101 protein-coding genes and 1 pseudogene (1 of these 102 running past the window's edge) are annotated in these 115343 nt (G+C 61.9%); 49 read left to right on the top strand and 53 right to left on the bottom strand.

Translation table 11 applies throughout. The features are described 5' to 3' along the window. On the bottom strand, positions 1-1178 hold the 5' end (the start) of the coding sequence (secA, locus tag CHU95_RS06205) for a preprotein translocase subunit SecA (RefSeq protein ID WP_094454816.1). It extends 1570 nt beyond the left edge of the window; 1178 of the gene's 2748 nt are visible here — the first part of the coding sequence; the start codon lies at positions 1176-1178; the stop codon falls past the left edge of the window. 350 nt (positions 1179-1528) lie between these two features. On the opposite strand from secA, the gene CHU95_RS06200 reads away from it, so the two are divergent. After that, positions 1529-2455, top strand: coding sequence for a peptidylprolyl isomerase (locus tag CHU95_RS06200; RefSeq protein WP_094454814.1), 927 nt, complete (start codon positions 1529-1531; stop codon positions 2453-2455). A 54-nt stretch (positions 2456-2509) separates the two neighbouring features. On the opposite strand, the gene CHU95_RS06195 is transcribed toward CHU95_RS06200, so the two are convergent. Next, a complete protein-coding gene (locus CHU95_RS06195; RefSeq protein ID WP_094454812.1) occupies positions 2510-3916 on the bottom strand; it encodes a hypothetical protein in 1407 nt (468 codons plus the stop codon). 191 nt (positions 3917-4107) lie between these two features. Here CHU95_RS06195 and CHU95_RS06190 point away from each other — a divergent pair, with 191 nt between their 5' ends. From CHU95_RS06190 to CHU95_RS06170, 5 genes are all read left to right on the top strand, one after another. Beyond that, positions 4108-8970, top strand: a complete 4863-nt coding sequence (locus tag CHU95_RS06190) for an alpha-2-macroglobulin family protein (protein WP_165772041.1) — start codon at positions 4108-4110, stop codon at positions 8968-8970. Positions 8971-9145: 175 nt separating this feature from the next. Then, the gene (ppa, locus tag CHU95_RS06185) at positions 9146-9679 is read left to right on the top strand and encodes an inorganic diphosphatase (protein WP_094454808.1); all 534 of its coding nucleotides are present in this window, start codon (positions 9146-9148) and stop codon (positions 9677-9679) included. A gap of 444 nt (positions 9680-10123) precedes the next feature. Continuing rightward, on the top strand, positions 10124-13327 hold the full coding sequence (locus CHU95_RS06180; RefSeq protein WP_094454806.1) for a M10 family metallopeptidase C-terminal domain-containing protein: 3204 nt from the start codon (positions 10124-10126) through the stop codon (positions 13325-13327). 76 nt (positions 13328-13403) lie between these two features. Continuing rightward, positions 13404-13748: a DUF4870 family protein gene (locus CHU95_RS06175; protein WP_207762398.1), complete on the top strand. Its 345-nt coding sequence runs from the start codon at positions 13404-13406 to the stop codon at positions 13746-13748. 118 nt (positions 13749-13866) lie between these two features. Then, complete coding sequence (locus tag CHU95_RS06170; protein WP_094454804.1) at positions 13867-16584, top strand: bifunctional acetate--CoA ligase family protein/GNAT family N-acetyltransferase; 2718 nt, start codon at positions 13867-13869, stop codon at positions 16582-16584. Here CHU95_RS06170 and murI read toward each other — a convergent pair whose 3' ends face one another. After that, positions 16585-17421, bottom strand: coding sequence for a glutamate racemase (gene murI, locus CHU95_RS06165; protein WP_094454802.1), 837 nt, complete (start codon positions 17419-17421; stop codon positions 16585-16587). A gap of 147 nt (positions 17422-17568) precedes the next feature. On the opposite strand from murI, the gene CHU95_RS06160 reads away from it, so the two are divergent. Beyond that, positions 17569-18108 (top strand): hypothetical protein, encoded by a 540-nt coding sequence (locus CHU95_RS06160; RefSeq protein WP_094454800.1) that lies wholly within the window; start codon positions 17569-17571, stop codon positions 18106-18108. A 140-nt stretch (positions 18109-18248) separates the two neighbouring features. Here the strand turns inward: CHU95_RS06160 and CHU95_RS06155 are convergent. Then, positions 18249-18803, bottom strand: a pseudogene (locus tag CHU95_RS06155) (HNH endonuclease); the annotation flags it as partial. Positions 18804-19117: 314 nt separating this feature from the next. Between CHU95_RS06155 and gluQRS the strand changes: the two are divergent. From gluQRS to CHU95_RS06135, 3 genes are all read left to right on the top strand, one after another. Further along, positions 19118-19993, top strand: a complete 876-nt coding sequence (gene gluQRS, locus CHU95_RS06150; RefSeq protein ID WP_094454796.1) for a tRNA glutamyl-Q(34) synthetase GluQRS — start codon at positions 19118-19120, stop codon at positions 19991-19993. Between the two features lie 133 nt (positions 19994-20126). Further along, a complete protein-coding gene (locus CHU95_RS06145) occupies positions 20127-20618 on the top strand; it encodes a hypothetical protein (protein WP_094454794.1) in 492 nt (163 codons plus the stop codon). 260 nt (positions 20619-20878) lie between these two features. Continuing rightward, the gene (locus CHU95_RS06135) at positions 20879-21763 is read left to right on the top strand and encodes a TIGR01459 family HAD-type hydrolase (protein WP_094454790.1); all 885 of its coding nucleotides are present in this window, start codon (positions 20879-20881) and stop codon (positions 21761-21763) included. 7 nt (positions 21764-21770) lie between these two features. Here CHU95_RS06135 and CHU95_RS06130 read toward each other — a convergent pair whose 3' ends face one another. Continuing rightward, complete coding sequence (locus CHU95_RS06130) at positions 21771-22091, bottom strand: ribbon-helix-helix domain-containing protein (RefSeq protein WP_094454788.1); 321 nt, start codon at positions 22089-22091, stop codon at positions 21771-21773. A 305-nt stretch (positions 22092-22396) separates the two neighbouring features. Between CHU95_RS06130 and CHU95_RS06125 the strand changes: the two genes are divergently transcribed. Beyond that, entirely contained in the window at positions 22397-23596 is a 1200-nt protein-coding gene (locus CHU95_RS06125) for a GIN domain-containing protein (protein WP_094454786.1), read from the top strand. On the opposite strand, the gene CHU95_RS06120 is transcribed toward CHU95_RS06125, so the two are convergent. Further along, positions 23597-24217 carry an alpha-ketoglutarate-dependent dioxygenase AlkB family protein gene (locus CHU95_RS06120; RefSeq protein ID WP_207762397.1) on the bottom strand — a complete coding sequence of 207 codons (621 nt, stop codon included), beginning with the start codon at positions 24215-24217 and terminating at the stop codon, positions 23597-23599. A 113-nt stretch (positions 24218-24330) separates the two neighbouring features. Between CHU95_RS06120 and CHU95_RS06115 the strand changes: the two genes are divergently transcribed. The 3 genes from CHU95_RS06115 (at position 24331) to CHU95_RS06105 (ending at position 28736) form a co-directional block, all read left to right on the top strand. Next, positions 24331-25512 carry a hypothetical protein gene (locus tag CHU95_RS06115; RefSeq protein WP_133065450.1) on the top strand — a complete coding sequence of 394 codons (1182 nt, stop codon included), beginning with the start codon at positions 24331-24333 and terminating at the stop codon, positions 25510-25512. A 115-nt stretch (positions 25513-25627) separates the two neighbouring features. Continuing rightward, positions 25628-26083 (top strand): iron response transcriptional regulator IrrA, encoded by a 456-nt coding sequence (irrA, locus tag CHU95_RS06110; protein ID WP_094454782.1) that lies wholly within the window; start codon positions 25628-25630, stop codon positions 26081-26083. A 124-nt stretch (positions 26084-26207) separates the two neighbouring features. Beyond that, on the top strand, positions 26208-28736 hold the full coding sequence (locus CHU95_RS06105; protein ID WP_165772040.1) for an ATP-binding protein: 2529 nt from the start codon (positions 26208-26210) through the stop codon (positions 28734-28736). A 125-nt stretch (positions 28737-28861) separates the two neighbouring features. Here CHU95_RS06105 and CHU95_RS06100 read toward each other — a convergent pair whose 3' ends face one another. The 3 genes from CHU95_RS06100 to CHU95_RS06090 all read right to left on the bottom strand — a co-directional run bounded on the left by CHU95_RS06100 (position 28862) and on the right by CHU95_RS06090 (position 33850). Then, positions 28862-32002: an efflux RND transporter permease subunit gene (locus CHU95_RS06100; protein ID WP_094454778.1), complete on the bottom strand. Its 3141-nt coding sequence runs from the start codon at positions 32000-32002 to the stop codon at positions 28862-28864. A 94-nt stretch (positions 32003-32096) separates the two neighbouring features. Next, a complete protein-coding gene (locus CHU95_RS06095; protein ID WP_094454776.1) occupies positions 32097-33206 on the bottom strand; it encodes an efflux RND transporter periplasmic adaptor subunit in 1110 nt (369 codons plus the stop codon). 317 nt (positions 33207-33523) lie between these two features. Beyond that, a complete protein-coding gene (locus CHU95_RS06090; RefSeq protein WP_094454774.1) occupies positions 33524-33850 on the bottom strand; it encodes a hypothetical protein in 327 nt (108 codons plus the stop codon). Positions 33851-34127: 277 nt separating this feature from the next. On the opposite strand from CHU95_RS06090, the gene CHU95_RS06085 reads away from it, so the two are divergent. Beyond that, positions 34128-34550 carry a hypothetical protein gene (locus tag CHU95_RS06085; protein WP_094454772.1) on the top strand — a complete coding sequence of 141 codons (423 nt, stop codon included), beginning with the start codon at positions 34128-34130 and terminating at the stop codon, positions 34548-34550. Between the two features lie 171 nt (positions 34551-34721). On the opposite strand, the gene CHU95_RS06080 is transcribed toward CHU95_RS06085, so the two are convergent. Continuing rightward, on the bottom strand, positions 34722-34910 hold the full coding sequence (locus tag CHU95_RS06080; RefSeq protein WP_094454770.1) for a zinc-finger domain-containing protein: 189 nt from the start codon (positions 34908-34910) through the stop codon (positions 34722-34724). Positions 34911-35117: 207 nt separating this feature from the next. Here CHU95_RS06080 and CHU95_RS06075 point away from each other — a divergent pair, with 207 nt between their 5' ends. From CHU95_RS06075 to CHU95_RS06050, 6 genes are all read left to right on the top strand, one after another. Continuing rightward, positions 35118-36101, top strand: coding sequence for an ABC transporter ATP-binding protein (locus tag CHU95_RS06075; protein WP_094454768.1), 984 nt, complete (start codon positions 35118-35120; stop codon positions 36099-36101). Positions 36102-36108: 7 nt separating this feature from the next. Continuing rightward, positions 36109-36948, top strand: a complete 840-nt coding sequence (locus CHU95_RS06070; protein WP_094454766.1) for a ChbG/HpnK family deacetylase — start codon at positions 36109-36111, stop codon at positions 36946-36948. Positions 36949-37079: 131 nt separating this feature from the next. Continuing rightward, positions 37080-37616 carry a hypothetical protein gene (locus tag CHU95_RS06065; RefSeq protein WP_133065449.1) on the top strand — a complete coding sequence of 179 codons (537 nt, stop codon included), beginning with the start codon at positions 37080-37082 and terminating at the stop codon, positions 37614-37616. Between the two features lie 5 nt (positions 37617-37621). Then, the gene (locus tag CHU95_RS06060) at positions 37622-38140 is read left to right on the top strand and encodes a hypothetical protein (protein WP_094454762.1); all 519 of its coding nucleotides are present in this window, start codon (positions 37622-37624) and stop codon (positions 38138-38140) included. Between the two features lie 49 nt (positions 38141-38189). Then, positions 38190-39656, top strand: coding sequence for a coniferyl aldehyde dehydrogenase (locus CHU95_RS06055; RefSeq protein ID WP_094454760.1), 1467 nt, complete (start codon positions 38190-38192; stop codon positions 39654-39656). Positions 39657-39702: 46 nt separating this feature from the next. After that, positions 39703-40476 (top strand): N-formylglutamate amidohydrolase, encoded by a 774-nt coding sequence (locus CHU95_RS06050; RefSeq protein ID WP_094454758.1) that lies wholly within the window; start codon positions 39703-39705, stop codon positions 40474-40476. Between the two features lie 86 nt (positions 40477-40562). Here CHU95_RS06050 and rplS read toward each other — a convergent pair whose 3' ends face one another. The 7 genes from rplS to ffh form a co-directional block, all read right to left on the bottom strand. Beyond that, entirely contained in the window at positions 40563-40958 is a 396-nt protein-coding gene (gene rplS, locus CHU95_RS06045) for a 50S ribosomal protein L19 (protein ID WP_094454756.1), read from the bottom strand. Positions 40959-40963: 5 nt separating this feature from the next. Beyond that, on the bottom strand, positions 40964-41794 hold the full coding sequence (gene trmD, locus CHU95_RS06040) for a tRNA (guanosine(37)-N1)-methyltransferase TrmD (protein ID WP_094454754.1): 831 nt from the start codon (positions 41792-41794) through the stop codon (positions 40964-40966). Between the two features lie 5 nt (positions 41795-41799). After that, positions 41800-42438 (bottom strand): ribosome maturation factor RimM, encoded by a 639-nt coding sequence (gene rimM / locus CHU95_RS06035; protein ID WP_094454752.1) that lies wholly within the window; start codon positions 42436-42438, stop codon positions 41800-41802. A 59-nt stretch (positions 42439-42497) separates the two neighbouring features. Further along, positions 42498-42845, bottom strand: a complete 348-nt coding sequence (gene rpsP / locus CHU95_RS06030; RefSeq protein WP_094454750.1) for a 30S ribosomal protein S16 — start codon at positions 42843-42845, stop codon at positions 42498-42500. A gap of 98 nt (positions 42846-42943) precedes the next feature. Further along, positions 42944-44068: a GNAT family N-acetyltransferase gene (locus CHU95_RS06025; protein ID WP_165772039.1), complete on the bottom strand. Its 1125-nt coding sequence runs from the start codon at positions 44066-44068 to the stop codon at positions 42944-42946. Next, the gene (locus CHU95_RS22050) at positions 44065-44412 is read right to left on the bottom strand and encodes a hypothetical protein (protein WP_133065448.1); all 348 of its coding nucleotides are present in this window, start codon (positions 44410-44412) and stop codon (positions 44065-44067) included. Before CHU95_RS22050 ends, CHU95_RS06025 begins: the two co-directional genes overlap by 4 nt. Next, positions 44412-45770 (bottom strand): signal recognition particle protein, encoded by a 1359-nt coding sequence (ffh, locus tag CHU95_RS06020; RefSeq protein WP_094454746.1) that lies wholly within the window; start codon positions 45768-45770, stop codon positions 44412-44414. The genes CHU95_RS22050 and ffh overlap by 1 nt, the downstream gene beginning before the upstream one ends. 376 nt (positions 45771-46146) lie before the next feature. Here ffh and CHU95_RS06015 point away from each other — a divergent pair, with 376 nt between their 5' ends. From CHU95_RS06015 to infB, 9 genes are all read left to right on the top strand, one after another. Next, a complete protein-coding gene (locus CHU95_RS06015; protein WP_094454744.1) occupies positions 46147-47526 on the top strand; it encodes a pentapeptide repeat-containing protein in 1380 nt (459 codons plus the stop codon). A gap of 190 nt (positions 47527-47716) precedes the next feature. Further along, positions 47717-48643: a DMT family transporter gene (locus tag CHU95_RS06010; protein WP_094454742.1), complete on the top strand. Its 927-nt coding sequence runs from the start codon at positions 47717-47719 to the stop codon at positions 48641-48643. A gap of 5 nt (positions 48644-48648) precedes the next feature. Beyond that, a complete protein-coding gene (locus CHU95_RS06005; protein WP_094454740.1) occupies positions 48649-49551 on the top strand; it encodes a DMT family transporter in 903 nt (300 codons plus the stop codon). A 97-nt stretch (positions 49552-49648) separates the two neighbouring features. After that, positions 49649-51856, top strand: a complete 2208-nt coding sequence (gene glgX, locus CHU95_RS06000; RefSeq protein WP_094454738.1) for a glycogen debranching protein GlgX — start codon at positions 49649-49651, stop codon at positions 51854-51856. Further along, positions 51849-52859 carry a response regulator gene (locus CHU95_RS05995; protein WP_165772038.1) on the top strand — a complete coding sequence of 337 codons (1011 nt, stop codon included), beginning with the start codon at positions 51849-51851 and terminating at the stop codon, positions 52857-52859. The genes glgX and CHU95_RS05995 overlap by 8 nt, the downstream gene beginning before the upstream one ends. A 243-nt stretch (positions 52860-53102) precedes the next feature. Next, positions 53103-53885 carry a ribosome maturation factor RimP gene (rimP, locus tag CHU95_RS05990; protein WP_094454734.1) on the top strand — a complete coding sequence of 261 codons (783 nt, stop codon included), beginning with the start codon at positions 53103-53105 and terminating at the stop codon, positions 53883-53885. Positions 53886-53915: 30 nt separating this feature from the next. Continuing rightward, positions 53916-55412, top strand: coding sequence for a transcription termination factor NusA (nusA, locus tag CHU95_RS05985; protein ID WP_094454732.1), 1497 nt, complete (start codon positions 53916-53918; stop codon positions 55410-55412). Positions 55413-55444: 32 nt separating this feature from the next. After that, on the top strand, positions 55445-56143 hold the full coding sequence (locus CHU95_RS05980; RefSeq protein WP_094454730.1) for an RNA-binding protein: 699 nt from the start codon (positions 55445-55447) through the stop codon (positions 56141-56143). Positions 56144-56192: 49 nt separating this feature from the next. Continuing rightward, complete coding sequence (gene infB, locus CHU95_RS05975) at positions 56193-59015, top strand: translation initiation factor IF-2 (RefSeq protein ID WP_094454728.1); 2823 nt, start codon at positions 56193-56195, stop codon at positions 59013-59015. Positions 59016-59147: 132 nt separating this feature from the next. Here the strand turns inward: infB and CHU95_RS05970 are convergent, their stop codons facing one another. From CHU95_RS05970 to CHU95_RS05950, 5 genes are all read right to left on the bottom strand, one after another. Further along, positions 59148-60209, bottom strand: coding sequence for a translation initiation factor eIF-2B alpha/beta/delta subunit family protein (locus CHU95_RS05970; RefSeq protein WP_094454726.1), 1062 nt, complete (start codon positions 60207-60209; stop codon positions 59148-59150). A 53-nt stretch (positions 60210-60262) separates the two neighbouring features. Then, positions 60263-61975, bottom strand: coding sequence for a methyl-accepting chemotaxis protein (locus tag CHU95_RS05965; RefSeq protein ID WP_094454724.1), 1713 nt, complete (start codon positions 61973-61975; stop codon positions 60263-60265). Positions 61976-62221: 246 nt separating this feature from the next. Beyond that, positions 62222-63082, bottom strand: a complete 861-nt coding sequence (motA, locus tag CHU95_RS05960) for a flagellar motor stator protein MotA (RefSeq protein WP_094454722.1) — start codon at positions 63080-63082, stop codon at positions 62222-62224. Between the two features lie 130 nt (positions 63083-63212). Beyond that, the gene (gene aroB / locus CHU95_RS05955; protein ID WP_094455124.1) at positions 63213-64334 is read right to left on the bottom strand and encodes a 3-dehydroquinate synthase; all 1122 of its coding nucleotides are present in this window, start codon (positions 64332-64334) and stop codon (positions 63213-63215) included. A gap of 31 nt (positions 64335-64365) precedes the next feature. Continuing rightward, entirely contained in the window at positions 64366-64923 is a 558-nt protein-coding gene (locus CHU95_RS05950; protein ID WP_094454720.1) for a shikimate kinase, read from the bottom strand. Positions 64924-65183: 260 nt separating this feature from the next. Between CHU95_RS05950 and CHU95_RS22355 the strand changes: the two genes are divergently transcribed. The 3 genes from CHU95_RS22355 to CHU95_RS05940 are packed head-to-tail and all read left to right on the top strand — an operon-like array spanning position 65184 to position 68049. Next, positions 65184-65321: a hypothetical protein gene (locus tag CHU95_RS22355; RefSeq protein ID WP_165772037.1), complete on the top strand. Its 138-nt coding sequence runs from the start codon at positions 65184-65186 to the stop codon at positions 65319-65321. Beyond that, positions 65305-67038: a hypothetical protein gene (locus CHU95_RS05945; RefSeq protein WP_094454718.1), complete on the top strand. Its 1734-nt coding sequence runs from the start codon at positions 65305-65307 to the stop codon at positions 67036-67038. The genes CHU95_RS22355 and CHU95_RS05945 overlap by 17 nt, the downstream gene beginning before the upstream one ends. Before the next feature lie 3 nt (positions 67039-67041). After that, complete coding sequence (locus CHU95_RS05940) at positions 67042-68049, top strand: site-specific tyrosine recombinase XerD (protein ID WP_094454716.1); 1008 nt, start codon at positions 67042-67044, stop codon at positions 68047-68049. Between the two features lie 216 nt (positions 68050-68265). Here the strand turns inward: CHU95_RS05940 and CHU95_RS05935 are convergent, their stop codons facing one another. From CHU95_RS05935 to CHU95_RS05920, 4 genes are read right to left on the bottom strand one after another with little or no spacing between them, the layout of a single operon-like run. Further along, positions 68266-70350, bottom strand: a complete 2085-nt coding sequence (locus tag CHU95_RS05935) for a hypothetical protein (protein ID WP_094454714.1) — start codon at positions 70348-70350, stop codon at positions 68266-68268. After that, the gene (locus CHU95_RS05930; RefSeq protein WP_094454712.1) at positions 70347-73082 is read right to left on the bottom strand and encodes a DUF4159 domain-containing protein; all 2736 of its coding nucleotides are present in this window, start codon (positions 73080-73082) and stop codon (positions 70347-70349) included. Before CHU95_RS05930 ends, CHU95_RS05935 begins: the two co-directional genes overlap by 4 nt. Before the next feature lie 5 nt (positions 73083-73087). Further along, entirely contained in the window at positions 73088-73984 is an 897-nt protein-coding gene (locus CHU95_RS05925; protein ID WP_094455122.1) for a DUF58 domain-containing protein, read from the bottom strand. Positions 73985-73989: 5 nt separating this feature from the next. Continuing rightward, positions 73990-75009, bottom strand: a complete 1020-nt coding sequence (locus CHU95_RS05920) for an AAA family ATPase (RefSeq protein ID WP_165772036.1) — start codon at positions 75007-75009, stop codon at positions 73990-73992. Between the two features lie 127 nt (positions 75010-75136). Here CHU95_RS05920 and CHU95_RS05915 point away from each other — a divergent pair, with 127 nt between their 5' ends. The 3 genes from CHU95_RS05915 to CHU95_RS05905 are packed head-to-tail and all read left to right on the top strand — an operon-like array spanning position 75137 to position 76881. Then, on the top strand, positions 75137-75736 hold the full coding sequence (locus CHU95_RS05915; RefSeq protein WP_245837899.1) for a DUF1285 domain-containing protein: 600 nt from the start codon (positions 75137-75139) through the stop codon (positions 75734-75736). A 6-nt stretch (positions 75737-75742) separates the two neighbouring features. Beyond that, on the top strand, positions 75743-76372 hold the full coding sequence (locus tag CHU95_RS05910) for a CoA pyrophosphatase (RefSeq protein WP_245837898.1): 630 nt from the start codon (positions 75743-75745) through the stop codon (positions 76370-76372). Beyond that, on the top strand, positions 76369-76881 hold the full coding sequence (locus CHU95_RS05905) for a SixA phosphatase family protein (protein ID WP_094454708.1): 513 nt from the start codon (positions 76369-76371) through the stop codon (positions 76879-76881). Before CHU95_RS05910 ends, CHU95_RS05905 begins: the two co-directional genes overlap by 4 nt. A gap of 105 nt (positions 76882-76986) precedes the next feature. Here CHU95_RS05905 and CHU95_RS05900 read toward each other — a convergent pair whose 3' ends face one another. Both CHU95_RS05900 and aspS read right to left on the bottom strand, forming a co-directional pair. After that, on the bottom strand, positions 76987-77784 hold the full coding sequence (locus CHU95_RS05900) for a MerR family transcriptional regulator (protein WP_165772035.1): 798 nt from the start codon (positions 77782-77784) through the stop codon (positions 76987-76989). 137 nt (positions 77785-77921) lie between these two features. Further along, positions 77922-79733, bottom strand: coding sequence for an aspartate--tRNA ligase (gene aspS, locus CHU95_RS05895; protein ID WP_094454704.1), 1812 nt, complete (start codon positions 79731-79733; stop codon positions 77922-77924). A 229-nt stretch (positions 79734-79962) separates the two neighbouring features. On the opposite strand from aspS, the gene rnd reads away from it, so the two are divergent. After that, positions 79963-81114 (top strand): ribonuclease D, encoded by a 1152-nt coding sequence (gene rnd / locus CHU95_RS05890; RefSeq protein WP_094455116.1) that lies wholly within the window; start codon positions 79963-79965, stop codon positions 81112-81114. Positions 81115-81245: 131 nt separating this feature from the next. Here rnd and ndk read toward each other — a convergent pair whose 3' ends face one another. Next, positions 81246-81668 (bottom strand): nucleoside-diphosphate kinase, encoded by a 423-nt coding sequence (gene ndk / locus CHU95_RS05885; RefSeq protein ID WP_054166643.1) that lies wholly within the window; start codon positions 81666-81668, stop codon positions 81246-81248. A 250-nt stretch (positions 81669-81918) separates the two neighbouring features. Between ndk and CHU95_RS05880 the strand changes: the two genes are divergently transcribed. Both CHU95_RS05880 and CHU95_RS05875 read left to right on the top strand, forming a co-directional pair. Then, positions 81919-83835, top strand: a complete 1917-nt coding sequence (locus CHU95_RS05880; RefSeq protein WP_094454702.1) for an ABC-F family ATP-binding cassette domain-containing protein — start codon at positions 81919-81921, stop codon at positions 83833-83835. A gap of 113 nt (positions 83836-83948) precedes the next feature. Continuing rightward, a complete protein-coding gene (locus CHU95_RS05875; protein ID WP_094454700.1) occupies positions 83949-84551 on the top strand; it encodes a class I SAM-dependent methyltransferase in 603 nt (200 codons plus the stop codon). A 43-nt stretch (positions 84552-84594) separates the two neighbouring features. Here the strand turns inward: CHU95_RS05875 and CHU95_RS05870 are convergent, their stop codons facing one another. The 17 genes from CHU95_RS05870 to CHU95_RS05795 form a co-directional block, all read right to left on the bottom strand. Then, positions 84595-86436 carry a DUF885 domain-containing protein gene (locus CHU95_RS05870; RefSeq protein ID WP_094454698.1) on the bottom strand — a complete coding sequence of 614 codons (1842 nt, stop codon included), beginning with the start codon at positions 86434-86436 and terminating at the stop codon, positions 84595-84597. Between the two features lie 102 nt (positions 86437-86538). Continuing rightward, positions 86539-86889 (bottom strand): hypothetical protein, encoded by a 351-nt coding sequence (locus CHU95_RS05865; RefSeq protein WP_133065447.1) that lies wholly within the window; start codon positions 86887-86889, stop codon positions 86539-86541. Positions 86890-86972: 83 nt separating this feature from the next. Continuing rightward, entirely contained in the window at positions 86973-87791 is an 819-nt protein-coding gene (locus CHU95_RS05860; RefSeq protein WP_094454694.1) for a ferritin-like domain-containing protein, read from the bottom strand. After that, positions 87788-87934 carry a hypothetical protein gene (locus tag CHU95_RS22350; protein ID WP_165772034.1) on the bottom strand — a complete coding sequence of 49 codons (147 nt, stop codon included), beginning with the start codon at positions 87932-87934 and terminating at the stop codon, positions 87788-87790. Before CHU95_RS22350 ends, CHU95_RS05860 begins: the two co-directional genes overlap by 4 nt. Before the next feature lie 108 nt (positions 87935-88042). Next, positions 88043-88387: a HesB/IscA family protein gene (locus CHU95_RS05855; RefSeq protein ID WP_094454692.1), complete on the bottom strand. Its 345-nt coding sequence runs from the start codon at positions 88385-88387 to the stop codon at positions 88043-88045. Between the two features lie 16 nt (positions 88388-88403). Further along, entirely contained in the window at positions 88404-88793 is a 390-nt protein-coding gene (locus tag CHU95_RS05850) for an SUF system Fe-S cluster assembly protein (RefSeq protein WP_094454690.1), read from the bottom strand. Between the two features lie 13 nt (positions 88794-88806). Then, a complete protein-coding gene (gene sufU, locus CHU95_RS05845; protein ID WP_094454688.1) occupies positions 88807-89289 on the bottom strand; it encodes a Fe-S cluster assembly sulfur transfer protein SufU in 483 nt (160 codons plus the stop codon). A gap of 14 nt (positions 89290-89303) precedes the next feature. Beyond that, entirely contained in the window at positions 89304-90575 is a 1272-nt protein-coding gene (locus CHU95_RS05840) for a cysteine desulfurase (protein WP_094454686.1), read from the bottom strand. After that, complete coding sequence (locus tag CHU95_RS05835; RefSeq protein WP_094454684.1) at positions 90575-91468, bottom strand: GNAT family N-acetyltransferase; 894 nt, start codon at positions 91466-91468, stop codon at positions 90575-90577. The genes CHU95_RS05840 and CHU95_RS05835 overlap by 1 nt, the downstream gene beginning before the upstream one ends. Before the next feature lie 4 nt (positions 91469-91472). Continuing rightward, positions 91473-92732 (bottom strand): Fe-S cluster assembly protein SufD, encoded by a 1260-nt coding sequence (gene sufD / locus CHU95_RS05830; RefSeq protein ID WP_094454682.1) that lies wholly within the window; start codon positions 92730-92732, stop codon positions 91473-91475. Continuing rightward, a complete protein-coding gene (locus CHU95_RS05825) occupies positions 92733-93611 on the bottom strand; it encodes a hypothetical protein (RefSeq protein WP_094454680.1) in 879 nt (292 codons plus the stop codon). A gap of 3 nt (positions 93612-93614) precedes the next feature. Next, on the bottom strand, positions 93615-94373 hold the full coding sequence (sufC, locus tag CHU95_RS05820; protein WP_425435949.1) for a Fe-S cluster assembly ATPase SufC: 759 nt from the start codon (positions 94371-94373) through the stop codon (positions 93615-93617). A gap of 182 nt (positions 94374-94555) precedes the next feature. Continuing rightward, complete coding sequence (locus tag CHU95_RS05815) at positions 94556-94840, bottom strand: GIY-YIG nuclease family protein (RefSeq protein ID WP_094454678.1); 285 nt, start codon at positions 94838-94840, stop codon at positions 94556-94558. 164 nt (positions 94841-95004) lie between these two features. Further along, positions 95005-96486: a Fe-S cluster assembly protein SufB gene (gene sufB, locus CHU95_RS05810; RefSeq protein ID WP_094454676.1), complete on the bottom strand. Its 1482-nt coding sequence runs from the start codon at positions 96484-96486 to the stop codon at positions 95005-95007. A 39-nt stretch (positions 96487-96525) separates the two neighbouring features. Beyond that, a complete protein-coding gene (locus CHU95_RS05805) occupies positions 96526-96981 on the bottom strand; it encodes an SUF system Fe-S cluster assembly regulator (RefSeq protein WP_094454674.1) in 456 nt (151 codons plus the stop codon). Positions 96982-97411: 430 nt separating this feature from the next. Then, positions 97412-98524: an alkaline phosphatase D family protein gene (locus tag CHU95_RS05800; RefSeq protein ID WP_094454672.1), complete on the bottom strand. Its 1113-nt coding sequence runs from the start codon at positions 98522-98524 to the stop codon at positions 97412-97414. Between the two features lie 145 nt (positions 98525-98669). Beyond that, entirely contained in the window at positions 98670-100922 is a 2253-nt protein-coding gene (locus tag CHU95_RS05795; RefSeq protein WP_165772033.1) for a TonB-dependent receptor, read from the bottom strand. Positions 100923-101213: 291 nt separating this feature from the next. Here CHU95_RS05795 and CHU95_RS05790 point away from each other — a divergent pair, with 291 nt between their 5' ends. Both CHU95_RS05790 and CHU95_RS05785 read left to right on the top strand, forming a co-directional pair. Beyond that, positions 101214-102092 (top strand): 50S ribosomal protein L11 methyltransferase, encoded by an 879-nt coding sequence (locus CHU95_RS05790; RefSeq protein ID WP_094454670.1) that lies wholly within the window; start codon positions 101214-101216, stop codon positions 102090-102092. Between the two features lie 6 nt (positions 102093-102098). Further along, positions 102099-102431 (top strand): YnfA family protein, encoded by a 333-nt coding sequence (locus CHU95_RS05785; RefSeq protein WP_094454668.1) that lies wholly within the window; start codon positions 102099-102101, stop codon positions 102429-102431. A gap of 417 nt (positions 102432-102848) precedes the next feature. On the opposite strand, the gene CHU95_RS05780 is transcribed toward CHU95_RS05785, so the two are convergent. Then, positions 102849-103646 (bottom strand): tetratricopeptide repeat protein, encoded by a 798-nt coding sequence (locus CHU95_RS05780; protein ID WP_094454666.1) that lies wholly within the window; start codon positions 103644-103646, stop codon positions 102849-102851. Between the two features lie 51 nt (positions 103647-103697). Here CHU95_RS05780 and CHU95_RS05775 point away from each other — a divergent pair, with 51 nt between their 5' ends. Both CHU95_RS05775 and CHU95_RS05770 read left to right on the top strand, forming a co-directional pair. Continuing rightward, positions 103698-104621, top strand: coding sequence for an SDR family oxidoreductase (locus CHU95_RS05775; protein WP_207762395.1), 924 nt, complete (start codon positions 103698-103700; stop codon positions 104619-104621). A 41-nt stretch (positions 104622-104662) separates the two neighbouring features. Beyond that, positions 104663-105940 (top strand): DUF445 domain-containing protein, encoded by a 1278-nt coding sequence (locus CHU95_RS05770; RefSeq protein ID WP_094454664.1) that lies wholly within the window; start codon positions 104663-104665, stop codon positions 105938-105940. Between the two features lie 25 nt (positions 105941-105965). On the opposite strand, the gene CHU95_RS05765 is transcribed toward CHU95_RS05770, so the two are convergent. Both CHU95_RS05765 and CHU95_RS05760 read right to left on the bottom strand, forming a co-directional pair. Then, complete coding sequence (locus tag CHU95_RS05765; protein ID WP_094454662.1) at positions 105966-106667, bottom strand: hypothetical protein; 702 nt, start codon at positions 106665-106667, stop codon at positions 105966-105968. Positions 106668-106764: 97 nt separating this feature from the next. Continuing rightward, the gene (locus CHU95_RS05760; RefSeq protein WP_094454660.1) at positions 106765-107433 is read right to left on the bottom strand and encodes a glutathione S-transferase family protein; all 669 of its coding nucleotides are present in this window, start codon (positions 107431-107433) and stop codon (positions 106765-106767) included. Positions 107434-107673: 240 nt separating this feature from the next. Between CHU95_RS05760 and CHU95_RS05755 the strand changes: the two genes are divergently transcribed. Next, positions 107674-108168 (top strand): GNAT family N-acetyltransferase, encoded by a 495-nt coding sequence (locus CHU95_RS05755; protein ID WP_094454658.1) that lies wholly within the window; start codon positions 107674-107676, stop codon positions 108166-108168. On the opposite strand, the gene pip is transcribed toward CHU95_RS05755, so the two are convergent. Further along, positions 108152-109102 carry a prolyl aminopeptidase gene (gene pip, locus CHU95_RS05750; protein WP_094454656.1) on the bottom strand — a complete coding sequence of 317 codons (951 nt, stop codon included), beginning with the start codon at positions 109100-109102 and terminating at the stop codon, positions 108152-108154. The genes CHU95_RS05755 and pip overlap by 17 nt on opposite strands. Before the next feature lie 109 nt (positions 109103-109211). Between pip and CHU95_RS05745 the strand changes: the two genes are divergently transcribed. The 3 genes from CHU95_RS05745 (at position 109212) to CHU95_RS22345 (ending at position 110351) form a co-directional block, all read left to right on the top strand. Continuing rightward, the gene (locus CHU95_RS05745; protein ID WP_094454654.1) at positions 109212-109610 is read left to right on the top strand and encodes a group III truncated hemoglobin; all 399 of its coding nucleotides are present in this window, start codon (positions 109212-109214) and stop codon (positions 109608-109610) included. Positions 109611-109758: 148 nt separating this feature from the next. Then, the gene (locus tag CHU95_RS05740) at positions 109759-110103 is read left to right on the top strand and encodes a hypothetical protein (RefSeq protein ID WP_133065446.1); all 345 of its coding nucleotides are present in this window, start codon (positions 109759-109761) and stop codon (positions 110101-110103) included. Between the two features lie 86 nt (positions 110104-110189). Continuing rightward, complete coding sequence (locus tag CHU95_RS22345; RefSeq protein WP_165772032.1) at positions 110190-110351, top strand: hypothetical protein; 162 nt, start codon at positions 110190-110192, stop codon at positions 110349-110351. A gap of 52 nt (positions 110352-110403) precedes the next feature. Here CHU95_RS22345 and CHU95_RS05735 read toward each other — a convergent pair whose 3' ends face one another. Together CHU95_RS05735 and CHU95_RS05730 are read right to left on the bottom strand one after the other, a co-directional pair. Then, entirely contained in the window at positions 110404-111429 is a 1026-nt protein-coding gene (locus CHU95_RS05735; RefSeq protein WP_094454650.1) for a zinc-dependent alcohol dehydrogenase, read from the bottom strand. 219 nt (positions 111430-111648) lie between these two features. After that, on the bottom strand, positions 111649-112005 hold the full coding sequence (locus CHU95_RS05730; protein WP_133065445.1) for a hypothetical protein: 357 nt from the start codon (positions 112003-112005) through the stop codon (positions 111649-111651). Between the two features lie 179 nt (positions 112006-112184). On the opposite strand from CHU95_RS05730, the gene CHU95_RS05725 reads away from it, so the two are divergent. Beyond that, positions 112185-113057, top strand: a complete 873-nt coding sequence (locus CHU95_RS05725) for a sugar phosphate isomerase/epimerase family protein (protein ID WP_165772031.1) — start codon at positions 112185-112187, stop codon at positions 113055-113057. 25 nt (positions 113058-113082) lie between these two features. Here CHU95_RS05725 and CHU95_RS05720 read toward each other — a convergent pair whose 3' ends face one another. Next, positions 113083-113922: an isopenicillin N synthase family dioxygenase gene (locus tag CHU95_RS05720; protein WP_094454644.1), complete on the bottom strand. Its 840-nt coding sequence runs from the start codon at positions 113920-113922 to the stop codon at positions 113083-113085. A gap of 153 nt (positions 113923-114075) precedes the next feature. Between CHU95_RS05720 and CHU95_RS05715 the strand changes: the two genes are divergently transcribed. Further along, positions 114076-115146: a patatin-like phospholipase family protein gene (locus CHU95_RS05715; protein ID WP_094454642.1), complete on the top strand. Its 1071-nt coding sequence runs from the start codon at positions 114076-114078 to the stop codon at positions 115144-115146. The last annotated feature ends 197 nt before the right edge of the window (positions 115147-115343 follow it).

Raw genomic sequence — 115343 nt, 5'->3', positions numbered from 1 at the left:
CCATAGATTTCCGAAAACTCCGCCGCTTCTGTCATGGCGGTACCAGTCATGCCGGCCAGCTTGGGATAGAGGCGGAAGTAATTCTGGAAGGTGATGCTGGCCAGCGTCTGATTCTCCCGCTGGATTGCAACCCCTTCCTTGGCTTCCAGTGCCTGATGCAGGCCTTCGGAATAACGCCGGCCTTCCATCATACGGCCTGTGAACTCGTCAATGATGACGACCTTATCGTCCTTGACGATGTAATCAACATTGGCCGTAAAAAGCTGGTGTGCCTTCAGCGCCTGATTCACGTGATGAACCAGAGAGATGTTCTGAATGTCGTAAAGGTCGCCTGTTTTCAGCAACTCCATATCTTTGAGGATCTGGGCCACCTTCTCGGTACCCGATTCGGTCAGCGAGACGGCCTTGGCCTTCTCATCCTTCTCAAAATCGCCTTCCCCGATATGGGCCATCACCTTGTTGATGGCAATGTACAGTTCAGACCCGTCGGTCGATGGGCCGGAGATGATTAATGGCGTGCGCGCTTCGTCCACCAGGATACTGTCAACCTCGTCGACGATGGCGTAGTTGAAGGGCCGCTGCACCATGTCGGTCAGCCGGTACTTCATATTGTCGCGCAGATAGTCGAAACCGAATTCGTTGTTGGTGCCGTAGGTAATGTCACTGGCATAGGCGGCGCGGCGTTCCTCATCATCCAGCCCATGCACGATGACGCCTGTTGTCAGGCCCAGGAACCCATAGAGGCGGCCCATGTGGCTGGCATCACGGCGGGCAAGATAGTCGTTCACGGTGACAACATGAACACCTTTGCCCTGCAACGCATTCAGATACACGGCCAGAGTACCGACCAGCGTCTTGCCTTCGCCGGTCCGCATTTCTGCAATCTTGCCAGAATGCAGCACCATGCCGCCGATCAACTGAACATCAAAATGCCGCATGCCCATGACACGCTTTGATGCCTCACGCACCGTGGCAAAGGCATCGGGCAGAATATCGTCCAGCGTGCCACCCTTTTCCAACCGATCGCGCAGCCAGTCGGTCCGCATCTGCAATTCGGCATCAGAAAGGCCGGCCAGTTTCGGCTCCAGCGCGTTGATGACCTCAACCCGCTTGCGCAGGCCCTTGACCACCCGCTCATTGGCGCTGCCGAACAGCTTGCGGGCGATGGCACCGAACATAGAAGCACTCCAACAAAGGAACAGGCGCGAAGGACACCGGACATGACGAATTACCGGTCACGGCCGGGCCGGCCGCCGGTAGGGCTGTTTGCGCCGGGCGGGGAAACCCCATTCCAGCGCCCGTCACAGATAAGACCTCACATCCCGGCGGTCAATGCGGCATGCCAACCTGAAATGGGTTTTCCGGGGCTGTGCAGCCATGAAATGGCCATCAATGGGCGCTTTCCATTGGCCTTATGGCCATATCCAAGGCCCCTTGCCTGCCTATGGTCTGTCATGCTTTATGCCGATGCGGTCTGCTGGGGATAGTCCCGCCGACCGACCGGATTGTTTGCAGGGAACCCCCACAGATGTCGTTCAAGACCATGCGTGCCGCTCTGGTTGTCGCCGCCCTCGGGTCGGTCGCCACCGTCGCACTGTCCCCGGCCATGGCCCAGGATGCGGCCAAGCCGGCCGCGGCCCCGGCCGCCAAGCCCGCCGCCGGCGGGTCGGCCCTGGGTGACGACCCGGTCGTCGCCCGCGCCAACGGCAAAGAGTTCAAGCGCTCCGACGTGATTGCCCTGCTGCAGCAACTGGACCCGCAGGTGCAGCAGATGCCCTTGCAGATGATTTACCCGCAGTTGGTGGAACAGTTGATCCAGGCGCAGCTGGTCACTGAAGCCGGCTACAAGGCGAAGCTGCAAGACAGCGCCGACGTGAAGAAGCGTATGAAGCAGGCTGAAGAGCAGTTCGTGCAGCAGGCTTGGCTGAAGGGGGAGATCGATAAGAAGCTCACCCAGGACAAACTGAAGGCCGCTTATGATAAGTGGATGAAGGAGAATCCGCCGCAGGATGAAGTCCGTGCCAGCCATATCCTGGTCAAGACCAAGGAAGAGGCCGATGCGATTATCAAGCAACTGAAGGGCGGCGCTGATTTCGCCAAGCTGGCGGCCGAAAAGGGCACCGACGGCACGAAGGACCAGGGCGGTGACTTGGGCTATTTCACCAAGGACCGCATGGTCCCGGAATTCGCCAATGCCGCTTTTGCCATGAAGGTCGGTGACGTCAGCGCTGCCCCGGTGCAGACTGAGTTCGGCTTCCATGTCATCAAGCTGGCCGACAAGCGTAAGCAGGTGCCGCCGACCTTCGATCAGGCCACCCCGCAGTTGCGTCAGATGGTGGCTCAGGAGATCGCCGAAGAAGTGGTCAGGGGCCTGGAGAAGGCAGCCAAGGTTGAAAAGTTCAACATTGATGGCTCGCCCATGGCCCCGGCTGCCCCGGCGCCGGCCAAGCCGTAATCACGGCTATCCCCGCCGAAGAAAGGGCTGCCGATGCGATTCGGCGGCCCTTTTTTATGGTTGCCTTGTTTGGCCACGCCAGGGCCGCCAAGCCAACCCTGCTACCCCCACCACCAGCGTTGCCAGCCAGACGATACGGCTCTGGTACCGGTCATGGGGATTGGATAGGGCACCATTGATAAAGGCGTTGCCGATCAGGGCGATCAGGACAAACAACGCCAGTGCGGCAAGGTCATGCCTTCCCGACCGGACCCCCCATAGCATGACCAGGATCAAGCCCACACCGGACAGATGGGCGACGGGTACATGGACCAAGTTTAACGTGTCGAAAAGCGTTTGCGTTGTCTGTTCCTGTTGCTGGCGCGCTGTGGTGAAGGCCTGATTCTGCGACTCCGGCATGAAGGCCCGGAAAACCCACCGGGTCACCTCCTGCCATTCATCCAGGCCGTCACCGGTCTCTACCATTGCCCACTGATCCAACGTGGCGGAAAGGGCCGTGGACAGGAAGGCGCCAGGATAGGTGCTGACGATGCTGCCTACCAGCCGCGACAGTTCCGGCCCGGCACTGTCCCAGCCGCCGATGGCCACAAACGGGCTTTGCTTGTGCCAGATGAAATCATCCGCTGTGGTGGGCAGGCTGTCCTTAAAGGCGCAAAGCTTAAGGGTCGGATCCGGACAATGGTCGGCGAGGTAGCGCTGGGCCAACCCATCTTGCACCAAGCGGCCAAAGATGAAGACCGGGCCGCCGGGGGTGAAGCCCGGCTTGCCCAACACAGCCATGTGCAGGGTCGGCATGGCCGTAACCGAAAGTCCCAAAAGCATGGCCGCTGGCAGAATACGAGGGTTCAGTCCCCACCCCCGCCAACGGTCTATCCCCTTTGCCGCCACGATGGTGACAACCAGACCACCGGCCAGCGCCATGGAAGACATGTGGGACATAAGGGCCAGCAGGCCGATGGCAGCCACACCCGACCGTTCCCGCCAGTCCAGATCGTCCCAGCGGAAGGATAGAAGCCAGAAGCACAGAACCAGCAAGGGCAGAAGGATATCGGGCATGACCTGCGCCACATACCAGGACACACCCGTCACGGCCGACAGGCCGATGGCCACCACGCCTGTGACCTGCCGCAGTGGCCAGTCACGCAAGCCGACCTGATGCACGCGCAGCAGCAGATGGATCAACCAGAGAGTCGCCGCCGCTTGGACCAGAACAGGCCCCCAAAAGCTGAACCAGCCGCCGGACGTAACGAACAGGAAAAGGCCATAAAAGAAAGACCGCCCGGGTTCCAGGTCCCAGTCCAGCACCCGCTTGATATAGCCAGCCGTATCAAAGAACATGATGGGGAAGCCGTTCCAGAGGGCGGGCCCCAAAAGCGCGAATCCGCCCAGCCAGAGCGACAACCGGGGCCAGTCCAGACCGGATAGACGGCGGGACGGGGGGGCGGTGTCATCGTCGTTCATGGTGCCTCTGGCATCGGAAAAGCGGCGTGTCGATACAGCAAGGCGCTACCATGATGGTGAGCCTCAGGCAATGAAACGCCGCACGTGTAACCCCGTTCCACCGACCCGCAGTAACGACCCTGTTGCATTGGACCGGAAAACAGCGTCCTCTGGCCGTTGTGACGCCATAATCCTGGCGTTTCATGCTATGCATGTTCCTTCCCGTCACCCGCCTTTCGATCAAGATGCCGCGCATTTCCGCCCTGCTGTTCGCCATGGGTATCCTCCTGGCGCCCGCCGCCCTTGCCGCGCAGGAAGGGGCGCCTCCCGGGGCCGCCCCACCGAAGGCGAGGGCGGAGAATCGTCCATTTGAATTGACGGGGGTGGAGATCGCGGCTGAGCGTGACCGGCCACAGGCATGTTTTGCCTTTTCCCGACCGCTGCCCCGCCAGAGGGGCCGCACCAATGAGTTGGCCCGCTTCGTCAGTGTCGACCCGGCCCAGGGAGTGGCCATCACCACCCGCGACCAGAGCCTTTGCCTGGATGGGCTGAAACATGGCCAACGCTATGCCGTCACCATCAATGCCGGCCTACCGGCAGCGGGCGCCAAGGAACGGCTTGCCGCTGCGATCACTCGCGACCTGGCGGTGCCCGATCGCAAGCCTAGCCTGTCCTTTCGAGGGCAGGGTTATATCCTGCCGCGGGTCGAGGCAGACGGACTGCCCTTGCGCGGTGTCAACGTTGACCGGTCCCGGCTAACCGTCCTGCGTTTGAATGACCGTGCCCTGGTCGAGCAGCTTTATTACGGCCGATCCAACCAAACCATGACGGAGTTTGAGATCGGTGACGTCCTGGATCAGAAGGGCGAACGTGTCTGGCGCGGCGAAATGGCTATCGCCGGGGAACGGAATAAGACCACCCAGATCGCCTTCCCTATAGATGCTGTGGTTGGCGATCTGGCGCCTGGTGTCTATGTCGCGGTGGCGGAGGACGCGGCCCTGTCTTTTCAGGCCTGGGACAAGCGCGCGACCCAGTGGTTTGTCGTATCCGATCTTGGCCTGACCAGTTTCAGGGCTGCCAATGGGCTTTATGTGTTTGCCCGCAGCCTGTCCACGGCAAAGCCGCAGGCCGGTGTTGAACTGCGCCTCGTGGGCCGTGACAAGCGTGAACTGGGCCGCGCTGTGACAGGCGCTGATGGCTTGGCCCGATTCGACGCGACACAGATCAGTGGAAACAATGAAGCCGCCCCGCAGGCCTTGTTTGCCTCGACCCCGGATGGTGGTTTCTCCCTGCTTGATTTCGGAGCGCCGGCGGTTGAATTGGTGGGCAAAGGCGATGGCGGACGGCTCGTGGCCGGTACTGCGGATGCCTATCTGTTCCCCGAACGTGGTGCGTACCGACCGGGCGATCCAGTCTGGCTGACGGCTCTGCTGCGTGACGCCGATGCCAAAGCACTGGCCGGACAAAAACTCACCTTTAAGGTCGTGCGCCCGGACGGCCTGGAGGTTGAACGCCGCAGCATCGACGATGGAGGTGCTGGTGTGCATGTCTGGCGCATGGAATTGCCAGCCAATGCCCCTTCAGGGCGCTGGACCGCCACAGCCCATCTGGACCCCGCAGGCCCCGCTCTCGGGCAAACCATATTTAATGTGGGTGAGGTGGCACCCGCCCGCATCAGTTTCGACCTGACTGCTGACCGGACGCGGATTGGTCCTGATGGAAAGGTTAACCTTTCCATTGATGCCCGTTATCTGAATGGCGGCGCTGCCGGTCTGTTGCCAGGTGAGATGACATTGACCCTCCGCCCAACCGATCGGCCACGTCCGGGCCTGGATGGCTTTCGCTTCGGACTGGTGCAGCAGTCGCTGGCGCCAGAGAAACGGGCACTACCGGGCTTCACCACTGGACCTGATGGCAGGGCAACACTGAACCTGGACTTGGGCAAGCTGCCGGATACCACCCGTCGGTTGGAAGCGGTGCTGCGGACCACTTTGCATGATGTGGGTGGTCGATCGGTGGAACAGGAACTGGTTCTGCCGGTGGAGTTCCAGCCGGTTACATTGGGCCTGAAACCGAACTTCACTGGTGACGCGGTGCCTGAAGGCGCCACTGTCTCGGTCGATGTCGTTGCGGTCTCCCCAGACGGGCAGAAGGTGGGCCGCAGTGGCCTGACCTGGGACCTGTTCGAAGAAGAGTATGATTACGAATGGTATGCCGCCGATGGCCGTTGGGAATACCGGACGATTGTGAAGGACCGGCGTCTTACAGGCGGCAACCTCAACATCACTCCTGGGCAGTTGGCGACGATTGAGGAACAGGTCCGCGCCGGGCGATACCGTCTGGAACTGTTTGATCCTGCCTCGGGCGTCGCCTCGTCGCTGCGGTTCTCTGCCGGTTGGTGGGTATCGGCCAAGCTGGCGGATACGCCCGACGTGGTGGAAGTAAAGGTGCAGGAACCGCTGCACATCCCTGGGCAGAAGGTCCGCGTTTTTATTCGCCCCCCCTATGCCGGTACTGTCGCCATCGCCCTTGCCGACCGGGCGATCCGCCATACCCTGATCAGCGAGATCGGGACGGAAGGGGCATTTGTCGAACTGCCGCTTCCGGAGGATATCACTGCGGGTGCCTATGTGCTGGCCACTTCTTTCGCGCCGGCCGATCCCGGCAGTCGTACCCCTCCCCGTCGGGCCCTGGGTATGGGCTGGGTCGCCATCGATCCTGCCCAGCGGTCACTGTCGGTCAGCATTGCCGAACAACCGCCGGTCCATCCGCGCGGATCAGTGAAGCTGCCGGTCGCAGTGGCAGGGGCGGAACCCGGGTCGGTGGTGCGTGTGTTGGTCACAGCGGTGGATGAGTCGATGGCGCATCTGCCCGAAACACAGCCGATTGATCCGGTCGGTTGGTTTTTGGGCAAACGTCGCCTGGCCGTGGAAATGCGTGATGTCTATGGCCGACTGGTCAACCATACCGAGGGCAGTGCCGCTGCACCTGCTGGAAATGGCGGGGACAAGACCGGTACGCGGATCAGCAGTGTGCGGCGCACCGGGCCGATCACGGCCCTTCATTCCGGTGTGGTCACTGTAGGCCCAAATGGCCAGGCCGAGGTCAATCTTCTTCTGCCGGATATGGCGGGTCGCCTCGCCTTGACGGCTGTTGCCTGGTCTGACGCAAAGGTCGGCGTGGCACGCGGCACCCTGGAGGTGCGTGATGACATTGCCACCGATATGATTCTGCCGGGATTCCTGGCACCGGGCGACAGGGCGCGTATTGCCTTGAACCTGGAAAACCTGTCCGGTCCGGTGCGCGGGGCCTATAAGCTGTCTATGACGGCGGAAGGCCCGGTACGGCTTGAGGGGGGCAAGGCCGAAACCAGTTTTCCGGCGCTGGCCCGTGGCCGCAAACTGTCCATCAACCGGACGCTGGTGGCCGGTGATCCTGGTTATGGCGTCTTGGTTGTCAATGTGACGGGGCCGGACGGATACAGCCTGACCCGCCGCTTCCCCATCAATATCCGCCCAGCCCATGCGGTGGCCGCCACGCAGGTGCGGGGGCAGATCATGCCGGGGCAGACAGCAACCCTGGCGGCCCCTAAGCCGGTGGGCGCCATTGCCGGGGCCTCGTGGAAACTGTCCATGGTCAGCCCGCACGACACCCTGGATGCCTTGACGCATCTACTGCTGATCGATGCGTGGCCTTTTGGGTCTGCCGACCAGATCGCCGCCCGGTTGCTGCCGCTTGCCGGTGCCAATGAATGGCAGAAGGCCCTGGGTCTTCCGGCCAATGACAAACTGAAGGCCAAGGCCGAAGATCTGGTAGAACGGTTGATCAGCCGCCAGCGCGCCGACGGCGCCTTTTCGCTGTGGGCACATGATGGACCGGCCGATCCCTGGTTGACCGCCTTCGCGCTTGATGTGCTCACCCGGTCCCGTGAGGCTGGTTTCACCGTGCCGGAGGATGGGTATCGCCGGGGCATGGACTGGCTGGCCCGCTCCATCGGCAACAGTTGGGTGGAGGACGCGGAACTTCCAGCGCGGGCCTATGGCCTTTATGTCGCAGCGCGCGCGCGGGCCATTGACGCCACACCCCTGCGCTTCTTCCAGGAAACATTCCAAAGCCGCGTGCCGTCGCGGCTGGCCCGCGCGCAGATTGCTGCGGCCTTTGCAATGCTGGGCGATGGGCAACGGGCGGGCGATATCCTATCCCGGCTGGACGACCCGTTACCAGGCGTTCCGGGCATCCGGGATTTCGGTTCGCCCCTGCGTGATCGGGCGGCAACCCTGGCCTTGCTGATCGCCGCCAATGCTGATCCTGCTCGTATCCAGGCTGAAGAGGCTGCTCTGGTCGGTATGCTTCGCGATCCCGCCTTGGTGGCCACCCAAGAACGCGCGTGGCTGCTGTTGGCGGCACAGGCCCTTGCCAACAATCCGCCGGCCCTGAACGTCGTGGTTGACGGGCAGACGGTCACCAGCACCGGGCCGCTGCTAAGGGCGCTGGCTGACGGCGCCGCCCTGTCGGTGACAAACCGCGGCGACCAGCCGTTGAACAGCCTGTCCACGATCGCGGGCATCCTGTCCACGCCGGACAAGGCCGAAAGCGCTGGCGGCCTGACCCTGTCCCGGCAGTTTAAGGATGGCAAGGGCCGCCCGGCCAATCTTAAATCGATCCGTGCCGGTGATTTGCTGGTGGTGGTCTTAGAGGGTAGGGCAGAACAGCCCTTGACCGGCCCACTCCTGCTGATCGATCCGCTGCCGGCGGGGTTGGTGGTGGAGAATGTGCGCTTGGCCGGCAGTGCACAATTGGGCGGCCTTTCCTGGTTGGGAACCCTGTCAGAAGCGGCCCTTGTGGAGTTCCGCGACGACCGGTTTGTGGCAGCCCTTGATGGCATGCCAGAAAGCGGCAGCTTTCGTTTGGTCTACCTGGCCCGCGCTGTGACTCAGGGTAACTTCACCTTGCCCGCGGCCCGGCTGGACGATCTTATTGATGGCAGCCGTTTTGCCCGGACCGCCGCTGGCAGCCTAACGGTACTGCCGCCCGCGCCGGAGCCGACACCCCCCACGATCCCAACGGTTCCGTGATGGCCGATGGTTGGGACGACATAGGTCAAGATCGTCCCGACCACCACCTACGACCTTGGTAGATGCGGCGGAAATGCACAGGGGATCATCCTTCCGGAAACTTTTTTTCGCACCTGCACTCGGCTAGGATCGCGCCGATTTCTACCCTGCTCCGTTGCCAAAGAAGGCCTGTGCCATGGACATCACCAAGATCCCCGTCGGCAAGAACCCGCCCTGGGACATTAATGTCGTTATCGAGATCCCGCACGGCGGCCAGCCCGTGAAGTACGAGTTGGACAAGGACAGCGGCGCACTTTATGTCGACCGTTTCCTGCACACTGCCATGTTTTATCCGGCCAATTATGGGTTCGTACCGCATACGCTGGCCCTGGACGGCGATCCGATCGACGTGATGGTGGTGGGCACTACCCCGGTGGTCCCCGGCGTTGTCCTGCGCTCACGCCCTATCGGCGTGCTGATCATGGAAGACGATGCCGGTATGGATGAGAAAATCCTGGCTGTGCCGGTGGACAAGCTGCATCCGTTCTACAAGGACATCACCAGCTACCGTCAGTTGCCGCAGATCCTGGTCGAGCAGATCGCCCACTTCTTCGAGCATTATAAGGACCTGGAGCACGGCAAGTGGGTCCGCATCGTCCGCTGGGACGAGGCCGACGTCGCCGCGAAGCTGATTCAGGAAAGTGTGGAGCGTTTCCAGAAGGAAGGGTGATCGTTTCCCTTCAACGATCAAGCCTGTTCAGACTTACCATTTCCTCAGCGTTTCACTTCGGACGTGATTTGCACATCGGTTGGCGCTGTTAACCGTCACCATCTTTTATGAAGGGCTGGGCGATATCGCCCAGCCCTTTTTATCAACTTTCCTCCCTTTTCTTGGCCACGACCGAAACGGGGAGTGTCATACTTCTGCGAATCACGGGCGGGCAATTGTCGGCCCGCGATCCGTCAAAGGACAAGGCACCAAGGGTCTGGTGCCATAGTGGGGCCTTTGTCACGGAAGGCCAGCATACCGCAGTGCCAATAAAATTGGACGTTCAGGGTCCAGCTTTCGTGACTGCAAATAACAGCAGCACCCCGTGCGGATAGATATTTTTCCGTCGCCATGTTATTTGGAAACGATCCTGCATTTTCGAATTTAAAACGCACTGGGTGTAAAATGGCTAATATTATTGGTGGATTTAACGACGAATCAATCATTGGTACCAATGGTGATGACAGCATAGATGGTTTCTATGGTAACGATACTTTGGTCGGTGGCGAAGGAAACGACACCCTGATCGGTGGTGAAGGGTTCGACCGTTTGTCCGGCGGTCCAGGCGATGATCTGCTGTACATTGGCAGCAGCGATACGGTGATCGGCGGTGCGGGCAGGGATTTGTTCATTCCGGGCCCACCGGTCAGTTATTATAGCTATGGCGCATCGCGGATTCTTGATTTTGCACCGGGCGAGGATCGGATCGATCTGTCCGCCCTGGGCATTCCCGACCTCGAAACGGCCCGGCTTTTCTTCACCGGCGCCGGTGACGGAAACTGGCAGTTTCAGTTCCGCAGTGCCGGAAATATCTATTCATTTTATCTGGGCGTGGCTCCTGCAACGCTGAGTGCGGCTGATTTTGTCTTTGGGGCCCCGGTGCAGGGCGGGTTGATCCGGGGCAGCGGCGGAGCAGACGATCTGGTCGGCAGCCCCGGCAATGATACCCTGGATGGCGGCAGCGGTGATGATTCGCTGATTGGTGCGGCGGGCGACGATACGTTGGTCCTGCGTGGCGGCTGGGACCGGGCCATCGGTGGTACAGGGCGAGATGTGTTTACCATCTCTACTGACGTGAGCAGCGGCTATGCCAACTACACGATTGCGGATTTCACGCGGGGCCAGGACCGGGTCGATGTCAGCGCTTTCGGCATCAGCAGTTGGGACACACTGAAATCGCTGATGACCAGCAACGCACCCGGGCAGGGCACCAGCTTCACCCTGGCACGCGGCTCACAGGTCAGCTTCTTCCTGACCGGGGTCGACTCCCATCTCCTCTCGGCTGGTGATTTCATCCTGTCAACCGATGCGGCACCCCGTGAAATCTATGGCGGTTGGATGAGCCATCTTTATGGCGGGGCCGGTAACGACCGCCTGCACGGGTCGGGCAACGGTTCGTGGATGTATGGCGAGGGCGGTGACGATATCCTGTATGCCGCAACCGGCGGGAACAGCCGGATGATCGGCGGCTCGGGCAAGGACATCTTCGTGCTGGAGGGCGGTGCCGCCACGGGCGTTGTAGAGATTGTCGACTTCGTCCAAACCGTTGATCGGATGGATGTCTCCGACCTGGGTATCAGCAGCTTCGACATAATCACGGCCATCGCTTCCCTTCCTTCGGGAGCCTTGCAGCAATTGCGCTTGGGTGGCCTTGGACTGGCCTTGAATATCGACCCACGTAAACTGACAGCAGCAGACTTCATCTTCGCGGCTGATGGTCCGTCCCGACAGATCAGTGCGATTGGTACCGGCGGCCTGTTGGCCGGTGGATCGGGCAATGACACATTGGTCGGTGGCGCCAATGGATTGGATCAGTTGTTCGGCGGTGCCGGCAACGACACGATCATGGACGACCCAACGGAACCCACCGGCTGGTTTGGTGCTAATGCCGCCGATATCTGGTTCGGCGGTGCCGGTGCCGACCGGTTTGTCGTCAACCGGATCAATGGCCGGGACATGGTGATGGATTTCACGGCCGGCACCGACAAGATCGACTTGTCAGCCACGGGCATCAGCAGCCTGGAGACGCTGCGGGAGCTGGCAGAATATGCAGCAATCAATGGCAAGTCTGCGACAGCGCTGCGGGCCGGTATCGGGTGGGATTCCGGCGTCTTTGCCTTCTTCGCAGACCGCGACCGCCTGTCGGCAAGCGATTTTATCCTGGCCAACCAGACCAGCGCCGTAACCCGCGTGGCGCTGGAAGGAGAACGTGACTTGTTCGGTGGTCTGGCCGGCGACCTGTTGCGCGGCAACAGCGGCGCCAACCGGCTGTTCGGCGATGCCGGGGACGATACACTGACCGGTGGTGCCGGGGATGATCGGCTTTATGGTGGTGCCGGCACCGACACGGCCCGGTTCACTGGCAATCAGGCCGATTACACTGTCACCACCACCAACGGCATCACGACTGTTCGCCACAATACCGGTTCCGACGGCACCGATCTGCTTGTCGGGGTGGAACGGCTGGCCTTTGCCGATCAGGTGGCATCCTTGTCCACGGCACAGGCCGTAACCCTCCGCCTAACCGGGTCCTATGTTCAGGAAGGCGATCGCGGCAATTATCCCGTCATCATGGAGGGTAGGGTTACAGGTTCAGTGATGTCGACGGCGCCATCGTCGGCGACAGTGTTTACAGTCAGCCTGTCGCAACCCGCCAGCCAGGCCGTGACCTTCGACTTTACCTACAGCACTGCCGGCGGCTTTTCCCTCTCGACGGGCCGTTATACAATCAATGCTGGACAGAGCAGTCTTGAGATCGTCACACCCGCAGCATCGGGGAATACCGATGTCTGGTCCGACTATGTGCTGATTGGCACGGTTACCAATGTCCAGGGTGCGCTTGTCCCCACCATCAGCAACAGCCTGACGACCAGATCCACCATCGTGAACGATGACTTCCAGGCGGATTTCAGCCTGGAGGCCTACCGTGCCCAGAACAGTTCGTTGGATAAGGTCTTTGCGGGCAACGACGCCGGACTGATGCAGCACTACATCAACAATGGCCGGTCAGAAGGAAGGATTGCCAGCGGATTTAATGCAGAGGCTTATGCGGCGCAGAACCCTGACCTCTATGCTGTGTATGGTCTGGATGCGAAGGCACTGCTGAACCATTACCAGACCATGGGCGTGAGGGAGGCGCGGCCGCGAGAAGGGTTCGATGCCATCGCCTACGCTGCGCTGAACCCCGATATCTATGCTGCCTACGGCCTGAACGTTGGTGCGCTTGTTGAGCATTACATGAATTATGGGGAGAAGGAGGGGCGTCTTGCCACTGGGTTTGATGCAGAAGCCTATGCAGCGTTGAATCCTGACTTGTTCCGCGCATTCGGTTTGAACGAAAAGGCACTGGTCGAACATTTCATTCAGACCGGCCGCGCCGAGGGCCGGAGTGCCGTCGGGTTCAGTACCGAAGCCTATGCCGCCTTTAATGGTGACCTGTTCGCGGCCTTTGGTCTGGACCATAGCGCCTTGATCAATCACTACATTGTCAATGGTCAGGCGGAGAGCCGTTTTGCCTTCTCTTTGAACGGCTTTATTCCCACCATGCCGACGGATCCAGCCTTGCTGACACCGTTGGTCGGCTGGGGCCAGGATTATCTGTTGGGATGAGGCCAGCCGACAGTCTCTGTTGCCAGAGGTTGCCGCTTTGCGTTTTCATGAGGGGCAAAATTCGGGGAAACACACCATGAGTTACTACGAAAGTGATCGCTACAATAGCGGTATGCGTTTGGCCGTGGTGGTCAGCAATGTGTTGAGTATTGTTGGTTTCGGCCTGATCGGGGTGATTGTCGCCTATCTTAAGCGCAGCGACTCGCGCGGAACCCTATGGGAAACACATATCACCTACATCATCCGCACTTTCTGGCTGGGCGTGCTGGGCATCATCATCGGGTCGGCAACAGCCTTTATCGGGATCGGCGTCTTGATCCTGATTGCAGTCGGGCTCTGGTGGTTGATCCGGTCGATTAAGGGGGTGCTGAAGGCCATTAATTACGAACCGATCACCAATCCCGAAACCTGGCTTTTCTGATCCAAAGGGCCGGGTCAACAATTGACCCATGTCATCGCCCGGCCATGGTCGTGGTTTATGGTGGCCGCTGTTTCCGGCATGCTGCCGGACCGCCAGAGCCCGCCCGCCAGGAGCCGCCATGACCATCCGTAATCTGAACAGCCTGTTCAAGCCTGCGTCAGTTGCCCTGATCGGGGCCAGCCGGCGGGACCGGTCGGTGGGCAAGGTGGTGGCCCGCAATCTGTTCAACGCCGGATTCGATGGGCCGATCATGCCCGTCAACCCGCGTGAACGCTCAATAGAGGGGGTTCTGGCCTACCCTTCGGTCAGTGATCTACCCATGGCACCGGAACTGGCCGTGATTGCCACGCCGCCTGCCACGGTTCCTGGTCTGGTTGCCGAATTGGGGGCTCGCGGCACCAAGGCGGCCGTTGTCATCACTGCCGGATTTGCAGAGATGGGCGAGGAAGGGCGACGTTTGCAGCAGGCTGTGCTGGACGCTGCGCGCCCGCATCTGCTGCGCATCATCGGGCCAAACTGCCTTGGCATCATGGTGCCAGGCCAGGGACTGAACGCCAGCTTCTGCCATGTACCGCCGCTGAAGGGTGATATTGCCCTGGTGGCGCAGTCGGGCGCCGTGGTGACATCCATCGTCGATTGGGCGACGCCGCGCGGCATCGGTTTCTCCCACCTGATTTCTCTGGGTTCCAAGGCCGACGTCGATTTCGGCGACATGCTGGATTATTTGGCCCAGGACGGGTCGGTGCGGGCCATCCTGCTCTATGTCGAGGCCATCACCAGTGCACGAAAATTCATGTCTGCCGCTCGTACCGCGGCTCGCGCCAAACCCGTTATCGTGATCAAGGCCGGTCGTAGCGAAGAAGGGTCACGCGCCGCCAGTTCACATACCGGCGCCCTGGCCGGGGCGGATGCAGTCTATGATGCAGCCTTCCGCCGTGCCGGCATGCTGCGGGTGGGGGAATTGGACGAGTTGTTCGCCGCCGTGGAGACATTGGCGACCGGAGTACAGATCAGCGGTGACCGGCTGGCCATCGTCACCAATGGCGGTGGTGTGGGTGTGCTTGCCACTGACACGCTGATTGCTGGCGGGGGGCGGCTGGCGCAATTGGCCCCGGAAACGCTGGCGGCCCTGGACAAGGTGCTGCCGCCCACGTGGAGCCATGGCAACCCGGTCGATATCATCGGCGACGCCGACGGCAAGCGCTATGCCGACGCCATGAAAATCGTCATGGCGGACAAAAACATTGACGCTGTACTGGTGCTGAACTGCCCCACAGCGGTCGCAGACGGCCGGGACGCCGCGCAGGCGCTGGCCGATATCACCCGTGAGCAGAATAACCGCGCCGGCGGCGGGCGCCGCCTGCCGGTACTGGCCAGTTGGCTTGGTGAACAGCAGGCCGCCCCCTCCCGCCGCCTGTTGGATCATGCCCGCATTCCGCATTATCAGACCCCTAATCAGGCCGTCCGCGCCTTCCTGCATCTGGTCCAATACCGGCGGAACCAGGAATTGCTGATGGAAATGCCGGCCAGCGTGCCAGAGCAGTTTGATGTCGACATGGGGAATGTGCGCCCGGTGATTGATACTGCTCTGGCCGATGGCCGTGGCTGGCTGTCGGAGTATGAGGCCAAAGAAGTCCTGCGCGCTTACGGCATTCCCTGCGTGCAGACCGTGACCGCTGCCACCCCGGCGGAGGCGGAGCGGGCGGCAAAGCGGCTGGGTGGGCGCATTGCGCTGAAAATCCTGTCACCCGACATTACCCACAAGTCCGACCTGGGAGGTGTTTCGCTAAACTTGCTGCCAACTCAAGTGTGGGCAGAGGCGGAAGCCATGCTGGAACGGATACGCTCCGCCATGCCCGATGCCCGCATCGAAGGGTTCACGGTACAGGAGATGGCGCACCGTCCCGGTGCCCAGGAACTGATCCTGGGTATGGTGGATGATGCATTGTTTGGTCCTGTTATCCTGTTCGGGGCGGGCGGTGTGGCGGTTGAGGTACTGGATGACAAGGCACTGGCGCTGCCTCCCCTGAACCTGACCCTGGCGCGGGAGGCCATGGCCCGCACCCGGATCTACAAGCTTTTGCAGGGTTTTCGGCACATGGCTGCCGCAGATCTGGATGCCGTTGCCTTGGCCATGACCAAGGTCAGTCAGTTGATCATCGATTTTCCGGAGATCGCGGAACTGGATATCAACCCACTATACGCGGATGAAGCCGGGGTTCTGGCGCTGGATGCACGGATCCGAGTAAGGCCGCTGACCGAACAGTCCCTAAAACGGCTGGCCATTCGGGCCTATCCAAAGAAGCTGGAACATACGGTCACCCTGCGGTCTGGGCGGGAATTCCTGGTTCGCCCCATCCGGCCAGAGGATGAACAGGCCATCCATGACCTGGTAGCCGCCACCAGTGTGGAGGATATGCGCCTGCGGTTCTTTGCGCCCATGCGCCGTCTTTCGCACCAGATGGGAGCACGGCTGACCCAGATCGACTATGACCGGGAGATGGCTCTGGTGGCAATTCCGCTCGACATCATCGACCCGGACAAGCCCGGCCCTATCTTTGGCGTGGTCCGCATCACCGCCGATCCGGATAATGAAAGGGCTGAATATGCCGTCTTGGTCCGTTCCGACATGAAGGGCAAAGGCCTGGGCTCACGTCTGATGAAGGAAATCCTGGCCTATGCTGAAAGCCGCGGCATCCAGGAGGTGTTCGGCGAAGTTCTACGGGAGAATGCTGGTATGCTGGGTCTTTGCCGCGATCTGGGGTTCACCTTCCATGACAGCGCGGAGGATCATGGTATTGTCGAGGTCAGTTACCGTTTTGCAAAACGGGTATAGTCAAACCTTGGTGAACTGGGCGGGCTTGCCGAAGAAACGGGTGGCAAGGTCGGTGATGCGGACAGCATCACCGGTAGTCATGAACCTCACTTGCCCTTGCCCCGGCTGGTCGAATTCTGGGTGGCGCTGCAAATAAGCAGACAGGCTTTTGGCCGTCAGGTCCGGCTGTGACAGAACTTCCACACCTGCTGGGAGGGACGCCGCGAAAAGGTCCGCCACCAGAGGGTAATGGGTGCAGCCCAACATCACGGCCTGTGGCGCTACCCCTTCGAGACGGATCATCAACGCATCGGTGTAGCGGCGAACCGCCGCCGCCAATTGGCGATGCGACGCCCCCAGTTCAATCAGCGGGACCAGGTCCGGACAGGCCTGTTGTACCACCCTGATCTCTGGTGCCCGTGCTGCGATCTCGCGCGGGTAGGCCCGGCTGTCGACTGTACGGCTGGTGGCGAAGATACCAATGGTCCGGGCATCGCCGACCTGGCGGCCCGTCGCCACATCGGCCATCCAGGGCACACCCGTCACCGCCTCCACCATGGGAACCAGCACACCCAGCACCCGGCGCCCAGGCCAAGCCTGGTCCAGCCAGGTCTGCTGCAACCGGCGCAAAGCCACGGCTGACGCGGTATTGCAGGCCAGGATCACCAGCCGCGCCCCCCGGTCGAACAGTCGCGACACACCGGCGAGGGTCAGGTCATAGATTTCGTCTGGCGTGCGGTCGCCATACGGGGCGTCGGCGTGGTCACCCAGGTAAAGAAAGTCATGTGTGGGCAGGTGCTGATGCAGGGCGCGCAGCACCGTCAGCCCGCCATGACCCGAATCGAACGCACCGATCATTGCAAAACCACCCCCGAAGCCTGTCACCGCTCTTTACCACTTGTTTGCGGCGATGGAAGGGCATTTCACCTGCTTGCATGCTGGCGCGCGCTGTGCCTAACTCCGCGACCGTACCGGTTGGTCCCGCGTTGGAGCATTCGCTGTCCCATGTCCTTGCTGATCCGTTCACTCTTCGCCGCTACCCTCGCTGTCAGCGCTTCGACCGCATTGGCAGCCACCCAGGATAATGCCAGACCCGTAGGCCCAACCCTTGGCGATATCGCCCGGCAGGCGGAACAGCAGGGCCCGGCCATTCAACTGCCAGCAGCCGGAAACCTGCCCACCATTGGTGATGTAGCCAAGCAGCAGGAAGCCCAGGCCAAGGCGGCCGCAGCGGCGGCCGCCAACTCCGGCTGCACCCGGCCAAAGGTCCCAGGCAAACTGCCTGACGGCAAGACGGCCACGGAACAGGAAATGCGCGACGCCCAGATCGCGGTGAAGGCCTATGTCAGCCAATCAGAGGCCTTCAACGCCTGCCTGGACAAGCTGGTCAAAGCATCGCTAGACCGTATCACCGCGCGCGAATACCTGGCTCTTATCCAGCAGTATGATCTGACTTATTCCGCGATGCAGATTTTTGCCGAGCGTTTCAATGTGCAACTGCGCGCTTACCGCGCCCGCACGGGTGACACTGGCAACAGCCAATAGCAGCCAATGATGGGTGGGGAACCAGATGGGGGTAACGCCGATTACCCCTGCTCCAGTTCCGCCCCCCAGTATTCGGCGCTGGTCATCGATGCCGGGAAAGCGGCACCAGGCAGATCTTCACCCGGATCGGCCGCGACTTCATCCGCAAGGTCATCATAGGACAGGAAATCGCGCCAACTGTCATGCAGGAAGGTAGGCGGAAAGTTACGCCCATTTTCCTGTAGCTCATAAGCCGTAGGCGCGAATGGTTCCTGCATGGGGTGCATGCCACATTGATTGGGCAGTCGGCTGCCTTTTGCCAGATTGCAGGCGGAACAGGAGGTTACGACATTGTCCCAACTGGTCCGCCCCCCGCGGCAGCGCGGGATGACGTGATCGAAGGTCAATTCGTGGGTGGGAAACCAGCGTCCGCAATATTGGCAGGTAAACCGATCCCGCAGAAAAACATTGAACCGGGTGAAAGCCGGCCGGCGGGTGGCCGGCACATATTCTTTCAGGCTGATCACGCTGGGCAGCCGGATCGACAACTGTGGTGACCGCACGATCCGGTCATAATGGGAGACGATGTTCACGCGGTCCAGAAATACGGCCTTGACCGCATCTTGCCATGACCAGAGCGAGAGCGGGAAATAGCTGAGCGGACGAAAATCCGCATTCAGCACCAAGGCAGGACACCCATCAAAAGGTGGTGACAAGTTGCACCCCCAAGCGCCGTTCCGTCGGTGTTCCCGACCTCCGAAGCCCCGCCTTCTTCCACCCGGCGGCCCGGTCAGGGGCCACTGGCATCGGGATGGCGGACAGGTTGGCGGCAGGCCGAAACGTCGGTCACTTTGATATAACGGGCCGACCCCGTCTGGCAACCCGCACGACCCGCCGTCGACGCAATTATCACGCATCTGCAACACAAGCGACACGCAAGCTCTTGTGGTCGTTCAGCTTGTTACCCGCCACCCGTTGGGGGTATATGTCGTCAGACCAGGGCTATCCCCCCTCCCGCCGATATTGATGCATGCCTGACGACGCCCGCCCAGTCACAAGCCGATTCGCCCCCAGCCCGACGGGTTTCCTGCATCTGGGTCATGTTCATTCCTGCCTGTTTGCTGTGAATGCAGCCAAGCAGGGGAACGGGCGGTTTCTACTGCGGATAGAGGATATCGACCCCAACCGGTGCCGGCCTGAGTATGAGGTAATGTTGAAGGAGGACCTCGCCTGGTTGGGTTTTCGTTGGGACGAACCCGTCCGGCGCCAGTCGGAGCATATGGATGATTACGCAGCGGCGCTGGTAACCTTGGCCGCACGGCACGTGACCTATCCCTGCTTTTGTTCACGCAAGGAGATCACCGCCGAGATCGCACAGGCCGGTAATGCCCCGCACCTTGTCGCTATGGGGCCGGAAGGGCCGCTCTATCCGGGTAACTGCCGCCATCTGCCCCCAGATGTTGCAGCAGCGCGCGTTGCTGCCGGGGAACCGCACGCCATCCGGCTGGATGTGCGCAAGGCAACGACGCTGACTGGCCCACTATCCTGGCATGATCGCGGCCGAGGGACGATCACCGCCGATACTGGACTGCTGGGTGATATCGTATTGGCACGGCGTGACGTGCGCACAAGTTACCACCTCTCGGTTACGGTGGATGACGCGATCCAAGGGGTGACATTGGTCACACGCGGGGAAGACCTCTTCCATGCTACCCATGTTCACCGACTGTTGCAGGCGTTGCTGGGATTACCGGTGCCGGACTACCACCATCATGGCCTGTTGCTGAATGCGAGAGGGGAACGTCTTTCCAAGCGGGATGGGGCCACTGGCATCCGCACACTGCGCGCACAAGGTGTATCGCCAGCAGAGATATTGCGCCGGGCAGCAAGCGGCGCCGAAGGATAGGTTACATTCTCTTTCGCAAGCCATTGCGATATCAGATTATTGCCGTACGGAAACAGAGTCGCGTTTGGTGAAGACAAGGTAGATGCAATTTTAAGGGTATTGTTCCTGAACATTGTGGTATGGAGACCATGCCATGCAAGATACGTCCATGATCGACCATTATCGCCAACTTGTCCGTAACACGACCATCGATGACAGAACGCTGTTGTCGACAGATTACTTCAATCATTTCAATGAAGTAATCATGTTGCTGTCGATGGTGAGCGACATGCCGGAAATGCTGGATGAGATTGTCGCCTGGACACCCAAGACCTATCGTCAGCATTTCGAGGATAGCGGCCTGGCCTTTGCCCCGATTGCCATCGAGGCATTTGACCATGTGCCGCCCGAGTATCGCGTGCCGTTTGATGAAACCATCAATGACATGAACAGCCTTATTGTCGAAGCAGTGGCAACCTTGTCCGCCATGCGCGACGATCCGGACATGCTGGGTTTCACTGCCGGTGATTACTGGCGGCGGTTACAGGAACTGGTTGATCGTGGCAGTGCGATTGTCCATGGATCGGTCCAGGATCACAACCCGGCTGTGACCATGGACCAGAGTGAGATCGACGACCTGTTCTGATTTTTGGCCGGCCTCTGACGCAACGACTTGGCCCCACACGGGTGGGTTTGCGGCATTGGGGAGAAACAGAAGGACATAAACCCGCCTGAGATCACCGATGGCCGGCGTGTCGGCGCGGATCATGGGGTGTATGACCATATCGGCTTGAACCCATTCCCTGCCTTTGTCGGGCACGGCAGCCATGCCTTGCCCGATCTTGCCCTGCCAGAACGAGGCCGCCACCTTGGAACCGGTTGCATCGATACCGGAAACATCCTGCCATGACTGCGCCTGTCCCATTGATCTCCGGCCTGGCCAATATCGCTGACCGTTATGACGGCTTCATCCTGGACCTGTGGGGTGTTGTGCATGACGGGGTGAGGCCCTATGAGGGGGTGGTGGAATGCCTTTCCATCCTGCGCCGCCTTGGGAAGCGTGTCTGCCTGTTGTCGAATGCACCACGGCGGATCGCTGCGGCTGCGGCAAAATTGAGCGGAATGGGTGTGGGGCCCGATCTGTACGATGCGCTCTACACGTCAGGGGAAGCCAGTTTCGAGGCCCTGCGTGATCGGAATGATGAATGGCATGCGGCCCTGGGTCCTAAGCTGTTCCATATTGGTCCACCGCGCGACAATGATGTCTATGACAGCTTGAAGAACCGCTTCCGGGTGGACAGTCCCGAGGATGCGGATTTTGTTATCAATACTGGTATTGATGCCTATGAAGAGACGCTGGATGATTATGCCCCGATCCTGCGTCGTTGTCTGGACCGGGGGTTGCCCATGCTCTGTGCCAATCCGGATTTGGTTGTGGTCATTGACCAGGAACTGGTGATCTGTGCGGGGGAACTAGCCCGCCACTATGAGACGCTGGGCGGCGATGTCCGCTACCACGGCAAGCCCCACGCACCGGTCTATCGCCGCTGTTTCGAACTGCTCGGCGGCATCGCCCCATCGCGCATCCTGGCTGTTGGGGACAGTTTGCGAACTGACGTGGCAGGGGCCAATGCTGCTGGCATCGACAGTCTGTTGATCACAGGCGGTATCCATCGTGAGGAACTGGGCACTCCGTTGGGCGTGCTGCCGGGGCCGGAAAATCTGGCCGACCTTCTCTCTCGCAGCGCGCACCGCCCGACCTGGGCAGCGGCAGGGCTTCGCTGGGCATAAAAAGCCATCAGTCCTGGTCGAAAATCTCTAACGCCTTGCGAAAGGTGCGGGAATAGTCGGCCGTGGTGCCAAACGGTATCTGTTCTTCGGCCAAACCCGCCAGCGGTGGCGATGTGCCAGCGGCCGTGCGAAAATAAGATAGGATGAAGACGCGCAGCGCCGCTGTCAGTGCGCTGTCGCCCCGACGTCCGTCGATCATAGTGACAATATCATTCACCGACTGTGATTCGCGCTCACTGATCTCTGTCAGGCAATCCCACAGCAGCGGTTCCATCCGCACACTGGTTCGAGCCCCTGCGACCACGACATTGCGGCAAACAGCCCGCATCGACTCAGGCGCAGTATCTTCCGGGTTTGTTGGGGGACGGCGCTTAGCGGCCATTGGAAACCGTCTGTCCTATTGTTTGAGAAGGTTCTGAGTTGTAGGGAACATATTGGACATACAAGTAGGAAACAATGGGTTGTCGAAGGTATTATGACATTCCATTGGACTTGTGGCTGCGTGGGTTCACCGACGGACCCATTGTAACAGGTGGCCCCAAAATTGTTGCAGACAGGAAACGGCGGAAGACAGAGTTGTGCCGCGCGCTATGATGGGCCCAATCGACACGATACCTGCGCCTGAGGCCCCTGATGCACAGCCATTCCTCCCTGTCTGCCCGCCCCCGACTGAAACCGGGTGTTCCCATCGGCGGCATCGCGGCGGTATTGGTGCTGGCAACCACGGTCGGATGGTCGCTGATCACAGACGCCCCGGACGACAAGACCTTAAATCTGAGTAAGCTGGAAAAAAGCCTCGCGCTGTCAATTGGCAGTGAGGGGATCAGCGCCGAGGTCAGGGACCGTGTGGCCGAACGGGTCGCAGAAAACGCCCAGCGTATGGAGTTCGCTGATGACCGCGCCGTTGATATGCGGGCGATCAGCCGTTCCGTTGCGGATCGGATCGAAGCCGCCGCCAAAGCGGCAACTGTCAAAGCCGAAACCATGCGGAACCGTCGGGACACGGATATCCGGTATCTGGACCGCGCCATATCAGCGGACGGCACCAACCGGCTGGCCGCCACCGCTGAGGCGCCCGCCGGGCTGCGGCTGGCGGGCGTGATGGGCGACGTCCGCATAAAGGTCGTTGATGATGCCAAGGAAATCTTGTTCAGCCTCGAGAACAGCCGCAAACGCTATAACATCTCCATGAATGATGGGGTCCTGTGGATCACGGGCCCCGGGCCGCAAAGCGAACCCAGCGTAACGCTGGATATCGCCATACCGCGCGGCACTCCGCTCCTGGTGAATAATTTCACGGGCGAGTTGATCGTGGATGGTGACCTTGGTGCGCCGGCGCGGCTGGAACTGGCCAATGGCGAAATGAAGCTAGGTGACCTCGAGTCGGTCCGGGTGCGCATCACACAATCCGGTACTGTGTCCGTCGGCGATGTGAAGCGGTTGGCGGGATTGCAGCTTTCCGGTAATGGCGAGGTCAGGCTGGGCCATGTCGGAACTGCGGCCATCGAACTCAATGGCAATGGCGCCATAAAAATGGAGTCGGCCGCTGAGGGGCTTTCCGTGTCGATGCCCGGCCCCGGCGATGTTCAGGTCGGGATGCTGGCGGGTGATCTGGCGGCCGCGATTGCCGGTCCTGGAACCCTGACCATCGGTGGGGGGCAGGCTGATAGCATGGCGATAGGTGTCACCGGTCCCGGTACCGTTGAATTTAATGGCAAGGCTAAGGACCCGCGTGTGCTCATGACCGGTCCCGGCCGGGTCTCCCTGGCCGGCCATGAGGGCACGCCGAAGGTCCATCATGTGGGCCCCGGCAAGGTGGAACTGTCGCGCTGATCAGCGGGTGGGTCTGGTAACGCGGCGCAAGGTCAGGTTCAGGCGGCCGCCATCAGGCAACAATTGGGAAGACCCAACCCGCAGCCGATCCACCCCATGGTAGAAAAGCCGCGAGGGGCCAGCAAAAATCATGATGCTACCGCTGGTCACGGGGAAGGAACGTGTCGGATCGGTGCGTTTGGGTCCTCCGAGACGGAAAACCGCTGTATCGCCCAATGAGATGTTCAGGATCGGGGCATCAAACGTCTCTTCATCCTCGTCGCGGTGCAGCGACAGCCTGGCCCCTTCACCTCGGTAGTGGTTAATCAGGCAGCATTCGGGTTCATGCGGATAACCGGTGTGTGTGTGCCAGAGGTCAAGCAGTGTGGCCGGGATCGCTGGCCACGGCCGTCCAGTAACCGGTTGCACCGGTGAATAGCGGTAGCCGGAACGGTCAGCGATCCAGCCTTGGCTTCCGGCGTTGGTCATGTCAATCGAGAAGGGCCGGCCTGTACGCGGCATGACGTAGCGGGTAAAGGGGGCCTCTTGTGCCAGAGCCATGACCAGATCCAGCAGCGCCTGCTGGTCTTCCCGGTTCAGATGATCCGGCAAAAGTCGGAACCCCATGCTATCGGCCATCATTGCCTTCCCTTTCGTGTCCTGCGGGTCGCGCCCATGTCAAAAAGCGCCAAGGACATGACAGTGTCACGCGCCAATCATGGACTCCCGAACACAACGCGCCTAGATTCCTTCTCATGAGAGACGAACCATACGACAGCGAGGCGAGCGCCGACTGGAATCCCGTTGCCCTAAGGGGTGGCGTGGCCAGTCTGCGGGTGCCCTCGACCTGGCAGCGTCTGTCGCGCGACGATGGGGGGCTCGCCTTCCAGTCGCCGGGTGATAACCCGGTTGATCTTCTGATCTCTGTCGTGACCTACCGCAACCCCTATGGTGTGCGGGCGGAAGAAGCGATCCAGTATCTGGATCGTGAAAATGTGCTGCCACGCGGCATTCTGCCATCAATGGAAACCGGCGACAGTGGCACCGATACCGATGAGCGGCACTGGATCGCCTATGCTGTCGCCCAACCACCAGACCGGCAGATTTTTGTCTGGAAGGTTGCGGATTTTCAGCCGCCAGACCATGTCCGCGTCGTTACCCTGCAACTGCTGGTCCCAAACGAAAGTGCGGATGATCCCGAACTGTCCGATCTGATCGACCGGTTAGGTGAAGAAGCTGCGCGCGTCAAATTCAACCCCGGCCCGATTTCGGACGGCCCGGTACAACGGGTCACGATGCGCAATGTCTGGCATGCTGACAGTGTGCGTTTCCGTCTTCCCTGGGACTGGAACAGTGCTCAGGATGACGAACTCTCGCTGTTCTACCGTGACATGGAAGGCGCTGGGACGCTGCGCGTTGCTGTGCATCGTTTTGAACATGAAGGTAGCGATGCGGAAATTCTGGCCCGCGCCATCCTGCGCCAGACGGCAGAGCAATTTGCCGAAGGACCCGATGAACGGGAGGGTGTGGGGTCAATTGAATGGCTGCCTGATGGAGAGGTGATCGCCCGGTTTGTGACGGACGGGGAAGAAGATGGGGAGAAATTGCGCTTCTTCCTGTGGCTCCGTGGCGCCGCTATTGAGGGGCAGACCACCGTGGCTCTTTTCAGTTTTGCTTTCCCCCAATCCTCACGCGGGGGCGAACTGGAACGATCCACCCTGGCCATGCTGGAACAGGAAATCCGGCGTGCGGTCGTTGGTATCACCGACAGTACCGAGGTGGAAGAGGATGAGGAGGACGGTTTCAGTTTGGCCGACCTTCTGAACGAGGACGATATGTTCCTGGACGATGATGACGATCAGGACGATCCCGATAGCCTGGACGAGGATGACGAGGGGCAAGGCCCTGATGGCCAGGGCCCATTGGGTCGGGCATAGAGACGGTGCAAATGCCGCCATGCTGTGATCTTCGTCATTGCCTCTTGTCAAACCAGCAACGACACCCCCACATGACGGCTATCTATCCTGCTCCCTCACACCCGCCCGTCTCCCCATGCCAGACAGCCTGAGCCCCACCGAAACTGGTCCCTGTCCGGACGCCACCGAACCCTGTCTTATCCTGTCGCGCCTGTGCCAGGCTGGCCTTCGCCCAACGCGGCAGCGTCTTGATCTTGGGGCCTTGCTGTTTCGGGCCGGTAACCGGCATGTGACGGCCGAGCAGTTGCACGCCGAAGCGCAAGCTGCTGACATCAAGGTCTCGCTTGCCACCGTCTACAACACACTGAATCAGTTCCGGGATGCCGGTCTGTTGCGTGAGGTGGTCGTGGAGGCTGGGTCAACATGGTTTGATACCAATATTGACGACCACCATCATTTCTTTCACGAGAATAGCCGTCTCCTGCAGGATATCTGCTGTACACAATTGGCACTCCCTGATCTGCCTTGCCTACCGGTCGGCACCAAGATTGCCCGCGTCGATGTGATCATCCGTTTGCGCGATGCGGAGTGAAGATCGCTGCCTTCCACTCCTTTGGTGGATAATCGCCAGCATTGCGGGCACGGCGTCGCAAAAGTAGACTATGACCTTCGTGTCAAAGCCCAACCGGCGTGATGTCGGCGTGGCGGGGGTTTCTATGCGCAGAGTGTTGATGGGTGGTCTGGCTCTGGTGGCCGGCGTCCAGCTTGCCGGAACGGCCATCGACATGCAGGCGGGCTGGCACGCCTATCGCCAGGCTGCGGAGATTGCCAACCTGAAACAGGTCAGCCGGAACCTGCTGGTTGCCGCCCGCGATCATGGGATCGAGGCGGGGATGATCAATCTGCTGTTGGAGGCGGCGCGGTCTCCTGGCACTCCAGAAGCCGCCCTGCGTCCGCAGATCGATCGCCATCGCAATGAAACCGACCGCGCCGCCCTGGCAGCATTGGATCAACTGGCCCAGATGCCGATTGAAAGTGCGCTGACGGAGGATATTGGCTCTCTGCGCGTGTCGCTTGGCCGGGTGCGTGAATTACGCGGCGGCGTCGAAGCCCTGTTGAGCCGACTGGCCGATGGACGCACCTTGGACGCCGCTGGTCCCAGCCCGGTAGACAACACAATGTTGATCGCCGAATGGCGGGACGCCTCCCGTTCCTACCTGACAGCATTGTTGACCCTGCTGCGGGAGGTAAATAGCCCGGCCCTATCGATGGGAGGAAATGCCGGCGCCGCTGAAATGCTGACACGGGAAGCGATCCACCTGCGCAGCCAAGTCGGCAGCGATATGGGCCTGATTTACCGCATCGCCTCGGGTGCGGATGTGGATATGGTGGCTGCAACCGTCTCGCTGGCCGAAGTGGAGGTCGTCTGGCAGTTGGTTCGCGATGCGGGTGACCCATCCCTGTTCCCTGACAGCATGCAGTCCACCCTGCGCCAGATGGAGGCTGCATTTTACCAACGTTATATTCCCTTGCGTGCCGCCATCCTGGATGCGGCATCACGTGGAGAGGCACGGGGGCGGTTGCCGGAACTGTTGCGCAATGGAACCAGCCTGTTGAATGCTGCCAGCGATCTGGTCGGAGCGGCTGTCAATGTTGCGGCAGAGGCAACGGAGCGTAATCGCCTGCTGGCCCGACAGAAACTGTGGGTCGATGCCTTTGAGTTGCTGATCTCTATGGTCGCGTTGGTCTTTGCGGCATGGCTAATCCGGCACCGTGTGCTGCGGCCCATCCAGCAGATGACCGATGCCATGCGCGCGCTCGCCGGTGGTGACCACGCCGTACCTCTGCCGGAATTTAAGGGGGTGGGTGCGGAGGTCGCCGCAATGGCGTCGGCCGTTGGGGTGTTCAAAGAAAATGCCCGGCAGTTGCGGAAGGAAAACAGGGATCGCGGCCGTATGGAGCGACTGTTGACCGTCGAGCGCAGCATCCTGGAGATGGCCGCCGCTGGCGCTCCATTGGGAGAGGTCCTGGAAGCGCTCTGCCGTGGCATGGAGGAACAGTTGGATAATGCCCGCTGTACCATAATGCTGCTGCGCGAAGATGGGGCCCATATGTCGGTGGGGGCGGCACCCGGCTTCCCGCCCCATCTGCGTGATATTTTTGATGGGGTTGCCATTGGTCCGGATGTCGGTTCCTGTGGTTCCGCCATCTACCGTCGGACACCGGTGATCGTGGCGGACATCACCAGGGATCCGCGCTGGGGCCTTTACAAGGATGTGGTGGTTACGGAAGGTGCGTTGTCCTGCTGGTCGTTGCCGATCCTGACCGGTGACGGTGAATCGCTGGGTGCCTTCGCGATTTATGGGGACACCGCCCGCGAGCCGTTTGAATGGGAACTGGAGCGGGCCCGACGTGCAGTGCAGTTGGCGGCATTGGCCATAACCAGTCGCCGGGCCGCGGAGCAGTTGGAACATGCCAAGGCCCAAGCCGAACTGGGCAGCCGCACCAAGTCGGAATTCCTGGCCAACATGAGCCACGAGTTACGCACACCCTTGAATGCTATCATTGGCTTCGCCGAGGTCTTGGAAAGCGAACTTAAGACCAATGACAAAAATGGTCTCAACAGCAGTTCCGTGGCCTATGCGGGCGATATCATCGCGTCGGGCCGGCATCTGTTAACCTTGATCAACGACATTCTGGACGTCTCCAAGATGGAGGCGGGCCGTGTTGAGCTACGTGAACGGATATGCGGGATGGAAGAGCTTGTGCGCGGCTGTGAACGCATTGTGCGGGCCCGTGCTATGGAGCGACGACTGAACCTGATGGTTGAGGTGGCGGACGGCGTACCACCCATCCTGGTCGATGATGTGAAATTTAAGCAGATCGTGCTGAACCTGTTGTCCAACGCCATTAAATTCACATCTCCCGGCGGCACTGTGAAGCTGACGGCTAGCGTTGATCCGGCGCGTGGCGTTTCCGTGGCCGTCACGGATACGGGCATCGGTATCCGGGAGGAAGATCTAGTGAAGGTGTTTGTGCCGTTCCACCAGGTCGATAATGTCTATGCACGCAGCAACCCCGGCACGGGCCTTGGCCTGACACTATCCAAGGGTTTGGCGGAATTGCATGGTGGGCGGCTGGCCATCGAGAGCGTTTTCGGAGAGGGAACCACTGTCACCTTTACGCTGCCGCCGTCCCGTATAGTCTGGACCGAAACTGCCGGTCTTCCGTTACCGGTGCGTTGACACCAGTCGTGTACCGGCCGTGGTCGGCGATCAGAGCCCTGAATATGGCGGAAGTTACTGAAAGCCCCCGGCCCGGCGGAAACGGATCAAAAAAAGGGCCGCCCCATTGCCGGAGCGGCCCTTATTCATTCCGCCGGTACTTGCGGCGGCGCCGTGTGATGGCGTTCTTCTTCCTCGATACGCCGGCGTATCACGCCGATGGGCTGCACGCCGCGGGCAAACATACTGTACAGAACCGGGGTCAGGAACAAGGACAAGGCGGTGCCGACTGTCACGCCGCCCACAATCACCCAGCCGATGGCCATCCGGCTTTCCGCGCCAGCCCCATAGGCAAGAGCCAATGGCAGGGCACCGAAAACCGTCGCAATCGACGTCATCAGGATCGGACGGAGCCGCAGTTGGGAGGCCTCCACCACCGCCTCCAACAATTCCCGTCCTTCCTCGCGGAGCTGGTTGGCAAACTCAACGATCATGATGGCGTTTTTGGCGATCAGCCCGATCAGCATGATCAGACCGATCTGCGTGTAGGTATTGAGCGACATGCCTGTGAGGCTGATAGCCAGCACCCCGCCGAGGCCCGCGGGCAGAACTGACCCCAGGATCATGGCCGGCAGTCGGAAATTCTCAAACTGCGCTGCCAGTACCAGGAAGGCGACAAGCATTGCCATCCCGAAGGCAAACCAGATGGCGCTGCTGGCTTCCAGCTGCAAACGCGCAGCGCCTTCAAAATTGATGCGGGCTTCCGCTGGCAGGACCTCTGCCGCCGCACGGCGGACTTCCTGTATGGCGTCACCCATCACTGCCCCTTCAGCCAAATTGGCGGTGATGGTGATGGAGCGCAGCCGGTTATAGCGGTTCAGTTCTGTTGCGCCGGCCACATCACGCACATGAATCAGGTTCGCCAGGGGGATCAGCTCCCCGCTACTGCTCCCGGTTGTTGAGCGCACGAAGATGTTGGACAGATCGCGCGGGTTCGCCCGATCTTGGGCCTCCGCCCGCAACACCACATCATATTCCTCACCCCGGTCGAGGTAACGGGTTACCAGCTTTTCACCCAGCATGGTTTCCAGTGTGCTGCCGATTGTGGTTACCGGCACGCCCAGATCGGCTGCACGGTTGCGATCAACCGTCACATAGAGCTGCGGCTTTGTTTCATCGTAATCCGCAGAGAAACCGGTCAGACCGGGATATTCCTGCAGACGGCTGACCAAAGCGTCACGCCATTCAGCCAGTTCTTCAAACGTATTGCCGCCGATGACGACCTGCAACTGGTTGGCCGAGGCGCCCCCGCCCAAGCCGGACGGCAGAATCGGCACGATGCGGGAGCCAGGAATGGCCGCTAGTTTCGGACGCAACTGGCTCACCAGATCCGGCACGGTCAAATCACTGACCCGTTCGTTCCAGGGTGGGGTACGGATCACCACCATGGCCCGGTTCACCCCAGAACTGCCCCCCCAACCGGGGTTCACGTTGGTCAGAACACTGTCAAGCACACCCGACTTGAGGTAGGGCTGCAATAGCGCCTCTACCTGGGCGACCTCTTGCATCGTGTAGGCCAGACTTGCACCTTCCGGTCCGGTGATGGACACACGGGCGACGCCACGATCCTCCACCGGGGCCAACTCGCTAGGAAGTGTAGCCGCCAGCAGACCGGTAACCACAACTGCCCCCGCCATCAACGCCAGCACCAGGGTCCGGGCGGCCAGCGCCTGATGCAAGAGGACCGTGTATCCCCGCGTGACAGCGGACAGAAAAGCCTCCGTCCAACGGAACAGGCCCCGCGGCTCCTGATGCCCCCGGAGAAGCTTGGACGACAGCATGGGCGACAACGTCAGTGCCACAATGCAGGAGAAGGCAATGGCCGCCATCAGCGCAATGGCAAATTCACGGAACAGCCGGCCTTGGTCACCGGGCAGCATGGAGAGGGGTGCAATCACCGCGATCAGTACGGCCGTGGTGGCGATGACCGCAAAACCAATCTGTCGTGCCCCGCGGTATGCCGCCAGTAAGGGGGGCTCCCCCTCTTCAATCCGGCGGGAAATATTCTCCACCACAATGATCGCGTCATCGACCACCAAACCCACCGCCAACACAAAGGCCAGCAAGGTCAGCACATTGATCGAGAAGCCCAGCGCCGCCATCACCCCGAAGGCTGCTACCAGAGAGACAGGAATTGCGATGACAGGGATCAGCGTTGCCCGCAGGGTGCGCAGGAAGACCCAAACGACCAGCACCACGAGGCCGATAGCCACGCCGATGGCATGGAATACTTCGTAAATGGACTGACCGACAAAGGTGGCGTCGTCCTGACGAACTTCCAGTGCCATGCCCGGCGACAGGTTGCGGCGGAACTCTTCCAGAAGTTTCCGCACACCTTCCGACACTTCCATCGTATTCGCCGTGGATTGGCGTACAATGCCCATACCGATGGCACTGCCGCCATTGACGCGGAAGTCACCACGGTCATCGCGTGCCGCTACTTCGACCTTGGCGACATCGCCGAGACGGACCCAGTTGGCCCCGTCCTGACGCACCAGGATGGAGGCGAATTGCTCCGGCCGGTTCAGGCGCGTATCCGTACGCACGGTGAATTCTCGCTGGCTGCTTTCAATACGGCCGGCGGGCAACTCAGCATTTTCACGCCGAATGGCGGCTTCCAGATCCTGAACGGTCACTTGTCGGGCAGCCATGGCGTTGCGGTCCAGCCACACACGCATGGCGAAATCACGCCGTCCACCAATGCGGACTGAGGCGACGCCAGGAACAGTGCCCAATGAGTCCAGATAGTAACGCCGGACATAATCGGTCAGTTCCAGTTGGTTCATCCGGTCTGATGACAGGGTGATCCACATAATCGGATTGCTGTCGGCATCGACCTTGCTAATTTCCGGCAGTTCTGCCTCTTCCGGAAGGCTGTCGGTGATACGGCCCACGCGGTCGCGGACGTCATTACTGGCCGCATCAATATCGCGGTCGATCTCAAACTCGACTGAGACCGATGAACTGCCCTCGCGGGAGCGTGACCGGATGGTCTTAACCCCCTCGATACCGTTGATCACGCCTTCGATACGTTCGGTGATTTCATTGTCCACCACCTCGGCGCTGGCGCCGGGATAGTTCGTGCTGATCGACACGATGGGGTAATCGATCTTCGGCAGCTCGCGCACCGGGAGCTTTTCGTAGCCCAGCACACCAAACACAACCAGCATCGCACTGATCACGAAGGCTAGCACGGGACGCTGGATCGAAATGTCGGAGATCACCATGGCAGGTTTCCCACGCGTGTCACTTTGTTGTCCATGTCATACCCCTCCCGGCACATCCTCGCACCGGCCGAGGGATAGCAATACCCAGCCCCAATCAAGGGGCAGGGCGGGCTGCTGACTGCGAGCCTGCCCCTTCGGCGGCGCCATTGGCGATTTCCACCTGGACCGGCACACCGTCACGTACTTTCTGAATACCGCGGGTGATGACCAGTTCACCGCCCTGCAATCCTTCCGCCACTTCCACCACGCCGCGCGACCGCGCACCGATGGTAACGGGGCGCCGTTCCACCTTGCCCGACACGACCAGGAACACGAACTGCCGGTCGCCAACCGGAACCAAGGCCTCTTCCGGGACCAGCACAACATTGGCGCGGTTATCCAGGGTCAGTTGCACGGTCATGAACATGCCCGGACGCAACTGTCCGTTGGCATTGTCAATCCGGGCGACCGCAGCCACCGTCCGGGTGACGGTGTCGACGCGGGTGTCGATGGCCGACACAGTTCCGACAAATGTCTGACCCGGATAAACCGATGACAGGGCAGCAATGTCCATACCGGCGCGCAGATTGCGCAGCGACCCTTCAGGCACGGTGAACTCCAGTTTCACCGTGCGGATATCGTCCAGCGTCGTCACCACATCAGCGGGGCGGATCAGGGCGCCGGGGCTAACTTGGCGCAGGCCGGCATAACCCGTGAACGGGGCGCGGATGCTCAGATCCTGCAAGCGGGCCTGCGCCGCCCGCACTTCGGCCTCGCTGCCAGCAAGTTGCGAAGACAACTCATCGACACGGGCTTGGGCCACATTCTGGCGGGCCAGCAGGGCACGAGCACGTTCCAGAAGCTGCGCCGTATTCCGGCGTCCTGCCTCGGCCACCGCCAGATTGGCGCGAACCTCTCGATCATCCAGTTCGACCAGCACGTCACCAGCCTGAACCAGTTGTCCCTCGGTGAAATTGATGGATCGGACCAGACCAGCGGTTTTGGCGGTCAAGGTTACGGCTTCATTCGCGCGCAATGTACCAACCGCGTCGAAGGTGACGGCGATATCGCCCCGTGTGGCGTGGGCCGCCACCACATTAATGGGGCGGGCGGTCGCCTTCTGCTGCGCAGCGGGAGCGTCACCGCCGCGACCGGTCACATACCAGATACCACCACCAATGGCGACAATGGCGACGACCGCTGCAATTTGAAGTGGCAGGCGCATTTTCCTGTCCGCAATTTGAGTCAGTACGAAGGCGTTGTTACTCTATCCCACTGGTGGGAAAGCAACCCGCATTAATTCCCTGTGTCAGCCATCCGCTGTCGCTGGCATCAAGCGACAACAGGCGGGGATCCCATACGGACGCCGACACACTCCAACTAGAGCGCGGATGCATGCTGTCCAACCCTGCAATTGTTACTCAATGGTAACCGGACGCAGCAGGGGACAAACTTTTACATTTGAATGCAATGGCATGCGCAGGCAGCCGATGCCCCACGCAAAATCCACAAGAGGGAAGCCTAAGCGGAGATATGTGGCGATCAGGCCGCGCTGCTTTGTGAACGCCGACTGGTCAGTTCACGTAAGAAGGCGCGATCAACCGCAGGATAGCGTGAGGGCATCTCCCGCTCGATCCGATCCAAGAGGTCTGCGGCAGCAACCGGGCCATTAAACTCTTCGTACAACAAAAACCACGCTGCAAAAGTGCGACCAGCGATGCGGGGATCATCGCCTTCATTCTGTTCAGGCAACACCCAGTAACCGAACCGTCCGTCCCCCCGTTCGCCCACAAATGGCAGCCGGGTAACCGGAAGGCGTGCCTGTCCGACGCGGTGACTGTCCTGGTGCGGGTGACGATTGTTCGACATGTGGCGGTGCTTTGATCAGGTTCGGCTTAACGGGTGGCGGGAAGCGCGTTAATGTCTCGTTTACAACTAATCGTCCAAAAACTTCTGCTAACTACTATATACGGTGCGATTCGGGATGCAATCCCCTGAAACACTAGTCAAGTCGTCCCGGCTTGTCACAAGCGCGGACGGTTATAACCAAAGGTATGGGGTGCAGCGTTGACAGGTTATGTTGTCAGCACTGTCGTGGGTGCAGGCCGGGGCGATATCGCCAGCTTGGTCTGGTGCTAACATACAATTGGAAACCAACAGCGTTTCCTTTGGCCGGATCGATACCGATCCCTGGGCTTTTCAGACTTTCTGGAGAGAGACGACTGAGGAATCGACACGGTTACCGACCTGGCAGCTGTGGTCACAGACCTGGATGGCAGCGGAAAAGGCGGCGGGGGAGGCCAGCCCGCTGGGGTCGCTGTACCTGCGCGACAATAAGGGCTGGGCCGGTATCGCATGCCATTTTGCCGCACAACTCGCCGCCTGTGCGCGGTTTGACCATCGCGGTCGTGACCGATGGCACACGATTGCCAAATGCGCAGCGCTGCTGTTGACCCGAGGTATCGGCACGAGTGTGCAATCTGTTGCAACTCTGCCGGCCCAATGCCGGGTAGCGGCGAACAGTTCGTTCAGCTTGATGGTCCTGGCCTCAGTGAGCCCTCAAGCATAAGCCAACAGTTTCTCACGGCGGGGGTGCTGCTGACGTTAGCATCACGTGGACTTCACCGCGTCTGTTTCGCGCATGGCGGTACATGGACGGTATGAAAGGCAAGGTCTACCGCCCACCTGGGACCACCCAGGGCCACCTGGAGCCAACGCTGCTGGCAACGGGGTCAACCGGTTAGTGGCCGTGACCGCCGCCGGCCGCCTTGCCTGCCTCGGTCTGCACATAATGGCGTCCGCAATAGGGGCAGTCGACATGGCCTAGCGGCGCCAGCGTCAGATACACCAGGGGATGGCCCAGCGCACCACCGCCGCCATCGCAGCCGACGGTGTCTTCGTCGATATAGATGGTCTCAGCCGGCTGCATATCTTTGGTTCCTTGAAACATTCTGAACAGATCCCGAGTTCTCGGGTGCGGCGCATCATACTCCGGCGCACGGTTTGCGCAAGACTGGCAGCCCGCCCCTGTCTCACCTCTGCCCTTCGGAAAATTGACCGATGGCGGCGACGGGTGTACGCCAGACTCATGTCCTGCGGCATCTGCCCGCCGCCCACCCTTCGGGAACCCATCCCTATGCCTGACAGTCTGAACCGTACCGCCGATATCAACACGGCAAACGCGCCCGCCGCCGCCATCGAGATCAACGACCTGCGCAAGACTTACCGTGGAACGGCCAAGGCCCCGCCGAAGGAAGCATTGAAAGGCATTTCACTGACCATCCCGCGAGGCTCCATTTATGGTCTGCTTGGTCCCAACGGGGCGGGCAAGAGCACGACCATCAATATCCTGGCTGGTCTGGTCAACAAGACCAGCGGGAAAGCCAAAATCTGGGGTATTGATATCGACGAACAGCCGCGGTCCGCCCGCGCCGCGATCGGTGTCGTGCCACAGGAATTGAACCTGGACCCATTTTTCACCCCACGTGAGATTCTGGACCTGCAAGCCGGCCTTTACGGGGTGCCCAAGGCCGAGCGTCAGACCGATGCTCTGTTGGAGGCTGTGGGTTTGAAGGATAAGGCCAATGCCTATGCTCGCACCTTGTCTGGCGGTATGCGTCGCCGGTTGATGGTGGCAAAGGCAATGGTCCATGCCCCGCCGGTCCTGGTACTGGACGAACCCACAGCGGGCGTTGATGTAGAACTGCGCCAGAGCCTGTGGTCGCATGTGCGCGACCTGAACAAGGCTGGTACCACCATTGTGCTTACCACCCACTATCTGGAGGAAGCGCAGGAACTCTGTGACACCATCGCCATCGTCAATCACGGCCAGGTCGTCGCTTGTGAGTCGACGGAGAACCTGTTGAGTCGTATCGATAGCAAGGAAATGGTGGTGACACTCGACGCCGATCTTTTGGCAGTACCCGACGCGTTCCGGGGTTTTGATGCCCGGCTGGACGGTCTGCGCCGTCTCACCATCCATTACAAGCCGAGCCAGACCCGCGTAGCCGATCTTCTGGGCGCCATGGCCCTTGCCGGGTTGGCTGTGAAAGACTTGTCGATGGTGGAAAGCGACCTGGAGGATGTATTCCTGCAAATGACACGCGCACCAGCAGCCTGAGACAGCCATGCCGCATCGGCTTATCCGGGTCATCGCCGATGACTACGCCCTGTCACCAGGTGTGTCGCAAGCGATTCTTGAACTGGCCAATGCAGGGCGTCTGTCGGGTACCGGCGTGATGGTGCCCAGCCCCTTCTGGCAGGAGCAGGCGCGACGCCTGCATGACACACCCGGTCACTTCCAAACCGGGCTCCATCTGACCCTGACGGGGGCGTTTTCTCCGTTGGGGAACATGCCGACACTGTGTCCCCATGGTCGCTTCCCCTCACTGCGGCGATGGTTTTTTCTCTCTTATGCTGGCTTGTTGTCCGGCCAAGCATCGCAAGAAGAACTGTCAGCGGAGATCACCCGGCAACTGGATGCTTTTGAAACGACGTTGGGTCGTGCCCCCCATTTTATCGATGGGCACCAGCATATGCATCTGATCCCTGGTATCCGATCGCTCGTGCTTGGCATCCTCGCCCGCCGCTACCCTGCCGGCAGCGTGTGGGTGCGGGACTGCGCCGAGCCCGCCGGCCGCGTGATCACACGGGGCGTGGGGTCCGGCAAGGCGCTGTTCATTGCGTGGCTGGCGCGGGGCCTGGGGGTGCAGGCAGCCGCACGATCCATTCCCACGAATACCGGGTTCAGCGGTGTTTATGGTTTCCATGGTGAGTACGCCCGCATGATGGATCGTTTCCTCCATGGCCTGCCGTCGGGTGCCGTGATCATGGTTCATCCGGCGCGACCGGACCCGGAACTCGCAACCCTGGACCCCGTCGTAGACGCACGCGGGGCAGAAATGGCCTATCTTGCCGGCCCTGATTGGCCGGCCGCCCTGTCGCGGGCCGGGATTGTCATCTTCTAGTGTATCTTTACAGCTTTGGGATAGGTCATGGGCCGCGACAGGGTCACCCCTTGGTGGTACAATCAAAAACCATTCTCCGGTTGGGGTGCTTTGGAGAAGCGGCGCGGTCGGCGCAGTTTGGGATTGCCACCTTGGAAATTAATACGGTTCTGTTCGTTATCGGTATGTTGGCAGCCATCGGTGCGGTTTCCATCGCGCTGGTGCGGCAGGTCCTATTCTATTCACGCCGCGCCCATATCGCCCGGATCACGGAGCAGAACCGGGAACTCCATCGCAAGCAGGAAGAATTGACCAAGGCCTATCGCGATGGTCAGGAGGCCTTGCGCCAGGGAGAGGTGGAACGTAAGTCCGCGACCACACAACTGGCTGATGCGCAGCGCCGTCTGAAGGCGGCAAAGGAAGACAATTACATCATCATCCATGAAGTCAATGAGCCGTCGGGATCGCGCCGGCTGTTTACTGTGCCGATGACTTTAGGCAGCACCCTGACGCTCGGGCAGAATGTCGTGAAGGACCATAAGTTCCGTACTGTTCGCCATTTTCTCGAAATCTGGTCCGATAATGCGGATGAAGCCAACCGCATTGCCCGTACCAGTTTTCCTCCTGAAAGCGGGTTCGTCCTCTCCAAGGCTGCTCCGGCAGCCCAAACAGCCATGGCGGCGGAGTAAGGACGATGTTGATTCAGGTCGGCCTGATCCTTTTAACGCTTGTCTCGATCGCTTATGCAGCCGCCGTGATGCGCCGGATCGAAATGGACGTGGCGGAGTATCAGCGCAACCTACGCGCCGTAGAGGAAGATCAACACAAGCTGGAGGTTGCCTGTAACACCCTGCGGGCGCTATGTACGCAGGTGGAAGGTGATGTCGCTAAAACCCGGTCTGAGGTGACCGAACTGGTGGATAGCCGTGCCCAGATCGAGGCGGAGATCATGGCGCTGTCGGATGCACCCAAACAGCGGCTGTTCATGTTCGACCGCGCAACACTGGGCCATGGCAAATTATGGGAAGTCACCATTACCAATGCTGGTGGTAGTGCGCCGATTCCTGCCGACGCGGCTGTGGAATGGGCGAATGGCCGAACCTATATCATACCTGGAACGACTGATCGCGACGCCAAATTCCGAGCGGAACCCAGGTTCCTCCCGTCTATGGGCTATCGCATCATGAAGGTTGAACGGTTTCGGCGCGCCTGACCCCTTGTGCATGGGACGTTCAGGCCCCGCCGGGCGGGAGGGAGGGACCATGGCGGATGCCGTCATCGAATTCCCATCGGGCCAGATCCGGCAGCGGCTGACCCGGTCGGCAGAGAAGCGTCTTTCCAGCGCTTTCGGGCAGCTGCGTGACGGTTGGCGGCGTGACGGCGGACTTGACCCTAGCCGACGCGACGATGCGCTGGACCATTTGACCCGTGCCCTGGTCAAGTATCAGGCCGCATTGGTTGAGGCGGTGTCGCAAGATTTCGGACACCGCTCTCCCCATGAAACCAAACTGGCTGATATCCATGCCAGCCTGTCTGCCATCCGCCATGCACGGCGGCATTTCAGGCGATGGATGCGGCCAAGTCGTGTGGATGTCGCCTTGCCCTTCCTGCCGGGCCGCGCACAGGTGGAAATGGTGCCGTTGGGTGTCGTCGGGATTATCAGCCCTTGGAACTACCCGATCCAGTTGGCGTTGATTCCGCTGGCGACTGCGATTGCCGCCGGGAACCGGGTGCTGCTGAAACCATCCGAAATGACACCGCGCACGACCGCCCTGCTGGAACGGTTATTGGCCGAAGTGTTTGAACAAACTGAGGTCGCTGTCGTCGCCGGTGGGGTCGACATGGCCCAGGCCGTCAGCCATCTGCCCCTCGATCATCTGCTGTTCACCGGTTCAACGGCAGCGGGCCGGCAGGTCATGCGGGCGGCTTCTGACGGTCTGGTACCCGTCACCCTGGAACTGGGCGGGAAATCACCCGCGATTATCGGTCCCGGCTTCGATCTGGAAACCGCCGCCGAACGTGTTGCCATTGGCAAACTGTTCAACGCTGGGCAGACCTGTGTCGCTCCCGATTACGCCTTGGTTCCACAGGGATGGGAAGTAGCGTTCGCCGATCATGTCGAACGGGCTATGATCCGTCTCTATCCACGGCTGGGTGACAACCCTGATTATACGTCGATCATCAGCGACCAGCATTACGAACGGTTGCTGGCTCTGATTGATGATGCAAGACGTCAGGGGGCCCAGGCACGGTTCATCAACCCGGCATCCGAGGCGCTAGAACCTGCCAAGCGCAAGCTGGCCCCGACGCTGTTATGGAATGTGCCCGCAACGGCTGCTGTTATGGCGCAGGAGATTTTTGGCCCCATCCTGCCAATCCTGTCTTACCGTTCGCTGGAAGAGGCGGTGGTAACGGTCAACAGCCGTCCACGCCCGCTGGCGCTTTACCTGTTCAGCCGTCAGAAGACGGATGTGGATTTTGTGCTGAACCGCACACGCGCGGGTGGGATCACGGTGAATGATACATTGCTGCACGCGGCTCAGGACGCTTTGCCGTTCGGTGGAATCGGCGAAAGCGGCATGGGTGCCTATCATGGCGAGGCCGGTTTCCGGACGTTCAGCCAGGCACGCCCCCTGTTCTACGCCAGCCAGTTCAGTGCATCCCGCCTTGTACGTCCTCCTTATGGCGACCGTATCGACCGGTTGCTGCGCTGGCTGATTGGGCGGTGATCACGAGCGCTTTCGCCACGACCTGGATTGCGATAATCAGAAAGGCATGGATATCGCCGCCCCAACCCTGCTGACCACCGCCGATCCGGCGCCCGTCCGCATCCTGAACCCGGACAGTACAAGCCGGTTGCTGTTGGTCTGTGACCACGCTGGCAAAGCAGTGCCCACTGCCCTGCATGGGCTTGGTGTCCCACCGACGGAACTTGATCGGCATATCGGTTGGGATATTGGCGCTGGCGCCGTCACCGAAGGGTTGGTGCGGCGTTTGGATGCTTGTGCCGTCCTGTCGGTCTATTCACGGCTGGTGGTGGATTGCAACCGGTGGCCTGATAGCCCGACCCTGATGCCCGCCATCAGCGATGGGACACCGATCCCGGCTAACCAGGATCTGTCTGAAACCGGGCGCACCCTGCGTCTTGAAGCGCTTTATCAGCCCTATCACGACACCATCGCCGCCCAACGTACGCACATTCAGGCTCGGGGCCAGACACCGGTACTGGTATCCATCCACAGTTTCACGCCCCAGATGAACGGGTTTCAGCGACCCTGGCAGGTCGGTGTTCTCTGGAACCGCGACGGTCGTCTGGCCTTGCCGATGCTGGCCGCCCTAAGGGCTGAGGGGGACCTGACGGTGGGCGACAATGAGCCCTACAGTGCGCGCACCGGCACCGATTTCACCATTATCCATCATGGTGAAGAACAGGGGCTTCCCGTGCTGATGCTGGAAATCCGCCAGGACCTGATTGCGGACAGTGCGGGGGCCGAGGCCTGGGCGGATCGGCTGGCCCGCCTGATACCGCCGCTACTGGCGGCTCTGTGAACTGACCTACTACCGACCGTAACGCAAAACACCCCGCCGGATTGCTTCGGCGGGGTGTTTGCATCGCAGCCCTGAGGCCGGTCCGATTACTCGGCGATGGAGCGGCCGTTCTTCATGCCACGGCCCGACGTGCGCTCAGCGATACGCGCAGACTTACCGGTCAGGCCACGCAGGTAATACAGCTTCGCGCGACGGACCTGGCCCTTGCGGACCAGTTCAATGCTGTCCAGACGCGGGCTGAACAGCGGGAACACGCGCTCAACACCTTCGCCGTAGGAGATCTTGCGGACGGTGAAGCTGGAATTGATGCCGGCGTTCTTGCGGGCGATCACCACGCCTTCATAGGCCTGAATACGCTCACGCGTGCCTTCGGTCACCTTCACATTCACCTTGACGGTGTCGCCGGGGGAGAAGGCGGGGATCTTCTTGCCTTCGGTCAGCTTGGCAACCTGCTCGGCTTCCAGCTTCTGGAGAATGTTCATGCTACTCATCCTTCACTATCGCCACCGTGCCCGTCCGGGGTTGCGGTGGTTTTGGTTGGCTCTGCCGATGCCCGACGGGCTCGGCGTTTCTTCACCTTTGGGGCCGGACGGCTTGCCAGGTAATCGGACCACAGGTCGGGCCGTCGGGCCTCCGTGATCTTTTCCGCCTGTTCGAGCCGCCAAGCCCGGACCTTCTCATGGTGACCGGACAAAAGGATCTCCGGCACCGCACGGCCATTCCAGACGGGTGGCCGTGTATAATGGGGGTACTCCAGCAACCCCCGTTCAAAACTCTCTTCCCCTGCCGTCTCGACATTGCCCATGACACCCGGCAGCAGCCGGACCACGGCGTCGATCAGACAGAGAGCCGCCGGTTCACCACCGGACAGCACAAAATCACCTAAGGAGACTTCCTCCAGGTGATGTTCCTCGATCACCCGTTCGTCGATCCCCTCATACCGCCCGCACAGCAATGTCAAACAGCCTTCGCTGGCGATTTCTCGCACCAGCGCCTGGTCCAACACGCGTCCACGCGGTGAAAGGTAGACGATCCGGCCCGGTTTCAAACCGGCTGCTTCCTGCTTGGCCTTTGCATCGCGGATGGCTGCATCGAGCACATCCGGGCGCATGACCATGCCGGGGCCGCCGCCGAACGGGGTATCGTCCACGGAGCGGTGCTTATCGCGCGTGAACGATCGGATGTCCAGCTTTTCCAGCGTCCAGGTGCCCTTTTCCAGCGCTTTTCCCGCAAGGCTGAGCCCCAGCGGTCCTGGAAACATCTCCGGGAACAGGGTCAGCACGGTCACATGCCAGAAAGGGACAGGGGACTCCGTCATGCGGATCAACGGCTGTCGCCGGTCTCCTCACCCTCGGACGCCTCACCCGCAGGTGCTGCATCCGTGGGTTCATCGTCCAGCGACAGCTTGCCGCCCATTTCCGCCAACTCTTCGGGGTCCGGCCGGGCCGGGGTGAAGAGATTGACGGGCGGGTCGATGACCACGCGGCCTGCCTTGACATTCACGACGGGCACACAGGCACGGGAGAACGGCACGAATACCGTTTTGCCCGACACATGCACCAGTTCCAGAACGTCACCAGCGCCGAAATCATGGATGGCCTTGATGGTGCCAAAGGGTGCGTCGCCCTCGGGTCCCTCAGTGACGGTTTCCATGCCGATCAGGTCGGCGTGATAGAACTCGTCCTCGTCATCCAGACCTGGCAGCCGGTCGCGCGGCACGAACAGCATAACGCCCTTCAGCGCATCGGCGGCATCGCGGCCCTTCACGCCCGCGGCTTCGACCAGGAAATGGTCCTTGCCCATCCCGGTCATGCGCAGTGTGAAGCTGCGGGCACCGGCTTCGTCGGTCAGGGGGTTGTAAGTGAACACGGCCTCGGGATCGGCGGTGAAGCTCTTTACCCGCAGGCGACCGTGAACCCCGTGCGATCCGATGATCTGGGCCACGCAAATGCGATCGGTCATCAAGCTGCTCTCTCAATACAAACGCTCCTCCCCATGATGGGGAGGAGCGTAACAGTCACTTACTCAGCAGCGGCGGCCTTGGCGGCCAGCTTGGCGCGTTCCTGGGCCTTGGCCTTCGGAGCGGACTTCTTCGGGCTTTCGACGATGGCCGGGGCCTCAATCAGGTTGGCCTTGCCCAGGAACTTGGCGACGCGGTCGGTCGGCTGCGCGCCCTTGGACAGCCAGCCCTTGATGGCTTCTTCGTTCAAGGTGACGCGAGCCGGGTTATCGCTCGGCAGCATCGGGTTGTAGGTGCCAACCTTCTGGATGAAGGCGCCATCGCGCGGGGCGCGGCTGTCAGCAACGACGATGGAGTAGAAGGGACGCTTCTTCGAGCCACCACGGGCCAGACGGATCTTAACGGACATGTTGGTCTTCCTTGTTTACAAAAGGTGAAACGATCTGGGTTGAGAGATAATCGCTGCGGGATCAGATCAGCCCCGGCGGCGATATTCCTTTTGGCGGGTCATGTTGCATCCCCACCATTCGCTGCCGCCCATTCGGACGCCAGGATTCCGTAAAGACAATTATCCACCACCTCGCCATGCGCGCGGACATAGCCCTGACGGCGGATCCCTTCGCGCACGAAGCCGTTGGCCTCCAGCACGCGGGCGGATAGGGTGTTGCGCGGATCGATCTCCGCCTCTACCCGGTTCTTTTTTAGAACCGTGAAGGCATAGCGCAGCATGGCAGCGGTGGCGGCCCTGGCTAGACCCTGGCCGCGTGCGGCAGGCGTCAGGATATAGCCCAGGCTCACCTGCGCCGGTGTCTCCTTCAGCAGCAGAGCCCAGCCCACACATTCCACCCCATCGCGGGTGATCGCCCAATGCCATCCCGCCCGCGCGCCCGACGCCATGGACAGTATCTTGTCGTGGGTCTGCTCAAGGTTTTCATGGGCCTGATGCGGCATGTACCGCATGCTGTCCGCATCGCCAAAGGCGGCATGCAGGGCGTCGGCGTCGCTGGCCTTCAGCGGGCGTAACACGGCCGGACCATGGCGCAGGCTGGGCAGCGCGACCGGCTGGTTCTGCCGCCGCTTGTCCCAATCCGATGCCAGGATGCCAAAGACACCGGTATCCAGATAAGTGCCACCATAAACAAAGTCCTGGCGCTGCGTACCTTCCCAGGTGAAGCCCAGGCGCAGCAGCAGGCCTGCCGAGCGGTGGTTGCGCGGATCGATATTGGCAGCGACACGATGCAGGCCCCAGGCGCCAAATGCATGGTTCAGGGCACCGGCCACAGCTTCCTCGCCATAACCCTTGCCCCTTGCTGCCGGCGACAGGATGTAGCCGATCCAGCCAATGCCATCGCGCACGCCGAACAAGGTGACCCAGCCCAAGCAGTCGCGCCCATCGGTGGTGACGGCCCAGGTACGAACGGTATCATCCTCCACCAACGCCTTTTCCATCGACGCCTTCGTCTCCTCAATCGAGGTCACGGGCGGATGGGACCAGTAGCGCATGGTCTCTGCATCGCTGAGAATGGCATGCATGGCGTCGGTATCGGCCCAGGACAGCGGCCTCAGTACCAGACGCGGCGTCAGCAGCGTGGCATGTTCCGGAGCGGCGGGGTTGCGTACCTTATTGGTCATGCCCGGTTCTTCCGTCGGGTCAGAGACAGGAACCGGTCCCGTGGCTCCCCGGTCCAGCCATTGACCCCATGATTGGGCAGCCATACGGCATGGAAATAAAAGACAAAGGCGATGGAAACGGCCAGAAATCCCAACGCCCAGCCGCGCCCGACCAGCGCAGACAGCGCCACTGTCAAGGCGACAAAGCCGACCAACCCGGCCAGACGGCGCAGCGCCGGGCCGTCCCGATGAACGGCGGCAAATAGGGTACTGTTCACCCCATGCAGGAGGGCCGCCAGCGTGGCGTCGAACCACAGGCTGTCCAGCGATAGACGCTGCATCAGGGCTTCGGCAGTGAGTGACATCAGCGAAGGCCCTTGGGCATCAATGCGCCCAGACCCTGCCGCAGCAGACCCTTCTGGCCCATCTTCTTCATTTTTTTCATCATTTCCGACATGTCCTGATATTGTTTGATCAGGCGGTTCACGTCGGCCACGGTCACCCCGGCGCCCATCGCAATGCGGCGGCGGCGGGATGCGTTCAGGATGTCGGGCTTCTTACGCTCTTTCTTGGTCATCGACAGGATGATGGCTTCCTGGCGATCCAGGATCTTCTCGTCGATGTTGGCGTTTTTGAGCTGTTCCTTGATCTTGCCCATACCGGGCAGCAGGTTCATCATCCCGCCCATGCCGCCCAGTTTGCGGATCTGCCGCATCTGGGAAAGCATATCCTCCAGGTCGAAGCCGCCCTTCTCCAGCTTCTTGGCTAGCTTTTCGGCTTCTTCCTTGTCAATGCTCTCGGCAGCCTTCTCCACCAGGCTGACCACATCGCCCATGCCCAGGATGCGGCCGGCGATACGGTCGGGGTGGAACGGCTCCAGCGCGTCGGTCTTCTCCCCCATACCCATCAGCTTGATGGGCTTGCCCGTCACATGGCGCATGGACAGGGCGGCACCGCCGCGCGCATCGCCATCGATACGCGTCATAACGATGCCGGTAATGCCGACCTTTTCATTAAAATTGGTGGCGACGGTGACGGCGTCCTGGCCAGTCATGGCGTCCACGACCAGCAGGCTTTCCACCGGCTTTGTGGCGTCGCGGATGGCCACGACTTCGGCCATCAATTCCTCATCAATTGCCAGGCGGCCGGCGGTATCCAGGATGACAACGTCAAAGCCTTCCAGGCGGCCCACTTCCATGGCGCGCCGGGCAATCTCCACCGGCTGCTGACCGGCGATGATGGGCAGGCTGGCCACACCTGTTTGTTGGCCCAGAATGCGCAACTGTTCCTGCGCGGCCGGCCGGCGAGTGTCCAGCGAGGCCAGCAGCACCTTCTTCTTGTCGCGGTTCTTCAGGCGGACAGCGATCTTGGCAGACGTGGTTGTCTTACCCGAGCCCTGCAGGCCCAGCATCAGGATGGGAACCGGCGGCACGGCCTCCAGGTTCAGATCCTCGACCTGCGACCCCAGCAGTTCCACCAGATGGTCATGGACGATCTTGATGACCATCTGGCCAGGATTGATGCCGCGCAGAACCTCTGTCCCGACGGCCTTTTCCTTCACTCCGGTGACGAAGGCCTTGACGGCGGGCAGGGCAACGTCGGCTTCCAGCAGGGCAATACGCACTTCGCGCAGTGCCGCGTTGACGTCATCCTCCGACAACGCCCCGCGCTTGCGCAGGCGGTCGAAAATATCGCCAAGCCGTCCCGTCAGTCCGTCGAACATCCGTTGCCTTCCATCCCGACACCGGGCACCCCGTTTTCGCCCTTGCCGAGGGGTACGCCCAAACGCAAAAGCGCCAGTGCGCGACACTCGCGGACCGGCGGGGCACCTCGGTGCCGAATTCATACCCAATGCAGGGTGGCGAAGGTCATACAGTCGGGCGAAGGGAGAGTCAATGCGTGCGGTCGGGGGGCGGGGTCCCTGTGGCCGCATACGCAGGGCAGATTGAACGTCGGTCGTTCCCCCAGGTAGCGGTTGATACGATAATCCGTTTCCCTTCGGGCGAAACGGAATGTTCACTTTAGCCTTCCTAATGCTAGGCTCTTCGTTGAAATTTTCAGATCATGTCGATTAAGAAGCTGAGTTAAGGATTGACAGCATGAATGGCGAGATCGGGCGGGGGCCGGACCGGTCGCGGATCACCATCGCGGAGCTGCAGACTATTCATAACCGGCATCAGGCCTTTGTTCGCGGACAGGCCGGGGGGGCACGCGCCAATCTCAAGCTGCGTGACCTGTCGCATATGGACCTGACGGGTTTCGACCTGTCCGACGCCGACCTGTCGGGGGCAAAGCTGTTCGGCACGCGGCTGGAAGGCGCCAATCTGGCTGGGGCCAACCTTTTTGCGGCTGACCTTCGCCTGGCGCATATGGAAGGGGCGGATTTGCGCAAGGCCGACCTGCGTGGCGCCTGTCTGCGCGGGGCCGTCCTGACTGAGGCGATCCTGTCCGACAGTGACCTGCGCGATGGCTCCATCATGCATGTGCGCAAGAATGGCGACATCGCCGCGCACGAGTTCGAGACCGTGTCGGTGAGCACTGAAATGTCGGTCGCGACCATCCGCGCCGCCGACCTGTCACGGGCCAAGATATCAAACGCGTTTGTCATGCAAACTGACCTGACGGACGCCATCCTGCGCGGCACCAAATTCGTGCGGGCCAATCTGTCCAATTCCAACCTGACGGGCTGCGATCTGACCGGTGCTGATCTGCGGGAAGCCAACCTGTCCGGCGCACGTCTGTCAGGCGCCAACCTCACAGGGGCAGAACTGAACGCGACGCAGTTCCTCGGCGCTGACCTGATCGGCGTGATCATGGATGATTTCACCCACCGTTCCGCTGACCTGAATGGCGCGATCCTTTCGCGTGAACTGTGTGCCGATGGCCGTTCGCTGGACCAGATCCTGGCGGATCACCGGATCTGGGTGGATAGCCAGGGACGAGACGGTATCCGTGCCGACCTCTCTGGCGTGGACCTGTCGGGGCGTGACCTGTCGGGGCAGACGCTTTCAGCGGCCCTCATGCATCGGACCATGCTGCGGGGCGCCGACCTGTCGGGTGCCACCTTGGCCATGGCCGACCTGTCACTGGCTGATCTGCGTGGGGTTGATCTCACAGCGGCCGACTTGCGTGGCGCCAGCCTGGAGCGCGCCACCTGTTCGGGCGCTATCTTGGTGCGCGCCGATCTAGGGCCAGTGCAAATACAGAGCAATGCCACCCGTCTTTGGCCTGCCAACCTTTGCCGCGCGCGTTTTGACCGGGCCGATCTGGGCAGCGCCCACCTGCGTAAGGCCAAGGCAATTCAGGCGGTTTTCACCGGTGCCACCCTGACCCGCGCTGACCTGGGCGGGGCCGACCTGATTGGCGCCGATCTGACCGGGGCAATTTGTACTGACCTGGTGCTCGATGGCGCCAACACCACAGATGTCCGCAGTGCCGGGGCCAGAGATTTGCAACTGCCGGACCTTGATGATCTGTAATGGATCATGCCAGCCATTCCATACGGCTGATGTTGATGTCAGGCCCTGTTTGCCTCGCTAAAAATCTGGATGCTTCAATCTGAACGGGGGGTAGCAGGGGCGACATGCGTGGGACGGGGCTATCCCTGGGCCGGGCGGACCCTTACCATCCTGCCCTACCCTCCGCTTTTCGCGAACCTGATAGCCACCGATGTCCACCGTTGCTGCCCGCCCCCAAACCCGGCAGGGGGAAGAGAATTTCCCGCTGGGCATTGCGCTCGCCTTTGTGGCCTTTGCGCTGTACAGCGGGATGGACGTCACCATCAAACTGTTGACCCAGCATTATGCGGTGCCCCAGGTCATTGCGCTGAACAGCCTGTTTGCGCTGGGCCCGATCCTGGCCTATGCGGCGCTGTCTGGCGGGCTGTACAATAATTTGCGCACCCGCCGGCCGCTTTATCATGTGATCCGCGCCACCTGCGGCCTGTTTAGCAGCTTTTTTGCCTTCTGGGCCTATTCACGCATGCCGATCGCCGATGCCTATGCGCTGGCCTTTACCGCTCCTTTGTTCATTACGGCCCTCGCCGTCCCGATCCTGAAGGAACCGGTGGGCTGGCGTCGCTGGTCGGCCATCGCGGTGGGGTTCGTGGGCGTGCTGATCATGTTACGGCCAGGCAGTGGACTGATCAATCTGGGGTCACTGGCGGTGCTGGCCGGGGCGCTGTTCTACTCGATCGGCATGCTGGTGACACGGCTGGCGCGCAATACAGAAACCAGCGTCTCCTTCGCCTTTTACGCCACACTGGCCAGCGGAACAGTGTTCGGCGCCATGTTACCCTGGTTGGGCCGCACGCCAACGCTGCACCATCTGGGACTATCGGCCCTGGGCGGCACCTTGTGCGGGGTGGCCTTCGTCTGTTTGCTGACGGCGTTCCGCAAAGTGCCAGCGGCGGTCGCCGCACCGTTCCAATATACCCAGATCATCTGGGGCGTGATGTTCGGCTACTTTCTCTTTGGCGATGTCCCCGACCGGACGCTGTTCATCGGGTTGGCCATCGTGGTGTCCAGTGGTCTCTACATTCTTTATCGCGAGACGGTGCTGGGCCGGCAGGTCACATCGCGTGCGCCGGCGGAGTAAGGGCGATGGGCGGGCGCACCCAGGCGGGCATCGGCTTCTTTGTTCTGGCGACCCTTCTGTTTGGCATCATGGATGCGTTGATCAAGCAGGTGGGCCAGACCTATGGCACTTGGCAGATCATGTTCTTCCGTGCCGTGTTTTCTTTGCTTCCTATCGGTTTGCTTATTGCCCACACAGGCGGTCTTATGTCGCTGCGCACGAAGAGCGTGACAGCCCATGCCGCTCGTTCACTGATGGGCGTGGCGGCAGCCTATGGCTTCTTCTACGCCTTCTCCGTGATGCCATTGGCGGATGTCTACGCCATCGGATTCGCTGCTCCGTTGTTCATGACCGCGCTGTCGGTGCCGGTACTGAAGGAGAAGGTCGGATGGCGGCGGTGGTTGGCGGTGCTGGTTGGGTTTGGTGGTGTCATGGTCATGCTGCGGCCGGGGCAGGGCATGTTCAGTGTGGTCGCCCTCATTCCGCTGGGGGCCGCCTTTTTCTACGCGCTGTCCATGCTGTTCGTGCGGGCCTTGAGCCGGACAGAGAGCAATGGCGCTATCACCTTCTATTTCGTGACCACCATGGGTGTGGTCAGCGGGGTCTGCATGATCCCCGGCTGGCGTACACCTGATGCCATGGGCTTGATGCTGCTGGCGTTGATCGGCATCATTGGCGGCGTGGCGCAGATCGTGTTCACCCAGGCCTTTCGTCTGGCTGCTCCGTCGCTGCTGGCACCCTTCGAATATGTGGCGATGATCTGGGCTGCCGGATTCGGCTATATCTTCTTCGCGGAAGTGCCTGACACCGCTCTATGGGCCGGTTGTGCCATCGTCGCGGCATCCGGTCTCTACATCATCCATCGCGAAACCGTGCTGCATCGGCAGACAGCAATGGTGACGAAGGATGACGGGGAAACAATTCGTTAAGCGATTGCTTTTCGCGGGTGCGCAAGACCTTGGCGCGGGCCGTTAAGATTTGGCATGCTGTAGGCCGTTGATCTGGCACAGAAGGTAACTCATCCCCATGCGATCCACCGGCGCCGCGCGTACCGTCGTCTGGCCCGGCCGCCCCGATCCGCTGGGGGCGACCTGGGATGGCCTGGGCGTCAATTTTGCGCTGTTTTCCGCCCATGCGGAGAAGGTTGAGTTGTGCCTGTTCGACAGCGATGGCAGCCGAGAGATCGAACGCATCGCGCTGCCGGAATGTACCGACGATGTCTGGCACGCCTATCTGCCAGAGGCCCGGCCTGGCCTATTATACGGTTATCGTGTGCATGGGCCCTATGATCCATCGCGCGGGCACCGTTTCAACGCAAACAAGTTGCTGCTGGACCCTTATGCGAAGGCACTGGAAGGTCCCTTGCGGTGGTCGGACGCGCATTTCGGTTACCGGATGGGGGCAGCGCGTGAAGACCTCTCTATGGATCGGCGTGACAATGCCCGCGGCATGCCGAAATGCCGGGTAATCGATCCAGCCTTCACCTGGGGCTTGGAACGCCGTCCGCGCGTGCCCTGGACTGACACCATCATCTATGAGGCGCATGTGCGTGGTCAAACGCTGCGCCATCCCGACATTGCACCGGCCCTGCGCGGTACATTCACCGGCCTGGCCAGCCAGCCCATGATCAACCATCTGAAGGCGCTGGGCGTTACCGCGATCGAATTACTGCCTGTGCATGGCTTCACCGATGACCGGCATCTGGTGGAGCGGTCCCTGCATAATTACTGGGGATATGCCAGTATCTGTTTCTTTGCCCCTGAACCCCGCTACATGACTGGACGATCGACCCGAGAGTTCAAGAACATGGTCGCTCGCCTGCATGATGCCGGGATCGAAGTGATCCTGGATGTGGTTTACAACCACACCGGCGAGGGCAACCATCTGGGTCCGACCCTGTCCTTCCGCGGCATCGACAATGCCAGCTATTACCAACTGCAACCGCACGACAAACGCTTCTACCAAGATCATACCGGTACCGGAAATACCCTTAATTTGGCTCATCCGCGTGTGTTGCAGATGGTCATGGACAGCCTGCGACACTGGATCGTCGATATGCATGTCGATGGGTTTCGTTTCGATCTGGCAACAACGCTGGCGCGCGAGTCTCATGGGTATGATAGTGGGGCGGGTTTCCTGGATGCTGTGCGCCAGGACCCGGTCCTGGCCGGGGTGAAGTTAATAGCGGAACCATGGGATATCGGCCCCGGTGGTTATCGCGTGGGCCAGTTCCCATCAGGCTGGAGTGAGTGGAACGACAGGTATCGCGATACGGTCCGCCGCTTCTGGCGAGGGGACGAGGGCATGCTCCCGGAACTGGCGGCGCGCCTCACCGGTTCGGCGGACATCTTCGACAATGCCCGCCGTCGTCCCTGGTCGAGTGTCAATTTCGTCACCAGCCATGATGGTTTCACTCTCGCGGACCTGACCGCCTTCAATACCAAGCATAATGAGGCCAACCAGGAGGGGAACCGCGACGGCCACGACGCTAACTTCTCCAACAATCACGGGGTCGAGGGGCCGACCGACGACCCGGAGATCAAGGCCATACGCCGCCGCCAGGCGCGGAACATGCTGGCCACCGTACTGTTGTCACAGGGCACGCCAATGCTGACAGCGGGCGATGAAATGCTGCGTACCCAGCAGGGGAACAATAACGCCTACTGCCAGGACAACGAGGTCAGTTGGCTAGACTGGCCTGGTTTGGGCGAAGAAGGTAAGGCAATGACCCGGTTTGTGGCACGCCTGACCGGCCTGCGCCGCGCCCACCCTGTTTTGCGCCGGGGACGGTTTCTGCATGGGCGGGAAGTTTCAGCGGACGGTGTGAAAGACATTACCTGGATCAATCCACAAGGGGTTGAAAAGGCCGCCGAGCAGTGGCGTGATGGTCAGGCCCGGTGCCTGGGCTTGCTCTTGAACGGCCGCGCGGGACCGCACTTGGCGGCTGATGGCACGCCGGCGCTTGACGGGATATTGTTGCTGATCGTCAACGCCGGAGAGACTGCAACCGAGTTCATCCTGCCGGCACTGCCCAGCGGCGATAGCTGGCGCTGCCTGCTGGATACTGGAGACGAAGAGGGGCGGCCAACGGCAACGCCCGGCAAACATCTTGCGGTGACCGGCAAGCCGGTATCATTGCCGGGCCGTACATGCTGGCTGTATGAATTGATCGATACCAACAATGGCGCGGTCAATCCGACGTCATCCGGCCTGGGGGGGCCGGCCCATGCCTGATTATGATTTCCGTTCGCTTGCGGTGGTCATTGTTGACCACGAAAGCAACACCCGCCGGCTATTGCGCGGCATTCTGGCGCGTATGGGGGTCGACAAGATCCTGGACCTTCCGGACACCAGTGAGCTGTCTGCCGCGATGATCGCCGTGCAACCGGACCTCCTGTTTATTGACGCGGATGCATCCGATCCAGGTGGCCTGAAATTTGTTCAGGGACTGCGCCATGCCCAGGCACCGCACAACCCCTTTGTCGGGGTCATCGTGACGACTTGGCAACCGACACAGCCGCTGCTGCTGCGTTTCAACTCAACCGGCGCTGACGACATGATGGTCAAGCCGTTCAGCACAAAACAGGTGCAGGACCGGCTGACCAACCTGATTGAAGCCCGCAAGAGTTTCGTAGTAACCGCCGACTACATTGGCCCAGACCGACGGCGCCAACCCCGAGAGGGAATTCAGATTCCGCTGTTTGAGGTACCGAATACCTTGCGGATGAAGGCCTTGGGGCAGTTCGACCGCAACCGCGCCGCCGATGCGATTGCGGATTCGCTGGATGCCATCAATCAACAGAAAATCGTACGATCGGGGTTCCAGGTCGCCTTTCTGATTGATTTTGCCCTTCCCGGTCTGATGGCAGGGGCTGATCGCATGTCGGGGGATCATTTGCTTCGCGCCGGTTTGGCCTTAGAGGATATGATGCGGCGGCTAAAGCCGGAGAGTGACGTTCGAAAACAGGCAGAATCCTATGCTGCCATCATCCGTAAGGCGGTGGACCAGTTCAAAACGACGCCCGACCAGCCCTTGCATGGTCCGCAAGCCCTTCGGGTCGCTGCCATGGGCGTTGCCGCCCTGACTTCCCGCCGGGCCGACTTGACAGCCGTAGAAAACGAGGTCCGCGGCGCTGTCAACGCCTATCGTACACGACTGGCACAGATCGCCCAGGCCAAGGCTGAACAACAACAGGTCAGCGAACGGGATATGGCCGGCGAAAAACCTGCAGGTTGAAGTGGTTGAGGCCCTTGCCGGGCGGGGGCGGGAGGCAGGGATGCGCCTCGGTTTGGCGATTCCCCTTCCCAAGGGCAGCGAACGGGTTTATATAGCGCTCATCTTTATCCCATACGGACCGGCCAGCAGGCAACGCTGGCAGGCTGGTCTGCTTTGCGGGTGGGCCTTTGGCCCGCCTTTTTTGTTTATCTGGGCTCTGCTTATCCGGCGCTGGCCGGTGTGGCGGGTGGAGTTTGAACGCGAATGGACGTGCTGGAACGCATTGGTGGCATTATCACCCCCTCGGTCGAGGCCATGGGGTATGAGATTGTGCGCCTGCAGATTTCCGGTGGGCTGCGCCCGACGCTGCAGATCATGGCCGACCGTGCTGATGGCGGCGCTATGACTGTGGATGATTGCGCCGACATTTCCCATGCGGTTTCCGCCCTCCTTGACGTGGAAGACCCCATCACCTCGGCTTACACGCTGGAAGTATCCAGCCCCGGCATCGACCGCCCTCTGACCCGCCTGAAAGATTTCGAACGGTTCAAGGGTCTTGAAGCGCGGGTTGAGACAGACCTCCCTCTGGATGGGCGCAAGCGCTTTCGCGGCGTGCTGTACGGTGTCGAGGGTGAGAATGTGCTGATTGCACTGGACTCCAAAACGGCCCCAGCGCCTAAGCGCAAGCCAGGTGCGAAAGTTTCGGCCAAGGCCAAGCCAGTGGAAACCGATCCTGGCATGGTGGAGGTTGCTGAAATCCCCTTCGCGCAGATCGCGAAGGCCAAGCTGGAACTGACCGACGAGCTGCTGAGCATTGCAGCCGCTGAACAGGGCTTGGCGGCGGGCACCGAAGGGGGGCAGATGGATGTGGACGACACGGCCAAGCCCGTAAAGCGTCCAAAGTCGGCCCCGGCCAACGTGAAGGCCGATAAGCCGTCCAAAAAGAAGGGCCCGGGGCGTTTCGCCCGCAAGGGACAGAGTGACGAACAGGATATTGTGACCACCGATGGCCCCTCCGACGCCGATGCCGGCGCCGGGGTGGTCTGACGACCAGGATAGAAGGCAGGGTTCGCCAGGATGGAACTGCTTCAAGTAGCCGACGCGGTCGCCCGCGAGAAGAATATCGACAAGGAGCATGTGCTCGAAGCCATGGAGGAGGCCATCAAGAAGGCTGGCCGCTCCAAATATGGTCACGAGCACGACATCCGCGCCCGGATCGACCGCAAGACCGGCGATATCCATCTGACACGCCACATGGAGGTGGTGGAAGAGGTGGAGAATGAGGCCGTGCAGGTGACGCTGGCCAAGGCGCGCCGCAAGAACCCGAAGGCGCAGATCGGTGACTTCATTGTCGACCCGCTGCCCCCGATCGATTTCGGCCGTATCGCTGCCCAGACCGCCAAACAGGTCATCGTGCAGAAAGTGCGCGAGGCGGAGCGTGAGCGTCAGTACAACGAATATATCGACCGCAAGGGCGAGATCGTGAACGGTCTGGTCAAGCGTGTCGAATATGGCAATGTCACCGTCGATCTGGGTCGCGCCGAAGCGGTGCTGCGCCGGGACGAGTGTCTGCCGCGTGAGCATTTCAAGACCGGCGACCGCGTTCGTGCCTACATTTATGACGTACGCAAGGAACCACGCGGCCCGCAGATCTTCCTGTCGCGTACCCATCCGATGTTCATGGCCGGCCTGTTCAAGGCCGAGGTTCCGGAGATTTACGACGGCATCATCGAAATCAAGTCGGTGGCCCGCGATCCGGGCAGCCGCGCGAAGATTGCGGTTATCTCTAAGGACAGTTCCATCGACCCTGTCGGTGCCTGCGTTGGTATGCGCGGTTCGCGTGTGCAAGCCGTTGTTGGTGAATTGCAGGGTGAAAAGATTGACATCATCCCCTGGAAACCCGATCCGGCCACCTTCGTTGTGAACGCACTGGCCCCCGCCGAGGTGGCCAAGGTCGTTCTGGATGATGAAGGCAACAAGATTGAAGTTGTGGTGCCCGACGATCAGTTGTCGTTGGCCATCGGTCGCCGTGGGCAGAATGTGCGTTTGGCGTCCCAGCTCACAGGCTGGACCATCGACATCATGACTGAGGCTGAAGAGCGCGAGCGCCGTCAGACGGAATTCTCGTCGCGGTCGGCCCTGTTCATGGAGGCCTTGGACGTTGACGACATGATCGCCCATCTGCTGGTGAATGAAGGTTTCACCTCGGTTGAGGAAATCGCCTATGTCGATCTTGACGAACTGACCCGGATCGAAGCGTTCGACGAGGATGTGGCCGCTGAGCTACAGAACCGCGCCGTGACTTTCTTGGAACAGCAGAACGAGATCCTGGAAACCAAGCGCCGCGAACTGGGTGTGGAAGACGCTGTCGCCAATATCGAGGCACTGTCGCCCTCCATGCTGGTGAAGCTGGGTGAAAAGGGCGTGAAGACGCTTGATGACCTGGCCGATCTGGCCGGTGATGAGCTTCTGGACATTATCGGCAAGGACGCGATGACACTGGACGAGGCCAATGAGGTAATCATGGCTGCCCGTGCACATTGGTTCGCCGACGAGGAAGGGGCGGAAGGCTAAGGCCTATCCGTCTGGTTATTGGGGATTGTGGCATGAGCACCGGCACCGATACGACGCCCGGCTATCCGCCGGAACTCGATGCCGAGGCGCAGGCCGACGAACCAGAGGTCGTGGCGGGCCGTAAAAGTCCGCTACGTCGCTGCATCGCCAGCGGGAAGGTCCAGGACAAGGCGGGCATGATCCGTTTTGTGGTAGGGCCGGACCAGCAGGTCGTGCCCGATGTGGACGAAACCCTGCCCGGTCGCGGGCTGTGGTTGACGGCTGATGCGGGTTTGGTTGAAAAGGTCCTGACCAAGGGTTTGTTCGCCAAAGCCGCACGGCAGAATGTAAAGCCGGTGCCGGATCTGTTGACGCTGACGCGTCGGTTGATCCGGCGTCGGGCGCTCGGCCTGATTGGCCTTGCCCGTAAGGGCGGTGGAGCCATTGCGGGTTTCGAGAAGGTACAGGCTGCATTGCGTTCCGGGTCCATAGGCCGGGCAGGCGGTGCGGGACAAAAGAGTGTAGGGTTGTGGTTGGAGGCAAGCGACGGATCCGACGATGGTCGGACAAAGTTGCATGCCTTGGCGCAGGCGCTGGGTGTGCCGCTGGTCGAAGCATTCGACCGGTCGGAACTAGGGGCTGCTCTGGGCCGGGACGAGGCGGTTCATGCGGTGTTGGCGGCGGGTCCGCTGGCACAGCAGGTGCGTCGCGAAGTGGCACGGCTTTCCGCCCTCGGCGGAACGGCCGCCTGAGTCTTTGGGCGGGCGTATTAGGTTTCAACGGCTTACTGTCGGATTAGGGATGAGCGATACCAACGACCAAAACCGCGACAAAAAGGTGCTGACCCTGGGTGGTCGCCCGACGCTTGGACTGGGTGGGGCCAATAAGCCAAAGCCGGCGGCCCCGGCACAGCCAGTGGCGGGTGGCGGCGCAGGCGCGTCCGGCACCGTGCGCCAGAGCTTCTCGCATGGACGCGGCAAGGAAGTGGCGGTCGAGGTCAAGCGCAAGAAGACCTTCGAAAAAGGTGCCATTCCCGGTGTGGCCGATGGTGGCGCTGCCGCACGGCGTGCTGCCGAGGGGGCGGCCGGTGGCCGTGGCCCGCAACCGCGTGGCAACGCTCCCCGGCAGCTCAGCGACGCCGAACGTGAGGCGCGTATTCGCGCCCTGCGTTCCGCTGCTGAGGCTGAAGGCGAAAGGGCAGTGCAGGAGGCAGCCGAGGCGGAAGCCCGCGCCATTGCCGAAGCGGAAGCGGCCGTCGCCGCCGAAGCGGCAGCGCGTGCTCGTGCTGAGGCGATTGCCCGTGCCGAAGCCGAGGCGGAAGCCCGCGCTTCCGAACCGTTGGACGAGGACACGGTCCGTCGTCGCGAACTCGAAGAACTTCGCGCTATTCAGGAGGCCGAGAAGGCCGCTGTGGCCGAAGCCGAGCGTAAGCGCAAAGAAGCAGAAGACGCCCGCAAGGCTGAAGCTGCGACACGGGCCGAGACCAGCCGGTCGCGCCATGCGGCGCCCGCAGCGCCGGACGATGATCGTTCAAGCCGTCCCGCCGCCGCCCGTCCTGCCACCACGACACAGGACCCTGCCACGGCCCGTGCGCCCGTTGGTGTTCGCCCGCCCGCCGATTTCGACGAAGAGGATGGTGGTGCCCGCCGTGCTAAGCTGGCTGGTGCCGGCAAGGCTGCGGCCAAGGTGCCTGCTGCCCCTGTCAAGGCCAAGGTCGACGACAAGCGTCGTGGCGGCAAGATGACCATCTCCCAGGCTCTGTCGGACGATGAAGGCCGCCGCGGTCGCTCCATGGCCGCTGCCAAGCGCGCCCGTGAGCGTGAACGTCTGCGTATGTTCGGCCGTCAGGAAGCTCAGAAGGTTACCCGCGACGTCATCATTCCCGAAGTCATTACGGTCGGCGATCTTGCCAACCGTATGGCTGAACGCGGCGCCGACGTCGTGAAGACACTGATGCGAATGGGTGTGATGGCCACCATCACCCAGACCATTGATGCTGACACCGCCGAGTTGGTGGTACAGGAACTGGGCCACCGTCCGATCCGCGTCGCGGAAAGTGACGTGGAAATCGGTGTCAAGGGCGATCAGGATCGCAGCGAAGATCTGAGGTCGCGCCCGCCTGTTGTGACGGTCATGGGCCATGTCGACCACGGCAAGACTTCGCTGTTGGACGCCCTGCGCAAGACCGATGTCGCCGCCCGCGAGGCCGGTGGCATCACCCAGCATATCGGCGCCTATCAGGTGCAATTGAAGTCCGGGTCGAAGATCACCTTCATCGATACACCGGGTCACGCGGCCTTTACGGAGATGCGTGCCCGTGGCGCCAACGTCACGGACGTGGTGGTTTTGGTTGTGGCTGCCGATGACGGTGTCATGCCGCAGACGATCGAAGCTATCCGCCATGCCAAGGCAGCGGGTGTGCCGATCATTGTCGCAATCAACAAGTGCGATCTGCCTTCTTCCAAGCCGGAACGCGTCCGCCAGGAACTGCTGCAGCATGAACTGGTTGTGGAAGATATGGGCGGTGAAGTTCTGGATGTTGAAGTCTCCGCCAAGGCTGGCCTGAACCTGGACAAGCTGGAAGAAGCCATTCTTCTGCAAGCGGAAATCCTGGAGTTGAAGGCCAATCCAAACCGCACCGCCGATGGTGTGGTGGTCGAGGCGAAACTGGACAAGGGCCGTGGCCCGGTCGCCACTGTGCTGGTTAAGCGCGGCACCCTGCGGGTGGGTGATATTGTGGTGGCCGGCTCAGAATGGGGTCGTGTCCGCGCGCTGGTCAATGACCGCGGCGCCAATGTTGCCGATGCCCCGCCGGCCATGCCGGTGGAGGTGTTGGGCCTTGGTGGCGTGCCGCTGGCCGGTGAAGAAATGGTTGTGGTCGAGAGCGAAAGCCGCGCCCGCGAGATCACCGAATATCGCGCCCGCAAGAAGCGTGAAGCTGAAAGCGCCAAGTCTGGCCGTGGTTCGCTGGAACAGATGTTCAAGCAGATCCAGGCCGGCGAAGCCAAGGAACTGCCCATCGTCATCAAGGGTGACGTGCAGGGTTCGGTGGAGGCCATTTCCGGCGCTCTGGAGAAGTTAACGGCCGAGAATACGGAAGTGAAAGTCCGCGTGCTGACGTCCGGTGTGGGCGCCATCACGGAAAGCGACATCACCCTGGCCAATGCGTCCAAGGGCATGGTTGTGGGCTTTAACGTCCGCGCCAACCCGCAGGCCCGTGACATGGCCAAGCGTGACGGTATCGAAATCCGTTACTACTCGATCATTTACGACATCATTGATGACGTAAAGCAGATGCTGACTGGCATGCTGTCGCCGACATTGCGGGAGAAGTTCCTGGGCAACGCCCAGATTCTGCAAGTCTTCAATATCACCAAGGTTGGCAAAGTTGCTGGTTGCCGCGTGAGCGAAGGTATTGTGAAGCGCGGCGCCAAGGTTCGCCTGCTGCGCGACAATGTCGTCATTCACGAAGGTACGCTGAAGACCCTGAAGCGCATGAAGGACGAAGTTCGCGAAGTGCGCGAAGGGTTCGAGTGCGGTATGGCCTTTGAAAACTACGACGATATCCGCGAAGGCGACATCATCGAAGCCTTTGAGATGGAAGAAATCGCCCGCGCCCTGTAACCAGGTCACGGACGGCAGATAGTAAAGGCCGGCGCCTGAAAGGGTGTCGGCCTTTTTGTTTCCAGGCAAGGAGCCACAGTAAAGCAGGGGGTGGGAGCACTGGGCGGACCCGATCTCCATTCGGCCAGATAGTCAGGCGTCATTGGCTGCCGGCAGTTCGCCATAGGACAAGGGTTCATGGTCGGGGAACCGGTCCAGCAGGGCTTCCGCTTCCGCAGCCACCGGTCCCCGGTCCGTGATAAAACTGCTGATCAATGCCAGGGGCAGAATATCCATGCCGGATGCGGTGATGGTGGCCGGGCCCAACGCCTGCCAATTGATCGCGGATGCGGGCAGACAGACATGAAGTGGGATCCCCGCAGATCGGGCGGCCCGCGCAAGTTCGCCGATGCCGGTGGATGCCATGACATCGCCCCGCGCGCTGGCGCGTAATGCCGCAACAAACAAACGCTCGACCACCCCTCGGCTTACCAAGTCGAGTGCTCCCTCCAGGTCGCACGGGCTATGGGGTATGCCAGCCTCCACCATCTCCCAAGCCGCCAAGGCACCGATCGTCACCACTTGCGGCGGGGCGATATCATCGCCCAGTACCCCGCCGGTGGCGCGACGCAAATCCACTTGCTCCTGTGCCAAAAACAGGCCGGCTGACGCAGCCCCCCAACCGACAGAAGAAAGCCAGCCCGGCTCGGAAGCCAGCAGCACGGTTTGCGGTTTGCCGTCGCCGCCGCCTGCACCGACACGGCGCAGAAGGCCCATGGCGTGTCGCCCAATGGCCAGATTGCTGGCTAGTTCTTCTATGGCGATGGCATCCGCTTCCATATAGGCGCGTTGCGCACGTTCCATTGGTGGGGTGACGTCCAGCACCTCCCGCATCCGGTCCAGCACGCCTCGAAGGCGCGGGCAACGAGGGTCGGTGGCCGCCAGGGCGTGCCACGCTGTCATGACCGGAACAATGTCAGGATCGCGCCGCGCGGCCAGCGCCAAGCCATAGGCGGCCAACACGGAAACAAGACCCGGCCCACGTGCCACGCCACCTATGATGGAGCCTAACACGTCGCCCACGCTGGCCAACCGCCGGACCACACATTGTGCCGGCAGGGCGGTCTGATCAATCAGTTCCACGCCCCAGCCATCGTCTGCCAGCCATATCGACTGGTGCCGTGTATATCGGCGGGGTGAGGAGGCAGCGGGCATGGTGGTCCTGTTTCCGTTTGCGCCCACACCATGAACCGCTGCCGCCGCGCGGGTCAAGCCGCCTTGCCATACCTAAATGCACGGTCCCCCTGTCGGGGCGGTGAGGCAGCCGACAATTGTTCAACGAACCCCTGCACGTCTCGCCGAAGTGTGCCTGCCTGTCCCGCAACGCCATCAGCAGTTCCGGTAACCAATCGCGCCGTATCGCCCGTTTCACCTGCCACAGCGACCAGCCCATCCAGATCCTGTCGGATATCCTCCGTTCCGACGGCAGCTGCCTGGACATTGCGGGTAATCTCGGCCGTGGCCGCAGCCTGTTCCTCCACAGCCGCGGCGATAGCGCCTGTCATGCTGCGTATCTGATCAATGGCAGTCACGATAGCGCCAATGGCACCAACCGATCCGCGTGTCGCTGCCTGTACCCCTTCGACACGCCGCCGGATATCCTCCGTCGCGGATGCCGTCTGTGTTGCCAAGGCCTTCACTTCAGACGCGACGATGGCAAACCCCCGCCCAGCTTCACCAGCCCGGGCCGCCTCAATCGTGGCGTTCAGGGCCAAAAGGTTCGTCTGGGCCGCAATTCCGTCGATCAGATCCACAATCTGCCCGATCTGAGCGACATTGTCGGCCAGGGCTGCAATGTCACCGGCCGTCCGCTGAGCGCCATCGGCCCCATCACCGGCCAGCGCTGCCACCTGCGCTGATTGGCGACTGATCTCTCGGATACTGGCTGCCAACTGTTCGGTCGCGGCCGCCACGGTCTGCACATTGGCGCTGGTACGGTTGGAGGCCTCGGCCGCAGCACTGGTTCGTGTGGCCGCACTGGTTGCGACTCGCTGTAATCCCCCTGCCTGATCCTGTAAGCCCCCCGCATTGCCGGCCAGTTCAGCGACGATGGCCTCCGTTCGGCTTACAAACTCCTTCACCAGCTTTTCCCGGTTGGCGCGGCGGGTGGCAATCGCGGCCTCCGCCTCCTGCTGTTCGCGGGCCAAGCGCTCCGCCCGGTCCATGCCATCACGGAATATGGCCACCGCCCGTGCCATTTCCCCAATCTCGTCTGTGCGGTCGGTATCGCCAAGCGGGACCTTCAAATCATTGGCCGCAAGCCTGCCCATGGCCCCGATCAGCCGGTTCAACGGCGATGTAACACCACGCAGTGCGACCACTAGCGACAGGCTAACCCCGCCCAGCGTGCCGAGAAGCGCCGTCAACGATAAGATCCAGGTGGTCAGCCTTTCCAGCGCGTGCAGCCTCACCGTCAGCGCTGATACAGCCTCCTCAAGTCGCGCAATATAGGGATCGGTCTGTTCTGACGCTGTGCGTTCGGCGCTGCGAAGCTTGTCCCGGAACAGGGTATGGGCCTCCGCCGATTTGCCGTCCAGTGCAAGGGCCCGAACCTCCCGCAGGGTCGTGACAACCGGTGTCTGGCTTGCGGCGATGGCTGCGGGGTTGGTTCCCGGCACGGGAGGGGGAAGGGTCTGCATCTTGGCCACCGCTGCTTCCATACTGTCCAGTCGCTTGTCGAAGCGACTGACGATGCCAGCCCGACCATCCGCAGGCTCAAAAATCAGATTCAGGGCATCCCGCTGCAACGCGCGACTGGTCGATCGCAACTCGCTGGCGGCGAGGGCCGCTTGATTGGCCTGGATCAAGGCGTCGGTCGCGTCGGTGACGCGGGCCTTGGACCAGAGGGCTGTCATGGTTACAGCCAGGGCAACCAGTGTCAGAATGGCTACCGGAGCCAGGATCTTCATCGACAGACGCATATTTCCGCTCCCTTGTTGACGCAAAGCCACAAGAACAAAGGGAAAAACCGGGGCCGCCAAGTCGATGCCGGCCCAGGGTGCAGATTTTCTGATGATGAATGAGGATACACCGGTCGAGTGATCGGGAAAGGGATTTCCCGATGCCACTCTTTGTAAATCCTGAATTACCCGCTTTTATCCGGTTTAGAAATTCGGCGGGAGAATGAGGGAGTTAAGCCCGCCCTTCATTCCAGAAGGTCGTCCAGGTTAGTTGATCTGGGAAAGGATTTCTTCCAACTCATTGAAGTCGGGCATGTATTCTGTCGGCACCTTTTTTCGTGCCGCTTCAATGGACACCTGTGGCGCATAGCCACCCAGATGCGCCACGATCGCCGTCTTGATCACGCCATAGAACATGCTGTCCTCTTCGGCGATGCCTTTCAAGCGGCCGGCAATCGGTGCTGCAAGGCAATAGGCAAGGAAGATACCCAGGAAGGTGCCCACAAGTGCGCCACCGATCAGCTTGCCCAATACTTCCGGCGGTTCGGTGATCGAGGCCATGGTCTTGATCACCCCGAGCACCGCCGCCACGATGCCCAGTGCCGGCAAGGCGTCAGCCAGACCCTGGATGGCATGGGATGAATGCTGATCCTCATGCTTCATCTTGTCGATTTCCTGCTCCATCAGGCTTTCCATTTCAATCGGGTTATCAACACCGATGGAAAACATGCGCAGGTAATCGGCGATAAACTTCACCGTGGTATTGCTTTTCATCACGGCGGGATAGGCGTTGAAGATATTGCTTTCCAGGGGCTTTTCGATGTGCTGCTCAATGGCCAGCACGCCCTTGCTCTTCATGGTCTTCAAGATCTGGTAGAGCAGGGACAGAAGCTCGATATATTCCTTTTTGTGGAATGGCGAGCCTGCGAAGATTTTCTTGATATCCTTGCCCGACGCCTTGACCGTGTGCGCTGAGTTGGTGATCAGGAAGGATGACACGCCCGAACCGCCGATGATCATGATCTCTTTGGGCAGGGCTTCGATGATGATGCCCATCTTGCCGCCAAAGATCACATAACCGCCGAACACACAGAAAAACACGCCGACAAGGCCGATGATGGCGAACATGCGCTACCCCGGAATGGTGGGTCCCGCCCTGGACCGATGTGCCAAAGTAAACCAACGGCTTGGCAAAACCAACCCAGCATAGGGATGGGTATGTGTAAGGTGTGGTCGGGGTAGCGCCCCCAACCTTGCCTTACCCGGCCAGAGAGGCAGCCAGAACCGTCTTCACATCCGCCAGCGCTACGTCGGCGCAGCGGAACGCCTTGCCGATACCACGGGCCAGGATGAAGGTCACACGGCCATCCTTGACCTTCTTGTCCTTGGCCATATGCGCCGCCAGCATCTCAGCGGTCCAGGTCCCGCCACCCAGGTGGGCCGCCGATACTGGCAAACCGACAGAGGCCAGATGGGCCTTGACCCGCGCCAGGTCGCTGGCCGGGCACAATCCCATGCGCACCGACAGGTCATAGGCCATGACCATGCCGATTGCCACCGACTCTCCGTGTAGCAATGTGGCGCCATACCCGGCTTCTGCCTCCAGCGCATGGCCGAACGTATGGCCCAGGTTCAACAGTTCCCGCAGGCCAGATTCTTTTTCATCCTGGCCGACAATATCGGCCTTGGAAGCGCAAGAGACACGGATTGCCTCTGTTAAGAGCCCATCATCGCCATCAATCAGCGCTTTGCCATTGGCTTCCAGCCAGGTGAAAAAATCCGGCCGGTCGATCAGGCCGTATTTCACGACCTCGGCATACCCGGCCAGCATTTCACGGCGCGGCAGGGTCTTCAGGCTGTCGGTATCGGCCAGTACCAGTCGTGGCTGATGGAAGGCCCCGATCAGGTTTTTGCCATGGCGGCTGTTGATGCCGGTCTTGCCGCCCACGGAACTATCGACTTGAGACAGAAGCGTGGTGGGCACCTGGATAAAGTCAATCCCGCGCAGGGCAATCGCCGCCGCGAAGCCGCCCAGGTCACCCACGACACCCCCGCCCAGCGCCACAAGGACCGTTTTGCGTTCAATTCCCCGCGCAAGCAGGGCGTCCATGACCTCGCCCAGCTTCGCCATATCCTTGCTGGATTCTCCCGATGGCACCACGATCGGGTCCAGCACCCTGGCCCCGGCGGCGCGCAAACTGTCCAGCAATGGCGAGAGGTGCAGGTCGGCGACGGCGCTGTCGGTTAGGACGACCAGCGGTCGATTGCCAATGGCGGCCCGGATCAGGGTGCCGGCATTGGTGATCAGACCCGGTCCGATGTGAATGTCATAAGAACGCTCGCCCAGGGCGACGGGGACGATGGTGGTCGAACGGGTCATGATCAGTTCCAGCAATCTTTGGTAATGGTGTTCAGGCTGCACTGCTGTCGGCATCACCCAGCCAATGGCGAAGGGCGGCAATGACCCGGTCGGTCGTCACATCGGGCGGGCTGTCATCGCTGTCGACGGTCAGGTCAGCCTGGGCATAAACGGGGTAGCGTAAATCCATCAGTCGGGCCAGCACAGCCCGCGGGTCGCCCTGACGCAACAGCGGCCGGTGATCGCGCCGGGCTGTGCGGTGAACCAGCAGGTCCAGGTCGGCTCGCAGCCAGATGGATATTCCGCGCTCGCGGATTACCTCACGGGTGGCTTCATCCATGAAAGCACCACCACCTGTGGACAGAACCTGCACGGGCTGGTCGAGTAGTCGAGCGATCACCCGACGCTCGCCATCACGAAAACCTGCCTCCCCGAACCGATCAAATATCTCCTGTATGGTACAGCCGGCGGCCCGCTCTATCTCATGATCAGCATCGACAAAGGGCAGGCCCAGCTTGGCGGCCAGGCGTTTGCCGATGCTGGTCTTGCCGGCACCCATCAGTCCGATCAGCACCAGTGTCTTGGGGATTGGCAGCACCGTCACGGACATAGGCTTCTAAGGTCCAGCTTGCCGGCCTCACGATAGGCTTAGCCGGGATGGCGGATGGTGGCGCGATTGCCAGCCCCCGACGCGGGCGCTATGGTTGCTCGCAAGGCCACCGGAACGGAGTTTTCCATAGCACGAGGGGGTGGGTCCACCCAACCCTGAGAGCCAAGGGAAAAGCGGAACCGAACCCGGTTGTCGACGCATGGCTGGACCCTCCACCCATGCGGAACACCTGTCATTCTGCGGTCGGGAACCTATTTTCCATGAGCATGCTGTTGAAAATTCTGCTGCTGGTCATTGTGCTTGTCGGTGTTGGCGGTGTCGCCGTCCTTGCCAGCGTTGACCTGCCCGCCCCTACGCAGCCAGTGGAACGGGTGATCCCGAATGACCGCTTCAAGTAACCGGTACCGTTTTGCCGGGTTGATGGCGCTGGCATTGCTCGCGCCCGGTGCCCTGGCACAGGATATACCGGCACCGACCGGGGCGCCGATCTCCCTGTTGCCATCCCCGCAGCCCCTGGAGCCAACGATCGAACCGGCTCCCGTACAGGCGGCTGGTGAAGATGTGGTCGCGCCGGTGCCCGCCGGCGACGCCCGCATCCCCCGTGGGGTGATGGTGGAGGAGTTGAAGGCCCAGGACCCGGAACTGGCTGGCACGCTGGGCCCCGACAATGGCGGACTGCCGCCCGACCTGTGGCGGGAGTTACCGCGCGCCGATGTCGAGGCGTTAGTTGCCGGCATTCCCGCTGGCTTGACCAGCCCGGCTCTGCGCCATGCCGCCAGCAGCCTGCTGCTAACCAGCGCCGATGGTCTGGGCAGCGGCGAAAAGACCCGCGATTTTGCGGCTCTACGGGCCGAAGCGCTGTTGCGTATCGGCGATGCTGACGGGGCCGATAGTCTGCGCAATGTCGCCCCCGCTGTTTTGTCGGACGAAGGCGCGGCCCTGGCCTGGCTGGAGATGCAGTTTTTTGCCGGCAACCGTCAGGCGGCCTGCGATCAGGCCCCAGGTCTGCTGTCGCGCTTCCAGCATCCGGTCTGGCAGAAATGGCATATCATCTGTCAGGTTGCCAACGGCCAGACCGACGCTGTTTATCTCACCTTGGATCTGATGCGCGAACAGGGCGACAAGGATGACCTGTTCGCCCGGTTGGCTGAAGGGGTGGTGGCCGGCACCAAAACCCCGGTGAGGGGTGTACTGGAACCGACGCCCACCCAACTGGCTCTCATCCTGGTTTCCGGTCGGCCCTTCCCGCCGGAAACCAAGGTGTCGGGTCCGGGGCCATTGACCGCGCTGGCCCGGTTGACCAGCCTGCCCCTGCCGCAGCGCCTTGCCGCCGCGGAGCGGGCCTTGGCCCTGGGGGGACTGAACGGTGCCGGGCTGCTGTCGATTCATGAAAGCGTGCCGGAACCGGATGCCAAGCTGTTGACCCTGGCGGCGGCCAAAAAACCCACCCCGCTTCTGCGGGCCCAGGTGCTGAAGGCACTGCGGGCCGAACCGACACCGGCGGCCAAGGCGGGGCTGTTCAAGGTCGCTATGCTGGCCAGTTCGGCCGAACAGCAGGCGGGGGCCTATGGCGCTCTCCTGCTGGAAGAGGCGCGGCAATTCCGCCTGACGGTAGGCTTTGCCTCCATCGCCCCCCTGGTTGCCCGTCTGCATCTTTTACAAGGGGAAAAGACGGCGGCCCTCCCCTGGGTCAATCTCGCCCGTGATGATTTCAACGCTGGCAAGGATGAAGGTGCCTTTGCCCGGCTTTGGCCGCTGGCCGCCGCTTATGATCTGGTCCGGGAGACGGATTTCGACCGCGCCCGATGGATCAAGGACCTTGGCGGTGAGGCGGCACGCGATACGGCCGACGGCGTGCTGATCCTGCTGTCTGCCCTGCATGGCGGCAAGGATGCTCCCCTACCGCCGCTCGCCGACGGCTCCGCCCCACCAGGACAGGTCAAGGGCGCAGTGCTGCTGGATGCCATCAATGCCATGGGCAAGGACGGGCCGGTCGGTACCCCGGCCCTGGATATGGCCGAAATCCTGACAAACCTCAGCCGCGCTGGTCTGCCCGATCAGGCCCGCCGCATTGGGGCGGAGGCCATTGCCGGCCTGCTGCGGCCGGGGGCGTAAGTCATGGCAGAGGCGGGCATCAAGTCGGTGACCAAACCTCGGCCCGGTCGTCCGCGCAAGGCGGCAGCGCCGCCCCCGCCTTGGGTCGATGCCTTTCTGGACATGATGGTGGCCGAGCGCGCCGCATCCGCTAACACCCGTGACGCCTATCGTCGTGACCTTGTGGATGTGGCGCATTACCTGACGCAGGCCGGGCGGGCACCGCTGGACCGCGCGTCCAGCGATGATCTTCGCGCCTATCTGGCGCATCTGTCGGCCGATCGCATCAAAGCGAAATCCGCTGTCAAAACCGTTGCCCGGCGCCTGTCCTCTTTGCGCCAATACTACAAGTTTCTGGTATCCGAAGGGCAGCGCGCCGAAGACCCGGCCAGTGTGCTGGATACCCCCAAACAGGGGAGGTCGCTGCCCAAAATCCTGACCGAAGCCGATGTGGCCGCCCTGTTATCGGCTGCGGCCACCCTGGGCGCGCCGGAGGGGAGGCGGCTAAACGCCTTGCTTGAGGTGCTGTACGCCACGGGCCTGCGCGTATCCGAACTGGTCGGCCTGCCCATGAACGCGCTAGGCCGCGACGGGCGGGCCCTGACCGTACGCGGTAAGGGTGGCAAAGAACGGCTGGTGCCCCTGTCTGCCCCGGCGCGGGATGCTATTGCGGCCTATCTGCCCGATCGGCCGTTCTTCATGACCAAGGGGCGGGAGACCAGACAACAGGCCTTCCTGTTTCCATCGCGCGCCACATCTGGTGCCTTGACCCGGCAGCGCTTCGGTCAATTGCTGAAGGACCTTGCGATCAGGGCAGGGCTGGACCCGGCCAAGGTCAGCCCGCATGTCCTGCGCCATTGCTTCGCGACCCACCTTCTGGACCATGGCGCCGATCTGCGGTCAGTACAAAAGATGCTGGGCCATGCCGATATCGGCACGACCCAGATCTATACCCATGTGGTCAGCGAAAGACTGCGCCAAACGGTGGAACAGCATCACCCGCTGTCAGCAACCAAGCGACGGGTCCGGTAGCGGGGACCATCCAACGCAACAATGTGCAACAGGCGGCGGTCGCCCGTTTCATGGATGTCGCATATGAGGGGCCGCCCAACCTGCAATTTTAACCCTGTGCAACATCGTGAAACCTGAAACACGGCCCTGTTTCAGAACGATCAGACGCCAGGGTTTATAACACAGCGATCATAGCACAGGACCGCCTGAAAATCAGCCCTGATGGGGATCACCGCCCTATCCCCGGCCCTCCCGCCGCCAAGCAAGGACCAACAGGCCGATGGCCAGCAGCAGGACCGGCAGAGCCGGCAGGAGCGGGGTCTGGGTAACACCGGTGACGACATGGTCACCATTGCCGCGCAGGCCCAGCCAGCCGGAGCCGGCGGCATCGCGACCGGGTCGTACGCGGCGAAGGGTCGGCACCTGCGACCCATCCCCCGACAGCCAGAATGCACCACCGCCGGTTGCCTTCAATGCTGGTTCCAGCTTTTCAGCGGTGGAACGGACATCGGCGAGTTCGGGCGGGTTCAAGGTTCCCACCACGGCCACGGCCGTTTTCTCTCCATCCGTAACCCGCCAGATGCCAGGTTCGGACGCAACCAGAGTGCCCACGGCCTGACCGGATCCATGATCCCGCATCTCCACCTGCTGGACCACATCCGCCGGGGAGGTGACGGTAACAGGGCGCGTGTCGGGTTCCAGTGACCGGCGGGTGATGGTGATGCGACTGCCATCCACGGCGGTGCGCAGATCCTGTTCCTCTAACTCCGGTTCTTTCATCAGCCAATGAGCCAGACGGCGCAGCAGTTCGGCCTGCGGTCCCCCACCTTCAAACCCGCGTGACCAGAGCCAGAAATGGTCGGAGGCCAGTTGCGCAACACGCCCTTGTCCCACCCGGTCCAGGATCAGCAGCGGCCGGCCTTCGGCGCCGGACATAACCACACTGCCCTTGTCGGCAGCCACATCAATCTGGCGCATCCAGCGTCCCCAGGGCCCGATGCCGTCCGCCGCATCAGTTAGCCCCGCCGTAACCGGGTGGCGTTTGCCCAGGTCGGTCACGGTGGGTTTGAACGGTTCCTCCAGCACCCGGCCCGTAGGTTCTGCTGGCAAGATGGTGCCGATGGGAGAGCGGTAGAGCGACATGGGTGTCGCGAAGGTGGGGCCGCTGGCCTCCAGGAAAGCACCGCCACGCTCCACATATTCGGCGATGTTGGCCAGGTACATGTTGTTGATGACACCGCGTTTTTTATAGCGGTCAAAGATGATCAGGTCGAATTCCGACAATTTCATCTCAAACAGCTCGCGGATCGGGAAGGCAATCAGCGACAATTCCCGGATAGGTGTGCCGTCATTCTTTTCCGGTGGTCGCAAAATGGTGAAATGCACCAGATCAACAGCGGGATCGGCCTTTAAGAGGTTGCGCCAGGTACGTTCGCCCGCATGCGGTTCACCCGATACCAGCAGGACCCGCAGCCGGTCACGTACGCCATTGACCACAACGGCTGCCCGGTTATTGGCCAGGGTCAGTTCGCGCGGTCCTGCTTGTACCGACAGTTCGACAATGTTCAGCCCGCCGTGGAACAGTGGCAGGGTGACCGGCACCTCCTGTCCCACCGGCACCGACATCATCATCGGGTCCTGCCCATCCTGCCGCAAGGTGACGGCGGCCTGGGCCCCGTCGCCATCGCCAGGCAGGTCATCCACGCGGATGGTGAAGGTAATATCCTTTCCGACGATACCGAAGCTGGGGGCCTGCACAATGGTCAAGCGGCGGTCGCCTTCATCTTCCCGGCCGGTCAGGACAGCATGGACGGGGCCAAAATCGGCCAGCGACGGCAATGATGCTGCCACATCATGCACCTGACCATCGGTGATCAGGATGGCACCGGCCAACCGCCCCCGCGGTACATCGGAAACGGCGCGGGTCATCGCCTCCATCATGCGGGTTTCTTCCACGTCCGCCGCACCGCCATCCCCACCCCCGGCGCGTACAAATCGCACCTCCAGATCAGAAAAGCGGGACAGTTTTTCGGTAATCGCCGCCACCGCCTTTTCGGTGCGGTCGGCCCGGTCGCCGATCTTCTGGCTGGGTGACTGGTCGATGACGACCACCGCCACATCCTTGATCGGCTCCCTTTTTTCGGTCACCAGCGACGGGTTGGTCAGCGCCAGGATCAGAACCACCAATCCCGCGAGCCGCCACCACCCGCCGCGTGCCCGCCGGTACAGACCGTAGAAAGCAACCAGCAGTGCCAGCAGCGCCAGCGGCAGCAGGATGACCCAGGGGATGAGTGGGGCAAGGGCGATATCCTGGCCGATCATTGGCCCAGCCTTTCCAGGATCGCCGGCACATGCACCTGATCGGCCTTATAGTTGCCGGTCAGGGCATACATGACCATGTTGATACCGACACGATAGGCAATTTCCCTCTGTCGTTCTGGACCCGGAACAACAGGGTAGAGAGGACGACCGCGCTCATCCATAGCCCAGGCGGCGGCCCAGTCATTTGATCCGATCAGAATGGCCGATACGCCGTCATTTGACGCATTATCCTCCCGCGCCTCTGCCCATAATTCCCCGCCACTGTAGCGACCGGGGAAATCCCCCAGCAGGTAAAACGCCTTGGTCAGCACATGTTCAGCACCTACCGGGGCCAGGGGCGGAATATCCAGGCCGCGCAACAGCGCCTCTAATGCGGGGCCGCCAGGCCCTTCGCCCGCCGCGCCGGGTGTGCGTGTGTCGATCAGCACCATGCCGCCCTGGCGCATATAGGCATTCAGGCGTGCACGGGCCGTTTCCGACAGGCTGGTCTGCCCCTCTGTCACCGGCCAGTAAATCAGGGGAAAAAACGAGAGATCATCTTGGTCCAGGTCAACGGGCATGGCGCCGGCCACCTCTACCGCTGTACGGTCGGCCAGGACCCGGCCCAACCCTTCCAGCCCGGCCTTGCTGACCCCGTCGACCGCTCCATCGCCAGTGCGCACATAGGCCAGCCAGTTCTGGGCGGTCGCCTCAATCGCGCGGGCATCATCGGCCCTCGCTTCTCCCGAACCCGCACCCACCGCCAGCAGCAGCGCCAGACCGGTCGCCGCTCCCCGGCCAAGACCGGGCAGACGCGGCAACAACCCACGCAGAGACAGCGCGATCAGCAGATCAATCAGGCCCAGAATCAGCGCCATGGTCAACAAGATCGGTTTCAATTCGGTTTCGCCGCCGCCAGCGTACAACCCCCGAGGCACGCCGGCCAGCAGCGTATCGGGCGTGGTCATCGCCGGTATCGTGGGAGACAGGTTGAAGGCGCGGGGCGATTCGGCGGGGCCGTAATAGCCTGGCGGATGACGCGGTCCTACAGCCCCCCCCAAATCGCCGGCTGCCAGCGGGAAGGTGGTCCCCGCCGGGTCGCCCAGGCGCCCAAACCCGTCCAGGATCGCACGCGGCGCCAGGACGCCCACGGCTTCCCCCCCAGCGACCCCGGCGGACAGGGCCACCACCCGGCGCAACATGTCCACATACAGGCCTGAGAGCGCCAGATTGGACCAGTCCGGCCCGGCGCTGGTATGGACCAGGACCAAAGCACCGCGCCCGCGCCGTTCAGCGGTGACCAGCGGCGTCCCATCGGCCAGCCGGGCCCAGATACGTGGCGCCAGATCAATGCCGGGTTCGGCCAAGACCTGCCGTTTTACGGTCACGTCGGCCGGAACCGTCAGGCCATGGAACGGGCTGTCATCGGCAAAGGGCGCCAAACCGGCGGGATTATCCCAGGACAGCGCCCCGCCCAGCGCCCGCCCCCCGGCCCGCAACGGGACGGGGATCAAGCTGTCGGCATTCTGGGCCAAACGTGGGCCGGCAAAGCGCAACAGCACGCCGCCGCCATCAATCCAGGCCTGAAGGCGGGCAATCTCTGTGTCGGCCAGCGACCCGACATCGGCCAGGATCAGCACCGACAGGCTGCGGTCCAGCAGTTCCCCGATCTCTCCTTTGCGCAGTTCGGCATAGGGGGCGAGCGCCCGCTCCAGATAATAGAGATCAGACAGAAGCGGCTGTTCACCATTGGCCCGGCCAGAAACCAGCCCCACCGGCCGGCGGCGCCAGCGTTCATCGGTCAGCAGGACCGTTCCGGCACTGTCCTGGCCTTCCAGGCGCAGGCTGGCCAGTTCGTTGCGCAGTTCGGTGGGCAGGTCCAGCGTCACCTCCACCCGTTCCTGACCGGCCGACAGGGTAGCAGTGGCAGCCCCCAACAGGCGGCCATCGGCCCCTTGGGCTCGCAAGGTGACCGGCAGCGGCAAGGTGGTATCGGACCGTTCGACGGGGACGCGCAGGCCCGCCCCATCCAGCATCGGTGGCCGGATCAGCAAGGCCGGACGCTCCGGCCCGTCTCCCCGCACCTCCATCGCCCCCAGGCGGCGCAGGAGCGCGACCATGTCGGCAGCGGCCGGGTCTGCGATACCGCTGGGGCCTGCCGTGACCACCCCATCGGTCAGCCAGACACTGTAGGGCGCGCCGCCGGGGCGGAAGCCCTGTAAAGCCTTGACTGCCCCGGCGCGGTCCACCGGCCAGGGGACGGGGACCAGGGTCTGGGCCACACGCTTGGCAGCGCTGGCCGGCATGGGACCGGCGAGAACCGGGGCATCCCCATTGGCCGAGGGTGCGGTGGCCAGCAAGGTTACCGCCCGCCCCTGACGGTCGGCCTGATCAATCAGGCTGTCCATGGCCGCCTGCCGCGCCGGCCAGTCACGTGCCGACGCCCAGCCATTATCAACAACCAGCAGCAGCGACCCACCACCCGGCAGCGTCGCCGCCGGGTTCAGCAGCGGGCGCGACAGGGCCAGGATGACCAGCGCCGCCAGCACCATGCGCAACATCAAAATCCAGAGCGGGGTGCGGTTGGGCGTTTCTTCCGGATGGACCAGATCGGCCAACAGGCGGATGGCCGGGAAATTGATCGTGCGCGGGTTGGGTGGTGTGACCTTCAGCAGCCAGTAGAGGAGCGGCAATGCCACCAACCCCAGCAGCAGCCAGGGGGCGGCAAAAGCAAGGGGGCCCAGGTTCAGCATGGGTGTCACCCCTCTCCCGACAGGGCAGTCCACAACGACAGCAGCGCCATCTGCGGCGGCTTGTCGGTGCGGTGCAGGGTCAGGGTCCAGCCGGCGGCCCGCGCTATGCCCGCCAGCCCGTCGCGCTGTGCCGCCAGCCGTTCTCTGTAGGCGTCACGCACACCATCGACCCGCGGCACCAGCAGCGAGCCTTCGCCCTCCAACCCCTTGAAGCGGACACGGCCCGCATAGGGCAAAGTCTCTTCGCCGGGGTCCAGCACCTGGACCAGATGGCCGCGCACGCCACGGCCCGACAAGCGGGCCACGGACGCCTCGATCCGGTCCAATGGCGACAGAAGGTCACCGAACAGCACTGCCTGGGCATGGCGGGGCAGTCGTACCGATGCTGGCGGCAGGCCCGGTCCGTCATGCGTGTAGATCTGTCCGGTGAGCCAGTCGGCCAGACGCGGCAAGATGGAACGGGCGGCCGATGGGGGCACATCGCTGCCCGCAAGATGCACCCGTTCGCCGCCGCGCAGCAGCAGGGCCGACAGAGCCAGGGATAGAAGGTCGGCGCGATCGCGTTTGGTCGGCAGGTTACGGTCCGACCGCCAGTTCATCGAGGGGCTGTCATCGCGCCAGACCCAGACGGTCTGTGCCGCTTCCCACTCATTCTCGCGCACGAAGACATGCGTCGACTTGCCGGTCTGGCGCCAGTCGATGCGGTTATGAGCATCGCCTGGCTGATAGCGGCGGAACTGCCAGAAGGTTTCACCCGTGCCGACCCGGCGCCGGCCATGCGCGCCCTGCGCCACCGTAGCCGCGATGCGTTCGGCCGCCACCAGCAGCGGTGGCAGCCGGCGGGCCAGGTCCTCCGCCCGGTGCTGGGCGCGGATGGCGGCGGGCGGGTGGCTGTTTTCCATGGTGGTCAGGCCAGAGGAGCGCAAAGCTGGTCGATCAGCACGTCCAACGTGATGCCATCAGCCCGTGCTGCAAAATTCAGCGCCATGCGGTGACGCAACACCGGTTTGGCCAGGGCCACGACATCATCCAGCGACGGGGTGAGCCGGCCATCCAGCAGCGCACGGGCGCGGGCGGCCAACATCAGGGCCTGAGAGGCGCGGGGACCAGGACCCCAGGCCACATGCCGGCGCACCATATCCAGCGGGGTGCTGTCGGGTCGGGCGTTGCGGACCAGATCCAAGATACCGTCGACCACACTGTCGCCCACGGGGACGCGACGGACCAGGGCCTGGGCCGCAATCAGGTCCGGTGGGGTCAATACCGCCGACACCGTACCAGCCTCGGCCCCGGTGGTGGCGATCATCATGCGGCGTTCGCTGTCACGGTCAGGATAATCCACATCCACCTGCAACAGGAACCGGTCGAGCTGGGCCTCGGGCAGGGGGTAGGTGCCCTCCTGTTCCAGCGGGTTCTGGGTGGCCAGCACATGGAAGGGCCGGGGCAGCGGGTGGTAGTGCCCGGCCACCGACACGCGGCCTTCCTGCATGGCCTGCAACAGGGCCGACTGGGTACGCGGGCTGGCGCGGTTGATCTCATCGGCCATCAGCAACTGGGCAAAGACGGGGCCGGGGATAAAGCGGAAGGCACGGCGGCCATCGTCGCGTTCCTCCAGCACTTCGGAGCCCAGAATATCGGCGGGCATCAGATCGGGCGTGCATTGCACCCGACGATCATCCATGCCCATGACGGTGCCCAGCGTTTCCACCAGTCGTGTCTTGGCCAAGCCCGGCACGCCGATCAGCAGCAGGTGCCCACCGGCCAACAGCGTGACCAACGACAGATCGATCACCTCCTGCTGGCCGAAGATGACACGGCCGATGGCCTGGCGCGCGGCGGTCAGCTTGGTCCCCAGCGCCTCCACCTCGCGCAGCAGGGTCTGGGGGTCACTGCCACGGACGGCGTCGGATGAATTCAGCACCATCATCTTCCCTTCGACTGCTGTCACCTGCTTGATGGTGACACTCCCTGGGTACCAGAAGCTAAGCACGAGGACTATGTTATCAATGCGGCGTGACGACCGCGACTGACTGACCTGGATGGTTCCCGCCACGATGATGGAAAGCAAGCAGAATGGGCATGCCAATGCACCAAAGGCGGATGGGGCCACCGGCGCCGATGTGGCCCTGAAGGCCCTGGCGGGTGGGGCCCCCCGTGCGCCGAGCGCCGAGGATGAAGCCTATCCCATTGTCATCCGCACCGATGGCACCTGGACCTATCACGGCAGCCCCATTGGCCGGCTTCCCCTGGTGAAGCTGTTCGCGACAGTGCTGCGGCGGGATGAAGCCGGCGACTTCTGGTTGATCACCCCGGCTGAACGCGGGCGTATCCTCGTGGAGGATGCGCCCTTTGTCGCCGTCGGCCTGTCAGTGTCAGGAGAAGGACGAGACCAGTCCCTGCACTTCACCACCAATCTGGAAACCGAAGTGACGGCTGGCCCTGACCATCCGATCCGCGTGGTCACCGATCCCGTCACGGGTGAGCCCCGCCCCTATATCCGCGTCAAAGGGCCCGCCGCGACACCATTGGAAGCACGGATAAACCGTGCGATCTTTTATGATCTTGTTGAACGGGCGGAACCCGGCGATGCCGGCATGGTCGGCGTCTGGAGCCAGGGGGTGTTTTTCCCCCTGGGTTGGGTGGAGGGAGATTGAGGCGCAGTGTCTGATACGGTGTTGGTGACAGCCAGCCCGCTGATGCGGGCGATCCATGATCTGTTCCGGCGGATGGAACCACCGGCGGGGCGGCGGGGTGACCTGGACGGCAATCCCGGGCTGGAAATAGCGCCGACCCTGCGCGATGCCGCCGTTCTGGTCCCCTTGATCGATCGGGAGGGTGGGCCGACGCTGCTGCTGACCCAGCGCACGGCGCACCTGGCCGCCCATGCCGGGCAGGTCAGCTTTCCGGGCGGCGGGGTGGAACCACATGATGATGACGCCATCGCCACCGCCCTGCGCGAAACGGAGGAAGAGATCGGCCTGTCGCGCCAGCATATCGACGTGCTGGGCCGGCTGGACACCTATATCACCCGCACGGGGTTCCGCGTGGTGCCGGTGGTGGCGCGGGTGCGCCCCCCCTTTACCCTGATCCCCGACCCGAATGAGGTGGATGCCGTGTTCGAGGTACCGCTCTCCTTCATCCTGAACCCAGCCAGCAGGGTACGGGAGGCCCGCGAGTTCATGGGCGCACAACGATATTTCTGGGCCTTCCCCTTTGGTGACCGTTATATCTGGGGTGCTACGGCCGGTATGCTGGTCAATCTATGCGACGTGCTGGGAGAGATTGAATGAGGGGTGGCGCAACATTGTTGGCGTCACTGATGCTGCTGATGGCACTGCCGGCCATGGCACAGGAAATCATCCTGGTCCGCCATGCCGAAAAGAGCACCGAACAGGACCCCGGCCTTACCCCCGCAGGGCAGGCCCGGGCCCAGACGCTGGCCGATATGTTGCGCGCCACCCCGCCCACAATGATCCTGACCAGCCACGCCCGCCGCACCCGCGATACCGCTGCGCCTGCGGCGGTTCAGGCGGGCGTCACGGCGGAGGTAGTGCCCATCCCGCCCGGCGACATGCCAACCCATATCCGCTTGACGGCGGACAAACTGAGTGGACTGCGGCCGGGACAGGTGGCGCTGGTCGTCGGCCATTCCAACACGGTACCCGCCCTGATCAAAGCCCTCGGCGGCCCGCCCGTCCCCGACCTTCCGGAGTGCGCCTTTGACAGACTGTACCGGTGGGACGTAGTGGAGAAGAGGCTGCGGATTGAGCGTTATGGCGCGCAGAGCGCTTGCCCATAGGACAGGCTGCCCTCTGTTGGCACCGGGACAATGTTACCGTCATTGCCTCGCCATCTGATAAGCAGGAATGAGCGGGCGCTAGCGCCCCGGCATCCCGCCGCTCGCTCACCCGGGCTGACGGGGCGGGATCAACCCGTTGGCGCGGGCGGCGTCAGCGGCCCGAACCGCAAACTCATAGACCGCCGCGCTGAACGGGGCCTGCACCTGCGGCGTCTGCCACTGGTCCATTTCCTGGTACATGCGACTGGCCTTGTTCCAGACCTCTACGCCCACCTTTTCCACCAGTGGTTTTTGCAGTTCATACCAGCGCACGGCCAGACGCTGGGCGTGTTCATCCGCTGGTGTCACCTTGCAGGCAATGGCCGCCTCGATCTCCGCGATCAACTCTGACCATTGGCGGACATACGCGGTTTCCCCTTGCGGGCTGAAAGCAGCCTTCGCCTCCCGCCATTTCTCCTGCTCCGCCGCCGTGTAATAGCGGTCCAGCACCGGCTTCCAGTTTTCCTCACTCATGCTCTGTTCTCCCAATTTGATCAGGTCGCACAGGGCATCGACGGACAGGCATTCCCCATTGCAAAGCTGACGGCGCGCAGCGCGCAGCAGGCCCAGGGTCCGGGCCAGACTGCGTTCAGTTTGCTCCAACGCGTCGATCTGTGCATCGATCAGCCGCGCCGGATCAAAGGGCCTACGGTCCAGTAAATGGCCAATCTGGCCCAACGTGCAGCCTGTCTTCTTCAGCAACAATATCTGCTGCAGCCGTGCCACGTCGTCCGCCTGATAAACCCGCCGACCGGCTTGGGTCCGTACCGGTTTGATCAGCCCCTCGGCCTCGTACAGTCGCAATGCCCGTACCGAAATGCCGGACCGTTCCGCCAATTCACCAATGGATAATGCCTTGTCCATCTTCATGCTCCTTGCCCGTCCCTTGTCGGACCTGACGCAGCGTCAGGAGCAAGCGGGAAAATGCAGGTCGCGGCAGAAAAAAAGAAAGCCCGTCACCGAGGGGGGTGACGGGCCTCTGCTTTGCGCATCGGGCGGGATTATTCCGCTGTCGTGATCTTCGGCTTGGGCAGGTCCAGCTTGATGTGCAGTTCCTTCAGCCGGTCCGGGGTGGTGGCGTTGGGGGCCTGCATCAGCAAATCTTCGGCGCGCTGGTTCAGCGGGAAGACAATGACCTCGCGGATGTTCGGCTCATCGGCCAGCAGCATGACCATGCGGTCGATGCCGGGGGCCGAACCGCCGTGCGGCGGGGCGCCCAGCTTGAAGGCCGACAGCATGCCGCCGAACTTGGCTTCCAGAACCTCCGGCGGGTAACCGGCGATCTCGAACGCCTTGTACATGATTTCCGGCTTGTGATTGCGGATCGCACCCGAGGACAGCTCAACACCGTTACAGACGATGTCGTACTGATAGGCGTTGATGGTCAGCGGGTCCTGGTTCAGCAGCGCGTCCAGCCCGCCCTGCGGCATGGAGAACGGGTTGTGGCTGAAGTCGATCTTCTTGCGCTCTTCATCATATTCGAACATCGGGAAGTCGACGATCCAGCAGAACTTGTAGGTGTCCTTCTCGATCAGGTCCAATTCCTCAGCAATCTTGGTGCGGGCCAGACCGGCCAGCTTGGCGGCAGGGCCGACCTGATCGCAGACGAAGAAGACGGCATCGCCATCCTTCAGGCCCACCAATTCCCGCAGAGCCGCCTGAGCTGCTTCGGGCACGAACTTGGCGATGGGGCCCTTGCCGCCGGCCGCTTCGAACAGGATATAGCCGAGACCCGGCGCACCCAGGCCACGGGCCCAGTCGTTCAGCTTGTCGAAGAAGCTGCGCGGACGGTCGCTGACCGAGGGCGCGCGAATGGCGCGGACCACGCCGCCCTTCTCGATCACGCCCTTGAAGGCCTTGAACTCCACATCCTCGCGCTTGAACACCTCGGTCACGTCAGTGATGACCAGCGGGTTACGCAGGTCCGGCTTGTCGTTGCCGTATTTCAGCATCGATTCAGCATAGGGGATACGCACGAACGGGTAAGGCGACACGGTCCGCTTGGTGCCCGTGAAGCCGCTGAATTCTTCAAAAATGCCGTGGATCACCGGCTCGATGGCCGCGAACACATCTTCCTGGGTGACAAAGCTCATCTCAAAATCGAGCTGGTAGAACTCACCCGGCGAACGATCGGCACGGCTGTCCTCATCGCGGAAGCAGGGGGCGATCTGGAAATAGCGGTCGAAGCCCGAGACCATCAGCAACTGCTTGAACTGCTGCGGCGCCTGCGGCAGGGCGTAGAACTTGCCGGGATGGTTGCGCGACGGCACCAGGAAGTCGCGGGCCCCTTCCGGGCTGCTGGCCGTCAAGATCGGGGTCTGGAATTCCACAAAACCCTGTTCGATCATGCGGCGGCGGGCCGATGCGATGACGTTGGAGCGCAGCAGAATGTTCTTCTGCATCTTCTCGCGGCGTAGGTCCAGGAAGCGGTAACGCAGGCGCAGCTCTTCACCGGCATCCTGCTCGCTATTGACCTGCAAGGGCAGCGGATCGGCGGCCGACTGCACTGACACATCGCGCACCACCACCTCGATATGGCCGGTGGGCAGGTTCTCGTTGACGGTCTCTGCGGTACGGGCGACCACTTCGCCGGTGATGGTCACCACCGATTCCAGGCGCAGACCTTCCAGCACCTTAAAATGCGGCGACGAGGTGTCGACGACCAACTGCGTGATGCCGAAATGGTCGCGCAGATCGACGAACAGCAACTGCCCATGGTCGCGCTTGCGGTTGATCCAGCCGGACAGGCGGACGGTCTGACCGGCATGGTCCAGGCGGAGTTGGCCACAATTGTGCGAACGATAGGCGTGCATGGCGGATCGATCCCAGATGCAAACAGGCAACAGAAAGGGGACACCGGCGGCAAAGCCTCCGGCACGAATGGCGCACACCACACCGGACGGGCATGGCTTGTCAAGGCCGGCAAGCGCGGGACAGGCTTGGCGAAGGCAGTGTTTGGGGCCGGAAAACCTGTCCGTGCATGCCGGCCCGCTGGATATCCGCATTCGACAGGGGCGGTGGGCTGTTGTATCACAGGCGACCATGAGCCTGATCACCACCACCGACGCCCTGTCCGCCTTCATCGCCCGTGTCCGTGACGCCGAGTACGTCACCGTCGATACGGAATTCATGCGGGAAAAAACCTACTGGCCCGAACTGTGCCTGGTTCAGGTGGCCGGCCCGACTGAGGCCGCCGCCATTGACCCGCTGGCCCCTGGCATCGACCTGTCGCCGCTCTACGAACTGCTGGCTGACCCCAAGGTGCTGAAGGTGTTCCACGCGGCCCGCCAGGACCTGGAAATCTTCGTGAACCTGACGGGTCAGGTGCCGGCCCCGCTGTTTGACACGCAGGTCGCGGCCATGGTCTGCGGCTTTGGCGACTCGGTCGGGTATGAGACGCTGATCACCAAGCTGACGCCGGCCCGTATCGATAAATCCAGCCGTTTCACCGACTGGTCGCACCGCCCCCTGACCGACCGGCAACTGCAATATGCGCTGTCGGACGTCACGCATCTGCGCCCGGCCTATGAAAAGATCCGCGCCAAGCTGACCCGCACGGGTCGTGAAGGTTGGCTGGAAGATGAAATGGCCATCCTGACCGATGCCGCGACATACCGAACGGAGCCGGAGGATGCCTGGAAGCGCCTGAAAGTGCGGACCGAAAAGCCGCGTTTCCTGGCCATCCTGAAAGAGGTCGCCGCCTGGCGGGAGCGGGAGGCGCAGCGCAAGAACCTGCCGCGCAACCGTGTGCTGCGGGATGAGGCGCTGATGGAAATCGCCGCTCACGCCCCCAACAATGTCGATGATCTGGGCCGCACGCGCGGCCTGGGTGCCGGCATGGCGCAGGGCCGGTATGGCACGGAAATCCTGGCTGCCATCAAGACGGCCCAGGCCATCCCCGACAGCGCCCTGCCGCGTGCCGAACCGCGCGTGGAGCCGGCCCCTGGCATCGCCCCGATTGTGGAGCTGCTGCGCGTGCTGCTGAAAATGGTCTGCGACGATAATGACGTGGCCAGCCGCCTTGTGGCCAACGCCGCCGATCTGGAAGCCATCGCGGGCGATGATAAGGCCGATGTCCAAGCCCTGAAAGGCTGGCGCCGCGACCTGTTCGGCGACGCCGCCCTGCGCCTGAAACAGGGCAAGCTGGCGCTGGCCATCGCCGGCAAGAAGGTGAAGATCGTCGATCTGGGGTGATGGACTGTCAATGTCGCAAGCGCGGACACTTGTGCGACATCGAGCCCACCTAAAAGAAAAACCGCCGAGATTGCCCCCGGCGGTTTTTCACTGATCACGTGTTCCTGTCGGAACCGTCAATCGGGGCTGGATCAGCCGACGATTTCGGTACCGGCGAAGAAGTAGGCGATCTCGATCTTGGCATTGTCCAGGCTGTCGGAGCCATGAACGGAGTTCGCCTCGATGCTCTCGGCGAAGTCCTTGCGGATCGTGCCGGCAGCGGCATTGGCCGGGTTGGTGGCGCCCATGATCTCGCGGTTGCGAGCCACGGCGTTCTCACCTTCCAGCACCTGCACGACCACCGGACCGGAGATCATGAAGGACACCAGCTCGCCGAAGAACGGACGCTCGCGGTGAACGTCGTAGAACTGCTCGGCCTGCTGCTTGGACAGCCAGACACGCTTCTGGGCAACGATGCGCAGGCCGGCTTCTTCGAAGCGGGCATTGATCTTGCCGGTCAGGTTGCGGCGGGTCGCGTCGGGCTTGACGATCGACAGCGTCCGTTCGACAGCCATGGGTATCTCCATAAGACATAGGCTTGAAACTGCGGCGGCTTATACAGGGGGTGCAGGGTTGCTGCAACGCCTTATCCGGCGGGCCATGTATGCGTCCCGCTTCTGCGCTCTGTTATGCATTCTCCCTCAAACGCCGGGCGCTGCCATCCGGCAGCTTGGCTTTCGCGGGCACGTGCCCGCGGGCCAGCCGTCGCTGGCCCCCAAGGGCCATGTTTCATGACCCTTGGGATTATGGTATGGGGCGGTCATCATGCTGCAGATCACCGACCTCACCTATCGCATCGCTGGCCGCTTGTTGCTGGATCAGGCCTCCGTCACCATTCCCGCCGGCCATCGTGTGGCGCTGGTGGGCCGGAACGGCACGGGCAAATCCACTCTGCTCCGTCTGATCGCGGGCGAGGTGCAGGCCGATGCTGGTGCCATCACCCTGCCCGCCGGCCTGAAGATGGGTTGGGTGAAGCAGGAAGCGCCGGGCAGCGAAATGTCGCTGATCGATGCCGTTCTGGCTGCCGATACCGAACGCACCGCCCTGCTGGTGGAGGCGGAAACCGCGACCGATCCCCTGCGCATCGCCGAAATCCATCACCGCCTGTCCGATATCCAGGCCCATTCGGCGGAAGCCCGTGCCGCGCGCATCCTGTCGGGCCTGGGCTTCGATGCCGAGGCGCAACGCCGCCCCTGTTCGGATTTCTCCGGCGGCTGGCGCATGCGTGTGGCCCTGGCCGGTGTGCTGTTCGCCGAACCCGACCTGCTGCTGCTGGACGAGCCGACCAACCATCTGGACCTGGAAGCGACCCTGTGGCTGGAGGAATACCTTCGTAACTACCCGCACACGATGCTGATTGTGAGCCATGACCGTGGCCTGCTGAACCGGGTGCCGACCAGCATCGTGCATCTGGACCAGTTGAAGCTGACGGCCTATGGCGGCAATTACGACCAGTTCGTGCAGGTCCGCACCATGCGGATGGAGCATGCCAAATCCCAGGCCGCCAAGCAGGACGCCCAGCGCGCCCATCTTCAGGCCTTCGTTGACCGGTTTCGGGCCAAGGCCAGCAAGGCGACCCAGGCGCAGTCGAAACTCAAAGCGATTGAACGGCTGGGTCCGCGCATCCAGGTCATTGATGACACGCCCGTCAATTTCAACTTCCCCTCGCCCGACGAACTGGCCCCACCGTTGATCCGGCTGGATAATGTGTCGGTGGGCTATGGCGACCGTGTGGTGTTGCGCAAGCTGGGTTTGCGTATCGATGCCGATGACCGCATCGCGCTGCTGGGCGCCAATGGTAATGGCAAGTCCACCCTGGTCAAGCTGCTGGCCGGGCGCATGACACCGATGGCGGGGGAGATGTTCCGGTCCTCCAAGCTGCGCGTGGGGTACTTTGCACAGCATCAGTCGGACGAACTGAACCTGAACTGGACCGCCCTGCAGCAGATGCAGGCCGTGATGCCGACGGGCACGCTGGAGGGTCAAGCGCGCTCCCATCTGGGCCGTTTCGGCTTTACCCAGCCCAAGGCCGATACCAAAATCGGTAGCCTGTCGGGGGGCGAGAAGGCCAAGCTGCTGCTGGCCATGATGACGCGCGATGCACCCCACATCCTGATGCTGGACGAACCGACCAACCATTTGGATATCGACAGCCGCGAGGCGCTGGTCGAGGCGCTGAACGACTATGAAGGGGCGGTCATCGTCATCAGCCACGATCCCTATCTTGTGGAACTGACCGCCGATCGTCTGTGGCTTGTCAATGACGGGACCTGCAAACCGTTTGATGGCGATCTGGACGATTACAAACGCCTGCTGTTGGAGAAAAGCCGGGCAGAGCGGGCGGCAGCAGCGGGGGTCGGCGGGGGAAGCGCAGCCGATAAGTCCGGTGCCCGTGATGCGCGTAAGGAAGAACGCCGCGCCGCCGCCGAACTGCGCCAGCAACTGGCCCCCTTGCGTCGGCAGATCGAGGCTGCGGAAAAAAAGATGGCCAGCCTGACCAAACGCAAGACGGAAATCGAAGGCAAGCTGGCCGATCCCAAACTTTATGAGGGGCCGTCGGATAAGGTCACCAAGCTGCAGATCGAACTGGGCGCTGTTTCCGGTGACCTTGAAGCGGTAGAGATGGAATGGCTGGACCTGTCCGAACAGATGGAAACGGCGCTGGCGGTCGGCGCCGTGTAAGCCCACATAAGACAGAGCTTGGCGACGCATCCCTGTGTTGTCACGGCACTGTCGTTGCATTGCGGTAAAGGGCGTGCGATGTCTGAAGCCGGCACCACGGCCAGGTTGAGAGAATGATCCACAGCCACGCCACCCTGCGTACCCACAAGGAAGCCAGCGCTGCTTGGCTGTTCTTCAAACGTTGGCTGGCTAATCCCCTGTCCATGGCCTCCATCACGCCGTCGGCCCCGTCGCTGTCGCGGTTGATGGCGGCACAGATCACGCGCGGGCCGGACGAGGTCGTTGTGGAATTCGGCGGTGGCACCGGTGCCGTCACGCGCGCCATCCTGGAAGCGGGGGTGCCAGCCGACAAGCTGTTCACTGTGGAACGCGATTCGGAGTTGGCGGGTTACCTGCGCCGCCATTTCCCCGGAATCCATGTGCTGGAAGGCGACGTTGCCGACATCCGGTCGATGCTGCCCGAGGATGTGCGTGGCAAGGTGGGGACGGTTCTGGTCTGTCTGCCGATGATCCTGATCCCGGTAGAGGATCAGCGCGCCATCGTCGATGCGATTTTTGAGGTGATGCCGCCGGGCCGCGCCTTCTATGCCTATACCTATTCCGCCCGGTCCCCGATCCGGCGCAAGGCGCTGGGCCTGAAGGGACGGCGCGTCGGCTTCACCATCGCCAATATCCCGCCGGCCAGTGTTTGGCGGTTCGTGCGCGACGGGGCGTGATCGCGCCCCGTTCCCATACCTGACGGGACGGCAAGGCGAAGGGTCAGACTTTCTGGCCTTCCCGATCAATCCAGCCCTGCACCACTTCCTCCAGGATCGGCAGGGTAACGGCACCGTTGGTCAGGACGGTATCGTGGAAGGCGCGAATGTCGAATCGCGAGCCCAGTGCTGCCTTGGCCTTTTCCCGCAAGTCCAGAATCCTGTTCATGCCGATCTTGTAACCCAGGGCTTGACCCGGCCAGACGAAGTAGCGGTCGATCTCCGTCCGATTGTCGGCGATGGGGTTGGCGGTATTCTCGTCCATCCAGGCGACCGCCTGTTCGCGCGTCCAGCGCTTGTGATGGATGCCGGTATCCAGGACCAGACGCCCGGCCCGGAACAGTTCAGAGATGATGCGACCGGCTTCTGACAGCGGCTCCTTGTAGAAACCGTACTCCTTGGCCATGCGTTCAGTATACATGGCCCAGCCTTCGCCATAGGCGGTGTCCCAGGCATATTTGCGGAAGGTGGGCAGGCCGTCCACCTCCTGCGCGATGGCGATCTGCATATGATGGCCGGGCAGGGCCTCATGATGGCACAAGGCCTCCAGATCGTGGCGCGTCTGCACGGACATATCGTAAAGGTTGGCGTAGAAGACACCGGGGCGCGTGCCGTCGGGGGATGAGGGCTCATAGAAGGCGCTGGGCGTGGCCTTCTCGCGATAGGCCTCCACCGGCTTCACCACCACCTTGGCCTTGGGCAGGGTTCCGAATATCTCCGGCAGGCGTGCGGCCATCGCGTCGATATAGCGGGTGGCAGTGGCCAGATATTCCTGGCGACCAGCATCGGTGTCGGGGAAGCGAACCGACGGGTCGGTGCGCACGAAGGTGAAGAAATCCTGCACGCTGCCCTTGAAGCCCAGTTTGGCCATGGCGTCGCGCAACTCGTCATGCAGACGGGCGGTTTCGGCCAGACCCAGGGCATGGATCTCATCGGCATCCATGTCGAGGCCGGTATGCAGCTTGATCTGCGCCTTATAGAAATCAGCCCCCTGCGGCAGGGCCCAGACGCCGTTGCTGTCCTTCTGCTGGGCCGCCAGCGCGGCGACGGTGGCCAGGAAGCGCTCATAGGCGGGTTTTACGCCCTGCACAAGCGCCTTGGTGCCAGCGGCGATCAGGGCCTTTTTCTCTGCCTCTGCGATGGTCAGCTTGCCCACCTTGTCCTTCAGGTCGGCCAGCAGCGGGCTGTCTTCCTTGGCCCCCGTCTCAAACGGTGCGCCGGCGATGACATTACGCGCCGCCTCTGCGATGCGGCCGAAACTGAAGGCGGGGGGCAGGACGCCGGCCTTGGCCTCACGCCGCATATTCTCCGCCGCGATATCGATAACGGCGGCCACACCTTCCAGCCGCTTTACATAATCGTGGGCATCGGCAGCGTTGGTGACGGCGTGATAGCCGATCAGAAAGGAGGGAATGTCCGTATGGGCACCCTGGAGATGGCTGACGGCATAGCCATGATGGCGCCAGCGATAGGTGTCGATGGCCCGCTGCAACTGTCCTTCAAACAGCTTGTAGGAAACCCGCGCCGTGGGTGACAGGGCGTCGATATCGAAGCCGCGCAGGGCCTTCAATTGTTGGGCCGTGATTGACAGGTTCAACTGCCCAAATGCCTCATCCGGCAGGGTCCAACGGTCATGGGGACCGGGAAGGCCCATACGTGTCCGCTGTTCCGGGCTGCGCGCCAGATCATCCTGCCAGCACTTTTCCAGAAAATCGTTCAGCGCCTTGTCGGCGGGGCTGTCCTGACCCGCCAGCGCCAGACGCGGCATGATCCCCTCCAGCGCCAGGGTGGTCGCAGACAGGGCAAACAAGCCGGTAACGGCGGTGCGGCGGGTGACGGCGGACATAGGCGCTCCGACAATCGTTCAGAATATATCGGCCGCCATCCTACCGTTTCCCGCCATGGGGCCAAGACACGCATTGTAAACAGGCTGTAACGGAGAGGGGGGTCAGTTGGGGCGGCTCGGGCGGCCCTGGACACTGTCGCTGCCGGGGCTGCGCATCACGCTTTTACCACCGTCGGGATTGGGCGTGTCGGTCATCCGGTCCAGGCGGCGGTTGGGGGTGAAAGGATCGCCGTAAATCTTGCTGAGGCGATCATATTCCTGACGGTGATGCTCCCACTCTTCCTGAAAGCTGGGCTGGTTGCGGCGACCATTCACGATGATCTCTTCTTCCACGGGCGGCGCTTGCTTGGCCTGGGTGGGCTGCGGGGTTTGGGCCTTCACGGCCAAGGCCGCCATCAGCAGGAACAGCACGGCGCACAGCGCCAACAGCCCCACCTCCAACATCATTCGCATTGCCTGCCCCTGTTCCATCGCCCTGTGGTGCAGGATGTCACAGGCCAGAGCAAATGAACATAGTTCATAAGCATTAGACCGGATCAATTCCCGGCCAATGGCTCATACCAATCCGAAGGCAAGCCCGCCAGGTCGCGCGACAGGCCGTTGAAGGGGCGCTTCAGCTCGCCCTTGAAATGGGTGCGGACCAGATGCTGCCACCAGGGGCCGGCCTCCTGCCCCATGCTTTGCGCCGCCACCTGGAACCAGCGGCGGCCTGTGGCGACATGCCCGACCTCGTCGCGCAGGATGATCTCCAGCACCGCCACACTGTCATGGTCGCCGGCCCTGGTCAGGCTGTCGATAATGGCCGGCGTGACATCCAGGCCGCGTGCCTCCAGCACCATGGGCACGACGGCCAGCCGGGCGGGCAGATCATGCGCCGTCGCCTCCGATGCCTGCCACAGCCCATCATGGGCGGGCAGGTCACCATAGGCCGCACCAAGGCTGGCCAGACGGTCGGCCACCATGGTGAAATGCAACGCCTCCTCATCCGCCACCCGCAGCCAATCGGTGTGGAAGGCGATGGGCAGGGGGGTGCCGTCGGGCAGATGCTGAAACCGCGCCAGGATGTCCCAGGCCAGATCAATGGCGTTCAGCTCAATATGGGCGATGGCGTGCAACAGCGCGATGCGGTTGGCGACCGACTGGCCCTTGCCACGCTTGGGCATGTCCTTGGGGTGGCACAGTGCTGGCCTTGCCGGACGCGCGGGCCGGGCGGGCGGGGTGGCGCGGCCCAGGTCTTTGATGGCACCGTCGCGCCAAGCGGCGGCAAAGGCGCGGCTCAGGCGGGCCTTTTCGCTTGCGTCGGGTGTCGTCAGGACGGCAACAGCGGCGTCGGACAGGGTAGGGGGAGCAATCAAGGATGGCGCATGAAATAGGTGAAGGTGACAATGAACACCAGAAACAACCCGGCCATAACGTAGATCTGGTGCGGATCGGGCAGCAGGATCGAGAAAAGCATCGACACCGAAAAGGTAAGCCCGACCATGGTGGCTTTCGGCATCTTCCGGGGCTTTGGCGGCATTGGCAGGCTCTGATGGGATGACGTTTACGAAAGTTTATCCCAACCCGCTATCCTGGGGAAGCCAGGGCGGCGGTGCAGCCTGCCCCCTCACACCGAAAAACTCTCCCCGCACCCGCAGCGGGCTTTCTCATTGGGGTTCTTGAAGGTGAAGCCGGACTGGAACTTGTCTTCGGCATAGTCCATTTCGCTGCCGATCAGGAACATGGTGGCGGCGGGGTCGATCAGGATGGTGACACCCTTATCCTCCACCACCTCCTCGAACTTCTTCTTCTCCTCGGCATATTCCACGAAATAGGACATGCCCGAACAGCCGCGGGTCTTCACGCCCACGCGCAGGCCGATCAGCGGCTTTTCCGACCGCGCCATCAGTTCCCTGACACGCTCTGCCGCGGCGTCGGTCAGGGTCAAGGCCTTGGGCAATGCACGGGCCATTCTATCCTCCTCAACCTCAGAACATATTCAGCGCGATGCGGGCATCGTCGCTCATGCGGCTGGGGTCCCAGGCGGGTTCCCAGATCAGTTCGACATGCACGCTGGCCACACCTTCGACAGCGGCCACCACCTGCTGCACCTGACCCGGCATCTCACCGGCCACGGGGCAGGCGGGGGCCGTCAGGGTCATGTCGATTTCGACATCGCCGTCGACGTCGACGTCGCAGCGATAGATCAGCCCCAACTCATAGATATTCACCGGAATTTCCGGGTCATAGACGGTGCGCAGCGCCTCCACCACCCGGTCATAGAGGGGCGCGTCAGCGGGCAGCTTTTCGTCCGCCGGAATGTCCACGGGGCTGCCCATGGAAATGTCGGGTGCGATGGGGCGGTGGCTGTGGCTCATGGTCAATGTCCGCTCAGAAGGACGCGTTTTCAGTGGAGGTGGTGGCTTCGCCATGCAGGGCGGCATTCATCGTGTGCCAGGCCAGCGTGGCGCATTTCACCCGCATGGGGAATTCGCGCACGCCCGACATGACCGCCAGCTTGTCCGTGGCATCCTCATCCAGGGTGCCATGGTCGCCCTGATCATCCTCGTCCTTGGTGCACATGTCGTGGAAATAGCCGAACAGGGCCTCGGCTTCCTTCATCGACTTGCCCCGCAGGATTTCGGTCATCAGGCTGGCGCTCGCCTGGCTGATGGCGCAGCCGCGACCGTCGAAATGCAGGTCTTGAATGGTGCCGTCGTCGCCGACGGTCAGATAGATGGCGATCTTGTCGCCGCACATGGGGTTGTCGCCCCGTGCCGTGCGGTTGAAAGCGGCGGGCTTGCCGAAATTTCGCGGGTTCTTCCCGTGGTCCAGGATGACTTCCTGGTAAAGGTCGCGCAGATCATCAAACATATGGCTATCCGCCCTTATCCGAAAAAGGCTTTGCAGGCCTGGACCGCGTCGACCAACGCATCCACCTCCGCCTCGGTATTGTACAGGCCGAAGCTGGCCCGCGCCGTGGCCCCCACCCCGAACCGGTCCATCAGCGGTTCGGCGCAATGGCGGCCCACCCTTACCGCCACCCCGCCACGGTCGAGTAAGGTGCCGATATCGTGGGGATGGATGCCATCCATGGTGAAGCTGATGATGGCGGCCTTGTCCGGGGCCGTGCCGATGATGCGCAAACCCTCCACCTCTGACAGGCGGTGCGTGGCATAGGCCAACAGGCGTTGTTCATGGGCCTGAATGGCACTCATGCCTAACGTGCTCACATAGTCGATGGCAGCACCCAGCCCAACCCCTTCCACGATGGCCGGTGTCCCGGCCTCAAACCGGTACGGGGCCTCACGATAGGTTGTGTTCTCGAAACTGACCGTGCTGATCATGTCACCGCCACCCTGCCAGGGGGGCATCTTGTCCAGCAGCTCCTTGCGGCCATAGAACACGCCGATGCCGGTGGGGCCGTATAGCTTATGCCCCGTGAAGATATAGAAATCAGCGTCGATGGCTTGCACATCGACCGGCTGATGCACGGCGGCCTGGCTGCCGTCGAACGCGACCAGGATGCCTTTGGCATGGGCCAGCCGGGCGATGCGGGCCGCCGGGTTGACGGTGCCCAGCACATTGCTGGCATGGGTGATGGAGACCAGTTTCACCTCGGGCGTCAGCATCGCCTCGTAGGCGTCCATGTCGAGTGAGCCATCATCCAGGACGGGCACGACCTTGATATTGATGCCGATCCGGTCGCGCAGAAGCTGCCAGGGCACGATATTGGCGTGATGTTCCATCCAGGAGATGACGACCGCGTCGCCCGCCGACAGGAACCGCCCGCCCCAGCTATTGGCCAGCAGGTTGAACGCCTCCGTCGCGTTACGGGTGAAGACGATATTCTCCCGGCTTGGCGCGTTCAGGAATGCCGCCACCTTGTCACGCGTCGCCTCATACAGGTCGGTCGAGCGCTGCGACAGAAAATGCACGCCGCGATGCACATTGGCGTAATCGTTTTCCAGCAGGTGGCTCATCGCGTCGATCACGGCGCGCGGTTTCTGCGCGGACGCACCATTGTCCAGGTAGATCAGCGGTTTGCCGGCACGACCCTTTTTTTCATGCACCAGACGGGTCAGGATCGGGAAATCCTGACGCACGCGCATGACGTCATAGGGGGCATTGCCCAGGGTCGGGTTCAACAGATCAGCCATTATTCATCCCCGATGGCCCGCCGCAACCAATCGCGGCCCTGGCCCAGAAGGTAATTCTCCACCCGCATGCGGCGGGCATAACCAAGATGCACGAAGAAATCCGGTGACTGGTAACTCATGGGCATCACCGTGGCCCAACAGCACCCTGCCTCGGCCCCTAACCGTTCCAGTTCCCCCAGCACCTGCCGCCCTACGCCCTTGCCGCGCCAGTCGGGGTCGGTCTGCAGGTCGACCAAGGTCAGATAGGCACCGTCCAGCACCGCCAGACCAGCGGCCACGCGGGTGCCAGCGCCATCCACGGCCTGCACCGTGATCTCGGTGTAGGGGTCGGGGATGGTCAGATACCAATGCGCGTCCAGCCCATTTTCCACTGCGGCGATATCGGCCGCATCGGGTGCCTCGGCGCGGTGCAGAAACAGTCCGGGAGGCAGCGGCAGAGAAGGCGACGCGGTCAGGGGCGTCTTGCTGAAATAATGCCGGTCATGACCCCGAGTGAAATCAGCAAACACACCCTGGCTTTCAAAGCCATAGCGCGGATAAAAATCGGCTCCCTGAAACCCCATGGTCGACAGGTAAAGCCGGTTGGTGCCTGCCGCGACAGCGGCATTTTCCGCCGCGACCAGCAGGGCTGCCCCCAGCCGCTTTCCTCGCCAGGGCGCATCCACCCACAGCACGTGAATGTAGGCATCCGGACCATAGAGCCAGAGAACGGCCCCGGCCTGGATCACCCCGTCCATGTCGCGGATGAACAGGCCCAGTGGCCGACGATCCATCCCCAAGGCGGCCCGTTCCGCCGCAAGCGCCCGTTCATGCAGCCACATCATGACCGCCCCATCCGCCGGGTGGCAGTGGGTCAGGGTCAGATCAAGACTGCGGAACAGGCTGTCAGGCATCGGATCAGCGCGCCCCCATCCAGGCCTCGGCGCGGGCACGGAAATAGGCCCTCACCGTCTCGTTGATAATCTCTTCCAGCGCCTCGTCCAGGAAGGCGCCGATCAGCAGCACGCGGGCAGCATTGCGCGGGATGCCACGGGCGCGCAGATAGAACATCTGGTCCTCGTCCAACTCACCCGCCGTGGCGCCGTGGCTGCACTTCACATCGTCGGCATAGATTTCAAGTTCCGGTTTAGAATTGATCTCCGCCTGTTCCGACAGCAGCAGGGCGCGATTCAACTGATAGCCATCGGTCTTCTGCGCATCGGGGCGCACGATGATCTTGCCCTGGAATACGGCGCGGGCCGACCCGTCGATCACGCCCTTCACCACCTCACGGCTGGTGCAATGCGGCTTGGCATGGTCGATCAGGGTGGTGATGTCGCTGACCTGGTTACCCGTGATGGCGTAGGCACCGGACACCCGCGCCTCAATGCCGGTGCCATCCAGCACCTGACGCGCCTCATGCCGGGCCAGGCGCGCCCCAAGATTCAGCACAAAGGTGTCATAGACAGCATCCTGGGCAAGATGGGTGGACACATTGGCCAGATGCCAGGCGTCCAGCCCCTCGGCCTGAAGCTTGTAATGATGCAGTCGGGCAGCGATGCCGACGGTTACATCAGCAACGATGTTGCTGACATAGGCGTCCGCATTGGCACCGACGTGATGTTCCACCACCGTGGCCTCGGCCCCGTCGGCAATGTCGATGACAATACGCGGGTTCCACAAGGCGGCCTTGTCCCCCGCTGTCGCGGCAATGAAGACCAGCTCTACAGGGCTGGCCAGCTTCAAGCCGGCTGCCACGCGCAGGACCGCCCCCTGCGACGACAAAGCGCTGTTCAGCGTGCGCAGCGGTCCATCCCCCAACATGGGCGTCGCCTCCGCGGCCAGGGACGACAGCACCACGCCGTCGGGCAGGTCATCTACACGCGACAGGTCGGCGCGATACTGTCCGGCGACAAACACCAGACGGGGGCCGGGCGTCTCCAGGGCGGTGGGGATGGCATCCACCGTTACCGCCGCTGCGTCCGGCGCCGGACCCAGGGTCAACTTGTCCAACCCGCGCAGATTGGTGAATTTCCAGGCTTCGACCCGCGTGCTGGGCAGGCCGGCCTTGGCAAAGCGCGCCAGCCCCTCGCCGCGCGCACCGGACAGGGCGGGGGCCAACGCCACCACCTGTTCCACGAAACCTTTGGCCGTCTGGTTCTGTTCGTCGCGCATCATTCAAAGCTTCATATCGTAGAAGTTCATGTTCAGGCCCGGCACGTCATATTCGGCACAGCCGAAACGCCGGAACCCATGCAGCGGATAAAATTGGGGCGCCTGGCAATCCATCGTCTCCACCGCCGCCCGTGTGCAGCCCAGCCTGCGCCCCTCATCCAATGCTGTGGCCAGCATGGAAAAACCGGTACCGGTGCCGCGCAGACTGTCGTCCAGCCAGACCATGTCGACCATGAAGTCGCTGTCTACGGCATAACAAAGGGCGGCCCCGCGCGGGGCGTTGGTCACGATATCGCGGACATAGGCCGATACCAGTTTCACGGGCGCGCCCAACACCGCCTGCCGGCGGGCATCGGTGATGCGCCAGATTTCCTTGGCCAGATGCTTTGGCGCCGGTTCATGCACAGCCAGCGCAAAGCCGGCGGGCATCAAAGCCTCGCCCCTGCCGATCCGCTTTTCCAGGATGGTGAAGACCCCGCCCCTGATATGCGGCCCGATCACCTGCCGCACGCCATAGCCGGCGGCCAGGTAGGGGGTGGTGTCGTCATGCGCGCGCACCACCATGATCATCCGGTCGGCGTCCCGGCGTGCCAGTTCAGCCTCCGTCCGGGCCAGCACCGAAGCAATGGCGGGACCGGGATCGATGTCAGGAATGGTCCAGGCGCCCCAGAAACAATAGGCGTCGCGGCCCCATTGGGTCAGCGACAGGCCCGCCCGCAGGGCACCCGTATCCGCCTCGCCCGCCACCATCACGAACCGCCCCTGGGCAGGCGGCAATGCAGCCGCGTTATAGGCCATCAGCCCGCCCAGCACGATTTCGGCGTCCGGTCCCGTGACCGGCACGTCATATTCGATGCTGATACGGACGCCGGGGGCAACCATGGATCAGGCCGCCTCGGTCACGCCGAATTGGGCATAGCCGTTGGCTTCCAGCTCCAGTGCCAGATCCTTGCCGCCCGACTTCACGATGCGGCCATTGGCCAGCACATGCACGACGTCGGGCACAATATAGTCCAGCAGGCGCTGATAGTGGGTGATGACCAGCATGCCGCGTTCAGGCCCGCGCAGCTTGTTCACACCTTCGGCCACGATCTTCAGCGCGTCGATATCCAGACCGCTATCGGTCTCGTCCAGGATCGCCAGTTTCGGCTGAAGCACGGCCATCTGCAGCGCTTCATTGCGCTTCTTCTCGCCGCCGGAGAAGCCGACATTGACGGCGCGCTTGATCATGTCATCGGTCATCGACAGATCCTTGGCCTTGGCCCGGATCAGCTTCAGGAACTGCATGGCATCCAGCGGCGCCTCGCCCCGCGTCTTGCGGATGGCGTTCAACGCTTCCTTCAGGAAGGTGGTGTTGCTGACGCCGGGGATTTCGACCGGGTACTGGAAAGCCAGGAACAGACCAGCGGCGGCCCGCTCTTCGATTTCCATGGACAGCAGGTCCTGCCCGCCGAAGGTGACGGACCCTTCTGTGATCTCATAGCCCTCGCGGCCCGCCAGCACATAGGACAGCGTGCTTTTGCCAGCCCCGTTGGGGCCCATGATGGCATGCACCTCACCCGCATTGATGGTCAGATCGACCCCCTTCAGGATCGCCTTGCCATCCACCGTGGCGTGCAGGTTCTTGATTTCGATCAGGGACATTTGCTGCTCCGTACTGCCGGACCTAATCCGGTTCCTGTCTTTGCTCTACAACCCCGCCCCCTCCACCGTCATCCCCGCGAAAGCGGGGACCCAGCGAGAGCGGCGATAGCCGCGACATAACTTGTATCGGTGCCGATGGTGCCTCACGGTTCCTGCTTGCGCGGGAATGGCCGTAAAGCGATCTACAGCAACGTTGAACTCAAATCGTTCCAATCCGGGTTGGACGATTCGATCAGCTCCAGCTTCCAGGCCCGGTTCCACTTCTTCAGGCGTTTTTCGCGATGGATCGCATCGTCGATCCGCTCGAACGCTTCATAGTAGACCAGAGTCTTGATGCCATACCGCTTTGCGAACCCTTCAACCAAACCTTCCCGGTGTTCCCAAATCCGTCGGCCCATGTCGCTGGTCACGCCAATATAGAGCGTCCCGTTGCGTGCACTGGCCAGGATATAGACATAGCCGGGCATCTGTTCCTTTACCTCCGCCCTTCCCTCCTATCCCCTTGATGTGCTGGGACCCGATGAGAGTGGCGATAGCCGTGAGATGACTCATATCGGCGCTAACCGCGCCTCACGCTGGGTCCCCGCTTGCGCGGGGATGACGGGGAGGGACGGCATAGCGGTTGAGAGCCTTACCCCACAGACCCCTCCAGACTGATCGCCACCAGCTTCTGCGCTTCCACGGCGAATTCCATGGGCAGTTCCTTCAGCACTTCCTTGCAAAAGCCGTTCACGATCAGGCCGACCGCGTCTTCTTCCTTCAGGCCGCGCTGGCGGCAATAGAACAGCTGGTCCTCGGAGATTTTGGCTGTCGTCGCCTCATGCTCCACCCGTGCAGTCCGGTTGCGGCTTTCGATATAGGGAACGGTGTGCGCCCCGCATTTGTCGCCGATCAGCAAACTGTCGCACTGGGTGAAATTCCGGGCGTTCTGCGCCTTGGGCAGGATGCGGACCAGGCCGCGATAGGTGTTCTGCGCCTTACCGGCGGAGATACCCTTGGAGATGATGGTCGACCGGGTATTCTTCCCGATATGGATCATCTTCGTGCCAGTATCGGCCTGCTGCATATTGTTGGTGATGGCGACGGAGTAGAACTCGCCCACCGAATTGTCGCCCTGCAGGATACAGCTCGGATACTTCCAGGTGATGGCGGAGCCGGTTTCGACCTGGGTCCAGCTGACCTTGGAGTTGCGGCCGCGGCAGGCAGCGCGCTTGGTCACAAAATTATAGATGCCGCCCTTGCCATTCTCATCGCCCGGATACCAGTTCTGGACCGTTGAGTACTTGATGGTGGCGTCATCCAGCGCCACCAACTCCACCACGGCGGCGTGCAACTGGTTCTCGTCACGCTGCGGGGCGGTGCAGCCCTCCAGGTAGGAGACGTAGGAGCCTTCGTCGGCGATGATCAGGGTGCGCTCAAACTGCCCGGTATTCTTCGCGTTGATGCGGAAATAGGTGGACAGTTCCATGGGGCAGCGCACGCCCTTGGGGATGTAGACGAAGCTGCCATCGGTGAAGACCGCACAGTTCAGGGTCGCGAAGTAATTGTCGGAATAGGGCACGACCGTCCCCAGATACTGGCGCACCAGATCGGGATGGGTCTTCACCGCCTCAGAGATGGAACAGAAGACGATGCCCTTTTCCTCCAGCTTCTTCTTGAAGGTGGTGGCCACCGATACCGAGTCGAACACAGCATCGACCGCGATGGACGGGCTGTCGCCTGCCCCCTCGACACCGGCCAGGATGGCCTGTTCCTTCAGGGGGATGCCCAGCTTCTCATAGGTCTTCAACAGTTCGGGATCGACCTCGTCCAGTGACTTTGGGCCGGCCGTGGTCTTCGGTGCCGAATAGTAATAGCTGTCCTGGTAATCGATGGGCGGGTAATGCAGCTTGGCCCAGTCCGGCTCTTCCATGGTCAGCCAGTGGCGATAGGCCTTGAGGCGCCATTCCAGCAGCCATTCCGGCTCGCCCTTCTTGGCGGAGATGAAGCGGACGATGTCTTCGGACAGGCCCTTGGGTGCTGTTTCCGACTCGATATCGGTGAAGAAGCCGTACTTGTACTTCCCCTCCGCCAGGTTCTTCACCTGTTCGATCGTCTGCTCAGTGGCGGCCATAGCTGTCGCTCCCCTTCAAACCCTTCAACCCTTGTCTGTTCAACCGGCGAGAACGGTGCTGGGCACCGGTCCACGCTCGAAATCGAACAAAGCCGGGGTGGCCATGTCGGCCAGCGTCACATCCTCCAGCGCGCGGCGCACGGCGCTGTTCACCTTTTCCCAGTGGTTCTTGCGCGAACACAGGCTTTGCACCCCGCACCCGCCGGAACCACCATCAACGCAATCGGTCAGCGCTATCGGCCCCTCGATCGCCTCAATGATGTCCACCACATTGATCCGGTCGGGTGTGCGCGACAGGCTGTAGCCGCCCGCCGCCCCCCGGTGCGATTGCAAAAGGTCGCCCCGTGTCAGCAGCTTCAACAGCTTTTGCACCGTTGGCATCGGCAGGCCCGTGCGGTCGGCCAGGGAATTGGCCGTGTGCAGCGCGCTGTCGGCATGCGCCAGGGTGGTCAGGACCACCACGGCGTAATCCGTCATTTTGCTGAGCCGCAGCATGGACGTTGCGAACCTTTCTCAATACAGGACCAATTTGGTACCGATTAAGTGAGCCGGTTGGGGCCGGGTGTCAAGCATCCGTCCCCCTGCGCGTGGCACGGGTGGCATGCATCCGTTAACGCAGCCATGCAGCAGGCGGGATTTTTCGCCCCCGCAACATGCCCCTTTGGGCGTTGTCACCCTGGCGGCGGGGGCGCACCATTCTTCTCATGACGGGGGCAATCAGGACCAATCCCCGCCAAAACCGACCAGCCCAGATGACGGGCGGCCGGACCATCGGCCGGATTTATCGCGGCGAAGCCGCCGCTCTTGTGCGGTTTAATATGGTTTGTGCCCATCCGGCTGAAGCCGAGAGGCTATCGAGAAATGGCGGACCGTCTCCTGGTTGGGACGGCCCGCCATCTTCGTTTTCGAAGGGTGCGTTAGGGGCCTAGCCCACCTGCAGGTCGGACAGCGCCAGAACCTGACGTAACTGCTCCACCCCGGTCACATCGCGAATGGTCACCGTGACCCGCTTGGCCGCCCAATCAAGCTCGATCAGGCCGAAATTCTGCGCGCGGTAGGCGTCGCCCACCCGGCGGGCATTGGGCGGCAGCACCGGCCAGACTTCGGTCAAACCCGACGAGGTGAAATCCCAGAGCGGATAGGGCACGTTCCAGTCTAGGCGGGAGATTTCCGCATAATGTGTATCGCCGGAAATACAGAACAGCCCGTTGGCCCGACGCTCCCGGATGGCCTCGATCAGGCGCTGATGGTCATGAGTGAAGTTGATCCAGGCCTCCCAGCCCGGAAAATCCGACACGACCTGCAGAGATGAGGCCAGGATGCGCACATCGGCGGGGCGGGACAACTGCGCTTCCAGCCATTGCCACTGCGTGTCACCCAACTGTGTAGCCGCCCCTTCCGGCAGGCGGGCATAGGGACCGGGCACGCTTTGGCCCGCCTCATGCCGGGCCTTGGCCCAGTCCTCATAGCCCTTGCCGCCCATGTCGATGGTGGCCAGGGGCGTGCGGTTCCAGCGCAGGTCGGGCAGGATAATCTGTAACCGCCGGCCCCGGGGGCCGACTTCATAGGAAGTGTAGATGCCGTCGGGCTGGGTGCGGCGGATGCTGTTGGGCGCTTCACCAAAGAAATCGCAGAACAACTGCCGGCTCTGCTCCTTCATCGGATATTCGGCGCCGGCATCATTTTCGCCGAAATCATGATCGTCCCAGGTGGCAATGATGGGCACTGAATCGCGCAACTTCTGGAAGCCCGGCTTGGCCGCCAGCATGGCGTATTTGGCCTTCATATCCTCGACATTACGGGTGTCGAGATAGACATTGTCACCCAGCAGAATCATCAGGTCGGGTTTGGCGGCCAGGATGGCGTCCCAGATGGGCTGCTCCTTGGTTTGATGCGCGCAGGACCCAAAGGCGATGCGGGTTGGGGCGACGGTTTCCGGCAGGCGGCGCACGGGCTGGGCTTGGGCTGCCTGGGCCATCAGCGGGGCAGCGGCCAGCCCGGTCAGCAGCAGACGGCGGTCAAGAAGAGGGCGGGACATTGGGGGCCTCCGAATAGAAAGAAGGGGCGGGCCCAAGGCCCGCCCCAGTTTCAAAAAGGGAAGAGAGACAGTCAAAGGGTGCCGGTGGGTGTGAGCGGTTTCCGCCTGACCGGAAACCGCACCGGCGTCTGAGGACCTGACAGGATTAGAACTGCTTCTTCAGCGACACGAAGAACTGACGCGGAGCGCCGGCCAGCAGGGTCTGCGACGTGCCCGTCGGGTCGCTGTTGGTGAAGCCGTTGGAACCGATGGTCGACACATGTTCCTTGTCGAACAGGTTGGTCACATTGGCCTGCAGCTCGGTCCCTTCCAGCCAGGCATTGCCTTCAAACCGGTAACCGACGCTGATTTCCGCCAGCGTATAGCCTTCCACGGAGGCGTCATTCAGGTAGGTGTAGTAACGCTTGCCGGTATAGGCAGCGCTGGCCGAGGCATAGAGATTGCCGTCATCGTACTTCAGTTCACCGCGCAGCAGGTTCTTGGGCGCGTTCACGACGGTCTTGCCATCGGTCGCCGCTGTCACAGCCCCGTTGGCGCCCCGCACGTTATCGTCGTACGTGCTGTCATTGTAGGTGTAGGAGGCAACGATGGAGACAGCGTCCGTCACAACTACCGTGGCGCCGGCCTCAATACCGCGCGTCGACACGCCACCGACATTCTGCAAGGCCGCCGGGTTGCCGACGATGCCAGGCCCCAGGGTCAGGGCCAGCAGGCGGTCATCGAACTGGACGTCATAGGCGGCGACCACGCCCTGAACCATCCCGACATTAAAGCGCCAACCCAGCTCGATGGTCCGGCTGCTTTCGGGCTCCAGACTGTTGCGGATGGCGTTGAAACCGTCCTGGGTGGTGGAGAAGGGGCCCGCCGTGTTGGAGCTTTCGAACGTACGGATGTTTTCGGCATAAGAACCGAAGATCTGGTGTTCATCGGTCAGTTCATAGACGAAACCAGCCTGAGGCAGGAAGTTATCCTCGGCCTTGATGGTGCCGTTCTTGACGGGGCCGATCAAAGTCTTGGCCGTGTTCTCGACCTTTACGGACTTGAAGCCCGCCGTCAGCGTCAGGGCGTCCGTCAGCTTCCACGTGTCGGACAGGTTAAACTGCCGCGTTTCGGTGTCGAAATCGTACTGCCACTGTGTAAAGAAGGGCCCGCGCTGGAACTGCGTGGAGGAACGGCCCGGGCTGGCGCGGTTCAGGCTGTAGAAGCGGCGCGCGTGGCTGAAGTCATTCTGTTCGACCCAGAAACCGCCGCTGACCGTGTGATCGCCGATCTCAGCCGTCAACTGGCCAACGCCGCCAAAACGTTCAATGCCATATTCGGTGGTGCGGATGGACATCGGCGCGCCACCCGGCGTGACCACATAGGGCGTGAACCACAGGCCCTGCCCATCATTCTTGTGGCCATAACCCGTCACGTCCAGTTTCAGCGCGTCGGTCAGCGGATAGGTGAAGTTCACCGCCGCAATCGTATCCTCACGCAGGCCCGCCGCATCGTAGTAGGCATCGTCGACCGACGTGATCTTGCCCGGGAAAGGACCGGTGACCAGACGGTTATAGATGTCGGCGACACGCAGCGCCGTGGCCCAATCCTTGGCGAAATTGTCCCAGTCGTAACCCAGACGGCCGATCATTTCCTTGGACAGGTCCTGGTAGTCATTCTCGGCCCGGTCGGACCAGTTGACCCAGGCGCTGATCTCGCCCTCGCCCACTGTTTGAACGACCTTAAAATTCATCTGGTCTTGGCGTTGGACGCCATCGCCCTTCCACTTGTCGGCATTCTGACGGGTATAGCTGATATAGGCGCTGGTGCCGGTGGACAGTTCGCCCGTGTCCAGGCGCACAAACCCGCGGCCTGTCTTTTCGCTGCCGGCGGTGCCGGCGATGTAGGCGCCTGCTTCCTTGGCCGGGCGGCGAGAGGTGAACTGCACCGTGCCGCCGAGATTGCTGGTGGATGCGGTGGCCAACGAACCCGCCCCCTGCGCCACCGTCACCTGGTCGATATTCTCACTGCTGATGGCGCGGGAGATGTGCAGACCGTTATGGTTGCCATAGGACATGTCGCCCAGCGGCACCCCATCCAGCGTGAAACCCAACTGGTTCTGGTTGAAGCCACGGATGCTGATGCGGGTCGACCATTCGTAGGCGCCGAACGGATCCGCCGACTGGAAGCTGACGCCGGGCAGGTTCTCAATGGCCTTCAGCGGGCTGGTGCCCGGCGCTTCCAGGGCGATGACGGCCTGGGTTACACCCTGCACCTGGCGAGCTTCGCCACGGCCATAAACGATGATCTCTTCCAGCATCGGGGCGGCCGCAGCCACCTGTGTGGTCTGGGCAAGCGTGGGGGAGACGGCGAACAGGGTGGCGAGCGCCGTACCGGTGATCAGATGACGAGAGTTCATTATGGGCATCCCTTTGGTCGCCGGCATGGTTGCTGCGGCGCACAATGGGCGGATAGCATTGTTATATTTCAGTGATTTGACGTGTTTCCGTCGGAACCATGATGGTTATGTTTCGGGGTTGCGAAAGATTGCGGCAGTACATGCACCTTCCGTTACGGAATGTTTCCGCGCTGGCAATGGCGCACTTTCCCGCAGATGTCTGTGCCGCAAAGGGCCATTGCCGGGGTGCCGCCTTGCGACTAGAAAGGTCCGACGGATATGAATTGTGACGGATAAAGGGCGGAGAGTTCCATGCAGCCGATGTGGCGTGTCGCGTTTGAGGTGCCGGAGGCGCTGGTTCCTGTTTTCGCCGATATCGTGGAGCCGCATGTTGATGCCGTCTCTACCTTTGAATTGCAGGAGGGCGGCCAGTGGCTGATCGAATGCACCTCCTATAATGAACCTGACACCAGCCGCATTGGACTGAAGCTGGCCGTACTGGCCGCCGCCCATGGTATCGCGGAACCGGAACTGACCAAGGAACCGCTGGCCCCCATCGACTGGGTAACCCAGACCTATCTGTCCTTTCCGCCGATTGAGGCGGGGCGCTTCTTTATCCATGGCAGCCATCACAAGAAACCCGTGCCCAAGGGCAAGATGGGGCTTCAGATCGAAGCCGCCATGGCCTTCGGATCCGGTGAACACGCGACGACCCAGGGCTGCCTGCGCGCCATTTCCGAGTATGCGGCCAAAGGGCGCAACAGTTTCCGCAATGCGCTGGACATGGGCTGCGGGTCGGGCATCCTGGCCTTCGCCATCGCCAAACTGGCACATAAGCCGGTGATTGGGGTCGATATCGACAAACTTTCGATTGAGATCGCCACAGAGAATGCCCGCCTGAACCGTGTGCATAAACTGGTGAAGCTGTATGCCGCCAATGGCTATGCCGCTGAAGCGGTGCGCCGCCATGGCAAGTTCGATATGATCGTTGCCAATATCCTGGCCCGCCCACTGGCGAAGATGTCGCCGGATTTGAACAAGTATTTGGTGTCCGGCGGTATCTGCATTCTGTCGGGCCTGTTGCACCGCCAGGAACCACTGGTCATCAACGCTCACCGCGCCCAGGGCCTGCGCCTGATCAAGCGTTATCGGCTGGGGGACTGGTCTACCCTGGTGATGAAAAAAGGCTAAGGGCCCGTGGCGGGCGGCACGGCCCTACTCTATATCGTGGCCGCCTTCGCGGAAATCGCTGGCTGCTTCGCGTTCTGGGCCTGGATGCGGGACGGGCGGTCAGCCCTCTGGCTCGTGCCCGGCATGGCCAGTCTGGCACTGTTTGCGTGGGTTCTCACCCGCGTACCCGTCGATGCGGCGGGCCGGGCCTTTGCCGCTTATGGTGGGGTCTATATCGCTGCCTCGTTGACCTGGTTGTGGCTGGTGGAAGGGCAAAAGCCCGACCGCTGGGACATTGCGGGGGCGGCGTTATGCCTGGCGGGGGCAGCGACAATTCTGTGGGGGCCGCGGGGCGCGTGATCGTGACGACGCGGCCGTGTGCCGGTGCCTGACAGGTGCCGTGGTAAGCAGATGTTCCGGACCCAGCCTTTCAGCCGGCGGGTCCAGCCGCCGGGGTGCGGTGCAACGGAAGGTTCACCGGCCGTTGACGGTTCGGGATTTCCGCAACGCGCCCCCTGCCACCGAACCTGATGCAATCCGTTTACCGGGAGGGGCATCCGGGGCCACTCGAACTATGCCCAGAAGGTCCGGGTGATTACCTATTCGGCCATGCTGGGTTCACATTTGCCACGCTGCTGATCTTGCACAGGGCTTCGCCATGTTCTGCGGCGCCATGTCCGGGCTGTTTCCAGACAGCGCGCCCGGTGTTGGCCGAGATCATCCACGGTGTGGAACATCTGTTTTCTATGAGGAACTGACGGAAGCGGATGCCGACCCTTACTGTTCCTTCTTCTGCTTCAACTCGCGCTTCTGTTCCGATTGGGCGCGGTCCAGGGCGTTTAGGTTCTGCAAGGCAATAGTCGAAGCCGGTGACCCCGGTGCCACACGACGCACGGCCTCCCAATCCTGCTTGGCATGGATCATGTCGCTTTTTGCCGCGCGCAGATTGCCGCGGAGCAATAGGGCCTCCCCGCTCTGCGGGGCCAGGCGAAGAGCCGCCTCCACATCCACCATCGACTTGGCATCCAGCGCCAGCACATGATGCGCCTGGGCCCGCAGCAGCCACGCCTCTGCCATCTTCGGGGAGAGTTCGATCACCCGGTCCAGGTCGGTGATGGCGTCCCAGTATTTCTCGATGCCGGCGCGCGCAATGGCACGATCCATCAGAATCTGCGGATCACGCGGGGTCAGTTCCAGAGCCTTGCCGAACGCCACTTCCGCTTCCGGCAGTTTGTGGGCGTTGGACCAGGCCATGGCGGCCCGGCTGTACAGGTTGGCACGCATGGACGCCGATTCGCGTACCATTTCATCTGCTGTTGCCTCCAGAGCCGGGGCCGCCAGCAACCAGTCGCCGCGTAGCAGCAGCGCCAGCGCCTGGCACAAGCGGGCCTCTGACCCGGCACCTTGCCTTTCCCACAGCTTTGCCTCTTCGAATGCGAAGTCTGGCAGCTCCTCCGCACGGGCCAGACAGGCGGCACGGTTGGCGAAAACGGTTCCTTCATGGCCCGCCACAGATAACGGCAGGCTCAGGAGGGTGAGGGCGGTCAACGCCCCGGCATTGAGAAAGCGGCTCATAGCACGGTACAAATCCTGATCCCTCCCCAGTAGGCAAGTGTCAAAAAAGTCATGATCAATCTGCATCCCCTGCCGGCTGGCCGGTTGTTCATCTTTGGCCTGGGTTACACGTCGCTGCGGCTGGCTGATTGTCTGCGCAGGCGTGGCTGGTCTGTTGCCGGTACAACGCGGGGGGCGGAAAAGGCAGCTGCCCTGCGCGCGGCTGGTATTGATGCCTTCCTTTGTGACCGCGGCCAGCCGATTGCCGACTGGGCGTCAGCCCTGGACGGTGTGACCCATCTCCTGTCATCGGTGCCGCCGGATGATCGTGGCGATCCGGTGCTGGACACCCATGGGTCGGATATCGCCTCACGAGCCAATGTCCTGCGTTGGGTCGGCTATCTGTCGACCACCGGTGTCTATGGTGACACGGGTGGCCAATGGGTGGATGAGACCTCCCCCTTGAACGCTGCCGGTCCCCGCGGACAGCGGCGGGTACTGGCTGAACAGGGCTGGATGGATTTGCACATACATCACGGTCTGCCGGTTCATCTGTTCCGCCTTCCCGGCATTTACGGTCCGGGGCGCAGCGCCATCGATTCGATTCGTGCGGGTACCGCGCGGCGGATCGACAAGGCTGGCCAGGTCTTCTGTCGCATTCATGTTGACGATATCGTTGGGGGCCTGATTGCCTCCATGGCGCGGCCGATGCCAGGCATGGCCTTTAACATCGTGGATGATGAGCCAGCGCCTGCCGCCCAGGTGGTGGCGTATGCCGCGGGTCTGCTGGGGGTGGAGCCGCCGCCGTTTGAACCGTTCGACCCTGCGTCCATGTCGGCCATGGCCGCCAGTTTCTATGCTGACAATCGGCGCGTCCGGAACGACCGGCTGAAACAAATCTTGGGTTATCGGCTGGTCCACCCTACCTATCGAGAGGGATTGGCCGCCCAGATGGCCACAGAGTCACATGGTATCGGCCTTGTTACGGGTGGGTAAATCTCCGCACATGGGCCGCCCGGCGGGAGTAGCATCACGATATGAGCAGTATCGACCCAAGTCCGAACAGCCTGCCCGACCCCGCTGATGATGATAGTCTGGCGCGCGACCTGTCGCGCCATCGCTGGCTGGCGGGGGGCTGTCTGGCGTTGGCCGCCGGTGGCTGGGCCGTCAGTCACGCGCCTTTCATGCCGGCCGGCATTGCCCCGGCTTTGCGGGCCATTGCTGAAGCAGGGATGGTCGGGGGCCTTGCGGATTGGTTTGCGGTGACTGCCCTGTTCCGCCGCCCGCTGGGCCTGCCCATTCCGCACACGGCGCTGGTGCCGCGCAATCGTGACCGTATCGCCGATGGGATCGCCGCCTATATCGACCGGGAGTTCCTGGAACCCGCCATGCTGGTGGAGCAGGTACGACGTATGGACCCGGCAGCCCGGATCGCGGGCCTTCTGGCCGACCCCGCAGACCGGGGCAGGATGGTCGATCTGGTCGCGGGCATGTTGCCCGGTCTGTTGTCTAGCCAGGGGGATGCGCCCCTGGCGCAGGCACTGGGTCGTGCGCTAGCGGCAGGGCTCTCGCAGGCCGACCTGCGTCCGGCGCTGGCTGGTGCGCTCCGGCATTTCGTGAACAGCGATGCCCTGGAGCCGCTGCTGCGGGAGGTTGTAGATCGCTTGATCCATCTGGTTCACAGCAAGCGCGGTTTTGTGGAGGCGGCGGTGGCCGGCAAGTCGCGCTGGTGGATGCCCTCCTCGGTCGATAAATCGCTGGCGGATACGATCAACGAGGCCGTGCTGGGCCATCTCTGGGACCTGCGCAGCCCACATGCCCCAGCAGGACAGGAACTGCGTGACTGGCTGAAAGCCCTTCCCGACGAAGTGGCGGACGGCAGCGAACTGGCCCAACGCCTGCTCGAAGCGTTGCGGCAGTTCACAGGGCCAACCGTAGCTGGCCCCCTGCTCCATGACCTGCTGGCGGGGCTGCGCGATGCTGCCCTCCGCGATCTGGAGCGCGCCGATGGTCACATCCGGTCTGCGCTGCATAGCGTGGCCGAATCGCTGGCAGGTGCCATGCAGGAACCGCCGGTACGTGACCGGCTGAACCAAGCGGTTGAACAGGCCTTTACAGCCGCCTTGCCACGCTGGCGTCAGGCGATCAGGGAATTTGTGGCCAAGACCCTGAAAGCGCAAGATGTGGGAGAGTTCACCCGCCGCCTTGAACTGCGGGTTGGTCGTGACCTGCAATATATCCGTATCAACGGCACCCTGTTGGGTGCCGCGATCGGCGGTCTGCTCTATGGCCTCAATACTTGGCTCGCCGGATGAATCCGTTGCCCGGCCACGTTGGGGTTCAAGGTGTGGCAAAGACCGAGAAAGTGATCCGGGCATTCATTTCCAGCTTGTCCTGGACACCGGGCAGGGCATCAGCCATCGGGGCCGATGGAGCGGCGGCAACCATCATTTCCGACTTGCGGTAACCGCTGACGCTGATGCTGTTGACATCTCCGAACTGGATCATGCCAACGCGGTATGTCCGGCCGGGGAACGCGTCGTTCAGGCGCTTCAATTCGGCATTCACCTGCGTGTAGATCTTGTCGCGTAGGATGGCGCGTGTCGCTTCAGTCTCGGCCAGGGTGGGATCGAAGGCCATGTTGTCGACACGCACCTGCTGGCCAGGCTTGCTGGCCTTTTTCGCCCGATCCCCGAGAGATGCCAGTTGGTTTTCTGGCAGGCGGGCCTGCAACAAGGCCTGCCATCGTTCCAGCCCAGCACTGTCGCTTTGCGGGTTAAGAGCAATGATGCGCCAGTCGGCACGGTCCGCAATGCCGGCAACAGCCTTCAGCACATCATTGCGGACCGTGCCGCTATTGCCATTGCCGGCCAAGTCTACCACCAGGGTTACCAGCGCCGTCTCCGTTTTCACCCATTCTTCAGCCGACAGGGTCAGCGTCACGGTGTCGGTCACGGGCGATGCCACATTCTGGGCGGAAACGGCCGGGCCTGCGGTTACCAGCAGACTGGCAAGGGCCAAGGAAACCAACGACCGGCGCATGTGATCTCTCCACTGTCTTCTTGTTCGGGCCTGTTCGCCCATGGACAAATCCTACCCTGCCGTGTGGGGCCGAATTGCGACAAGAATGCGGAAAGGATCAGAAATCGAGATCGGCGTAATGTTTGGGCGGCGGCAGCCCCGGCTGGTGGTCGGTCAGGATGTGGCGGAAGCTGGGTCGGCTTTTCACCCGTGCGTAGAAATTCTTCGCCTCCGGATGGTCATCCCAGGGTACATCCCCAAGATAGTCGATGGTGGATAATTGCGCAGCCGCGGCAATGTCCGCCCAACTGAACTGATCGCCGGCCAGCCAGGTCCGCCGGTCACACAGCCAACCGATATAGTCCAGGTGATAATGGATATTGGCCAGCCCGGCGCGGATCGACTGGGCATGCGGCGTTCCCTGGCCGGAGAAGCGCTTGAACAGTTTTTCCCCGACCAGAAGGTCCGTTACTTCTGTCTTGAACTTGACATCGAACCAGCCGGCCAGACGCCGGACCTCCACCCGCTGCGCAACGTCGCTACCGAGTAGGGTTGTGGTCGGATAAGCATCCTCCAGATACTCGCAGATCGCATTCTGGTCGGCGATCACCGCGCCATCAGCCTCCACCAGAACCGGGACCTCTCCAGCGGGGTTCATCAGCATGAACACCTCTCGCCGTTCCCAGGGTTTTTCCAGTTCCAGGGCAAATTCCAGGCGCTTTTCAGCCAGCGCCACCCGCACCTTGCGTGAGAAGGGGGAGAGGGGATGGTGAAAGAGGGTCCGCATGCGCCGTTCCGATCCGCCGCTGTTTTGTCGGCTAAGTCAAACCTGATGCCACAGGCGGCTGGCCTGTGACAAGGGGCAGGCATCGCACTCTTTTGGCCAGGGGCTTGTGAATATGGGGAAAATCGCATCTGATCTTCTGTAGTCGCGGCTGAACGGACCTTGCCGCCGACAGCCGGGATGGACAGGACAGGGTGAGGATGTAATATCCAGAGACCGACAGCTTGGGCGAAAGAGTGGATAATGACACTTGTTTCAGTTGTGCGGCCACTTGTGGCAACGGACCGTACGCAGTGGCGCAGCCTGTGGGATGCCTATTGCCGCTTCTACAAGGTTGAGGTGCCCGAACGGGTGACCGGTACGCTCTGGTCCCGCATTATGGACCCTTCTGCGCCGGTCAAGGGACTGGTCGCAACCGATGCCGATGGCCACCTGCTTGGGCTTTGCCATTACGTGCTGCACCCGCATACATGGTCGGCACAGTTGCTCTGTTATCTGGAGGATCTGTTCACCGTCGAAACGGCGCGGGGACAGGGCGTCGGTAGCGCATTGATCAATCGACTGGTGGAGATGGGCGACAAGGCGGGTTGGGGCCGGGTCTACTGGCACACCCAAGAAACCAACACGACCGCCCGTATCCTGTATGACAAGCTTACGGGTGGCCATGACGGATTTGTCCGCTATACGGTGCGCCCAGGCACTCAAACGGTGAACTCAGGCTCTAGCGCAGTGTCTTAAATCGTTCCGTGGCCTGGACCAGCGCGGTGCGCACGCCCGGTTCCATGGCACTGTGCCCGGCATCGGGGACCACGATATAGTCTGCCTCCGGCCAAGCGCGATGCAACTCATCGGCGGTCCGGATCGGGCAGACTATGTCGTAGCGTCCCTGGATGATCACAGCGGGGATGTGCCTGATCGTGCGGATATCCCGCAGCAGCTTATCCTCGGGGTCTAGGCCATTATTTCGGAAATAATGCGCCTCGATCCGCGCCAGCCCAAGGGCATGATTATCCTCGCCGGAAGCGGAGACCAGCTCCGGGCTGGGCATCAGGGTAGAACAGGCTCCCTCATACATGCTCCAGACGCGGGCTGCGGGCAAATGCACAGAAGGATCCGGGTTGGTCAGCCGCTTCCAGTAGGCTTCAAGCAGGTCTCCCCGTTCACCAGCGGGGATAAAGGCATTAAAATGTGCCCAGGCCTCCGGAAAGATGTGTTTCATCCCGTAAAGGAACCAGTCGATCTCCGATTTGCGCATCAGGAAGATGCCGCGCAGGATCAAGCCGATCACCCGGTTGGGATGCGCTTCGGCATAGGCGATCGACAAGGTGGAACCCCAGGAACCACCAAAGACCATCCAGCGGTCGATGCCAAGATGTGTCCGCAGGGCCTCCAGATCGGCCACCAAATGCGGGATATCATTGTTACGCAGGTCACCCAGCGGAGTCGACCGACCGGCACCACGCTGGTCCAGGATCACGATACGGTAGAAGGTGGGATCGAAGAAACGGCGATGCGTGGGCGAAGCCCCAGCCCCCGGCCCCCCATGCAGGAACAGGACCGGCACACCGTCAGGATTGCCACTCTGTTCCCAATAGAGGTTGTGAATATCGTCGACCTTCAACCGGCCGGTCTGAAAAGGGTCGAGCGGGGAGAAAAGATCGCCGCGGGGCATGGATACATCCGTTTGTTGTTGCCCCGATAGTAAGGCAAGCAGCGGGCGCAACGCAAACCGTCCGCGAAAAACAGGCCAGTGGCCATCAGGAAGGGGTTAAGATAGGTAGATGACCATTTCTGATCCTCCCTTTCACCGTATAGATGATGCCAGCCTGGCCCACCTGGTCGTGGAGTTCTATGCGGCTGCCCGGCTGGACCCGGTCTTGGGTCCGGTTTTCCAGCAGATGGTGGGAGAGGGAGATGCGCAATGGGCGGCCCATTTGCGCCGTGTCCATGATTTCTGGTCGTCGGTGACCCTGGGCACCGGCCGGTATGACGGAAGACCGATGCAGGTGCATGCGGGCATTCCGGGACTGGAGGCCCATCATTTTCAGCGATGGCTCGCCCTGTTCGCCCAAACAGTCGACAGCCTGTTCACCCCGCCGCCAGCCGCGGCCCTGCGCGACAAGGCGGAACGGATGAGCCAGGCGTTGCAGCAGGGACTGACCATGGCCCGTTCCGCTTAAGCGGCGAAATTTACTACTTGTACTGTGTCTGATCCACGCCCACCTTGGCCCTATGATCCCGCAACCACCCCCTTCCTGTGTTGACAAGCCGCTGATCGGGCGTCCCCGCCGATGGTTGCGGCAATGGCCGGGGCGTCTAAAGTCGCTGTTGCTACTGCTGATGTTGGCGGTGGCCGGGGCGCTTTCGGGCCTGGGTATATCGGGCGCCGAAGCGGAACGGGCGCGTGATGGTCTTTCTACCAACGGCAATCTTCGGACAACGCTGACAGAGACGGCGCCGCTGCTGCTGCAGGACGAATGTCCGCGGGCCCGTCCCGATCTTTCCAACGGCGATCCACCGCCAACAAAGGCCATCACGACCGGGGCCTATCAGGTTGCATTAGTCGTGTCTGCCCCCGTTGTGCGAGGGCAGTTTGGTCCTGACCTGAACAGGGATCGTGCGGGTCATGCTGCCCGCATGCCGACCGGCCCGCCCACCGTTCGTTCTGTCTGATCCCCCCCTAGATTTGGATATGCACGTTGTGCCGTGACGGCGCCCCCTGGGCTGCCGCCCACACGTGTCGGCAGAAAGTCCTGATAATGAAAAAGTCTCTGTTCTTTTATCTTGCCGCTCTGGCCACAGCCGGCGGGGTCATGATCATCAGCCGTCAATGGGGCGGCTTCCTGCTTCTGGCCACCTTTATCCTCTGGTTCCTGCATTCCGTGTTTGCCAGCACGGATAGCACAGGCCGTCAGATGTAAAGCGGGGAAGGGGGGATGCCATCTGGTTCGGCCTCCCCCCGCACAGGCATTTTTACACAGCCAGTACCACGCGGCCGTCGACCTGTCCGGCGCGCAACCGGTTCATCACCGCGTTGATGTTGTCGAGATTGTCCACCGTCACGGTGGCCTTCACCTTGCCCTCACCAGCAAACATCAGCGCCTCTGCCAGATCGGCACGGGTGCCGACGATGGAACCCCGGATGGTGATCCGGTTCAGCACCACATCGAAGATGGGTACGGGGAAGTCGCCCGGCGGCAGGCCGACCAAGCTGACCGTACCATGTCGGCGGGTCATGCCGATGGCCTGGGCAAAGGCTGCGCGACTGACGGCAGTGACCAGGACGCCGTGTGCGCCGCCAATGGCGGATTGTACCTCCCTCACCGGATCGGTCTTGGTGGCGTTGACCACCAGATCGGCGCCCAGCGCACGGGCCAGGGCCAGCTTACTGTCAGCCACATCGACGGCAGCGACATGCAAGCCCATAGCCTTGGCATACTGAACCGCCACATGGCCCAGACCGCCGATACCGCTGATCACCACCCACTGACCGGGTCGGGTGTCGGTTTCTTTCAGCCCCTTATAGACGGTGACCCCGGCACACAGGATCGGGGCGATGTCGGTGAAGCTGACGCTGGCGGGCAGATGACCCACGAAGTTGGGATCGGCCAGCACATATTCGGCATAGCCACCATTAACCGAATAGCCCGTGTTCTGCTGGGCCGTACACAAGGTTTCCCATCCGGTCAGGCAATGTTCGCAATGACCACAAGCCGTGTAGAGCCAGGGCACACCAACCCGGTCGCCCTCCCGTACGGTTGTGACGCCAAGACCGCTCGCCACAACCGTTCCCACCCCTTCATGTCCGGGGATGAAGGGCAGGGGTGGTTTTACAGGCCAGTCGCCATCTGCCGCATGCAGATCGGTGTGACAGACCCCGGATGCTGCAATCTTTACCAGAATCTGACCAGGACCGGGCCGCGGCACCGCGACCTCCTCCAGGCACAATGGGGCGCCATAGGAACGGACAATCGCAGCCTTCATCTTCTGCGGCAGCATGGGGCGGGCTTCCTTATGGAATGGTGGGCAGACCCGTCGCCCACCCTTTGCCGTCTACCCTATGGCAACCAAAGAAACATGCCCTTGATGCAGGTCAACGGGGGGTAAGCAGCCCCCAGGTGTCTGAGGGCCGCCAACCACGCTCCCAACAGACAGAAGGTTTTCCGTTTCGTCGCTTCATGCCCGATGCAAAAAACTTCGATCTGAATCAGATGCGCTCTAGGCTGCGGCCCCCTCTTCCATTCCGCGTGCCTGCCAATGGGCCGGCATGGATGGAATATGGCCACCGCCCAGGATGGGACGCGGGGCCATGCGGCGGAACCGTGTGTGCTGCTGATCGGCAGGCCGTTCCACAATACGCAGCACCGATGTGCCAATCTCCCCGCAGCCCTGGCAGACAAAACCCCGGCTGAACGCCGCCACCGGCCAGTCATGGCCGTGACGGCGGACCAGCAAGTCAGTCCGCCAGCGGCATTCCTCCCCACAGCAGACACAATGCATGTCGAAATCGTGGCCCCGGAAATTAGCCAGACCCACATTTCCGGTCAGGGCGCTGTGTCGGATTGCCGGTCGCATCACATCCTCCATCGTCGCAGATGTTCTGTTTGTGTTCTTATACAATGTTCCCTTTTTGTTCTCAAGTGGATTCATCGGTGCTTGCCAGGACAGGCGGATGCAGGGATAAGCGAAGGATTAACTGACAACGCTATCAGCGGCGGGGCGGTGGAAACATGCGCAGGCACGGGATATACAGCATGATGGTGGGGCTGGCCCTGCTGCTGGGAACAAGCACGGCGGCCATTGCGGGAGCTTCGCCACCTGTGCCCGACGCCAAAATCGCAGTACAGCTTTACAGCCTGCACAAGGACCTAGCCCGTGACCCGGTCGCCACTTTGAAGGCCCTGCGCGCCAGCGGGGTCACCCAGGTGGAGGCCTTCAATACGCTGGGCTTGGAGCCCGCCGCCTTCAAGGCACTGCTGGATCAGGCGGGGCTGACGGCATCGGGTACCCATGTCGGCATCAAGGAATTGCGCGACAATGTGCAGGACATCATCAATACGGCGACGATCGTGGGCTATCGGTATGTCGGGGTTGCGTGGCTGAAACCACCGGGCGCCGGTCCAAACCAGGGCATTGGCCCGGCGGAGATCGACGCCGCCATCGCCGCCTACAGGTCCGCCTGCCCAGCCTTGAAGGCGGCCGGCCTGCGCGTGATGTATCATCTGCACGGCTATGAATTCGCGGCGGACGGGGCGGGAACCCTTCTGGACCGACTGCTAGCGGGCCTGGATCCGGGCTGTGTTGACCTGCAGATGGACGTGTTCTGGGTGCTGAAGGCTGGGGTCGATCCCGTGGCCCTGCTGGAAAAGCTGGGGGGAAGGGTAAAGCTGTTGCATGTGAAGGACATGCGGCCTGGTGCGTCGACCGGTGAATTTACCGGTTCGGCCCCGCCGGGGGATTTCGCCCCCATTGGTCAAGGCAGCGTCGATTGGACGCTGTTGCTGGCCGCGGCCCGCAGGGCTGGCGTTGACTGGTATGTGCTGGAGGATGAGTCGCCGACGCCAGCGGCGCATCTAGCGGCGTCGCTGGCCTGGCTGCAAGGCAAACAGCCGGGCGGCGTGCGGTAGACCCGCACGCCCCGGACACTCGTCCTTATTTCTTCAAACCAATCTCACGCAGTCGCTGATCCAGGAACTCACCCGCCGTCAATGCGGCTGACAGGCGGACATCCGGGCGGGGATGCAGGAACATCGGCATGGAATAGCGCGCCACATTATGTTCCGGCGGCGGGTTTACCACCCGGTGGGGTGTGGCGGGGATGAAATTGCCCGAGGCCAGTTTCAGCATGTCGCCACCATTGACAGCGATCATGCCGGCGTCGCAGGGCACATCATGCCAGTTGCCAGCCGTATCCTGGGCCTGCAGTCCTGGTTCGCTGCCCGTCACCAGCAGGGTGATCAGGTTGATATCCTCATGGGCTGCAGCGCGCACAGCCCCCGGTTCATACCCTTCGCCGATGGGCGGATAATGCAGGACACGGAACAGGGTGCTGGTTGACCCAGTCATCATGCTGGGCAGCGGTTCGAAAAACGCGTCACGTACATTCGGCGGTACATTGTCCTGAATCCAGGTCAGCAGCGTCTGTCCCATCGACAGAAGGTCGGCATACATGCGGTCAGTCGCCTCCTTTACCTGCGGCGGCAGGCGGCGGCCCGGATAGACATGGTAGAATTCCTTCAGGTCCTTCAGTGCGCTGTCTTTGGCGTTTTCGGACTTGAAAGGGAAAAACCCGTCCTGGATTTCCGGATCAAATTTATAGTCGAATTTGCCTTCCCAGGCGAAGAAGCCCGACCAGACCTTGTACAATTCCTGAATCAGGCCTGTATCAATCGGGTGGTTGCGCAGCACGGCGAAACCTGTTTCGTGCATGGAGCGCACGAACTGCTGGGCGGCGTCTGGCGCCTTAAAATCCACGGTGGCGATGTTGAACATGCGTGTCAGGCCTTGCGCTGGCGGTTCTCGTGTATGGATTACCTTTTATCATCACGCCTGACGGCCTTCCGTCAATAGGCCGCCCCTTGCCCGATGACGGTCGGACGCCTATGTTGCGGCGCGATATACCCCTGAGAAATGGCCGGTCCTTCGATGTGTTCCAAGCCCCTGCGTTTTCTGGCCGGGCGAGAGGCGATGACCCGTATCCGCCGAGACGGGCTGTATGAGGAAATGTTCGATGTTGTGGCCGGTGCCAGCGGCGGCGCGAAGTGGCTGGCCCTGACCCGTCTTGATCAGGCCCTGTTCGGCCGCTGGTTCCAGCAGCGGACACGGCCGCTGCATATGGTGGGCAGTTCCATCGGCACATGGCGCTTTGCCTGTCTGGCACAGCCCGACCGGGTAGCGGCGGCACAAAGGTTCGAGGCTGCTTACCTGGATTACAGCGTGGACGACAGGGTGACGGCAACTGAACTGACCGAGCATTGCCGAAACTTTCTGCGTCTGATCTTTGGTGCCGATGGCATTGACCATGTGCTGTCCCATCCGTTCATGCGACAATCCATCCTGGCGGTCCGGGGACGAGGCCCGATTAAGCCGCCCCTGGGAAAGATCGGGCTGGGTCTGGGGCTTGGAATGGCCGGCATTGCCAATCTGGCCAGCCGGCGCAGCCTGCCCCTGTTTTTTGAACGGACTGTGCTTTACGACCGTCGTGATCCGCCACCCTTTGATCTTCTGGCGGAGTTTCCGACCCAATCGGTCCCACTGACCGCCAGCAATCTGATGCCGGCCTTGTTGGCATCCTCTGCGGTGCCGTTTGTGTTTGAAGGGGTAATTGATCCCGATGGCGCACGACCCGGTCTTTATCTGGATGGCGGCATCATGGATTACCATCTGGATATGGCATTTACGCCGCCTGGTCTGATCCTCTTTCCGCATTTTTCCCATCGCATCATTCCGGGCTGGTTTGACAAGGCTCTGCCGTGGCGCAGGGCAAGAGAGGTCAGCTTGTCGCGCATGCTGGTGCTTTGTCCCTCTGTTGAATTCACCCAAGCCCTGCCATTTGGGAAGATCCCGGATCGGGGTGACTTCCAGCGTATGGATACAGTAACCCGTCAGAAATACTGGCGCACGGCAGTGGCAGAGACCGACCGACTGGCTGATTGCTGGTTGGAAGCTGTTGAAAAGGACCGAGTGCCGGACCTGATTGAACCATTGCGGCCCTGATTGAGCCCCTGTTGGCTGGCATAACCAAAAGGTTAGGTTGTGGCTGTTTCGTAGGGTGAGTGGGAAAATGCAATATAATTTGCATTATGCATGTTGCACTTTGCAAACCTCGATGTTTTCTATGTCAATAGTAGGTAAATGAAGAGCCGGGTGCCGCAGAAACCCTCAACTTCCACGCTTCGCCATCACTTGGCACG

Origin of the sequence: Niveispirillum lacus, assembly GCF_002251795.1 — a bacterium.
Taxonomy (GTDB): Bacteria; Pseudomonadota; Alphaproteobacteria; order Azospirillales; family Azospirillaceae; genus Niveispirillum; species Niveispirillum lacus.
The sequence above is the reverse complement of the archived record's forward strand: the minus strand, read 5'-3'. Positions and strand labels throughout refer to the sequence as shown.

Bases quoted from the DNA above. Each gene is read 5' to 3' on its own strand.
- CHU95_RS05880 (WP_094454702.1), top strand. From the start codon at position 81,919: ATGCTGCAGATCACCGACCTCACCTATCGCATCGCTGGCCGCTTGTTG.
- CHU95_RS06135 (WP_094454790.1), top strand. From the start codon at position 20,879: ATGACTGCGCCTGTCCCATTGATCTCCGGCCTGGCCAATATCGCTGAC.
- CHU95_RS05725 (WP_165772031.1), top strand. From the start codon at position 112,185: ATGATGGTGGGGCTGGCCCTGCTGCTGGGAACAAGCACGGCGGCCATT.
- glgX (WP_094454738.1), top strand. From the start codon at position 49,649: ATGCGATCCACCGGCGCCGCGCGTACCGTCGTCTGGCCCGGCCGCCCC.
- CHU95_RS05945 (WP_094454718.1), top strand. From the start codon at position 65,305: ATGACCGCTTCAAGTAACCGGTACCGTTTTGCCGGGTTGATGGCGCTG.
- murI (WP_094454802.1), bottom strand. From the start codon at position 17,421: ATGATCGGTGCGTTCGATTCGGGTCATGGCGGGCTGACGGTGCTGCGC.
- CHU95_RS22350 (WP_165772034.1), bottom strand. From the start codon at position 87,934: ATGCCGAAAGCCACCATGGTCGGGCTTACCTTTTCGGTGTCGATGCTT.
- CHU95_RS05715 (WP_094454642.1), top strand. From the start codon at position 114,076: ATGTGTTCCAAGCCCCTGCGTTTTCTGGCCGGGCGAGAGGCGATGACC.
- irrA (WP_094454782.1), top strand. From the start codon at position 25,628: ATGCCAGACAGCCTGAGCCCCACCGAAACTGGTCCCTGTCCGGACGCC.
- CHU95_RS05825 (WP_094454680.1), bottom strand. From the start codon at position 93,611: ATGGTTGCCCCCGGCGTCCGTATCAGCATCGAATATGACGTGCCGGTC.
- CHU95_RS05780 (WP_094454666.1), bottom strand. From the start codon at position 103,646: ATGAGCCGCTTTCTCAATGCCGGGGCGTTGACCGCCCTCACCCTCCTG.
- CHU95_RS06060 (WP_094454762.1), top strand. From the start codon at position 37,622: ATGTTGATTCAGGTCGGCCTGATCCTTTTAACGCTTGTCTCGATCGCT.
- ppa (WP_094454808.1), top strand. From the start codon at position 9,146: ATGGACATCACCAAGATCCCCGTCGGCAAGAACCCGCCCTGGGACATT.
- rimM (WP_094454752.1), bottom strand. From the start codon at position 42,438: ATGACCGATCGCATTTGCGTGGCCCAGATCATCGGATCGCACGGGGTT.
- CHU95_RS06175 (WP_207762398.1), top strand. From the start codon at position 13,404: ATGAGTTACTACGAAAGTGATCGCTACAATAGCGGTATGCGTTTGGCC.
- CHU95_RS06120 (WP_207762397.1), bottom strand. From the start codon at position 24,217: ATGATGGCCGATAGCATGGGGTTCCGACTTTTGCCGGATCATCTGAAC.
- CHU95_RS06075 (WP_094454768.1), top strand. From the start codon at position 35,118: ATGCCTGACAGTCTGAACCGTACCGCCGATATCAACACGGCAAACGCG.
- nusA (WP_094454732.1), top strand. From the start codon at position 53,916: ATGGAACTGCTTCAAGTAGCCGACGCGGTCGCCCGCGAGAAGAATATC.
- CHU95_RS05835 (WP_094454684.1), bottom strand. From the start codon at position 91,468: ATGCCTGACAGCCTGTTCCGCAGTCTTGATCTGACCCTGACCCACTGC.
- CHU95_RS05720 (WP_094454644.1), bottom strand. From the start codon at position 113,922: ATGTTCAACATCGCCACCGTGGATTTTAAGGCGCCAGACGCCGCCCAG.
- CHU95_RS06055 (WP_094454760.1), top strand. From the start codon at position 38,190: ATGGCGGATGCCGTCATCGAATTCCCATCGGGCCAGATCCGGCAGCGG.
- CHU95_RS05915 (WP_245837899.1), top strand. From the start codon at position 75,137: ATGATGGAAAGCAAGCAGAATGGGCATGCCAATGCACCAAAGGCGGAT.
- ffh (WP_094454746.1), bottom strand. From the start codon at position 45,770: ATGTTCGACGGACTGACGGGACGGCTTGGCGATATTTTCGACCGCCTG.
- CHU95_RS05930 (WP_094454712.1), bottom strand. From the start codon at position 73,082: ATGCTGAACCTGGGCCCCCTTGCTTTTGCCGCCCCCTGGCTGCTGCTG.
- CHU95_RS05755 (WP_094454658.1), top strand. From the start codon at position 107,674: ATGACACTTGTTTCAGTTGTGCGGCCACTTGTGGCAACGGACCGTACG.
- CHU95_RS05920 (WP_165772036.1), bottom strand. From the start codon at position 75,009: ATGATGGTGCTGAATTCATCCGACGCCGTCCGTGGCAGTGACCCCCAG.
- CHU95_RS06100 (WP_094454778.1), bottom strand. From the start codon at position 32,002: ATGGTGATCTCCGACATTTCGATCCAGCGTCCCGTGCTAGCCTTCGTG.
- CHU95_RS06095 (WP_094454776.1), bottom strand. From the start codon at position 33,206: ATGCGCCTGCCACTTCAAATTGCAGCGGTCGTCGCCATTGTCGCCATT.
- sufB (WP_094454676.1), bottom strand. From the start codon at position 96,486: ATGGCCGCCACTGAGCAGACGATCGAACAGGTGAAGAACCTGGCGGAG.
- CHU95_RS05965 (WP_094454724.1), bottom strand. From the start codon at position 61,975: ATGCGTCTGTCGATGAAGATCCTGGCTCCGGTAGCCATTCTGACACTG.
- CHU95_RS05800 (WP_094454672.1), bottom strand. From the start codon at position 98,524: ATGTCCCGCCCTCTTCTTGACCGCCGTCTGCTGCTGACCGGGCTGGCC.
- CHU95_RS05995 (WP_165772038.1), top strand. From the start codon at position 51,849: ATGCCTGATTATGATTTCCGTTCGCTTGCGGTGGTCATTGTTGACCAC.
- rnd (WP_094455116.1), top strand. From the start codon at position 79,963: ATGAGCCTGATCACCACCACCGACGCCCTGTCCGCCTTCATCGCCCGT.
- CHU95_RS05730 (WP_133065445.1), bottom strand. From the start codon at position 112,005: ATGCGACCGGCAATCCGACACAGCGCCCTGACCGGAAATGTGGGTCTG.
- CHU95_RS05765 (WP_094454662.1), bottom strand. From the start codon at position 106,667: ATGCGCCGGTCGTTGGTTTCCTTGGCCCTTGCCAGTCTGCTGGTAACC.
- CHU95_RS06130 (WP_094454788.1), bottom strand. From the start codon at position 22,091: ATGCGGGCTGTTTGCCGCAATGTCGTGGTCGCAGGGGCTCGAACCAGT.
- CHU95_RS05980 (WP_094454730.1), top strand. From the start codon at position 55,445: ATGAGCACCGGCACCGATACGACGCCCGGCTATCCGCCGGAACTCGAT.
- CHU95_RS05770 (WP_094454664.1), top strand. From the start codon at position 104,663: ATGAGCAGTATCGACCCAAGTCCGAACAGCCTGCCCGACCCCGCTGAT.
- CHU95_RS06010 (WP_094454742.1), top strand. From the start codon at position 47,717: ATGTCCACCGTTGCTGCCCGCCCCCAAACCCGGCAGGGGGAAGAGAAT.
- CHU95_RS05815 (WP_094454678.1), bottom strand. From the start codon at position 94,840: ATGCCCGGCTATGTCTATATCCTGGCCAGTGCACGCAACGGGACGCTC.
- motA (WP_094454722.1), bottom strand. From the start codon at position 63,082: ATGTTCGCCATCATCGGCCTTGTCGGCGTGTTTTTCTGTGTGTTCGGC.
- CHU95_RS06160 (WP_094454800.1), top strand. From the start codon at position 17,569: ATGTCCTTGCTGATCCGTTCACTCTTCGCCGCTACCCTCGCTGTCAGC.
- infB (WP_094454728.1), top strand. From the start codon at position 56,193: ATGAGCGATACCAACGACCAAAACCGCGACAAAAAGGTGCTGACCCTG.
- rpsP (WP_094454750.1), bottom strand. From the start codon at position 42,845: ATGTCCGTTAAGATCCGTCTGGCCCGTGGTGGCTCGAAGAAGCGTCCC.
- CHU95_RS05935 (WP_094454714.1), bottom strand. From the start codon at position 70,350: ATGATCGGCCAGGATATCGCCCTTGCCCCACTCATCCCCTGGGTCATC.
- CHU95_RS06195 (WP_094454812.1), bottom strand. From the start codon at position 3,916: ATGAACGACGATGACACCGCCCCCCCGTCCCGCCGTCTATCCGGTCTG.
- CHU95_RS06070 (WP_094454766.1), top strand. From the start codon at position 36,109: ATGCCGCATCGGCTTATCCGGGTCATCGCCGATGACTACGCCCTGTCA.
- CHU95_RS05735 (WP_094454650.1), bottom strand. From the start codon at position 111,429: ATGCTGCCGCAGAAGATGAAGGCTGCGATTGTCCGTTCCTATGGCGCC.
- CHU95_RS06170 (WP_094454804.1), top strand. From the start codon at position 13,867: ATGACCATCCGTAATCTGAACAGCCTGTTCAAGCCTGCGTCAGTTGCC.
- CHU95_RS06115 (WP_133065450.1), top strand. From the start codon at position 24,331: ATGAGAGACGAACCATACGACAGCGAGGCGAGCGCCGACTGGAATCCC.
- CHU95_RS22050 (WP_133065448.1), bottom strand. From the start codon at position 44,412: ATGTCACTCACTGCCGAAGCCCTGATGCAGCGTCTATCGCTGGACAGC.
- CHU95_RS06005 (WP_094454740.1), top strand. From the start codon at position 48,649: ATGGGCGGGCGCACCCAGGCGGGCATCGGCTTCTTTGTTCTGGCGACC.
- sufU (WP_094454688.1), bottom strand. From the start codon at position 89,289: ATGTTTGATGATCTGCGCGACCTTTACCAGGAAGTCATCCTGGACCAC.
- CHU95_RS05745 (WP_094454654.1), top strand. From the start codon at position 109,212: ATGACCATTTCTGATCCTCCCTTTCACCGTATAGATGATGCCAGCCTG.
- CHU95_RS22355 (WP_165772037.1), top strand. From the start codon at position 65,184: ATGAGCATGCTGTTGAAAATTCTGCTGCTGGTCATTGTGCTTGTCGGT.
- CHU95_RS06200 (WP_094454814.1), top strand. From the start codon at position 1,529: ATGTCGTTCAAGACCATGCGTGCCGCTCTGGTTGTCGCCGCCCTCGGG.
- CHU95_RS22345 (WP_165772032.1), top strand. From the start codon at position 110,190: ATGAAAAAGTCTCTGTTCTTTTATCTTGCCGCTCTGGCCACAGCCGGC.
- CHU95_RS06050 (WP_094454758.1), top strand. From the start codon at position 39,703: ATGGATATCGCCGCCCCAACCCTGCTGACCACCGCCGATCCGGCGCCC.
- CHU95_RS05870 (WP_094454698.1), bottom strand. From the start codon at position 86,436: ATGTCCGCCGTCACCCGCCGCACCGCCGTTACCGGCTTGTTTGCCCTG.
- rplS (WP_094454756.1), bottom strand. From the start codon at position 40,958: ATGAACATTCTCCAGAAGCTGGAAGCCGAGCAGGTTGCCAAGCTGACC.
- CHU95_RS05940 (WP_094454716.1), top strand. From the start codon at position 67,042: ATGGCAGAGGCGGGCATCAAGTCGGTGACCAAACCTCGGCCCGGTCGT.
- CHU95_RS05970 (WP_094454726.1), bottom strand. From the start codon at position 60,209: ATGCCCGCTGCCTCCTCACCCCGCCGATATACACGGCACCAGTCGATA.
- CHU95_RS05865 (WP_133065447.1), bottom strand. From the start codon at position 86,889: ATGCGAATGATGTTGGAGGTGGGGCTGTTGGCGCTGTGCGCCGTGCTG.
- pip (WP_094454656.1), bottom strand. From the start codon at position 109,102: ATGCCCCGCGGCGATCTTTTCTCCCCGCTCGACCCTTTTCAGACCGGC.
- CHU95_RS06190 (WP_165772041.1), top strand. From the start codon at position 4,108: ATGTTCCTTCCCGTCACCCGCCTTTCGATCAAGATGCCGCGCATTTCC.
- CHU95_RS05875 (WP_094454700.1), top strand. From the start codon at position 83,949: ATGATCCACAGCCACGCCACCCTGCGTACCCACAAGGAAGCCAGCGCT.
- CHU95_RS05775 (WP_207762395.1), top strand. From the start codon at position 103,698: ATGATCAATCTGCATCCCCTGCCGGCTGGCCGGTTGTTCATCTTTGGC.
- trmD (WP_094454754.1), bottom strand. From the start codon at position 41,794: ATGACGGAGTCCCCTGTCCCTTTCTGGCATGTGACCGTGCTGACCCTG.
- CHU95_RS05900 (WP_165772035.1), bottom strand. From the start codon at position 77,784: ATGGACAAGGCATTATCCATTGGTGAATTGGCGGAACGGTCCGGCATT.
- CHU95_RS06125 (WP_094454786.1), top strand. From the start codon at position 22,397: ATGCACAGCCATTCCTCCCTGTCTGCCCGCCCCCGACTGAAACCGGGT.
- sufD (WP_094454682.1), bottom strand. From the start codon at position 92,732: ATGATGCGCGACGAACAGAACCAGACGGCCAAAGGTTTCGTGGAACAG.
- aspS (WP_094454704.1), bottom strand. From the start codon at position 79,733: ATGCACGCCTATCGTTCGCACAATTGTGGCCAACTCCGCCTGGACCAT.
- CHU95_RS05925 (WP_094455122.1), bottom strand. From the start codon at position 73,984: ATGGAAAACAGCCACCCGCCCGCCGCCATCCGCGCCCAGCACCGGGCG.
- CHU95_RS06080 (WP_094454770.1), bottom strand. From the start codon at position 34,910: ATGCAGCCGGCTGAGACCATCTATATCGACGAAGACACCGTCGGCTGC.
- CHU95_RS05905 (WP_094454708.1), top strand. From the start codon at position 76,369: ATGAGGGGTGGCGCAACATTGTTGGCGTCACTGATGCTGCTGATGGCA.
- sufC (WP_425435949.1), bottom strand. From the start codon at position 94,373: ATGTCCCTGATCGAAATCAAGAACCTGCACGCCACGGTGGATGGCAAG.
- CHU95_RS05760 (WP_094454660.1), bottom strand. From the start codon at position 107,433: ATGCGGACCCTCTTTCACCATCCCCTCTCCCCCTTCTCACGCAAGGTG.
- CHU95_RS05805 (WP_094454674.1), bottom strand. From the start codon at position 96,981: ATGCTGCGGCTCAGCAAAATGACGGATTACGCCGTGGTGGTCCTGACC.
- CHU95_RS06025 (WP_165772039.1), bottom strand. From the start codon at position 44,068: ATGACCAATAAGGTACGCAACCCCGCCGCTCCGGAACATGCCACGCTG.
- aroB (WP_094455124.1), bottom strand. From the start codon at position 64,334: ATGACCCGTTCGACCACCATCGTCCCCGTCGCCCTGGGCGAGCGTTCT.
- gluQRS (WP_094454796.1), top strand. From the start codon at position 19,118: ATGCCTGACGACGCCCGCCCAGTCACAAGCCGATTCGCCCCCAGCCCG.
- CHU95_RS06105 (WP_165772040.1), top strand. From the start codon at position 26,208: ATGCGCAGAGTGTTGATGGGTGGTCTGGCTCTGGTGGCCGGCGTCCAG.
- CHU95_RS05790 (WP_094454670.1), top strand. From the start codon at position 101,214: ATGCAGCCGATGTGGCGTGTCGCGTTTGAGGTGCCGGAGGCGCTGGTT.
- CHU95_RS05840 (WP_094454686.1), bottom strand. From the start codon at position 90,575: ATGGCTGATCTGTTGAACCCGACCCTGGGCAATGCCCCCTATGACGTC.
- CHU95_RS05850 (WP_094454690.1), bottom strand. From the start codon at position 88,793: ATGAGCCACAGCCACCGCCCCATCGCACCCGACATTTCCATGGGCAGC.
- CHU95_RS06090 (WP_094454774.1), bottom strand. From the start codon at position 33,850: ATGTCGAACAATCGTCACCCGCACCAGGACAGTCACCGCGTCGGACAG.
- rimP (WP_094454734.1), top strand. From the start codon at position 53,103: ATGGACGTGCTGGAACGCATTGGTGGCATTATCACCCCCTCGGTCGAG.
- CHU95_RS05855 (WP_094454692.1), bottom strand. From the start codon at position 88,387: ATGGCCCGTGCATTGCCCAAGGCCTTGACCCTGACCGACGCCGCGGCA.
- CHU95_RS06180 (WP_094454806.1), top strand. From the start codon at position 10,124: ATGGCTAATATTATTGGTGGATTTAACGACGAATCAATCATTGGTACC.
- CHU95_RS05950 (WP_094454720.1), bottom strand. From the start codon at position 64,923: ATGTCCGTGACGGTGCTGCCAATCCCCAAGACACTGGTGCTGATCGGA.
- CHU95_RS06015 (WP_094454744.1), top strand. From the start codon at position 46,147: ATGAATGGCGAGATCGGGCGGGGGCCGGACCGGTCGCGGATCACCATC.
- CHU95_RS06145 (WP_094454794.1), top strand. From the start codon at position 20,127: ATGCAAGATACGTCCATGATCGACCATTATCGCCAACTTGTCCGTAAC.
- ndk (WP_054166643.1), bottom strand. From the start codon at position 81,668: ATGGCTGTCGAACGGACGCTGTCGATCGTCAAGCCCGACGCGACCCGC.
- CHU95_RS05795 (WP_165772033.1), bottom strand. From the start codon at position 100,922: ATGAACTCTCGTCATCTGATCACCGGTACGGCGCTCGCCACCCTGTTC.